General features: G+C 43.8%; 92 protein-coding genes, 1 tRNA gene, 2 pseudogenes and 2 riboswitches. Of the genes and pseudogenes, 8 read left to right on the plus strand and 87 right to left on the minus strand.

Features of this window, described 5'->3' with window-relative positions:
- Positions 1-412: 412 nt before the first annotated feature.
- The 4 genes from gloB to HMPREF9698_RS04915 form a co-directional block, all read right to left on the minus strand.
- A complete protein-coding gene (gloB, locus tag HMPREF9698_RS04900) occupies positions 413-1,114 on the minus strand; it encodes a hydroxyacylglutathione hydrolase (protein WP_003777913.1) in 702 nt (233 codons plus the stop codon).
- Positions 1,115-1,146: 32 nt separating this feature from the next.
- Complete coding sequence (locus tag HMPREF9698_RS04905; RefSeq protein WP_003777915.1) at positions 1,147-2,508, minus strand: MATE family efflux transporter; 1,362 nt, start codon at positions 2,506-2,508, stop codon at positions 1,147-1,149.
- Positions 2,509-2,643: 135 nt separating this feature from the next.
- Complete coding sequence (locus tag HMPREF9698_RS04910; RefSeq protein ID WP_147292220.1) at positions 2,644-3,570, minus strand: PTS sugar transporter subunit IIC; 927 nt, start codon at positions 3,568-3,570, stop codon at positions 2,644-2,646.
- A gap of 322 nt (positions 3,571-3,892) precedes the next feature.
- Positions 3,893-4,228, minus strand: coding sequence for a nucleotide pyrophosphohydrolase (locus HMPREF9698_RS04915; protein ID WP_003777919.1), 336 nt, complete (start codon positions 4,226-4,228; stop codon positions 3,893-3,895).
- Positions 4,229-4,628: 400 nt separating this feature from the next.
- On the opposite strand from HMPREF9698_RS04915, the gene HMPREF9698_RS04920 reads away from it, so the two are divergent.
- Positions 4,629-5,999, plus strand: coding sequence for an NAD-dependent succinate-semialdehyde dehydrogenase (locus HMPREF9698_RS04920; protein WP_003777921.1), 1,371 nt, complete (start codon positions 4,629-4,631; stop codon positions 5,997-5,999).
- A 141-nt stretch (positions 6,000-6,140) separates the two neighbouring features.
- Here HMPREF9698_RS04920 and HMPREF9698_RS04925 read toward each other — a convergent pair whose 3' ends face one another.
- From HMPREF9698_RS04925 to HMPREF9698_RS05015, 19 genes are all read right to left on the minus strand, one after another.
- Positions 6,141-6,968, minus strand: coding sequence for an exodeoxyribonuclease III (locus HMPREF9698_RS04925; RefSeq protein WP_003777923.1), 828 nt, complete (start codon positions 6,966-6,968; stop codon positions 6,141-6,143).
- 126 nt (positions 6,969-7,094) lie between these two features.
- Positions 7,095-7,562, minus strand: coding sequence for an energy coupling factor transporter S component ThiW (gene thiW, locus HMPREF9698_RS04930; protein ID WP_003777925.1), 468 nt, complete (start codon positions 7,560-7,562; stop codon positions 7,095-7,097).
- On the minus strand, positions 7,552-8,352 hold the full coding sequence (gene thiD / locus HMPREF9698_RS04935) for a bifunctional hydroxymethylpyrimidine kinase/phosphomethylpyrimidine kinase (protein WP_003777927.1): 801 nt from the start codon (positions 8,350-8,352) through the stop codon (positions 7,552-7,554). Before thiD ends, thiW begins: the two co-directional genes overlap by 11 nt.
- Positions 8,353-8,365: 13 nt before the next feature.
- Positions 8,366-9,073, minus strand: coding sequence for a thiamine phosphate synthase (locus HMPREF9698_RS04940; RefSeq protein ID WP_003777929.1), 708 nt, complete (start codon positions 9,071-9,073; stop codon positions 8,366-8,368).
- The gene (thiM, locus tag HMPREF9698_RS04945; protein ID WP_003777930.1) at positions 9,066-9,887 is read right to left on the minus strand and encodes a hydroxyethylthiazole kinase; all 822 of its coding nucleotides are present in this window, start codon (positions 9,885-9,887) and stop codon (positions 9,066-9,068) included. The genes HMPREF9698_RS04940 and thiM overlap by 8 nt, the downstream gene beginning before the upstream one ends.
- A 102-nt stretch (positions 9,888-9,989) precedes the next feature.
- Positions 9,990-10,080: riboswitch (TPP riboswitch) on the minus strand.
- Between the two features lie 151 nt (positions 10,081-10,231).
- Positions 10,232-10,759: a GNAT family N-acetyltransferase gene (locus HMPREF9698_RS04950; protein WP_003777932.1), complete on the minus strand. Its 528-nt coding sequence runs from the start codon at positions 10,757-10,759 to the stop codon at positions 10,232-10,234.
- Positions 10,760-11,527 carry an alpha/beta hydrolase gene (locus HMPREF9698_RS04955; RefSeq protein ID WP_003777935.1) on the minus strand — a complete coding sequence of 256 codons (768 nt, stop codon included), beginning with the start codon at positions 11,525-11,527 and terminating at the stop codon, positions 10,760-10,762.
- Between the two features lie 185 nt (positions 11,528-11,712).
- Positions 11,713-12,069 (minus strand): hypothetical protein, encoded by a 357-nt coding sequence (locus tag HMPREF9698_RS04960; protein ID WP_147292221.1) that lies wholly within the window; start codon positions 12,067-12,069, stop codon positions 11,713-11,715.
- A complete protein-coding gene (locus tag HMPREF9698_RS04965) occupies positions 11,984-12,526 on the minus strand; it encodes an ABC transporter substrate-binding protein (protein WP_040292611.1) in 543 nt (180 codons plus the stop codon). The genes HMPREF9698_RS04960 and HMPREF9698_RS04965 overlap by 86 nt, the downstream gene beginning before the upstream one ends.
- A 94-nt stretch (positions 12,527-12,620) precedes the next feature.
- Positions 12,621-14,000 (minus strand): L-seryl-tRNA(Sec) selenium transferase, encoded by a 1,380-nt coding sequence (selA, locus tag HMPREF9698_RS04970; RefSeq protein ID WP_003777942.1) that lies wholly within the window; start codon positions 13,998-14,000, stop codon positions 12,621-12,623.
- Positions 14,001-14,010: 10 nt separating this feature from the next.
- On the minus strand, positions 14,011-15,897 hold the full coding sequence (gene selB / locus HMPREF9698_RS04975) for a selenocysteine-specific translation elongation factor (RefSeq protein WP_003777944.1): 1,887 nt from the start codon (positions 15,895-15,897) through the stop codon (positions 14,011-14,013).
- A gap of 42 nt (positions 15,898-15,939) precedes the next feature.
- Complete coding sequence (gene selD / locus HMPREF9698_RS04980; protein ID WP_374189082.1) at positions 15,940-16,974, minus strand: selenide, water dikinase SelD; 1,035 nt, start codon at positions 16,972-16,974, stop codon at positions 15,940-15,942.
- Between the two features lie 211 nt (positions 16,975-17,185).
- The gene (locus HMPREF9698_RS04985; RefSeq protein ID WP_003777947.1) at positions 17,186-18,292 is read right to left on the minus strand and encodes an acyl-CoA dehydrogenase family protein; all 1,107 of its coding nucleotides are present in this window, start codon (positions 18,290-18,292) and stop codon (positions 17,186-17,188) included.
- Positions 18,293-18,470: 178 nt separating this feature from the next.
- Positions 18,471-19,577 carry an acyl-CoA dehydrogenase family protein gene (locus tag HMPREF9698_RS04990; RefSeq protein WP_003777948.1) on the minus strand — a complete coding sequence of 369 codons (1,107 nt, stop codon included), beginning with the start codon at positions 19,575-19,577 and terminating at the stop codon, positions 18,471-18,473.
- A 184-nt stretch (positions 19,578-19,761) separates the two neighbouring features.
- The gene (locus HMPREF9698_RS04995) at positions 19,762-20,235 is read right to left on the minus strand and encodes an OsmC family protein (protein ID WP_003777950.1); all 474 of its coding nucleotides are present in this window, start codon (positions 20,233-20,235) and stop codon (positions 19,762-19,764) included.
- Positions 20,222-21,409: a cobalamin-independent methionine synthase II family protein gene (locus HMPREF9698_RS05000; protein ID WP_245530964.1), complete on the minus strand. Its 1,188-nt coding sequence runs from the start codon at positions 21,407-21,409 to the stop codon at positions 20,222-20,224. Before HMPREF9698_RS05000 ends, HMPREF9698_RS04995 begins: the two co-directional genes overlap by 14 nt.
- 11 nt (positions 21,410-21,420) lie before the next feature.
- The gene (locus HMPREF9698_RS05005; RefSeq protein ID WP_003777954.1) at positions 21,421-22,239 is read right to left on the minus strand and encodes a phosphate/phosphite/phosphonate ABC transporter substrate-binding protein; all 819 of its coding nucleotides are present in this window, start codon (positions 22,237-22,239) and stop codon (positions 21,421-21,423) included.
- 41 nt (positions 22,240-22,280) lie between these two features.
- Positions 22,281-23,390 (minus strand): acyl-CoA dehydrogenase family protein, encoded by a 1,110-nt coding sequence (locus HMPREF9698_RS05010; protein WP_003777956.1) that lies wholly within the window; start codon positions 23,388-23,390, stop codon positions 22,281-22,283.
- Positions 23,391-23,597: 207 nt separating this feature from the next.
- On the minus strand, positions 23,598-23,936 hold the full coding sequence (locus HMPREF9698_RS05015; protein WP_003777958.1) for a hypothetical protein: 339 nt from the start codon (positions 23,934-23,936) through the stop codon (positions 23,598-23,600).
- A 314-nt stretch (positions 23,937-24,250) separates the two neighbouring features.
- Here HMPREF9698_RS05015 and HMPREF9698_RS05020 point away from each other — a divergent pair.
- Positions 24,251-24,348 (plus strand) — tRNA-Sec (locus HMPREF9698_RS05020).
- 354 nt (positions 24,349-24,702) lie between these two features.
- On the opposite strand, the gene HMPREF9698_RS05025 is transcribed toward HMPREF9698_RS05020, so the two are convergent.
- On the minus strand, positions 24,703-25,923 hold the full coding sequence (locus HMPREF9698_RS05025; RefSeq protein WP_003777960.1) for an FAD-dependent oxidoreductase: 1,221 nt from the start codon (positions 25,921-25,923) through the stop codon (positions 24,703-24,705).
- Between the two features lie 36 nt (positions 25,924-25,959).
- Entirely contained in the window at positions 25,960-26,085 is a 126-nt protein-coding gene (locus tag HMPREF9698_RS09155; RefSeq protein WP_003777962.1) for a hypothetical protein, read from the minus strand.
- A gap of 265 nt (positions 26,086-26,350) precedes the next feature.
- Positions 26,351-26,441: riboswitch (TPP riboswitch) on the plus strand.
- A gap of 57 nt (positions 26,442-26,498) precedes the next feature.
- Here HMPREF9698_RS09155 and tenA point away from each other — a divergent pair.
- Positions 26,499-27,170, plus strand: coding sequence for a thiaminase II (tenA, locus tag HMPREF9698_RS05035; protein ID WP_245530965.1), 672 nt, complete (start codon positions 26,499-26,501; stop codon positions 27,168-27,170).
- Between the two features lie 65 nt (positions 27,171-27,235).
- Here tenA and HMPREF9698_RS05040 read toward each other — a convergent pair whose 3' ends face one another.
- The 4 genes from HMPREF9698_RS05040 to pyrB are packed head-to-tail and all read right to left on the minus strand — an operon-like array spanning position 27,236 to position 30,703.
- The gene (locus HMPREF9698_RS05040) at positions 27,236-28,159 is read right to left on the minus strand and encodes a dihydroorotate dehydrogenase (protein WP_003777965.1); all 924 of its coding nucleotides are present in this window, start codon (positions 28,157-28,159) and stop codon (positions 27,236-27,238) included.
- A complete protein-coding gene (locus HMPREF9698_RS05045) occupies positions 28,152-29,345 on the minus strand; it encodes a dihydroorotase (RefSeq protein ID WP_003777967.1) in 1,194 nt (397 codons plus the stop codon). The genes HMPREF9698_RS05040 and HMPREF9698_RS05045 overlap by 8 nt, the downstream gene beginning before the upstream one ends.
- Complete coding sequence (locus HMPREF9698_RS05050; protein ID WP_003777969.1) at positions 29,342-29,779, minus strand: aspartate carbamoyltransferase regulatory subunit; 438 nt, start codon at positions 29,777-29,779, stop codon at positions 29,342-29,344. The genes HMPREF9698_RS05045 and HMPREF9698_RS05050 overlap by 4 nt, the downstream gene beginning before the upstream one ends.
- Positions 29,780-30,703, minus strand: coding sequence for an aspartate carbamoyltransferase (pyrB, locus tag HMPREF9698_RS05055; protein ID WP_040292619.1), 924 nt, complete (start codon positions 30,701-30,703; stop codon positions 29,780-29,782).
- 442 nt (positions 30,704-31,145) lie between these two features.
- On the opposite strand from pyrB, the gene HMPREF9698_RS05060 reads away from it, so the two are divergent.
- Positions 31,146-31,412, plus strand: coding sequence for a hypothetical protein (locus HMPREF9698_RS05060; protein ID WP_003777972.1), 267 nt, complete (start codon positions 31,146-31,148; stop codon positions 31,410-31,412).
- Between the two features lie 826 nt (positions 31,413-32,238).
- Here HMPREF9698_RS05060 and HMPREF9698_RS05065 read toward each other — a convergent pair.
- The 20 genes and pseudogenes from HMPREF9698_RS05065 to HMPREF9698_RS09070 all read right to left on the minus strand — a co-directional run bounded on the left by HMPREF9698_RS05065 (position 32,239) and on the right by HMPREF9698_RS09070 (position 52,849).
- Complete coding sequence (locus tag HMPREF9698_RS05065; RefSeq protein WP_003777973.1) at positions 32,239-33,552, minus strand: sensor histidine kinase; 1,314 nt, start codon at positions 33,550-33,552, stop codon at positions 32,239-32,241.
- Positions 33,549-34,205: a response regulator transcription factor gene (locus HMPREF9698_RS05070; RefSeq protein WP_003777975.1), complete on the minus strand. Its 657-nt coding sequence runs from the start codon at positions 34,203-34,205 to the stop codon at positions 33,549-33,551. The genes HMPREF9698_RS05065 and HMPREF9698_RS05070 overlap by 4 nt, the downstream gene beginning before the upstream one ends.
- Positions 34,206-34,409: 204 nt before the next feature.
- A complete protein-coding gene (locus HMPREF9698_RS05080; RefSeq protein ID WP_003777977.1) occupies positions 34,410-35,786 on the minus strand; it encodes an ABC transporter permease in 1,377 nt (458 codons plus the stop codon).
- A 2-nt stretch (positions 35,787-35,788) separates the two neighbouring features.
- Positions 35,789-36,436, minus strand: coding sequence for an ABC transporter ATP-binding protein (locus HMPREF9698_RS05085; RefSeq protein ID WP_003777979.1), 648 nt, complete (start codon positions 36,434-36,436; stop codon positions 35,789-35,791).
- Positions 36,437-36,446: 10 nt separating this feature from the next.
- Complete coding sequence (locus tag HMPREF9698_RS05090; protein WP_003777981.1) at positions 36,447-37,835, minus strand: ABC transporter permease; 1,389 nt, start codon at positions 37,833-37,835, stop codon at positions 36,447-36,449.
- 454 nt (positions 37,836-38,289) lie between these two features.
- Positions 38,290-39,891: a ribosomal protection-like ABC-F family protein gene (abc-f, locus tag HMPREF9698_RS05095; RefSeq protein ID WP_003777982.1), complete on the minus strand. Its 1,602-nt coding sequence runs from the start codon at positions 39,889-39,891 to the stop codon at positions 38,290-38,292.
- A 202-nt stretch (positions 39,892-40,093) separates the two neighbouring features.
- On the minus strand, positions 40,094-40,975 hold the full coding sequence (locus HMPREF9698_RS05100) for a prephenate dehydrogenase (protein ID WP_003777985.1): 882 nt from the start codon (positions 40,973-40,975) through the stop codon (positions 40,094-40,096).
- 12 nt (positions 40,976-40,987) lie between these two features.
- On the minus strand, positions 40,988-41,869 hold the full coding sequence (locus HMPREF9698_RS05105; protein ID WP_003777986.1) for a prephenate dehydratase: 882 nt from the start codon (positions 41,867-41,869) through the stop codon (positions 40,988-40,990).
- Positions 41,870-41,883: 14 nt separating this feature from the next.
- Positions 41,884-42,617: pseudogene (locus HMPREF9698_RS05110) on the minus strand (amino acid ABC transporter ATP-binding protein).
- Positions 42,618-42,627: 10 nt separating this feature from the next.
- Positions 42,628-43,221: an amino acid ABC transporter permease gene (locus HMPREF9698_RS09060; RefSeq protein ID WP_003777991.1), complete on the minus strand. Its 594-nt coding sequence runs from the start codon at positions 43,219-43,221 to the stop codon at positions 42,628-42,630.
- A 38-nt stretch (positions 43,222-43,259) separates the two neighbouring features.
- The gene (locus HMPREF9698_RS09065; RefSeq protein WP_003777993.1) at positions 43,260-44,312 is read right to left on the minus strand and encodes a transporter substrate-binding domain-containing protein; all 1,053 of its coding nucleotides are present in this window, start codon (positions 44,310-44,312) and stop codon (positions 43,260-43,262) included.
- Positions 44,313-44,703: 391 nt separating this feature from the next.
- Complete coding sequence (locus tag HMPREF9698_RS05120) at positions 44,704-45,225, minus strand: GNAT family N-acetyltransferase (RefSeq protein WP_003777995.1); 522 nt, start codon at positions 45,223-45,225, stop codon at positions 44,704-44,706.
- A 78-nt stretch (positions 45,226-45,303) separates the two neighbouring features.
- Complete coding sequence (locus HMPREF9698_RS05125; protein ID WP_003778000.1) at positions 45,304-47,073, minus strand: DUF2075 domain-containing protein; 1,770 nt, start codon at positions 47,071-47,073, stop codon at positions 45,304-45,306.
- A gap of 96 nt (positions 47,074-47,169) precedes the next feature.
- Positions 47,170-47,910, minus strand: a complete 741-nt coding sequence (locus HMPREF9698_RS05130) for a DNA alkylation repair protein (protein WP_003778002.1) — start codon at positions 47,908-47,910, stop codon at positions 47,170-47,172.
- A 57-nt stretch (positions 47,911-47,967) separates the two neighbouring features.
- Entirely contained in the window at positions 47,968-48,336 is a 369-nt protein-coding gene (locus HMPREF9698_RS05135; RefSeq protein WP_003778004.1) for a TIGR02328 family protein, read from the minus strand.
- 489 nt (positions 48,337-48,825) lie between these two features.
- Complete coding sequence (locus HMPREF9698_RS08825) at positions 48,826-49,002, minus strand: hypothetical protein (protein ID WP_003778008.1); 177 nt, start codon at positions 49,000-49,002, stop codon at positions 48,826-48,828.
- A gap of 147 nt (positions 49,003-49,149) precedes the next feature.
- On the minus strand, positions 49,150-50,994 hold the full coding sequence (locus HMPREF9698_RS05140) for a DNA/RNA helicase domain-containing protein (RefSeq protein ID WP_003778009.1): 1,845 nt from the start codon (positions 50,992-50,994) through the stop codon (positions 49,150-49,152).
- A 162-nt stretch (positions 50,995-51,156) separates the two neighbouring features.
- A pseudogene (locus HMPREF9698_RS09285) lies at positions 51,157-51,255 on the minus strand (HNH endonuclease); the annotation flags it as partial.
- A 29-nt stretch (positions 51,256-51,284) separates the two neighbouring features.
- Positions 51,285-52,013, minus strand: coding sequence for a hypothetical protein (locus HMPREF9698_RS05145; protein WP_003778012.1), 729 nt, complete (start codon positions 52,011-52,013; stop codon positions 51,285-51,287).
- 254 nt (positions 52,014-52,267) lie between these two features.
- Positions 52,268-52,849 carry an SNF2-related protein gene (locus HMPREF9698_RS09070; RefSeq protein WP_218914955.1) on the minus strand — a complete coding sequence of 194 codons (582 nt, stop codon included), beginning with the start codon at positions 52,847-52,849 and terminating at the stop codon, positions 52,268-52,270.
- 677 nt (positions 52,850-53,526) lie between these two features.
- On the opposite strand from HMPREF9698_RS09070, the gene HMPREF9698_RS05155 reads away from it, so the two are divergent.
- Entirely contained in the window at positions 53,527-53,982 is a 456-nt protein-coding gene (locus HMPREF9698_RS05155) for a CopY/TcrY family copper transport repressor (protein WP_003778017.1), read from the plus strand.
- A 13-nt stretch (positions 53,983-53,995) separates the two neighbouring features.
- Entirely contained in the window at positions 53,996-56,098 is a 2,103-nt protein-coding gene (locus HMPREF9698_RS05160) for a heavy metal translocating P-type ATPase (protein ID WP_003778019.1), read from the plus strand.
- A gap of 203 nt (positions 56,099-56,301) precedes the next feature.
- Here the strand turns inward: HMPREF9698_RS05160 and rlmD are convergent, their stop codons facing one another.
- From rlmD to HMPREF9698_RS05225, 13 genes are all read right to left on the minus strand, one after another.
- The gene (gene rlmD, locus HMPREF9698_RS05165) at positions 56,302-57,678 is read right to left on the minus strand and encodes a 23S rRNA (uracil(1939)-C(5))-methyltransferase RlmD (protein WP_003778021.1); all 1,377 of its coding nucleotides are present in this window, start codon (positions 57,676-57,678) and stop codon (positions 56,302-56,304) included.
- 618 nt (positions 57,679-58,296) lie between these two features.
- Entirely contained in the window at positions 58,297-59,343 is a 1,047-nt protein-coding gene (locus HMPREF9698_RS05170) for a diacylglycerol kinase family lipid kinase (protein WP_003778023.1), read from the minus strand.
- 24 nt (positions 59,344-59,367) lie between these two features.
- Complete coding sequence (gatB, locus tag HMPREF9698_RS05175) at positions 59,368-60,801, minus strand: Asp-tRNA(Asn)/Glu-tRNA(Gln) amidotransferase subunit GatB (RefSeq protein ID WP_003778024.1); 1,434 nt, start codon at positions 60,799-60,801, stop codon at positions 59,368-59,370.
- A 2-nt stretch (positions 60,802-60,803) separates the two neighbouring features.
- Positions 60,804-62,270 carry an Asp-tRNA(Asn)/Glu-tRNA(Gln) amidotransferase subunit GatA gene (gene gatA / locus HMPREF9698_RS05180; RefSeq protein ID WP_003778026.1) on the minus strand — a complete coding sequence of 489 codons (1,467 nt, stop codon included), beginning with the start codon at positions 62,268-62,270 and terminating at the stop codon, positions 60,804-60,806.
- Positions 62,270-62,575 carry an Asp-tRNA(Asn)/Glu-tRNA(Gln) amidotransferase subunit GatC gene (gatC, locus tag HMPREF9698_RS05185; RefSeq protein ID WP_003778027.1) on the minus strand — a complete coding sequence of 102 codons (306 nt, stop codon included), beginning with the start codon at positions 62,573-62,575 and terminating at the stop codon, positions 62,270-62,272. Before gatC ends, gatA begins: the two co-directional genes overlap by 1 nt.
- 32 nt (positions 62,576-62,607) lie before the next feature.
- The gene (locus HMPREF9698_RS05190; protein ID WP_003778029.1) at positions 62,608-63,714 is read right to left on the minus strand and encodes a CamS family sex pheromone protein; all 1,107 of its coding nucleotides are present in this window, start codon (positions 63,712-63,714) and stop codon (positions 62,608-62,610) included.
- Between the two features lie 21 nt (positions 63,715-63,735).
- A complete protein-coding gene (gene ligA, locus HMPREF9698_RS05195; RefSeq protein ID WP_003778031.1) occupies positions 63,736-65,754 on the minus strand; it encodes an NAD-dependent DNA ligase LigA in 2,019 nt (672 codons plus the stop codon).
- A gap of 14 nt (positions 65,755-65,768) precedes the next feature.
- A complete protein-coding gene (gene pcrA, locus HMPREF9698_RS05200; protein WP_003778033.1) occupies positions 65,769-67,991 on the minus strand; it encodes a DNA helicase PcrA in 2,223 nt (740 codons plus the stop codon).
- A 169-nt stretch (positions 67,992-68,160) separates the two neighbouring features.
- Positions 68,161-68,805 (minus strand): GntR family transcriptional regulator, encoded by a 645-nt coding sequence (locus HMPREF9698_RS05205; RefSeq protein ID WP_003778035.1) that lies wholly within the window; start codon positions 68,803-68,805, stop codon positions 68,161-68,163.
- 89 nt (positions 68,806-68,894) lie between these two features.
- Positions 68,895-69,599: a hypothetical protein gene (locus HMPREF9698_RS05210; protein ID WP_003778037.1), complete on the minus strand. Its 705-nt coding sequence runs from the start codon at positions 69,597-69,599 to the stop codon at positions 68,895-68,897.
- Positions 69,600-69,628: 29 nt separating this feature from the next.
- Entirely contained in the window at positions 69,629-70,252 is a 624-nt protein-coding gene (locus HMPREF9698_RS05215; RefSeq protein WP_003778038.1) for a glycoside hydrolase family 73 protein, read from the minus strand.
- Between the two features lie 150 nt (positions 70,253-70,402).
- Positions 70,403-73,219: an FtsX-like permease family protein gene (locus HMPREF9698_RS05220; RefSeq protein WP_003778040.1), complete on the minus strand. Its 2,817-nt coding sequence runs from the start codon at positions 73,217-73,219 to the stop codon at positions 70,403-70,405.
- A gap of 27 nt (positions 73,220-73,246) precedes the next feature.
- The gene (locus HMPREF9698_RS05225) at positions 73,247-73,951 is read right to left on the minus strand and encodes an ABC transporter ATP-binding protein (protein WP_003778041.1); all 705 of its coding nucleotides are present in this window, start codon (positions 73,949-73,951) and stop codon (positions 73,247-73,249) included.
- Positions 73,952-74,118: 167 nt separating this feature from the next.
- Here HMPREF9698_RS05225 and HMPREF9698_RS05230 point away from each other — a divergent pair, with 167 nt between their 5' ends.
- Positions 74,119-74,718: a TetR/AcrR family transcriptional regulator gene (locus HMPREF9698_RS05230; RefSeq protein ID WP_003778043.1), complete on the plus strand. Its 600-nt coding sequence runs from the start codon at positions 74,119-74,121 to the stop codon at positions 74,716-74,718.
- A 103-nt stretch (positions 74,719-74,821) separates the two neighbouring features.
- On the opposite strand, the gene HMPREF9698_RS05235 is transcribed toward HMPREF9698_RS05230, so the two are convergent.
- The 8 genes from HMPREF9698_RS05235 to HMPREF9698_RS05265 form a co-directional block, all read right to left on the minus strand.
- Positions 74,822-75,997: a class I SAM-dependent rRNA methyltransferase gene (locus HMPREF9698_RS05235; protein ID WP_003778046.1), complete on the minus strand. Its 1,176-nt coding sequence runs from the start codon at positions 75,995-75,997 to the stop codon at positions 74,822-74,824.
- A gap of 21 nt (positions 75,998-76,018) precedes the next feature.
- Positions 76,019-76,990 (minus strand): alpha/beta hydrolase fold domain-containing protein, encoded by a 972-nt coding sequence (locus HMPREF9698_RS05240; RefSeq protein WP_003778047.1) that lies wholly within the window; start codon positions 76,988-76,990, stop codon positions 76,019-76,021.
- Positions 76,991-77,240: 250 nt separating this feature from the next.
- The gene (locus HMPREF9698_RS08485) at positions 77,241-78,635 is read right to left on the minus strand and encodes an ISLre2-like element ISAot1 family transposase (RefSeq protein WP_003777750.1); all 1,395 of its coding nucleotides are present in this window, start codon (positions 78,633-78,635) and stop codon (positions 77,241-77,243) included.
- 375 nt (positions 78,636-79,010) lie between these two features.
- Positions 79,011-79,988: a LysM peptidoglycan-binding domain-containing protein gene (locus tag HMPREF9698_RS05250; RefSeq protein WP_003778049.1), complete on the minus strand. Its 978-nt coding sequence runs from the start codon at positions 79,986-79,988 to the stop codon at positions 79,011-79,013.
- 28 nt (positions 79,989-80,016) lie between these two features.
- Positions 80,017-80,769 (minus strand): LysM peptidoglycan-binding domain-containing protein, encoded by a 753-nt coding sequence (locus HMPREF9698_RS05255; protein ID WP_003778050.1) that lies wholly within the window; start codon positions 80,767-80,769, stop codon positions 80,017-80,019.
- Complete coding sequence (locus tag HMPREF9698_RS08835; protein ID WP_003778051.1) at positions 80,738-81,559, minus strand: glucosaminidase domain-containing protein; 822 nt, start codon at positions 81,557-81,559, stop codon at positions 80,738-80,740. Before HMPREF9698_RS08835 ends, HMPREF9698_RS05255 begins: the two co-directional genes overlap by 32 nt.
- A gap of 230 nt (positions 81,560-81,789) precedes the next feature.
- Entirely contained in the window at positions 81,790-83,787 is a 1,998-nt protein-coding gene (locus tag HMPREF9698_RS05260) for an albumin-binding GA domain-containing protein (RefSeq protein ID WP_003778052.1), read from the minus strand.
- A 261-nt stretch (positions 83,788-84,048) separates the two neighbouring features.
- On the minus strand, positions 84,049-86,271 hold the full coding sequence (locus HMPREF9698_RS05265; RefSeq protein WP_003778053.1) for an LTA synthase family protein: 2,223 nt from the start codon (positions 86,269-86,271) through the stop codon (positions 84,049-84,051).
- 359 nt (positions 86,272-86,630) lie between these two features.
- On the opposite strand from HMPREF9698_RS05265, the gene HMPREF9698_RS05270 reads away from it, so the two are divergent.
- Positions 86,631-86,921, plus strand: coding sequence for a rhodanese-like domain-containing protein (locus HMPREF9698_RS05270; protein ID WP_040292621.1), 291 nt, complete (start codon positions 86,631-86,633; stop codon positions 86,919-86,921).
- An 86-nt stretch (positions 86,922-87,007) separates the two neighbouring features.
- Here the strand turns inward: HMPREF9698_RS05270 and HMPREF9698_RS05275 are convergent, their stop codons facing one another.
- From HMPREF9698_RS05275 to HMPREF9698_RS05355, 17 genes are all read right to left on the minus strand, one after another.
- The gene (locus tag HMPREF9698_RS05275; RefSeq protein ID WP_003778055.1) at positions 87,008-88,465 is read right to left on the minus strand and encodes a sensor histidine kinase; all 1,458 of its coding nucleotides are present in this window, start codon (positions 88,463-88,465) and stop codon (positions 87,008-87,010) included.
- Positions 88,466-88,467: 2 nt separating this feature from the next.
- The gene (locus HMPREF9698_RS05280; RefSeq protein ID WP_003778056.1) at positions 88,468-89,169 is read right to left on the minus strand and encodes a response regulator transcription factor; all 702 of its coding nucleotides are present in this window, start codon (positions 89,167-89,169) and stop codon (positions 88,468-88,470) included.
- Positions 89,170-89,302: 133 nt separating this feature from the next.
- Complete coding sequence (locus tag HMPREF9698_RS05285; protein WP_003778057.1) at positions 89,303-89,656, minus strand: single-stranded DNA-binding protein; 354 nt, start codon at positions 89,654-89,656, stop codon at positions 89,303-89,305.
- A 163-nt stretch (positions 89,657-89,819) separates the two neighbouring features.
- The gene (locus tag HMPREF9698_RS05290) at positions 89,820-90,011 is read right to left on the minus strand and encodes a DNA-directed RNA polymerase subunit beta (protein ID WP_003778058.1); all 192 of its coding nucleotides are present in this window, start codon (positions 90,009-90,011) and stop codon (positions 89,820-89,822) included.
- A 209-nt stretch (positions 90,012-90,220) separates the two neighbouring features.
- Complete coding sequence (gene murA, locus HMPREF9698_RS05295) at positions 90,221-91,531, minus strand: UDP-N-acetylglucosamine 1-carboxyvinyltransferase (RefSeq protein WP_003778059.1); 1,311 nt, start codon at positions 91,529-91,531, stop codon at positions 90,221-90,223.
- A gap of 153 nt (positions 91,532-91,684) precedes the next feature.
- Positions 91,685-91,915 carry a DUF1146 family protein gene (locus HMPREF9698_RS05300; protein ID WP_003778060.1) on the minus strand — a complete coding sequence of 77 codons (231 nt, stop codon included), beginning with the start codon at positions 91,913-91,915 and terminating at the stop codon, positions 91,685-91,687.
- A gap of 115 nt (positions 91,916-92,030) precedes the next feature.
- Positions 92,031-92,660, minus strand: coding sequence for a uracil phosphoribosyltransferase (upp, locus tag HMPREF9698_RS05305; RefSeq protein WP_003778061.1), 630 nt, complete (start codon positions 92,658-92,660; stop codon positions 92,031-92,033).
- Positions 92,661-92,710: 50 nt separating this feature from the next.
- Positions 92,711-93,709, minus strand: coding sequence for an L-threonylcarbamoyladenylate synthase (locus HMPREF9698_RS05310; RefSeq protein ID WP_003778062.1), 999 nt, complete (start codon positions 93,707-93,709; stop codon positions 92,711-92,713).
- Between the two features lie 156 nt (positions 93,710-93,865).
- Positions 93,866-94,720, minus strand: a complete 855-nt coding sequence (gene prmC, locus HMPREF9698_RS05315) for a peptide chain release factor N(5)-glutamine methyltransferase (RefSeq protein WP_003778063.1) — start codon at positions 94,718-94,720, stop codon at positions 93,866-93,868.
- On the minus strand, positions 94,707-95,789 hold the full coding sequence (prfA, locus tag HMPREF9698_RS05320) for a peptide chain release factor 1 (RefSeq protein WP_040292654.1): 1,083 nt from the start codon (positions 95,787-95,789) through the stop codon (positions 94,707-94,709). Before prfA ends, prmC begins: the two co-directional genes overlap by 14 nt.
- A gap of 10 nt (positions 95,790-95,799) precedes the next feature.
- Positions 95,800-96,396, minus strand: coding sequence for a thymidine kinase (locus HMPREF9698_RS05325; RefSeq protein WP_003778065.1), 597 nt, complete (start codon positions 96,394-96,396; stop codon positions 95,800-95,802).
- A 140-nt stretch (positions 96,397-96,536) separates the two neighbouring features.
- Positions 96,537-98,045 (minus strand): sodium:solute symporter family protein, encoded by a 1,509-nt coding sequence (locus HMPREF9698_RS05330; protein WP_003778066.1) that lies wholly within the window; start codon positions 98,043-98,045, stop codon positions 96,537-96,539.
- A gap of 77 nt (positions 98,046-98,122) precedes the next feature.
- Complete coding sequence (locus HMPREF9698_RS05335; RefSeq protein WP_003778067.1) at positions 98,123-99,715, minus strand: sialidase family protein; 1,593 nt, start codon at positions 99,713-99,715, stop codon at positions 98,123-98,125.
- Between the two features lie 23 nt (positions 99,716-99,738).
- Complete coding sequence (locus tag HMPREF9698_RS05340; protein ID WP_169315224.1) at positions 99,739-100,839, minus strand: Gfo/Idh/MocA family protein; 1,101 nt, start codon at positions 100,837-100,839, stop codon at positions 99,739-99,741.
- Between the two features lie 357 nt (positions 100,840-101,196).
- Positions 101,197-101,754, minus strand: a complete 558-nt coding sequence (epsC, locus tag HMPREF9698_RS05345) for a serine O-acetyltransferase EpsC (protein WP_003778069.1) — start codon at positions 101,752-101,754, stop codon at positions 101,197-101,199.
- Complete coding sequence (gene cysK / locus HMPREF9698_RS05350; RefSeq protein WP_003778071.1) at positions 101,741-102,667, minus strand: cysteine synthase A; 927 nt, start codon at positions 102,665-102,667, stop codon at positions 101,741-101,743. Before cysK ends, epsC begins: the two co-directional genes overlap by 14 nt.
- A 152-nt stretch (positions 102,668-102,819) precedes the next feature.
- On the minus strand, positions 102,820-103,227 hold the full coding sequence (locus tag HMPREF9698_RS05355) for an OsmC family protein (RefSeq protein ID WP_003778073.1): 408 nt from the start codon (positions 103,225-103,227) through the stop codon (positions 102,820-102,822).
- Positions 103,228-103,661: the final 434 nt, after the last annotated feature.

Consider the following 103,661-nt stretch of genomic DNA (forward strand, 5'->3'; position numbering starts at 1 on the left):
TTTGTATGAATATTGTTCAGTCCTTCGCTACAACGTAGCTACTATGACCTCGGCTGACTTCTCACTATTCGTTATTACTACTAAACGCTAGTGAGACCTCCCCGAGTAAGGTGTGACAACCTTCCACTCATGTCACTGCTTCATTTACTGAAAGGGACTTGTGCAGTATTGGACTTTACTTTGTTATGCAAGCTCATCCATCTCAAATCAGCCTTGATATGAAGTTTCTGTTCGTCAGTGCGAGTGTTTGCCTCCAGCTTCCTTCAGATTCCACCTCACGATGGACACCCTTGCCTTCAGCTAACAGTTCCTACTGCCAGGCCTGCAGTGGACTTTCACCACCAAGTTGTCACCCATGCCGGGCGCACATAAGATAAAAACCAAGCCAACAATCGGCTTGGTTTTTTAGCTATTAAAATTGGTCTTTCTTCTCACGTAAGTTTTTAAAAGTTTCCAGGTCTTCTGCTTGGAGGAAAACATTGACTTGTTTTTCAAAGGCCAGGCTTGAGGGCAGGGTAGCTTCTCCCCTAGCCCGTTTTTCTCGAACTTCCTCCAAGGCCTTAGAGATGACCGAATTGTCTGCTTGCACACTATGGGCAAAGGCTAAATTGCTTTCGGTGTACTCATGGCCGGCATAGACCTGGACACTGTCTTCCATTGTCTTAAATAGCTGCAAGGCGTCAAACTGGGCTTGGTAGTCTCCGGTAAAGACCCGGCCACAACCGCCTGAGAAAAGGGCATCGCCACAAAAGAGTCGCTCGCCGGACAGGTAGGAAATATGGCCCGGAGTATGGCCGGCCGTTAGGTAAACTGTAAATGAGTCGCCCAAGAGGTTAAATTGGTCCCCATCTTGGACGGTCTGACTATTGTAGGACCCCGTTTCTTGGGGACCATAGACTGGGGTGTTTGGGTTTTCTTCAATTAGCTGGTCCACACCTGCCACATGGTCTTGGTGGTCATGGGTGAGCAAGATGGCAGCTAACTTTTTGCCACTTGTTTCTAGATAATCCAAGACCGGGTCTGCTTGCCCTGGGTCAACCACAAGGGCCTGGTCGCCAACTTCGACCACCCAAATGTAATTATCTTCAAATGCTTCTAGTCTCTTGACTGGCATAGGACCATCCTCCCCTTCTATATTTTCCGTCTTCACTCATTATAACATTTTTTAGACAGACCCAGCTTGTTTAAACGACAGCGGGCTAAAATGTAGAGTAAAATCCCCTTGACCACACTAGAGAGGGTCATGGCCCACCAAACTCCAGCCGGTCCCAAACTTGGCATCAAAATCAAAGACAAGGGAATCCGGCTAATGTTCAAAAGAGTGTTAATCAAAGCCGGGAGCCGAGTCTCTCCCAGACCGTTTAAAAAGCCTGTTGACCCAATTTCAATGCTCATAAAAAACTGACTCAGGCCTAAAATAAACAAGTAACTAGCCCCCAAGGCAATGGCCTCCATGTCACCAGGGACAAAAAGTTTGTACAAGTGGTTGCGAAAAGTAATCAAAATTACCGTAGCCAAAATCCCAATTGTTCCAACTGATTTCATACTCGTGTAGAAAATCTTTTCAATTCTCGATGACAACCCTGCCCCAAAATTTTGTCCGGAGAAGGCAGTAATAGCAGAAGCAAAACCTTCCGTGGTCACCCAGGAAATGGACTCTATGTTAGAGCCGATGGAAGTAACTGCTAGGGCAATAGCCCCGTAAACCGACACATAGCGGTTTAAGATAATACTAATGGAAGCGTGGAAGGCTGACTGGAGGGCAGCTGGTAGACCTAATTTAAAGGTATCAGCAAATATCCCCTTGCGGTAAGTAAAGCTTAACAGTTTACTATGGTAGACCAAGTCCTGACTTTTAACGATAACAAAGATAAAACAGAATAGAATAATGACCTGGGCTGAAACAGTCGCTAGAGCCGCCCCCCTAATCCCCAGTTCTGGAAAGGGACCCAGGCCAAAAATCAAGAGGGGGTCTCCTATAATATTGGTGACTAAACCAATAGCATTAATCCGAAACGGGGTCCGGGAATTCCCTAGACTGTTATAGGCCCCAGACAAGACGGGGTTAATGAAGAAAATCGGCATACCCATAGCAATAATAACCAGGTAGTCCTCCGCCAGGGCATTGACCGGCCCTTCCAAGCGGTAAAATTGAATCAGGGGGTCCCGAAAAAAATAAAGGAAAAGCCCGTAGAGGACCCCCATAATGAGGCCCATCCAAACCCCATTGTTGATAGCCAGCTTAACCCGGTCCCGATCCCTTCTCCCGTAAAACTGGGCTGTTAAGATAGAGAGTCCTATTCTTGGCACCATCACAAAAGAGGAAGCCAGCCAAAGTAAAAAACCCCCTACCCCAGCCGCAGCGACAGCTTCAGTAGAAATCCGACCGATCCAAGCCATGTCCGTCAAACTATAGAAGAGTTGGATAAAGGCAGTCCCCATTAAAGGAGCTGCTAACCGTAACATGGTGGGTAAAATTTTTCCTTCCAATAAGTCTAGTTCTTTCACCAAATCCCCCCTTACTTAAGCTAAAGGTTAGCAGTTTTTAAGGGCTTTAGCAAGAAAGAAAAAATAAAACTGGCAGGACCATTAAGTATTTAATCACAAGGATGGTCCTGCCAGAAGGTTAACTATCTTTTTTATTTAGTCTTGAACCATATCTTCCCGGTTGGTAATCTTGTAATTTTTAAAGGCCCAAGATCCGACTATACCGACAACAGCCCCGATAATAAGACCCAAGACACTGTATAAAACAACTTGTCCTGGTGGGTTCCAAGCAAAGGCGGCTATAATACCTGGAACAACAGATGCAGTCCCTGGGGTATTGTTAATTAAACCGGCCAAGGAAATCATAATCCCGATCAATCCCCCACTGATCATATTAATGGTATAAATTGGAATAGGGTTAGCCGAGACCAAGTCAGCAGCTGTCAAGGGTTCGACAGTAACAGCAATCGCATCGGATTGGTCCCCAATTTTTAGCCGTCTAAAGATAAGGTAGTTACAAGCAGCTGTCCCAAAGATGGACAAACCTGCAATGGCCATGGGTCCCCCCGTCATATTAATCATGGCTGACACGGCCATAGAAGAAATCGGTGCGGTGGAAACAACTGTCAATAGACCTCCGATTAAGAAGCCCATGATAATCGGTGAAGTTTCAGCCGCTATGTTGATGGTTTCACCAATTTGCATCATGAGGCCATCGATTGGACCAGAAGACCACATGCTGAAAGCATAGGTTAAAACAGGACCAATGAACAAGATGACAATCATGTCAAAACCACCCGGTATTTTACGTTCCATCAAACGGATCAAAAAAGCTATAAGGTAACCAGCTATAAAGCCAGGCAAGATGGACTGGCCATAGAGAGGAAGCGAAACCATAAAAGCGTAAACAGGCGAAACCCCAAGTGCCATGGCAGTCAAACCTGCCGCCGCTGCACCTGACGATTCGCCAGCAATATTCCCGATTTGGGCCAACCATCCGACATCAAAAATTTCACCGAACAAGGCTGAAAAAACGGCTTCGACTAAAAATGTTGCAACTGCTGCATCTGCTAGGGCTCCCATTGCCTTTGAACCATCCGGCGCATAAAATGTAAATAGTGAAAACGCTGCCAAAAATAAGAGCAATAAGCCACTTCCAATAAGAACTTCCAATTTGCTTCACCTTTCTAGTAATATATAGTATATTGTGTCACAGCTTTGTCTGTTTTTCACAAGTATAGTATAACATACTAGAAAGCGTTTACTAGTAATAAAATGCTTATAAAATATTAAATTAACAAAGATGGAAGGGTTTACCTTCTGTCAGGCTTTTTATTTGTGAAAGCCCTTCCTTTGGTCGCGGTCTTGCCACCCTTTCACAATGATTCTTAGCTTTGGGAATAGCCTATCTTTCCCATTCGGTATACTTTTTCCGGTTCCCCTTACTTTTACTAATTGGGTATTTTTGTGCGTTTTTAGCTAATTTATCGCTGATGATTTCATCAATGTCTAAGTCTAAATTATCCGCAAACATTAGGGCATAAATGAGGACATCAGCTAACTCTTCTTTGATGTGTGTTAAATTTTGATCAATAGCTTCCTGGCTGGACTGCCACTGGAAAATCTCTAGCAATTCCGAAGCTTCTAAGGAAATTGAGATGGCAAGGTCTTTTTCATTATGGAACTGGCGCCAGTCTCTTTCATCCCGAAATTGATTAACCTTATCAGTCAAATGATCCACTTTATTGCCTCCTCTTGAGTCTAGAGTCAATCTTCTTAAAGATGGCCCGCATGGCGAGTTAGTAGCCCTAACCCGTCATGCCTCTGGTCACTATACCATCTATGTCAGAGACCCAGGGATAGTTGATCAGTATTTTCGGATCAATATTATCCAAATTTAACTAGCAATTTATCAAATCCCTTACTCCATTGTATCAAATATGTGGACTAACTAGACCAGAAAACTTAGCCTATTTAAAAGAATTTTGACAAAATGGTTTATTGGTAAGACTTAGTGTAGCGCTAACAGTTAAGATTGGTATAGGTCATAATTTATATTTATAATAAGTTCCAAGTTACTTCTCTTGTCACTGATCCATCAAGTGGTATAATTGACTTACTAATCATAAGGAGGAAAAATTATGGCTTACAAGACAATTTATCCTTATACAAATGAAGTTCTCAAAAGCTATGATGATACGACTGACCAGGAAATCGAAACAGCTCTTGACCAAGGTCACGCCCTTTACAAGAAGTGGCGCCAAGAAGACCAATTGCAAGAGCGAAAACAACACCTACTCAAACTATCCCAAATCCTTTTGGACAATGTGGACCATTACGCTGAAGTTCTCACCAAGGACATGGGTAAACTCTTGTCCGAAGCCAAGGATGAGGTCAAATTAACCGCTAAAATTGCCCACTACTATGCCGAAAAAGCAGAAGACTTCTTGCAGCCTACCCCACTGGAAACCAATGCGGGAGATGCCTACTATCTTAAACAAGCAACCGGTATTATCATGGCAGTTGAGCCTTGGAACTTCCCTTATTACCAAGTTATCCGGGTCTTTGCCCCTAACTACATGGTTGGGAACCCCATGATCTTAAAACACGCTTCCATCTGCCCTGGTTCTGCCCAAGCTTTTGAAGACTTAACCAAGGAAGCAGGTATCCCAGAAGGTGGCTTTACCAATATCTTTGCAAGCTATGACCAGGTCAATGAGATTATTGCGGATGACCGAGTTTCAGGGGTCTGCTTAACTGGGTCGGAACGCGGTGGTTCTGAAGTTGCCCAACAAGCTGGTAAAGAGCTGAAAAAATCGACCCTTGAGTTAGGTGGGAATGACCCCTTCATCGTCCTAGAAGATGCTGACTGGGGCAAGGTTGAAGACTTACTTCCCTCTGCCCGCTTGTCCAATGCTGGTCAAGTTTGCACCTCTTCCAAACGCTTTATCGTTTTAGAAAAAGATTATGATAAATTTATCGACCTCTTGCAGAAAAGCTTTGAAGAGGTCGTTTGGGGCGACCCAATGGATGAAAAAACGACCCTGGCTCCCCTCTCATCTGCCAAAGCCAAAGAAGACGTTCTTGACCAAATCAAAACAGCAGTGGACCACGGGGCTAAAGTCGTTTATGGCAATGAAAGCATCGACCACCCCGGAAACTTTGTCCAGCAAACCATCCTAACCGATATCGACAAGGACAACCCCATTTACAACCAAGAAATATTCGGTCCGGTTGCCATTGTCCACAAGGTGAAAGACGAAGCGGAAGCTATTGAGCTGGCCAATGACTCTTCATATGGTTTAGGGAACACCATTATGAGTGAAGATACCGACCATGCCAAAGAAGTGGCTAGCCAGATTGAAACCGGCATGTCCTTTATCAACTCTTCTTGGGTTTCATTACCAGAACTCCCATTCGGTGGTGTGAAAAACTCAGGCTACGGCCGGGAACTCTCCGAACTTGGCTTTGATGCCTTTGTCAACGAACACTTGGTGTTAGTCGCTAACTAAGTTTCGCCATGGTTTAATAGTGTAGAATCAAATTAACCCCTATTAACTAGCCCACCCTTTCCAGACCAAGAAGGGTGGGCTAGTTTTTTATCAAAAATGGACCCTGTTACCAGTCACCAGGGTCCATTTTAAGATTCATTTTTAAAAATTGATTTCTAGATAAATCGGGGTGTGGTCTTGGCGGGGACCAGAGTCGACCATTTCGGATTTTTCTACCTGGTCACTTAAACGGTCACTGGTGAGGAAGTAGTCAATTCTCCAGCCTGAATTGTTTTCCTTACTTGTCTTGACCCGCTGCGCCCACCAGGAATAAACACCCTCAACGTCTCCATTGACATGGCGGAAGCTGTCGGTAAAGCCCCGGCTAAGCAAGTGACTAAAGCCTTCCCGTTCTTCATCTGTAAAACCAGCCGAGTGGTGGTTGTTCTCTGGGTGGGCCAGGTCAATTTCTTGGTGGGCCACATTAAAGTCTCCAGCCGCAATAACTGGTTTGGCAGCATCTAGACTAGTCAAGTAGTTAGCATATTGCTTGTCCCACTCTTGACGTTCACCGAGCCGGGCTAATTGCGATCCAGCATTAGGGGTGTAGACTTGGGTAAAGTAGAAGTTGTCGAATTCCAGGGTAATCATCCGGCCCTCACTATCCATGGGCTCCGGTGCATCAATCCTTGGGTAGGTCACTTCAGGACTAAGGTCTTTTTTGTAGAAGACCATATTACCGGCATAACCTTTTCTGGCTGGTTCAACCGAACTAACCCAGGCATAGTCATAGTCTGGGAACCATTCTTCTAGACGCTTGGCGTGCTTTTTCGTCGGTCCCTTAGCAGACAGCTTGGTCTCTTGAATGGCCAGGACATCCGGTTGGTAGTCCTGGATAGTTTCTAAAACCTGGCGTGACATCTGAGCCCGGTTGGAATCACTCGTTAAAGCAGCGTTCAGGGAATCGATATTCCAAGAAATAAATTTCATGCATGCAAAACTCCTCGTCTTTTTCTCCAGTTTACCATAAGTGATGGGATGACTTCACATAAGGCGCAAAAAAGATTGTCCTAACTGAGACTAAGCCGGTCTGGCAAAGCTAAAATCTCTTCTTTGCTAATGAAAGGCATCAACTTTCCTTAAGGCTGCTAAGACAAGTACGCCAATAATAGCTCCTACCAGGGCAGAGGGAAGGAAGAAAGGGATATAGTAGCCGGCATTAGGCAGGTCCAAGCCATAAATAAATTTCATCGGAAAATAATAGACAAAGGCTGAGAGAATGCCCGACCCCACCACTTCACTTAATCCAGTCCATAAGATATTTTTAGTGTGCTTATAGACCAAGCCTGACAAAAGGGCTCCTACCCATCCTGAAGTTGCAATGAATGCTCTCCCAGACAAGGCCATCCGGAAGAGGCCAGAAACAAAGGCAGCAATGGCATTATAAACTGGACCTAGGACCATGGCCCCGACAACATTCATCATGTGTTGGGCTGGGGCCATATTGGGGAAGACAATCACTGTGGACAAGACAAAGGACAAGGCGATAAAAATAGCCAGACGACTGAGTTTCTTAGTAGTCATTTTTACCGCTTCTAGCTAAATAACCATGGTCTAGTGGACCCCTGCCCTGACCCAGGTCGAGATTTTGTTGGATGGCTCCGGTGATGTAGTCCTTAGCATTTTGGACACTGGTAGATAAGTCATGTCCCTTGGCGAGGTTAGCGGCAATGGCAGAAGACAAGGTACAGCCACTGCCATGGACATTGGGGTTGTCAATTCGTTGGCCATGGAAAGTTTCCACCTGACCTTGGTAGGCTAAGATGTCATCTGCTTCCTGGTCCTTTAAGTCGCCACTCTTGGCTAGGACTGCTGTTTGGAACTTGTCTGAAATGTCGCGTGCAGCTTCTTCCAGATCTTTTAAGGTCTTAATTTCCTTGCCGGAGATTTGCCCGCTTTCATAGACATTGGGTGTCAGGACGGTAGCCAAGCGGAAGAGAGCATCATAGCTAGAAGCATCATCGGATTTAAACAAGTTAGATCCCGAAGTCGCTACCATAACGGGATCCAAGACAATATTTTCGGCTTTATATTCTTTTAGTTTCGCCACAATCGCATCGATAGCGGCACTATTGCCTACCATACCAATTTTGACAGCATCGGGGCGGATATCTTGGAAAATTGAGTCCAACTGGGCTGCCAAAAGGTCTTCACTTAAGACTTCCACCTCTTGGACGCCCTGGGTATTTTGTGCGGTGATTGAGGTGATAGCAGACATGCCGTAGACATCTTGGGCTAGGAAAGTTTTCAAGTCAGCTTGGATGCCTGCGCCTCCTGAAGAGTCAGATCCTGCTATGGTTAGTGCTTTTTTCATTATAATCCTCCGTTCATTTTTCTGCATTTTGCCAAGTTGTAATGAGTTCTCGGGCTGCCTGGCCGGGGTCATGAGCCCCAGCAATAGCTGACACGACAAAGTAGCCAGCCACCCCAGTTTGTTTGAGGTCGGCCAGGTCTTTGGCCTTGACCCCGCCCCCAACGACAACCGGGATGGGGCTGATGTCAGCCAAGGTCTTCAATTCATCCAAATCCCTAAGCTGAATGGGTCCCTTTTGTGTTTTGTCATAACCAGCATCCGGCTTGGTTGCTGTCTCATGCAAGGGGCCTGCCCCAAAGTAATCAATGTCTTTGGTGTCCGTTTGCTTGACGTAATCGATCAATTGGTGGGTAGCTGCTGATAAACCAACAATACTGTCGGGTCCTAGGTACTTACGGCAGACCGACACCGGTATATCGTCTTGGCCCACATGGATGCCGTCAACCTTGTAGCCTAAGTCGCGACAGGCTAAAACAATATCCAAGCGGTCATTGACAAGCAAGCTAACCTCTTCTTCCTTGCCCATTTTTTGGATCAGGTCAGCTGTCTTGTTGGTCAGGTCAATAATTTCCTTAGCCTCCCCTTCCTTATCCCGGATTTGGATCATGGTCATGCCAGCTTCAATAGCCGCTTCAACCACCTGGAGGGGGTCCCGGCCCAGGGTATTTTGTGGCCCTACAATAAAGTAGTGGGTCAAGTGGTCAGGATTAAAGTCAGTCATTTAAGTCATCCTCCTCATAATTGGCTTCCAATTTGCCTTCTTTGGAAAGGCTATAAAGCAAGTCTAAGAACGCTGTTTGGAAAGATGCCGGTTCTTGGGCTGACTGGGCAGCTGCTTGACTGGCCTGGTTAAACAAAGTGCAAGCTGTAAGGGCTGCTGTTAGGGGTTGAGCTACTCCCAGGTAAACTGCCATCACACCAGCCAGCATGCAACCAGCTCCAGTGATCTGCCCCATTAAGGCTGACCCGCCCTTGAGCGAATAGTGATGGTTACCATCAGTCACAAAATCTTTCGGGCCTGAGATGACTACCACCTGCTTTGTAAAGCGGGCTAGCTTGACAGCCAGTGACTTGGCAGCTTGGACACTATCCTTACTGTCAACCCCGATAAAGGTTTGGTCTGCCTGGTCTTTAAGCCCCCAAGCAGAAGCTAACTTAATAATTTCAGTCGCATTGCCCTTAATGATGGTCGGCGGGTAGTCCTTGATAAAGGAAATCAACTTCTGGTGTATCCTTCCCTTGCCAATACCGACTGGGTCAAGTAACCAAGGCTTACCGGCTTGGTCAAGGGCCTTGATGGTAGCTGGCACCGCCGTCTCATGGTCCTTGATGAGTGTACCCAGGTTAATGTAGAGGGCGTCACACTCTGGTGCAAAACTCTCTCCTTCTTCTGCCTGGTAAAAGACTGCTGGTGACCCGCCCACTCCTATCTGAGCGTTAACAACAGGATTTACAGTGACAATATTAGTGATACTAGGAACAAAAGGACCATGGTCTCTTGCCTCTGCCACAGTCTTTTGCATTTGATCTAGCACTGGATCACTCCTCATACATATTATGGGGCTAAGGCTCACTTTATTTCATTTGAACGAAAAAAGGGCAGACTCATGCTAGGCCTGCCCTTATCCAAGATAAAGATATTTTACTAAACATATCCCTGCGTCAGCATTACCTACTTCAGGTTCAATGAGTCAATCTCAGCCTTTAACGGCGCCCCACATGTTTATATTATTATATTTTCTAAACTTATGGTAACGGTTTAATGCTTCCCTGTCAATGCTTACTATTCTTGGTCTACTTTTACCTAGTAGGAGCAGGTGAAACAAAAGCGGAATAAGCCGGCCAGGTAGGATGGCTTTTTTTACCCTATTGCAAGCTTTTATGACAAGTCAATCCAATACCGGTTAACCAGTTGGCCTGACCTTGCTTTCACTTGGTTTTCCAGTCTTCCACCATTAGCCTTGACGACCCTTATACTAGCCATATTGTCAGTTTTGACAGTCAGTAAGACTGATGTTAGTCCGATAGCCCTTGCCTGGTCTAAGCAAAGAGAGAGGATCTTTTTACCATAACCCCTTCCCCGGTATGAGGGCCTAATGCTGTAGCCGATATGACCGCCATCGTACAGCAATCCCTCATTTAATCGGTGGCGAAGGTTAACAATACCCACCATTTCCCGGTGGTTCAAAAGAAGGTAGCTGGAAGCCGGTACCATGCCTTTCGGAACAGTATCTTTTGTTTTACATTGTTGGACAAAGTGATACCAGTCTTTGAAGGTATTTGCTTCTTTTAAACCAAATCCACCATGAATAGGGCCTGGCCCAAAGGAATCCCGAAAAGCCATGACTTGTTGTTGGAATAGGGGTGTCACTTCCACCAAATGGAGGGCGTCTTTGTTTGCCTGCATTTAAACCACCTCTTCTTGGTCCAGCCACCGTTTGATTAAAGAAGTGGTCTGGTCTTTAAAGTTAGGGCCAATAGTCATATGATCAGCCTCCCCAGACAAGTAAACGGTAGCCTGACTGCCATATTTTTCGCCAATTGCCCTGGCAATAGCCGGCACTGTCAATTTGTCGTGTTGGCCGACAATAATCAGGACGGGACAGCTTACCTTCTTATAGTCAATGGCTGTTGTCGCTTCGGGATCTAAAAAGGGTAAAGCGACTTGAGTATACGCCTTGCCTGAGTCTGGAACAAAATGGTCCAAGGCTGCTTCAACATGTTGAAAGTCATGTTGGTCATGAGCCAAACGAACCGCATGCTTATATGGTGGAATGGCCTTGCGCCAAAAGCCCCAGCGTAAAAAATGAGGCAAGAAGGCTAGCACCATAGAAGGGTAAAAGGCGAAGATATCTGCATTGGGAGCCGGCCCCAGTAAGATGAGGCCGGCCAAGTCAGTCTTTTGAGCTACCATTTGGACCACCAAACAACCCAAGAAATGACCAACTAAAATGGGGGGTTGGGGGCAATTTTCCACCAGTTTTTGAACCTGGTCAGCATAAGCTTGTAAGCTCAAGTCCTTAACCATCTCACCTGCTTCTTTATAGGGCAGGTCATGGTGGAGCAGGTTGAGGGCTAATATATCAAAGCCAAGCCCTGCCAAGTCATCTTGAATATACTGCCAATCTTGACTGGTTCCCCAAGTGCCATGTACTAAAATCATTCGATTCTTCATGCTTTCTCCTTTATCCGATTTACTCAAATACCTGCAAAAGAATACCCTTAATGTAAAAGAGGGGAAGTCAGAAGTCAAGTCATAATGGCTAGAATGAGCATAAAAGCTAGCACTCTTTTCAAAGAGTGCTAGCTTTTATGGCACTTGGATCATGAATGGAAAATACCTATCACCCTAAAAAATATTTACTGGCCATTAACATCTTCAATTCCTATGCCAGTCGGTGCCCAGATATGGTTAAGGGTTTCTTCGGGATCGATACCCTCTTCTAGAACGCCCAATTCGATATAGTCATCAATAATTTCTTTAATAGTATCCTCTAATTGTTGTTCAGATGCCTTATAGTTTAAAGAATCAATAAATTCAAAACCATCTTGTTGATCACCAGATAATAAGTCGTGGTCATAAAGAAACTCTACATAACTTCCTGTATCTTCTTCAGCCCAATCATTGGCCTTATAGATGCCCGTAACAATTTTTAGTGATAACTGGATTTTCTTGGATAAAGGGTTTATGAACAAAAATTGCGCAACAAACTTCATCTTTAAAAGCTTCATCAGTGGTAATTGAATTAATCTCTTTCAAAGACCCATCTTCAACGATTGGGGCAGCACAGTTTTCTGTGTAAATCGCCCCATCTAACTCACCACTTTTGATCGCTTCTGTGGTTGCTGCTACGTCTGAAGTAGTAAATTGAACAGATTCAGGGTCAGCCCCTTCTTCTTGGAGAAAGCGTAAAGCAATATTGTGGTCAGACTCGCCCATGCCACCATGGATACCGATAGTCATCTCATCCATCTCTCCAGCTGATTCAAGATCTGAATCACCTGCCACATAAAGTCCCTTGCATCCTGTATTCATCAGTCCAAGGTATTGGGCATCAACACCATTAATAATTGGAATCAAACTACTGGTAATATGTCCAGCACCTAAGACAACTTGACCAGTCCCGACAGCATTAATTGTCTCATTTTGACTTTGCACTAGTTCAACGTCCAAACCTTCTTCTTCGAAATATCCTTTTTCCTTAGCCACATTGATGGGAGCAGTACAGCCATTAATGCTTGGATTTTTGATATAACTTGATAAATTACTAACTAATTTGAGTTAAGACACGGGCAATCCGGTCCTGGTCGCCTTCAAGCAGAGTCCGGACATCAACTTGGACCTTGCCATCAGCAATTCGGGCAATGATATGATCTTTGGAAAGACGAAGGGCCCGTTCCAATTGGCTCTCCGTCAAGGTTTGGTGGCTTATTTCCACCAAGCTGGTAGCAAGTCTGGCTTCCGGATAGGCACCGCCACCAACTTGAGACTGGCCAGGGACTACTTCAACAGTATAAGGGCCATTTATCCCTTCAATTTTTTCTTTCAAGGCCTCTGCCTTTGCTTGTAACTGGTCAGGGCTCTGGCTTAAAAGCTGGAGGCTAGGAATGGTTTCAAAGGCTTGCTGAGGCTTGCGGTAGGCCTGTAGAGTCATTTCTAAAGCAGCTATAGTGAACTTATCCACCCTCAGGGCTCTTAAGAGGGGGTGGCCTTTTAATTGTTTAATGTACTTGGCCTTGCCCAGCAAAATACCCGCTTGGGGGCCACCCAAGAGTTTGTCCCCGCTAAAGGTCACGACATCGTAACCCGCCTGGATGCTTTCTTGAACAGTTGGCTCGTACGGCAAGCCTAAAGGTTGCAGGTCAAGCAAGAGACCAGACCCCAAGTCGTTAAAAATGGGTAATTGCTTGCGGTGAGCCAAGTCAACTAAATCTTGGTCACTGGGCGCCTCAGAAAATCCGATAACCCGGTAGTTACTGGTGTGGACTTTTAAAATAGCCCCGGTCTCTTCCCCGATAGCAGCTTCATAATCTTTTAGGTGGGTCTTGTTGGTCGCTCCGACTTCTTTTAAACGGGCTCCCACACTAGAAATAATATCTGGAATCCTAAAGGAGCCCCCAATTTCCACGAGTTGACCCCGGGAAACCAAAACTTCCTGATTTGAAAGGAGGGCAGTGAGCAGCAAAAGAACACCCGCTGCATTATTGTTAACAACTAAAGCCGCCTCAGCCCCGGTCAGTTCACAAAGAAGGTCTTCGACATGGCTGTAGCGGGACCCCCTTTGACCAGCCTGAAGGTTGTATTCCAGGTTGCTATAGCCTTCAGCTTTGGCCTTTAAACTTTCTAAACTAGGCTTACTTAAAATGGCCCGGCCTAAATTGGTATGGAGCACTGTCCCTGTGGCATTGACAACCCGGTCAAAGGATAAAGAAGCCCGGTCAGTTAATTCTTCATCCACTAAGCTAATAACCCGGTCTAGGGACAAGGATGGTGACTGGCCGTCCAGGATGGCCTGGCGAAGAGAGTCTAGAACTTGGTTGCAGACTGCCTTGATCAAGTCTTTAGTAAAAGTTTCCTGCCATTTTTGAATGGCCTCATCTGCTAGCAAGTCATCCATTTTAGGGAGTTGCCGGAGTTGGTCTTTCATTTTTATTCACCTACTTTGCCAAAATTCGTTTGTCTCCTAGGCGCTTGGTCACACCCTGATTGTCCAATGTCTCTAAGAAAGAAACAGCATATTTACGAGAAGTGCCAAGCAAGTCCCGGAAGTCGGGCAGGGTAATGGACCCGTCTGCCTTAATTTTTTCAATAGCTGCTTCTTTACCAGCCTGGTAAGCATCCTGGTGGAGGTAGACCTCCTTGTCAATCCGGACCAGTTCATGGTCAACCATAGATCGTAAGATTTCTACCTTAACGGGGTCATCTCCCACCACTTCTTTGACCTTAGGCGGTTTAAAGCCAGCCTCCTTGTAGGTTTTTTCCATATTCGTCTTGACCTGGCCCTGTTCTTCAGACAGGCTTGGATCAAAGCTGGCTAAACGCACCGTATTGTCATCCTGGCTAATGACCTCCTCTTGGTCTAAGTGTTCTAAGAGAAGGTCGCGGTCTTTTTCCTCCACCTGGGTGAAATTTCCCCGCAATTCTTCTAGTGGCATGCCAGACCGGATCGGATAAGTCTCATGGTAGTCTTGCAGTAGTTTCACAACTTGGTCAGTAAACTGGTCCAATAAGTTCTCAGATATATAGCCTTGGCCAAATTGGTAGACTTGCTGGTCGGCCAACAAGTCTTCTAGGGTCACTTCAAGTTCTTGGTGTTCGACATTTAAATAGTTAGCGATTTCTTTTTGACTGGTTAGACCAAAGGACCGGTGATCGAGGAAGTAGAGCGTTAAAGTAGCCAGGTCACCGGACTCTTTTACTTCAAAGCTTTTAATAACCTCATCGTTAAAACGGCGGTGCTTGTCGGGGGCTTCATCTAAGACTACCCCGCCGGCAATAGTGTAGAGGGGGGAGTAGGACCGTAAGACAAATCGGTCCCCCTTCTTCACCGTTACCTCATCTTCTAGCCGTAATTGCAAGTAACCCTCCTGGCCAGGTTCTACCCTTTCACTGCCAATCGGAACAAGCCGGGCTAAGACTTCCCGACTTCCTAGATAGACATGGACCCGGTCCCAAAGTTCCAGGGCATAGGGGGAATGAGGCAGGCAGGTAACCTTTACATCTAGCATATAACTAGCCTTAAGGGGGCCAGTGGTTAAAATATCTCCCCGACTGACCTGGTCAAGGTCGACCTTGGCTAAATTTAAGGCTGTCCGATTGCCGGCATAAGCTGTTTCTACATCTTCCTTATGGATTTGAATATTCTTTATTTTCGTCTGGATTTTTTGGGGGTAGATGGTGATCGCATCCCCCAAATGAAGCACCCCTTCCTTGAGGGTACCTGTCACAACTGTCCCAATACCCTTAACCGAAAAAGCCCGGTCGACATTCATCCGGGCAGGTAGGTCAAGGCGGCTGTTGGTAACATTTTGACACTGGTCGGTTATTTGCTGTCTTAGGGCTTCTAAACCAGTTCCGGATACAGCATCCGTTTCCACAATTGGAGCCTGGGCTAATGGCGTCCCGTCAAAGCGATCTTTGATATCTTCATAGACAATCTCTTTGAGGTCTTTATCCACCCCATCGACCTTGGACAGGACAATGATAAAGTTCTCGATTCCCAAAAGACTTAAGATAGCGGCATGTTCAATCGTTTGAGGCATGATTCCCTCATTCACGTCAATAACCAAGAGGACCAGGTCAATACCAGGAGCCCCTGCCAGCATATTTTTTAAAAACTTTTCGTGGCCAGGAACATCAACGATACCCACTTCTTCACCATTCTCCAAGTTCATATAAGCAAATCCCAAGTTAATAGATAGACCTCTACTATGCTCTTCTTCCATGGTGTCCGTTTCGATACCGGTTAAGGCTTTGATCAAGGTCGTCTTGCCATGGTCTACGTGGCCAGCTGTTCCAACAACCAAGTTCTCTTTATCTGCCAATGAACAGGTCCTCCTATCTTTCCTCGCTTAAGCAAGACCAATTTAGTTGATTATGATGGTCTTGTCCTCTTTCTCACCAATCTTACCAATGACTTGGCCAAAAACCTGCTGGTCTTTTAAGTCAGCTATTAAATCTTGAACCTGGTCAGGACTGATACTGATTAATAGACCGCCTGAAGTTTGGGGGTCGTAAAGAACCTCCTCCATGGCCCTGTCATTAAGATTAAATTGAACTTCTTTTTCTAAGAAGTTTCGGTTTTTCCGTGCGCCACCGGTGATCAAACGTTGGCTGGCAGCCTGGTAGGCTTCTTTCATAATTGGAATTTGACTAGCTTCTAAGTAAGCAGTAACTTTACCGGCTGTCATTTCCTTCAAGTGGCCCAGCAAACCAAAACCAGTTACGTCGGTGGCAGAAGAAACTTGGTAGTTTTGCATAACTTGACCAACCCCTTTGTTGAGGGTAGTCATCCACTGACAAGCCTGGTCATAAGCATCCTGGCTGACCGCATCTGCCTTATGAGCTGTTGTGATCAGACCGGTTCCCAAAGGTTTCGTTAAGATCAAATAATCTCCAACCTGGGCCTTGTCATTCTCGATAATCTTGTCTGGGTGGACCAAGCCAGTCACCGATAGGCCATATTTAGCCGTGTCATCGTGAATGGAGTGGCCACCACTCAAGACAGCATCCGCTTCATGGACCTTGTCTGCTCCACCTTTGAGGATTTGACCTAGCATGTCATAATTTCCTTGGTCAGGGAAAGTCACAATATTAAGGGCTGAAATTACCTTGCCCCCCATGGCATAGACATCACTTAAGGAGTTAGCTGCCGCAATTTGGCCAAACAAGTAAGGGTCTGACACCATGGATGGGAAGAAATCGATAGTCTGGATTAAGGCTAAATCATCCCTTAACCGGTAAACGGAGGCATCGTCTGAAGAATCATAGCCCACTAGTAAATTATCATCTTCTTTGATCGGTAGTTGTTTGAGTATTTCGCTGAGGTCTCCCGGACCTATTTTAGCGTTTCAACCACCACAAGAAGAGAGTTGCATGTTGTATTTTTCTTCTTCTGCCATCTTGTCCACCACCCTTTCAGTGATTTTCACTTCATTTCATTATCTCATAAATACCAGGCAAGGTCACATAGATTAAACTTTTTTAACTCATTTTAAGGCAATTGAGCCAAATTCCTGACCAAACTCCCCTTTCTAAGCTATAGAAAATCCAAATAAAATAACCCAGCCAGCTCTCACTAATTAGGGAGTGGCTAGGTTATTTTTTCTCTACTTAGTCAATATCTTGGCCAGTAATGGTTGCCCCTATCCATTGTTTTAACATGTCCAAAGATGGTGCCATGACTTGGCCAGCCAAAGCGTCACGCAAGTAGAGTTCAAAGTTGCGGAAGCCGGTATAAGCCCGTCCTCCACCAATCCGCATGCCGAGGTTAGCAGATTCGGTCACATTTTCGGTAGCCACAACCCGGGCCGCTAAAACTTGAGGGAAGGCCGCATCCAGGTCCTCTCGGGCAGCCTGGGCGGCTTGTCTAGTTAGGGCAGTTGCTGCTTGGGCGTTGGAGTAGATAGTGGATATATGTCCTTTAATGGCATCGACTTCGGACAATTTGTGGCCATCAGGATACTGGCGGTCAGTAGTATGCATAACAGCTTCGTCCACGATAGCTGTGTTTAAACCAGAATAGACGGCAGCTAGTCCAACCAAGAAGATAGTGTGGGTCTGTGGGTTATCCAAGCGGTCGGCTTCCGAAATGGACACATCCTCCAAGAACATTGGGCAAGAAACATTCCCCCGCATGCCTAGGCCAGACCACCATTCCATTTTAAAAGTGACGCCGTCAGCATCTTTTGAAACCAAGAAATGTTTAGGGTCTTCATCCTCATCTGGTCCTGTAGCGTTGACCACGTAATAGTTCGCAAAGGTTGCGGAAGTCACCATGGACTTGGCACCACTTAAGATCCAATGGTCCCCGTCTTTTTTAGCTGAGGTTCGGTCTGGTTTTGTAAATTGGACTCCACCAGAAGTTTCGGAGTAAGCCAAACCAAGAAACTTACCTTCTTCAATCACTTCTTGGATGATTCTTTTTCTGGTCTCTTCATGGGCCGTTTTAAGGACACCATCCAAAGCCACATTGTGCATCAAGTAGGTCAAGCCCACTGTGGCTGATTTTTGGGCAAAAGTCCAAATGATGTCAACTAGATCAGCAATATCGCCCCCGATGCCGCCTTCTTCTTGGGGGATCAGGAGTTGTAAGTATCGTTCTTCGTGGAGTTTTTCAAAAACTTCTTCTGGAAAAGCCTTTTCCTCATCTAATTTTTGAGCAATTGGTTCTATATATTCTTTAGCAAAGTCACTCGCCTGATCAACTAATTCTGTCATCCCATCATTCCTCTCATACTATTTTAATGAACATTATAACAGGAATGAACCCCCGACCCAATCATTTACCCTTGACAAGGAGGGAAAAGACCTAGATGTTAGGGGAAAAGCCCTACTCTGTGGTCAAAAGAGCAGGGCTTTTTGGATCAGGCAGGCTAGATAAAAAATACTTAACACTTTAATCCATCTCTTGACCCGTCAATGTCTCCCCAATCCATTCTTGCAGCATGTCCAAGGATGGGGCCATGACTTGACTGGCAAGAGCATTTCTTAAATAGAGCTCAAAGTTCTTGTAGCCCGTGTAAGCCCGGCCACCGCCAATCCGCATACCCAGGTTAGCTGATTCAATAACATTTTCGGTTGCCACAACCCGGGCAGCTAAGATTTGGGGAAAGGCAGCTTCAAGGTCATCCCGGCCTGCCTGGGCAGCTTGCTTGGTTAAAGCAGTCCCAGCCATGGCTTTGGAGTAAATAGCCGAAAGATGGCCTTTAATGGCATCCACCTCTGCTAGCTTGTGGCCATCTGGGTACTGGCGGTCCTGGGTGTGGTCAATAGCTTCTTTGGCAATGGCCATATTGAGTCCTGAGTAAACAGCAGCGAGTCCTGCTAGAAAGACAGCGTGGGTTTTAGGATTATCAAGCCGGTAAGAGTCAGGCACCTGGACCCCATCCATAAACATTGGGCAGGAGACATTGCCCCGCATGCCAAGGCCAGACCACCATTCCATTTTAAAGCTTACCCCAGGGTCATCCTTGGCGACGATGAAGTTTTTAGGATCTTCTTCCTCTTGGGCATCTTTGGCTATAATGACATAATAGTCAGCAAAAGTGGCAGAAGTCACCATTGATTTTGCCCCATTGAGGGTCCAAGTGTCACCTTCTTTTTTGGCGACGGTTCGGTCAGGTTTTCTCGTTTCTACCCCGCCAGAGGTTTCGGAATAGGCTAAGGCCAAGAACTTGCCCTCTTCCTTGACTTCTTTGGCAATTTGCTTTTTAGTCTCTTCCTTGGCAGCCTGGATAACGGCAGCTAAGGCCACATTGTGCATCAAGTAGGTTAAGCCAACTGTGGCCGACTCTTTTGCAAAAGCCCAGGTAACCTCAACTAGGTCTACAATATCCCCGCCAAGTCCACCTAAGTCTTCTGGCACCAGTAATTCAAGGTATCGCTCTTCATGGAGCTTGGTTAAAATATCTTGCGGAAAGGCGGATTCTTCATCTAATTCTTGAGCCACCGGTTGGATATACTGCTTGGCAAATTCAGTCGCCTTATCTAAGATTTCAGACACACCATCAGTCCTTTCATTTTCAGTATTGATAGCAAAAAACTAAGTTAAATAAATATAGTCTATTTTCGTCCCCGTCATTGTCCCTTAAGCTAGTAAGTTCTAGCAAGTTAGGCCCAATAGAAAAGCCCTAGCCCATTCATTTTTCTCTAAACCGGCAGGGCTTCACATTTGGATGGGGGGACCACTACAAAATGAAGTGGGGTTCTATCTCAATAGGGGAAGATTGGTTGACCAATTGGAAGATGGGGTTGTCTACTTGACAATCCCTTGCCATCCGGTCCAACTTTTCTTCATCGTCATCAGCATAATAGTAGATTTTGACCTTGATATTTTGAATTTGAGCCGGCTGGTCATAACCCCGGACAGGAACAAGTCGCAAAGGGTTTTGGAGGTCTGCCTCAATAACCCCTTCAATTTCATCCAGGTCTATTTTCTTTTGTTTCAAATGGTTTTGGAAGGTCCAAATAACTGACGACAGAATGCTCCCCATGAAATAGGACAAGGCAGAATAACCTTCGTCTTCAATGTCAAAGCTAACCACTTTGTCAACGTCGAACCGCTTCCGTCCAGTATAGAGTTTGACCTTGTCCAAATCAGGGTTGGTCCCTCTCATATGAAGGCTATAGACTTGAGATTCTTTTGGTTTATGATTGGTCATAACGATCTCTCAATTCTTGCTTAACTTCACTTAAGACTTGGAGCTTGTTTTCGATAAATGCTAGGCTGTTGACCGGTTTTTTGGAAAAAGTGGCAAAGCCACAATCCGGATTCAAGTTAATCCGGTCAGCTGGCAGGTAGTCAAGGGCTTGGTCCACTTGCTTAATGATCGTCGCCTTGCTTTCTGTTTCATCCTTTCTGGGGTTCATAACCCCCAAGCCTAAAATGGTCTCCTCACCAAATTGATGGTTGGTGAACAAGGAATCAATGCTCCCAGCCCGGTCTGTCGAATATTCCAGGTACAAAATATCAGGATTGGCATAGTCGAACAAGTCGAGCAAGGGGGTGTATGGTCCTTCAAGTAAAATGCTTTCATCTTTGGACCAGTTACCCCGGCAAACATGGAGGGCCACATTGCTTTGACTGCGGTCGATGCCGTCAAAGGTCTTCTTGAGCAAGTCCTTGGCAAAAGCGAGTTCGTCACTGGGGTCTTTTTTCTCAGACAAGGAGGCACACATAAAGGTCCGTGTGTGCTCTGGTGAGAAGACAACTTCGGTCAAGACTGGCTCATCAAATTGAACCGTGTCCACCCCAAGCTTCTGCAAGTCTTTTACTTCATCTATTAGGCACTGGACAACGTCTTCACCCAGTTCTTCTTTTGAGTCATAGAAGTTGTCAGACAGGCCTTTGAGCCACATGGACCGGGTGACCAAATAAGGCCCGGGCAGGGTGATTTTAACCTTGTGGTCGGTCATTTCTTTTAACATTTTTAATTCTGACCCAACCAAGGACTTGTCCCGGCTGATTTTGCCAAAGCAAATGGCGTTTTTGATCACACTGCCAGGAACATCTAAAATGCCTAGCATGTCTTCATAGGCCTGCTTGTCCTCAATATAGTCCAGCATTTCTGTATTGCTCATCATTTTGACATTGTTTAAAGAATTGGCAATAAAGGAGACGTAATTGTCCCTGGCAAGTTCACCTGAGACAATATAGTCCAGGTCATACTTTTCTTGGAGTCGAACAATTTTTTCGGTTTCTTGGTAAACCAAGTCCTCATATTCGTCTTGTTCGAGACGATTTTTGCTGAGGTCACGCTGGGCTTTTAATAAGGTTTTAGACCGGGGCATGGAGCCAATGAGTGAATTGGCGAAGCTTTGAACAGTCATCAACATCTACCCTTCTCTTAATCAAAAAAGTTTAAATAATCGACTGCTTGACGGATTTCTTCATAGTTACTGGTCCGGCCAGGCAACCATTCTTTTAAGCCTTCTAAGTCTAGGATTTCCTTGTCCTCTGGCTTGTCGTAGTCCATTTTCATCAAGACTTTCGTAAATTGGTCGATCAGGTTTTGGTCGAGGCCAGGTCGTCCGGTAAAAATACAGTGGTCAAAAGGTTTAGTTTGGCCAATCACTTCCACTTGGTTTTCATCCAAAGTCCCATCTTTGAGCCAACCCTCATAGTTACCAGCTATGGCAAAGCCAGCTGCATTTTCACCTGACTGAACGGACTGCAAGGCATCTTTTTCGCCACCAACGTGGTCTCCGTCCAAGCCAAGGCCCAGGTCAAACCGAACTTCTTCATAATCCTTGCCGTAAGCCAGACCTTCTTCACGCAAGTATTGGATGGGGATCAAACGAGCTTGAGGAGAGTCAAGGGCTCCAAAGGCAATTTTTTGTCCTTTGAGGTCAGAAACACTTTTGATATCACTGTCTTTTCTGGTTACCAAAACACTGTGCAAGTCACGGTCGGTGTCCCGCATGCAAGCATGGACCACTCGGCTACCAGATTTCAACTCAGCCTCCAGGTTAGCCAGGGGAGAATTCCAAGCTAGGTCGACTTCGCCATCCAAGAGTCCCTGGACCTGGTTGCGGTAGTCGTCAAAAAAGACTGGTTCAACTTCAAATCCATCGCCGTTTTCTTTAATAAAATCAACAATTTTCTCCCAGACAACAGTTACCTTGGGATCATACACAACTGCGCCAACTTTTAAGCTATCAGACATTAATAGATTCCTCCTAATAGTTCATTCAAACGATTCAATTACTACTGGATCATGTCTTGGTCGGTCAAAGCCGCCCCAATCCACTGGTAGAGCATATCCAAGGATGGTGCCATAACTTGACCAGCCAGGGCGTCTCTCAAGTAGAGTTCAAAGTTTTTGTAACCTGTGTAAGCCCGGCCACCACCGATCCGCATGCCTAAGTTAGCTGACTCATTGACATTTTCAGTGGCAACAAGTCGGGCTGCTAAGATTTTAGGGATGGCTGCTTCAAGGTCCTCTCGTCCGTCATAAACTGCATCCTTGGTGACCGCTGCAGCAGAAACGGCATTACTGTATATTTTTGAAATATGGCTCTTGATGGTATCTACTTCTGACAACTTGTGGCCATCCGGATATTGCCGGTCCATGGCATGACTGATGGCTTCTTGGGCAATAGCCATATTCAAGCCAGAATAGACTGCCGCCAAGCCAGCAAGGAAGAGAGGAACGATGTCCGGGTCTTCCAAGCGGTCTTGGTCACTGACGACCACATCTTTTAAGTCCATTGGGCAGGAAACATTCCCCCGCATCCCCAAACCATTCCATAATTCCATTTTAAAGTTGACGCCATCTGCATCTTTGGCAACAAGGAAGTTTTCAGCATCTTCTTCACTTTCAATGGTTTTAGCAATCACAATATAATAGTCGGCAAAGGTTGCTGAAGTAACCATGGATTTTGACCCGTTAATAGTCCACTTGTTTCCGTCTTTGACAGCCTGGGTGGTATCTGGTTTGTAAAATTCTACCCCGCCTGTCGGTTCGGAGTAAGCTAAGGCTAGGAACTTACCGTCTTCAATCACTTCTTTGATTATTTTTTGTTTGGTGGCTTCTTCCCCTGACTGGACCACGGCATTTAAGGCCACATTGTGCATCATGTAGGTCAAGCCAACAGTAGCTGATTTAGCCGAAAAAGCCCGGATGACTTCAGTGTGGTCAACAATATCCCCACCTTGTCCGCCCAGTTCTTTAGGAATCAGTAATTCTAAGTACTTTTCTTGGTGAAGCTTGTCAAAAACCTCTTCCGGAAAAGCTTTTTCTTTATCCAATTTGTCTGCTACCGGTTCAATGTATTGGCTAGCAAATTGGCTGGCCTGGTCAAATATTTTAGTCACTTTATCCATCCTCTCTTGATTTATTTATACAGTTTAATGTGATTAAGACCAAGCATTGACTTGCTTGGCTAAGTCTGCCCCTGACTATTCCGCCGGCTTTCTTCCTTTAGGATAGAATCAGATGTCTAGACCTAAATCCTTCATCCATGGTTCGGCAAGGAAAAAATTGAAACGAAAGTTTGCCGAAGAGCTAACTTTTCAGCCTACTTAAGCTGGGAAGACAACTTTAGGACTGTTAGCAAACAGGTCCACAATCTTAGGCATGGAAGTAATGGTGCCAACTTCAATCTTATCATTTAAGTCATAATAGTTGACACAAGTTCCGCAAGTGGCAATGTCAACCCCTCTTTCAGCTAGGTTAAAGAGGTCGTCTAAGGCTTGTGACCCTGAAGCAGTAAGGAAGGCCCCATCCCCGTAAAACCACAAGTGGTCTGGTAGGTCCACTTTTTCAGTTAAGGTATGGAGGAAGGTCAGCATCAAGTTCTCTGTCAAGTCCTTTTCGCCTTCCCCCATGGCTTTGCTTGTCACAACAATATCATAACTCATTTATATTCCTCCTTGTAGTTTTCAAAATACAGTTTTGCTTTAACCTCATCTATTTTCTCACTTGGCAAGTGATTTTTAAAGCAATCAGCTTATCGCCTATTTTTGAAAATGAGAGAATAAGCTAGCAATAAATCGCTTGCAAGGCACGATTTTATTATCCCACTATCCCCTGTATTAGCTAGGTAAATGATAGAATTTTTACTGATTCTAATTTAATTTTCTTTCAATTGACAATAATTTTAAAATACGGTAAATTCCCAGCACTTTGTCTTGTAGACAAGTTCACTTTGTAGTATAATAGGAACTTGCCTAAGGGGAATGGATGGGAAACTGGTGTTCCCTCTGGTCTTCAAAACCAGTATGAGGGGTTAGGAGCTCCTTGGGTGAGTTCGATTCTCACACATTCCCGCCAGTCAATAACCACTGGAAGCCCAGTGAAGTGAACCGAAAAAGAGGCTTGTCAAGATTGACAAGCCTCTTTTGTGTCGTTGTCTGGATTTTGCCGTTTTCAATTTTCTACTATATTTGACAATTGTCACCTTTCAACTTTGAAACCACCTTATTTTTACTTATTGTCCAGTTTCAACTCCAAAACTTCCTTATTTTGATTTATTGTCCAGTTTCAAGTCCCAATAAAGTAAATTTCCTTTTCCCAGCCATAACCTGGCTAAGCTTAGGGAAATACTTTTAAAATCACAAAAAGACCCAAGCGTTAAGTCACGCTTGGGTCTTTCCTCTAGTCTATTCCGTTAAGGAAATGATTCATTTAAAATAGTAGGGTGTCACTACCGAATGTGTAGTCATCACCAAGTGCTTGCATGGCAAGAACATTCAAGTAGTTCCATGGTCTGTTGTATTCTGGTTGGAAGAAGAAATCAGCTGTCGCTAATTGCTCTAGGGTCCAACCAGCAGTCAAGGCGATAGACATGGAGTTGGCTAGTGGCCCAACCACATCATCTTTAGCCATAAACTGAGCCCCTACAATACGGTGGCTATCTTTAACATAGTGAATTTTCATGTGAAGGGTGCCAACTGGATTTTCACCGTTCCCCATGAAGGATGGCAAGAGGGGTTCTTCAACATATTTGCTTTCAACTTCTTCTTGGATCAAGTTGAGGTTAATGTCCTTGATACCTGTGGAAGCGAAGTAGTAGTCAAATACCCGCAAGCCGGAAGTGCCGTTGATGGTTGGCGCTTTGTATTTGTTTCCTTCAATCATGTTTTTCGCTGCAATAGCTCCACCGCGTCTGGCATTTGTCGCTAAACCAATTCTGATTTTTTCACCAGTTGGTCCGTATGGCAATTTAGTAGCATCTCCAGCGGCATAAATGTTTTCGTCTGAAGTCTGCATGTAGTCATTGACGACCACACTGCCATCAGGGTTCAAGTCCACGACTCCGTCTAGCCAGTCAGTTGCTGGGTGCATACCAACGGCAAAAATAACGGTGTCTGCTTCGTATTCACCCTTGTTGGTGACAACACCTCTAACATTCCCATCTTCATCACCTAGAATTTGCTGAACAGCCTCAGAAGTTTTAATCTTCAAGCCACTATCGATGGCGTGGCTGGTCAAGGTTTCAGTAAATTCTTTATCCAAGTAGGTTGGGATGATGGTTTCCCCAAATTCAACGATAGTGGTATCAATATTGGCAAGTGAAATAGCTTCACCAAACTCAATACCGATGTAGCCACCACCAATAACGACAACTTTTTTGGCCTCTTCCATTCTCTGTTTAATAGCTCCGGTCCAGTCTCTGCCTGGGGTAAAGTAAATGTGGTCATAGTTTAGGCCAGGAATATTCAAGACATTTGGTGCAGAGCCTGGGGAAATAAAGAGTTTGTCGTAAGAATCTTGGTGCTGTCCGTCTGGTGTTTCAACTGTAATTGTTTTGCCTTCTGGGTTAATGTCAACAACATCACTATTTAAATGGACATGGACACCTTGGCAGGTGTAGGAGTCAGCATTTGCATAGTGGAGAGAATCCAACGTCTTAGAAATACCTTCTAAGTAAGATTGGCTCCCTCAACCCATAAATGAAGCAGAGTCACCTTTTTCGTAAAGGTGGAGTTCCGCATCGCTTTGGTTTTTCAAGTAAGTCTGGATAACTTCGTGTCCAGCGTGTGAAGAACCGACAACTGCGATTTTCATAAATCATTCCTCCTATTCATTGATACCCACATTATAAGAGCAAAGCAGGCAATAATCAAGCTTCCACCATAGCGGCAAGTAGTCTTTATAGAAAACGGGTTGAATGAAATACTTGGTTCTTAAATAATCCAAACCAAAGGAGGACTCGCTTCAAATCACCGGATCTCACAAGAGCCTGCAAATTGAAAATGGTCATTCATGTATACTTAATCCCAAGTTAACTTGCCTAAGCCAATTATCCATGATAAGTTAGTGGTGTAGCAAGCCTTTTCACTAGGGGTAGTCATTAGACTTGAGAATGACCCTTTGAACCTGATCGGGTTAAGACCCGCGGAGGGAAGTGAGTGGTTAGGTGGGCTTTTTGCCTGCCAAAGTCCCTACTCCTAGTGTCTCAACAAGACTTAGGAGGAATAATGATGACTTTCACTGATGAATTGAAAGAAATGACACAAGACACCTGGGACCGGTCTTTGAACCATCCATTTGTAAGAGGAGTCACTGACGGGTCCTTGCCCTTGGAAAAATTCAAGTTCTATATTTTACAAGATATTTACTATTTAAAACATTACGGTAAGGTCCATGCCTTTGCCGCAGCTCATGCGGACGACTTTGACGTAACAGCTGACCTGGCCCAAAAAGCTTCTGAAACAGCCCAGTCAGAGTTAACTGTCCACCAAGAACATGCCGAAATTTTGGATATAAAAAAAGAGGAAATCGACAACTTAGATCCTGCCCCAACGGCCTATGCCTATACTTCTCACTTGTACCGGGCAGCCTTGTCCGGGTCTTTAGGCGAAATTGTTGCGGCCATCCTCCCTTGCTACTGGCTTTATGCTGATATTGGCCTACGCTACCAAGATGCAGAACCTGAACCTGACATCTACAAAAACTGGATTGCCACTTATGCCAGCGACTGGTTTCAAGAGTCGACCCAAGATATGATTCAGCTAATGAATGATATCGCCAGCCAAGCCAGCGAGGTCGAAAAAGACAAGTTCAGACAGCAATTTAAAATAGCCAAGGAATACGAACTTGGTTTCTGGGAAATGGCCTACACCTTTGAAGACTGGATTTCCAATAAGTAAAGGCTAAAACGACCCTACAAATTAAGACAAAAACGACCCCAGTTTCAGGGGTCGTTTTTAAATCTCTAAGCATCAAAGCGTTTAATATCCTTAATTTTGTCAATGCCCAACTGGTCGAGTCGGTCGGGTAAGCCTTCAATTATTTCCTTGCAGACCGTGGGGTGGAGGTAGTTTTCTGACCCAATTTGAACGGCTGTGGCACCGGCCATCAGCATTTCAATCACATCATCAATGGTAGACATGCCTCCAACTCCAACTACAGGGATGGAAACGGCCTGGGCCACCTGGTGGACCATACGGAGGGCAATGTGTTTCAAGCTACCAGCAGACAAGCCACCGGTTACATTACCCAACTTGGCCTGGCGGGTTTCAATATCAATGGCTAGGCCGGTCACCGTGTTAATGGCTACCAAACCGTCTGCTCCAGATCCTTCAGCTGCCTGGGCTAAGACAGCAACGTCGGTCACATTAGGGGTTAGTTTGACAAAGACCGGCAGGCTGGTCGCTGCTTTCACTTGCCGGGTTAAATCAGCCAAAATATTCGGATTGGTCCCAAAGGCTAGCCCTCCTTCGGCAACATTGGGGCAGGAAGCATTCACTTCAATGGCCACCACATTGGGTGCTTGGGAAATTTGCTGGGTGACCTCTACATAGTCCTCAATTGTCTTGCCGGCTACACTGGCGATAATGGGCAGGTCATACTGGGCCAGGGCAGGTAATTTTTCGGCTAAAACTGCTTCAATTCCTGGGTTCTTCAAGCCAACTGCATTTAAAATCCCCTTGTCAGTGTGGGCAAATTTCGGGTCTGGGGCTCCTTTTCTAGCCTCCAAGGTGGTCGTTTTGATCACCAGGGCTCCAAGGATGCCTAAGTCATAATGGTCCATCAGGGGCTCCCCATAGTCCACTGTCCCTGAAGCAGGGATAATGGGGTTTTTCAAAGTCAAGCCAGCAAGGTCAATACTTAAGCGGTCATTGTTTTCTTCAGTCATGATTTTCCTCCCTTTCATAACGGACTTGGCCATCAACAATGGTCATCTCCACCAAACCATCAAAACTTTCGCCTTTAAAGGGTGTATTGTCTGACTTGGAGGCAAAGTCTTGGGCAGTATAAGTCTGGTCGAGGTCAATAAGGGTCAAGTCCCCGTCATATCCCACTTCCAGCAAACCCTTGTTCAAACCTAGGATTTTAGCAGGATTGTGGCTCAGTAATTTCGATACCAAGCTTAGGTCCTGGCCGTGGTCCTGGACTAAAACCTTGTAGGCAATGGGGAAGGCTGTCTCCAAACCGATCATGCCGGGTGACCCTTGGGCCTTGTCTTCTGCACTGTGGGGGGCGTGGTCGGTAGCAATAACATCCACCGTCCCGTCCAAGATTCCTTCAACCAGGGCCTCTACATCTGCCTTGGCCCGGATTGGTGGGTGGACCTTAAAGTCTGAGTCGTAAAGGTAGATGTGGTGGGGGGTCACTTCCATGGTGACTGGGTAACCCTTGGCCTTGCCGTAGCGGACAGCATCCAGGGCATCGACTGTCGACACATGACAGAAGTGAACTGGGTTGCCTATTTTTCCGGCAAAGTAGACATCCCGCCAGGTGTGGACATCTTCTGCATAGCGGTAGTCAATTTCAGACAGTTCCTTGTCTTCTTCATGGATCATAATGCCTAGGTTTTTTTCCTTCAGGGCTTGGAACAATTCAAAAGTAGCCTTGTTGTTAAAGAGACCAAAGCCGTCATCAGATAGGAACTTAACCGAGTCTGGTATCCGGTCAAAGTCGACTCGTTCTTGGCCGGCCAGGTCCTTGGAGGCAGCATAATTTTGAAAGATATGAACCAAGCCTAGTTCCTGGGCTCGGGTCATAATATCTTGGTAAACTTCAGGATTATCCACTACTGGCTTGGTGTTGGCCATCAAGTTAACTGTCCCGTATCCGCCATGGAGAGCTGCTTGAGACCCAGTTTTCAGGTCCTCTTTATAAGTCAAACCTGGGTCTCTGAAGTGGGCGTGGAGTTCGATAAAGGCGGGGGTGACCACTTTACCTTTAGCATCAATCACCCGACCGCAGCCTTCACTAGCCAGGTCTAAACCAATAGCATGGATTTTCCCCTCTTTTAAAAGGATATCGGCCTGGATTGACCCACGACTATCAACCAGTTGGCCGTTTTTGATTAAGATCATTTTAACTCCTCCGTATCATATAGGTGTTCACAATACTCACAGGCATAAACACTTTCCACCGGGTCGACCAGGATAAAGCTCGGTTCGATGTGGGGCTCCGTATTGGTTATACAGCGGGGGTTGGTGCATGACAAGTAGGAGTTAATCCGCTTAGGTAGGGCAACCTCGCCCTTGTCAACAATTTGGCTATCTTTGATATAGTTAACGGTAATGTGGGGATCCACAACACTTAAAATATCAAAGTTAATGTCACTCAAGTCCCCTTGAATTTTAATAATATCTTTTTTACCCAGTAACTGACTATCTACATTCATCATAAGAGCCACCCGGTCTTGAGCCCGATTCAAGTTCAAAAGGTTAAAAATCTTGTAGCCGTCTCCGGGCTGGATGTGGTCAATCACGACTCCATTTGTAATAGAAGAAACTTCTAACATTTATTTCACTCCTAACATTTTTAAGATCAAGGCCATACGCACTCTAACCCCATAGCCAACTTGGTCAAAATACTTGGCCCGAGGATCATCGTCAACTGAAACATGGATTTCATTGACCCGTGGGAGGGGGTGGAGGATAGCTAAATCATCTTTGGCTTGGTCTAGTTTAGGCATATCCAAGATATAACTATCTTTCAAACGTTCATAGTCTGCCTCGTTAAAAAATCGCTCCTTTTGAACCCGGGTCATGTAAAGGACATCCAATTCATCGATTACATTTTCTAGCCGCTCTTCGGTCTTGTAATCTACCTTGTTTTGCTTAAGCATGACTTCAATATAGTCCGGCACCACCAGCTCTTCGGGTGAAATTAGGACAAAACGGTTGTTAGGGTACTGCATCAGCATGCGAAGGAGAGAGTGGACGGTCCGGCCAAATTTTAAGTCTCCGCAAAGACCGATCGTCAAGCCTTCCAACCGCCCCTTGGTTTCCATAATGGTGAGTAAGTCGGTCAAGGTCTGGGTGGGGTGCTGGTGACCACCATCGCCGGCATTGATAAAGGGCACATCACTGGCCAAACCCGCCACCATGGCAGCCCCCTCTTGAGGGTGACGCATGGCAATAATATCGGTGTATTGTGAAACTGTCCGAATGGTATCAGCCAGGCTCTCCCCCTTGGCCGTTGAAGAGGACTTGGCTTCAGTAAAGCCAATACTGGTCCCCCCAAGGCGGCGGATGGCGGATTCAAAGCTCAGCCGGGTCCGGGTTGAAGGCTCAAAAAAAAGTGCCCCTAGGATGATCCCATCACAAATATGTGAATAATCATCTGGGCACTTAATAATATCTTGGGCTAAAGTAATAATGTCATTGATTTCATCAACGGTGAAATCCTTAATATGAACAAGGTTTTTTTCTAATAAAGTCATTCCTTTTTCCCCTTCCACTTTTAGGCTCAAATTGTCAATATTTTACCGTGAACCATAAGGGCTGTCAATATTTTTAGTGAAATTCAATAACTTTTTCTCGTTGGGTGGTCGCATGAAATTTTGGGATAAGTCTCAGTTTAAGTTGACATTGGGTTAGATGTGTTTATTGCTGGCTGACATATTTTTCAACTGTTCGATTAGGTTTTTTTGCCGAAAGCCAACCGATTAGGGATCGTCTAGCCTCCTTGGAGTTCAATTTTTGCTACTCACCTGACTAAAAATCTTCACGATTTCATATTATTTTGGTCATCAATTCAAGCCAGTCCGGTGGTAAAATAAAGTCAGCTTGAGAGGGGAAAAGGCTTCCCAAACCAAGTATAACTCATACCAGGAAACTTTTGCCTGGCAAAATACACTACTTTTCATAGAAAGGAAAAGAAAAATGAAAAACAAACTCGCTTTACTTGCCGCACTTGGACTAGGACTTGGCGTCTTAGGCGGTTGCCAAAACAACAACGAGGAACCTGCTGAAGATGCCCAACAAGAAGAGGGCATGACCAAGGAAGAAACCGACGAAGACATGTTCCCTGATAATGGCAAAGAGGAAGACGATATGGACCAAGGAGCCGAAGAAGAGTCTGAAGACGACATGGAAGAAGATTCTGAGGACGACATGGAGGAAGATTCCGAAGAAGACGGTAACAACTAAGAGCCCCTGCCCAACCACTTGTGGTTTTGCCTTTCTTTCCCTAGAGAGAGGCTAGACCACAAGTGGTGTTTTAAATTACTTGACTGGTTGGATGGGGAAAGTCGATTTTCGCTCACCAATTGTAGAATCTTGGAGTTATAATTCTATAATCGTTGATCAATTATAGAATCTTGGACCAGGAATTCTATAATCGCAGATCAATTGTAGAATCTTGGAACCAAAATTCTATATTCACAGTCCAATTGTAGAATCTTAGATAGCAATCAAGGGTTGACCAATTTGCAACTCTACAGTTGTGAAATTTAGACTTGTCTGGACTTAATTCAAAAGGCGACAATCGCCCTCCGATTGTCGCCTTTCAACTTCGAAAGTACCTTATTTTTATATATTGTCCAGTTCCAACTTCAAAACTTCCTTATTTTCATTTATTGTCCAGTTTTAACTTCAAAACTTCCCTATTTTCTTTTATTGTCCAGTTTTAACTTCAAAACTTCCCTATTTCTATTTATTGTCCAGTTTCAACTTCAAGACTTCCTTATTTCTATTTATTGTCCAGTTTCAACTTCAAAACTTCCCTATTTCTATTTATTGTCCAGTTCCAACTTCAAAACTTCCTTATTTTCATTTATTGTCCAGTTTTAACTTCAAAACTTCCCTATTTCTATTTATTGTCCAGTTCCAACTTCAAAACTTCCTTATTTCTATTTATTGTCCAGTTTTAACTTCAAAACTTCCCAATATCCACCTGCCTTCTCCCTTGCAAGACAAAAAGCTTGTCGGCTACCGACCTGGTCATTTCACCCAGTCCAATAGCAAACAAGCTTTTTTATAATTCAATCTTGAAGATGACCTGGTCTTTTTCTTGGGCTAGTTGATAGTTAAAGCCGTAATTTGACAACAAATTAGAGACGATATAAAGGCCTAGGCCATTGCTGGTATCTTGATCCAAGCTAAAGTTGATCTTAAAAGCCCGGTCCAAGTCAAGGCGACTTGGGTCATGAGACCTGTTCGCCACATAGAAATTCCCGTTGGTCACACCAATAGAAATCTGACCCTGGTTTGGGCTATACTTGATGGCATTGCTGATAAGGTTGGACAAGATAATTTTCAAGGCTGGACGGCCAATGACCATGGTTTGGTCCTCTAGGTCATTCACAATGGAGATTTGCTTTTGCTTGGCCAAAAGGTCGTATTTGGCCAAGACTTCTTGGAGGACTGAATTAATGACCAACCGCTCTTCATCATCCTTCATATGGTCCAGAGAAGAAATTGAAAGAAGCTGGGAGATGTGCTGGGTTAAATCGTCCACAAGGGCAATGCTTTTGCCAATATACTTGTCCCGGTCCTTGTATTTGCCGATATTGTATTGCATGTTTTCTAATACTACTTTCAGACTAGCCAAGGGAGTCTTGAGTTCATGGGAAGTCCCACGGAAAAAGTCATAGCGTAAGTTTTCCAGCTTAATTATTTCTTCGTTCTTATCTTCCAAATCGTCGATGGTCTGGAGCAAGCTCGTATAAAGGTCATTAATCTGGTCTTTGAGTTGGCCAACTTCATTACTAGAATCGACCTTAAGCCAGGCTGTCCGGTCCAGGTCCATCATCCGGTCAGTGGTGTCTTTAATCTCCTGGATTTGTCTTTTGGTCACTTGAGCATAAAGGAGGGCTAAGAGAATGGAAACCAACAGAGACAAGGCCAATGAATAGGGTAAGAATTGTAAAGACAAGTCCCGGGCCTCTCTTTGCATATCGGCCGTTGACACAAATTGCAAGGTCCTCTTTCCACCGTCCGCCAAGTCAAGGGAGCGTTCTTCTATAATCAAGGAGTTGTTTTCACTGGTCAAATCAACTCCGACTCCATCTTGGATGGCGAGTTCATTGTCTCCACCTCCTTCCTTTAGACTGGCCCTTATGTCATTCTTTTTGGAGTAGAAATCCAAGCTGGCCTGGACATAATCCAGGTCCTGTCCTTCTAGCTGGTCAGTAATTTGGTCTGCTTGGCTGGTAATTTCTTCCTGACGATTGGCCAGGTAGGACTTAGGAAAGGCAAAAAAGACAAAGAGGTGGATGGCTAAGACTAAGACCGACAAGATGACAAAAAATTGCAGGAACATTTTGGGAAATAATTTTAAATTTTTCATTTTCGCTCCAACTTGTAGCCCACATTGCGGATGGTGACAATGCAGTCCAAGTTCAATTTCTTCCGTAATTCTTTAATGTAAACATCCACCACCCGGTCATAAGGGATGTCCTCCGTCTCCTTCCAAACTTGGTCAATGATCTGGGACCGACTTAAGGCCCGCCCCTCATTGTTGACCAATAATTTAAGGATTTCCATTTCTTTATCGTTGACCGCTACGGGCTCTTCTCCAAGCTGGGCTGAATAGCTAGTAAAGTTAACCTGACAATCCTTATAGGTGAACAGTTGACTTTGACCGTACTCTTTCCTGATCAAGGCATCGACCCGGGCCTTTAAGACTGGCAGGGAAAAAGGTTTTTCGATATAGCCATCTGCTAGGCTGGAATAGGCATCAATCTTGTATTCTTCATCATGAAAGGCCGTCAACATTAACACAGGGATATCGCTTTTCCGACGAATTTCCTTTAATACTGCCAGTCCATTTAAAAAGGGTATTTGGATGTCCAAAATCACTAAGTGGATGGGAGTAGCTTGGAAATATTTCAAGGCTTCTTGACCATCTTTCGCTTGGACCACTTGGTAGTCAAATTCTGCCAAGTATTCAGCCAACCCCTCCCGAATCAATTGGTCATCTTCGACAAGAAGTATCTTCATTGCTCTGCTCCTTCCCTTTCTTTACCGCTTTTATTATACACCAAACAAGGGTGATGGCCCTGGTCCTTTTTAAACTCGAAAAGTTAGTCCTAAAGTCGCTTTATTGTTTGAGGTATAAAAAATTTGCTTCTAGTTACTTACTAGGCCATGACCTAGCCCAGGATCCTAAAGCAAAGAAAGCAACGCCAACCAATACACTAGTTTTTATTTAACATCAAGGAGGAGGTCTTTCGGGTCTTTTTGTAAAATGGAATAAGATGACAAAAGTAGGGCCAAAGCCAAAACAAAAAGGAGTAAAATTCCGACAAGCAAGATAGCTTGACCAGATAGTTGAACATTTAAGCTAGACAAAGTCTTGTTAAAACCGTCTACTTCTGCTCCCCCGCCAAGTCCAGTCGCTGCAGATTCTTGGGCAATGTTTTCTGCAATACCCGCTGTAACCCTTTGTAAAACACTATTGCCAATCCTTTTACCTAAAGCAGAAGCTAAAAAGATCGATAAGGCAAAGCCTGGTAAAGCAAGGAAGAAGAGTTCAAGGGCAAACTGACCAAATAGCTGAGGCTTGGAGAACCCCAAAGACAAGTAGATCGCAACTTCCTTCTTACGGGCATTCAGCCATAAGAAAAGAAGAAGGGCAAGGATCAAGCCAGCAAAGATCAGTGACCCTGCCAAAAGTTGGTCGGCTAGCTGGTAAATACCGGAGACGGATGCCTGAAGAGCTGGATAGTTGGAAGCACTCTTTATCAATGTGTAGTCCCGCCAGTTAATATTCAATTGACCCAGGTCCTTGATCACTTGGTCCAAGTCTTTGTCTCCCTTGACAAAGAAGGTCGCATCCTGGTAAACCGCGGTTTCTTCTGTATTGCCATAAACCTTGGCAGCAGTGTCTATGTCAGTGACTAGGGTGTTTTCATACAATTCTTGGGCGGCCGTCACCCCTCCCTCATTGTGGCCGTCAAAAAGTCCTTTGATGGTAACTTCCACCCTCTCATCTGCCCCTTTTTCATTGTCAGCATCATAAAGGTTAGACTTGAGGGTGAATGTGTCGCCCACTTTTAACTTATTTTTCTCAGCCAGGTCCTTGTGCATTAAGACCTGGCTTTTATCTTGGTTGGTCAGGTGGTCTCCTTCAACCAGCTTGTAAGCTCCTGAGACGAATTTTGTCTCCTGGTCTGATTCATTAACCCCAGTCAACATGACAGCTGAGCCAAATTTTTCAGCCCGGTCTGGCGTTTCATTGGCCAGGGTCTGGTCTGTTTGAACAATGTCCAAATCCTCCAAGTTAGCCACACTGTTAATCCGCTTGACATAGCCTGCAATATCTTTGGCATTGGCAATTTTCTGGATGTCCTCTCCCTTGACATTACCTCCACCACGAGGGGTTCCCATATTGACTTGTCGGTTGATTTCCATGGTAAAACTATTGGTGATATTCCCAAAAGTTTCTCTTGCAGCTTGGTCAGTAGCTCCCTTGATAGACCAAGAAATTAAAGCCAGGGCTGACATAGCAGTCATAATGAGTAAAATAATGAGGGATTTAATTTTCTTCCGTGTTACATAGGCAAATGCATTTTTAACCATGTCTAAACCTCCTGAATTAAGTTTTGGCTTTGGTATAATTTTTTATCTTTAAGTTCTAGAATATGGTCAGCAGCTTGGGCCACTTCCTTGCTGTGGGTGACCACAATTACGCATTTGTTTCGGCCATGAGCCAAGTCTTTAAAGAGGGAAATGATGTCTGTTGCCGTCCCTTCGTCTAGGTTTCCTGTTGGCTCGTCCGCCAAAATAACTGGCGCTTCAGAGGCCAAGGCCCGACCAATGGCTACCCGCTGTTGCTGGCCACCAGAGAGTTTGAGAACATTGCGTTTGACTTGGTCTTGGCTCAAGCCCAAGTCCAGTAATATCTGACTTGATGCTTGCTTGTTAACTAGCCGGACATTCTCCAGTGGGGTGAGGTAGTCGATCAAATTGTAATTTTGAAAAACTAGGGAAATATTATTTTTTCGGTGGCTCCTATACCCCTCTTGGCTGATATCTGCCTCTTGGAACAGGACTTGACCGGAACTAGGCTTGTCTAAACCTGCCAATAAGGATAGCAAGGTTGATTTGCCTGAACCAGACTTGCCAATAATAGCGTAAAATTGACCGGGTTCAAAAATGTAGTGTAGGTTCGATAGGACTTTTTCCTTGCCGTAGCGGTAGGTGAGATTGGTTATTTCTAAAAGTTTCATCTTTTTGCTCCTAACTCATTTGCGATAAGATCGCCTTTGGTTTTTTAACTAAAATCATAGCGGATGCTACAAAAACAGATAAGACAATAATAAGAAGTAAAATACCATAACTTTGGCCCAAGATGAGGAGGTTCTGCTTTAAGCCAAAGTCTGTTTGGAGTAAAGGGACTGATAAGACTTGACCTAGGACTTGGTTTAAAAGCATTCGACCCAGTAAGAAAGAGATCAGGAGGCCTGGCAAAGAGACCAGGATGAGTTCTAGGATAAATTGGCCGATAACTTGTAATTTGCTAAAGCCAATCGTTAAGAGGACGCCAATTTCATATATTCGTTCACGTAACCATAAGATTAAGATAAGGGAGAGGGCAAGAGCTCCCGCAATTAAGATGGCCAAGGTCATCACCTGTATAATCTGGCGAATTCCAGCTAAGGAAGCCTGGGCTGTTTCATAGGCCTCTGTGTTCTCCTCTACCCGAAACTTAGCTGGTGCACCCCCCATTTCATCTAATTTTTTAGAAATTTTATCTAATTGGTCGGGCCCTTTTGCAAAAACGGCAATTTGGCTGACTTCTTGTTTACTCCCCTTTAAGTGAAGGGCAGTCTGGCTAGAGGCGTAGTCGGTATAGACCATATTCTCACTCAAGTCAGAAGACAGGCCCGTGTAGTTTTCCTGCTTTTTACCCGAAAAAATACCCACGATTTCATATTCCTGACTTTCCAAACTTTCCTGGCTTTCCGGATCAAACTTTTCATTGCTCGGTCTTTCTAGACTTTCCTCGTCTTCTGGGCCCTGTTTTTTATTGTCCTGGCTTCCCGGACTGCCCTCGCTTTCTGGACTAGGGTTTGCCATAGTTTCATCATTTTCCAAATCCAGCATTTGCAAACTTAGCTTGTCCCCCAAGTCTAACTTGTTGGCTTGGGCAAAATCTTGATGGACTAGGGCTTTATGCTGGTCCCCCTCCTGGATCCCCCTACCTTTGACAAGAGTAAAAACGCCAGAAGTGAACAAGGGATCTCGGTCTGTTTGACTGATCGCTTGGAGGGAAAGCAAGTTTTCCAAATCACTGGCTAAATCATCTCGGTTTACCTTTTGGTCACCAGTGACCGGCTGACTCCCCAAGCTTTGAGCTAAACCCTCATATTGGTAGACCAGGCTTTGAACACTCGGGTCTCCTTGAAGCCAAGATAAGTCGCCCACTTGAAAGTGACCTCCCCCCTCCTTTCCCTTAATGGTTAAAGAAGAGTTGGACGATTGATAGAGGCTAGCTTGAACCTGGTCGCTAGACTGGAGGATAGCCAAGCAAGCATATAAGGCAGACAAAACCAAGCATATGAGGGTAAAGATGATCAAGGTCCGAGACTTTTTCCGGATCACATAAGCCAAGGCATTTTCAACCATATTTTTGCTCCTTTCTAGGCTGGACAACCAGCCCTTGTTTTTATCTAATTTCATTTTAGGCGGGAAATATGAAAGCTATATGAAATGGAAAATTTTATTTGGACTTGACTCTGCTGACTTTGAAATTTCTCGTATAACAATTGTTGTTTGAGAAAAGAACGGAAGAATTCTCTAATAACGTTAGTTGTTTGAGAATAATCTGCTGAAATTCTCGTATAACATTTATTATTTGAGAAAAACCCACAAGAATTCTCAAATACCTATTGTTATTTGAGAAAATTACCATAGTTATATAATAACATATGTTCTCAATACTAGCCGACCACACTTCCCCAAGTCAAGCTCTTATTTGAACAACCGCTGCCAAGCTAACCCCTAAAACACAAATAACCCACCACCTTATTTTCCAATAAGGTGGTGGGTTGCTTACAGTAAAAGTTTGCACTATAAAACTTTATCGGGATCTTTTTAATTCCATTAAACGGTCAAATTCCTTCTCTAGTTCTTCCCTTTCCTCGCTTGTCAATTCCATGGCTGCTAAGCGGTTATTGATGGAAGTCAGGCGAAAATCAAGACGTAAGTCGCTTTCATCATCTGGACTTGGTTTTTGCTTTTCCTTTTGGTACTGAGCCAAGTTGCCTGGGAAGGTCTTTATCTTTTGGTCTTCGATCAAGAGTAAGTCAGTGGCTACTTTATTGATAAAAGAGACATCGTGACTAACAAACAGGAGGGGGCGGTCATAATTTACTAGTAAGCTTTCCAAGGCTTCAATGGTTCCAATATCTAGATAGTTGCACGGCTCATCCATCATTAAGAAATTGAAGTCTCCGGTCACTAACTTAGCTAATTTTACCTTGGCTTTTTCGCCATCACTCAAGTTAGCTACTTTTTTTGAAACTTGGTCCCCTTTAAAAGTTAGCCGGGCTAAGATGATCCTTGTCAAGGTCTCGTCATAGATGGAAGTTTCTTCTACATTAGCTAGCACTGACTTTTCTAAGTCAAGAGTGCTGGTCAATTGGCTGTAGTAGCCAATTTTCAACTTGGGATGAACATAAACTTCCTTGTTTAAGATCATTTGAAGCAAGCTGGTTTTACCAGACCCATTGTCTCCGATCAAGGCCCATTTGCGACCATTAGCAATCTCTAGTTTGGCCTGGTCAAAAATCACTTTCTGACCAAATCGCTTGGTCAGCTCTTGGGATTTTATGAGAGTTTTTGATTGGATCTTATCCTGTTCAGGTATGGTCAATTGGATGTCCTGGTCTTTTTCAGGTTTTTCCTTAACATCTAACTGATTCAGCCGAGACTGGACCGCTTTGGCTTGCTTGTCTAGTTTCTTTTTATTCTGCTGGCCACCCATCTTGTGGAGTCTAGCTTCAGAATTCCCCATACGATTAGGAGTCTTTCGGACATTTGCCGACTGGTCTTCAATCTCTTGGGTTAAATTTTCTAACCGAGTTTTCTCTTTGACATACTTATCATATTCTCTTTCCTTGAACTTCTGCCTTCTGAGCCTTTCTTCAAGGTAAAATTGATAATTACCATTGTATAATTCAAATTTCCCAGCCGAAAGCTCCATAATCTTATTGCATGTTTTGTTGATAAAGTCGCGGTCATGGGATACCATCACATACCCCTTCTTCCGAGCTTTCAACCTGCTAGCTAGCTTTTCTTTCTGGTCAATATCCAGGTGGGAAGTCGGCTCATCAATTAAGAGAAAAGCCTCTTGGTCTTTTAAGAGACTAGTTAGCTTTAAACGCTGGTACTGGCCAGGGCTTAAACTTTCATCAGGGTCCAATTGAGCCCTAGAGTAGGTCTCGCCAGAAAAATCCAAATCCTTGGTCTCATCATTCATCAGCCAGATTAATTCAGTTGAAATTTCTAGCTGTCCCTCATAGTCTGGGTCTATCCCAGCTAGAATTTTTAAAAAACTAGTCTTCCCTGCTCCATTATTTCCTATCAAGCCTACCTTGTCTTGGTCACTTATAGACAAGTGGTCAAGATGAAATAAATTTCGATCAGCAATAGATTTGCTCAAATGATTCATGTTTAGCATAAAAATCCTCCTCGTCTCAGAGAGGATTTTACCCTCTCTTACTGGGCGGGTCGTCTGCTATATATTCTCATTGGTCTGTACCTCCTTGTTAAGATAGCCTAAGTATAACATACTCAAAGGAAAATTCTTCTTTTTTGGTAAGGGCTTAGCTAATCAAGTCAAAAAAGCCATCTAAGCTGACTTGCTTAGATGACTGTCTTGCCTAATTATTTTGAACTTTAAAGTCCATCTTCTCCAATGCAAGCCGGCGCTTGGCCCCTTCTTCTAGCAGGGTCATTAAACTTGCTTGGTCTTCATCCTCCAACGCCTTTTTCAACAGGTCAAACTGGTCTTGGAAGTTGGCCATGGCCCTCAGGAGGGCTTCTTTATTATGGAGGAAGAGTTGCTGCCAAAGGGGGGCATTGATATTGGCGATCCGGGTCAGGTCGCGGTAGGAGTCCCCCATAAAGTCAGCCGTCTCCTGGCCAGCTTGGTCACTGTTAATTAGGGAAATGGCTAGGATGTGGCAGAGCTGGCTCACATAGGCCACCATCCGGTCATGGGTTTGGTAGTCCACCTGACGGACACTTTTGAAGCCAAGAGCTGTTAAGAGCTGGGTCAAAAAGTGGACGTTTTCTGGCTTATTAGCGGGTCTTGGGGTTAGTAAATAGTTGGCTTGGTCAAAGACCGTCTTGTCAGCATAGGCAAAGCCCTGGCTTTCCCGACCGGCCATGGGGTGGCCAAAGATAAAGTCGACTTCCTCTGGTAAAATCGCCACCACCTCTTCTACCACTCCCCCCTTGACCCCAGTTACGTCAGTTACAATCGCCCCCGCCTTAAAAGAATCCCGGTGGCCTTTGACGAAGGCAATCAAGTCATCAGGGTAGAGGGTGATGATGACCAGGTCAGCTTGCTGCAAGATCTCCCGGTTAACTAACTCCCCCTGGTCAATGACCCCAGCTGCAAGCGCCTGGTCAAGGGTTCGGCCATCCCGGTCAATTCCCATCAGCTTAACCGGAAAATCTTCTTGCTCCTTCAAGGCCCAGGCAAAAGACCCGCCGATAACCCCCAGGCCAACAATGGCAATCTGAATTGTATCTTCCATAGTCTAGTCTCCTTAGTCAATAGCAAGGGGTTGGAAGGCCCCAATGATTTGGATATATTCACTGGCAAAGGCTAAGTTTTGCCACAAGAGTTGGTAGTCTCCCCCCAGATTGCTAACATCCACCTCGATAAAGAACCCGTAACGGAAAGGCTGGTTGGCAATGGGTCTGGCATCCAGTCCTTCTAGGTTGCAATCAAAAAGGTCAAAAATATTGAGCAAACGAACCAAAGAGCCTGGCTGGTGCTTGGTTTCCACATAAATCATCCACCGGGTTCGGCTAGGATATTGCTTAAAATAGTCCTCTAATTCCTGGTCTAAGTCCAGTGGTGTCTTTGACCAGTGCTTGGCTAGGAAAAAACGAGTGGTATTGGTCTCTTCTGTTTGGATATGGTCCAAAAGAGGAACAAGCTGGTAGAGTTCACCATTTTGCGGACCAGCCAAGGCAGCCTTCTTGGGGTCTCCTTGTTCATGGATATACCATGCCGCCTGAGCCGTGTCAGTAAATGGAACTGGTTCAATTTGAGGATGAGCCTCAAAAAAGGATTGGCACTGGGACAAGGCTTCCGGGTGGGAGTAAACCTGGCGGACCTGGTTCAAACTTGACTCCGGCAGGCCCCACAAGGTATGACGAACAGGTTGGTAGCGCTCTTCTTCCACAAAGATGTCCCGGCCCTTAAACAGGTCTAGGGTCCGGGTGATCAAGCCAGTGGTGGAGTTTTCAACCGGGAAAACACCCAAGTCAACCTGGTCCCCCGTCAACCGGTCCAAAACTTCAGGAAAATTCAAACAGGGAACAACTTCAGCCTGACCACTTTCCTTAACTCCTTCTTTTAAGTAAGTTTGTATCACAGTTTCAGAATACGACCCTGCAATGCCTTGATAAGCAACTTTCATAACTTTCCTACTTTCTAAACCTTGAGGCCTTTGATAAAAGCCGCTGTCCGTTCACTATTGGCCTGGTCAAAAATCTGACCTGGTGGCCCTTGTTCGATAATGAGGCCCTTTTCTAAGAAGCAAACCTGGTCAGAAACCTCCTTGGCAAAATTCATTTCATGGGTAACCAAGACCATGGTGGTCTCCCCATAGGCAATTGACTGAATCAAGTCCAGGATACCGGCAACCAATTCGGGGTCCAGGGCTGAAGTGGGTTCATCAAACAAGATGACCTCAGGCTGGATGGCCAAGGCCCGGGCAATGCCAACCCGCTGTTGCTGGCCGCCCGACAAGTGAGAGGGGTAGTAGTCTTCCCGGTCCCCCATCCCACTTGGTTGAGGTAGTAGCGGGCTAGGTCCTTGGCCTCTTTTTTGGATCTTTTTTGGACCATAATCAGGCTTTCCATAACATTTTCTAAGGCCGTCTTTTTAGAGAAAAGGGCATAATTTTGAAAAACCATGGCTGTTTGTCGCCGGATCTTTAAGAGGTCTGCTTGACTAATGGCTTCAATATCATAGGCTTGGTCAGCCATTTCAATTGTCCCATTATCAGCCGGCTCCAAGAAGTTGATGGTCCGAAGCAAGGTGGACTTGCCAGAACCGGATGACCCGATGATGGTTAAAACATCCCCAGTGGCTACCTCCAAGTGGATATCTTTTAAGACTTGGTGGTTGCCAAAAGACTTGTTCCAATTCGATAGTCGTAACATACTTTCCCTCCTATGCTTGTTTACTGTCTAGCTTGGGCGCTTGCTTTTGGCTTGGCCGGTCTGGTATATTCAGTCGTCGCTCTAAGTAGCCGACCCCGCGCTCGATTAAAATACAAAAGAGCCAGTAGAGGAGGGCTACAGCAATATAGGCTTCAAAGAAACGAAGGTTAGCACCGGCTAAAATCCGAGCTTGGCCCATAATATCAATCACAGTTACGGTAAAGGCTAAAGAGGTCCCTTTCAATAAACTAATCAAGCTGTTTCCCAAATTGGGGATGGCAACGACTAGGGCAGAGGGCAGGATGATCCGCCGCATGGTCTGCCGGTCAGTTAAGCCAATGGACTTGGCTGCTTCAATTTCCTTGTCGTCAACTGACAGGATAGCTGCCCGGAAAGTTTCTGAATTATAAGCCGCTTCATTCAAGCCAAATGCCACAAAGACATAGACCAAGGCTGGTATCCCATTGACATCCAAGTTCCAGCCCGCTTGCTGGTTGACCCACTCCACCACCAAGGGAAAGCCATAAAAGGCTAAAAAGAGCTGGACCAGTTGAGGCGTTCCCCGCATAAAGGAAACAAAAACCTGGAGCAATTGGTTGACCACAGGGACCTCTTTCAGCCGGATAACCGCCAGCAAAAAGCCTAAAGCAAGACCGTGATAGGCAGCCTTGCCAAAATATCTGGCAGCATTTGGACAATGGCTTCTGGGGCAAAGATCTTACCACTTGCAGCTTCTGACTGGTCTTGGTCTTCCCTTTCTTGATCAGGGTCAACCTGGCCTTCTTGCAGTCTTTCGGCCTCGATGGCATCATTTTTGGCAATCATTTCTGGAGTAAGTTCAGTATCATCTTGGCCCAGGTAAACTTGGCTCAGTTCAGCCAGCCTACCCTCTTCCCGCATTTCCGCCAGAGCTGAATCCATTAAATTTCTTAAGTCTTCATCTTGGACCCGGTAGATAAAGTAAGACCCGGGCGGTTGGATGGCCTCTTCATCTTCAATAGGGTGGGACTGGAGTTCAATACCAAAAGTTTCCTGGACATCCTGTAAATAAATGGTCTTGTAAATCGTGGCATCAAAGCGGCCATTGTAGACATCCCGGATAATGGTGGACGGGTCCGAGTCCACATACTGGATATCCACCGCCAAGTCTGGGTTTTGGTCATTCCAATTTTCTAAAAACATGGATTGGGGCGAGGCCGGAACTACCCCGAAGGACTGGCCTGCCAAGTCTTCCAAGTCTAAATTAGCCGGCTGGTCGGTGTCCGTAATGATAACATTGTGGGTGATGACATAAGGGTAGAGAGAAAAGAGATACTTGTCACGCCGTTCCTCATTTTCACCCAAGTTGTTGGCCACCAGGTCAAATTTCCCTGAATCCAAGCCAGCAAAGAGGGAAGGGAATTCAGTAATCTCATATGTAATCTCAATTTCCTCCAAACGCTGGTCTATTTCATCTAAAATATCAATTTCCAAGCCGGTCAATTCTTTATTATCGTCGAAGTAGTTGAGAGGTTTGGTCTGCCCCGTAGTCCCTACCACAATCTGACGAGGCTCTTCCCCTTCCGCCAAATCCACTTCCTCCGAAATGGCCGAGTCCGAACCCCTTGCTTCTACCCTTTGCGTGACTGAGCTTGACCTGGTGAAGCAGAGTAAGCCAAGCAAGACCAATACTAGCGATGCGAATCTTTTTTTCATCCCATATACCCTCCAATTGTAGCAAGTTACTCCTTTGGAATAAATAAAAACACCTATCTAGAGTCTTAATCTAAATAGGTGCTGTAGCTAATTGGTTGGGTTCTGGCGACCACTTAGATTAATTCTCTAGGTGGCCGATCCAGCTTAAATAGCTTTAGCCATTAGAGATACAATTCAGTTTGCTGACTGAGTTTGTATCCATAATGACTGACTTATGGCTACAAACTGTATCTAAAATAGCTAAAGAAGAAGTTAGTCTTTAAATTGAGCACTTGCTGGTTCATTTGATCTTCTCCTTTATGAACTTGTAAGATTATTCTACCATAGGAGGGATATAAAGCAAGGATTTTTTCATTTTTCTTTAATGTTTTGTTGGCTAGAGGTAAAAGGATCACAGGTCACTTTCTAACATCCCGTAAACATAACTATCTGTCCATTCGCCTTTGTTCCAAAAATCTTGCAAAAAATGGGGTTCCCTTCGCATACCAAGTTTCTGACATAAATTTGCTGAAGCTGTGTTGCGAGCATCCAAGTTAGCTTGGATGCGGTGTACTTGGAAGGTAGAAAAAAGTTCCATAATGACTGCTCGAACTGCCTCCCTAGCATAGCCCTGCCCGGAATAGGAAGGGTTAAAAACATAGCCAAGCTCAACCGTGTCTTTCATGTCGGTATACCATACGGAGATATCGCCGATTACTGTATTGTCTAATAGGACGGCTAAATTCAAAGCAGACTCCTTGTCCAAGTTATGGTTATTCAGTTTTTCTTGAAATTTCTCTTCCCTGTCTTGGTCTTGCCAAGGATCTTCCAAGAGGTATTGGCAGACTTGGTCATTGGAATAGAATTTAAAAACATCAGCCAGGTCCCCTTGGTTAAAAGGGCGAAGAGTGAGTCGGTCGGTGGTTAGCTTCATATTGGCCTCCTTTTCAAAATATGGTTAACTGGTCTGCTCCAATGGGACTCTTTTACATCATTTAAACAAAGATTAAGCTTATTCGTGATCTTCTCTCTGGTCAGCATTTAGTAAAGCATTTCTAAGTTCTTCGTCTACAGCATAGATATATAAGCCGTTAACCCCTCTGGTTAGTAGGACATTTAATTCATTTTTTAATAGTGTTTCACCGTGTTTAACTTTGGAACCATCTATCATTGTACGATTTTGGGTGGCATTTTTATTATGGCTACTATCTGGATCATAAATAATACGACCATCTCGATATTTTACAGAAGGACCAATGATCACCCCAGCAAAATTCAAGTCAAGTCCTTGGACCGTGTAAGTAGACCCCACTTCATCGATCGTATGTGGTTGCTCAGCCCAGGATAGATCTTTGTTTTTCTTCCTTTGCTCTTTATTCTCTTCTATAAGTTGTTTATTCCATGGCATTTTCCAATCTTCTTCACTTACATACCAGTAATCACTGTACGTCGGTTTTGAGGCACTACTGTAATCCCAGTCATAGGTAGCAGTAACACGGGAAAGGCCTTTTTCATCATTTTGAGCCTTCACTCGAATAGCCTCTTCTAAATCTCCTGGATTATCAAATATCCTTAAGTCAAACTTTGAATCTTTCGGAATATCATTAATCTCTTTTGAATCAATAAAATCCCTGATCCATTTTAAGGTTTCTGGATTCGAGTTTATCCGCATTTGCTTGTGGAGGTATATAACAGTCATTTCTGAGTCGCGGAGAATTTGCTTAATTGGCTTTTCCTCCCAAATTTGATTGGTTTGTAAAATTTGATCTTCATCAAACACAGCCACTACAACTCTAGCTCTATCGATAATATCCTTTAGTTGATTCTCCCCTCTATAGGATTGCTTCCCTTGGGTCCACAGTAAATGAGCTTCGTCAACTAATACAACATCAGCCTTATTATCTGGATCATGATGGTTAATAAAAGAGGTAGGCTTGGCTACTCGCTTGGATTTTTTATCAATCGGATTGAGTTTTCTAGCTATTTGTTCATAGATAGTTAACTGCTCCTGGTGGTTAACCAAAAGATAATTGTCTTTATTGTTAAGCTTGTTTGGATTATCAGCATCCTCCTCATCATGAAATAGGTCATAAAACAAAGAACTCAATACCACCGTTTTGCCTGCTCCAGCAGCTCCTTTTAAGAGAATTAATTGTTTCGACTTATTTGTGTTTAAAGCCTCTTTTATTCTCGTTTTGATTTGATTGATAGCATGACTTTGTTCATCGGTCAGTTTATGAAAGGGAGAGGCCTTAAACAGTGCTGAATCTTTAATGATTTCCTCTAAAGGAAATAGATTTTGGTCAATATTCCGTAAGCCTCGCCATATCTGTGAAAATACTCTATCTAAACATTCTGAAGTATAGTATTCATTTTGTTGGTTTGTTCGTCGATTGTAGACTGTGTCAATATTTTCGACACTGGATAAGTAAAGCATTAAACGGTTTTCAATATCTAAAGTAAGTGATTTATTAAAGAATTTATGTCCAATAATATACAAGGAAGAATCTCCAGCAATAACAATTTTTTCCCAGTCTTTGCGATCTTTTGGGTCTCTTTGTAAATGTTGTAGGGTACGAAAATAAATATTGCTTGTTTCCCCAACATAGACATTATACTTATCATCTTTCTTATCCGTTTTAGTGTGATTAGCTATGTAAACGGTTGGATAGTTTAGAAAAAACTTCGTTGAGTCCTTTGTGGGATATAATTGATCTTTACGAAATTGATCTATAGCTTCCTTCGTAAAGGGTATTTTTTCAATAAAAACTTCTTTAGACATAGAACCACCTTAGTATTGCTTATTATGTTTATTATATCATTTGTTGAATCGATAACTAGGTTGTATTCGTATCTCTTCTAGTATTTTCAGCTCAACCTAACCCTCCTCCACATTCCTAGACCCATGCTTGATGACCCAAAGGCATTCTTTGCTAGGCTGCCCCTTCTGCCAATCATGGATAATGGAGTGAAATTTGTCAGGGGCTTCCTTGTAGAGGTCGTTGAGGTTATTGGCCACACTTTTTTGGATGTACTTGTCCTTGTCGTCCTTCAAGTTGGATAAGATTTCTACATAATCATTAAAGTAATCAAGGGCCACCGTCATCTTCTTAGCCCAAGGGAGGCGAATTCGTAGGCATTCACTGGAGAGTCGCCGGACCCGCTCGTGGTCATCCTGGCTCCAGTCTTTTAAAATAGTCAAAGATCGTTCGGGGTACTTTTTGATCAAGGGACGCATGCAAAATTCCGAGGTAAAGCGTTTGGTCAGCTCCTTGCTGAAGTCAATACTGACATGGAAATGAGCTGGTCCAAAAAGTTCTACAAATCTCCCCACCGGCCACAGCCACCAACCTTCCGTAAAAGCACCGGCATTACCCCTGAGTTCAGGACCAAGTATTTGGCTAAAAACTTTTAATGTATCTTCATAGCCCAAGTTAATGGACTGAGCTAGAGCCCTTGCCACCAGGTCCTGCCTTTGACTAAATTTCAAGTCCAGGATTTTGGCTTTCGTTAAGTTCAAAAATTCTTCTTTGTCAAATCTGCTAGTCACTGACAATAGCTTATTTGCAAAGTTATCCAAGTAAGTGTGGTCATAATAGTCTTTCAATTTTTTTGCCATAGTACTCCTCATCAATCGGTCATAATTGGATCCAAAAGCTTAGCAATTTTTTCCACCCTACTTATTCAAGTCCACACCTTTTTGAGCTAAATTTTCCAAACATTCCTGCTTGTAGTTTTCGTCATGTTCTGGATAGATAGGCTGGGTAAATTTACTAGTTTCAAGCTGGTCATAAGGGGGGCAGGACTTGCCTCTGTAATAGGGATCTTTCCATTTTTGGTTAACATGGTAGCCTCTGTTTTCCATTTCTCCCATCACCAAACAATGATACTGGTATAACTTATAGGGGCTGTGTTCAAAAACGTACTGTACAGTAGTGTGGGGCCGGCCCCAGCCTTTGCCCCGTAAGGCACAACATTCTCTGTGTTGGCCTAGGAGTTGCTGCCTAGGCAAGCGGTTGATGAAGTCTTGGTGCCAGAGTCTCATTTGACCACCTCCTAAACTTGCTATTACCAATCTATTATATACTTAAAAAGCCAACAAAACTAACCGTTTATGCAAAAAGGTCTACTAACCTGTCACCAAACAAAGGCTGGTCCTTGTAATCGGCTGACAGGTTTCATAGACCTTGAGTATATAGGGGTTCTACTTCATTTGACAAAAGGCCTTTTAATTTATTTTTATAAGAAATAACCCCTCAGATTCAACATATAGCTTAGTCTCTTTTAAAAATCTATCGTTTTCAGAGTAAATAGTAGTATCAAACCCTGAACCAATAGTTATAACGCTACTTTTAGATGGAATATAAACATTCATATGAGTTTTCCTTTAATTATGACTAACTCTAATGCTGTACTGATTTCATCTAACCCTTTGTCTCTAAAATTATGATACTCATATTCTTCAAATCTTTTAAGCGGATTGTCTTCATAAAATTCTGTTAGATATACAATTGAATCATCGTAACAAATAATCCTAAATAATATTTTTTATACTGTCACAACACTCATGTAAATATTCCCTTTCAAAATACTCTTGTAAATGATCAAAATCACTTTCATAAGGGTAGATATTTAAAAATGGACTGACAATATACCAAGAATCTAAATTAAATAGTCTTTCTATTTTTTCTAAATTTTCTTTTTCAATCACTTGCCTAAAACCTTCCCGTTACCATCCAAAGATGCTCTTCTTCTACCACTTCTATCTTTCAATTTCCATTTACTTCCTTTGTGTCTTGCTGTATCTTTGTCAATACTCCAAGCATACCAACTAACTATAGACTTTGATTAACAGAAATCATTTTATTTCTTGGATTCCCATCTGTTTAAAGAAGTCATAAAGTTCATCTAAGTAATCAAATTCAGGAATATAAATATAGATACCCTTTCGACTTCTGGACAAGAGTACCCGGTAAATATTTTCAACAATAGTAGGGAAATCCTCAAATTGTTGATTTCTCTTATCATTTTTAACAGAATCTGCAATAACCCATTGATTATTTTTCAAGTAATAATCTCCGCCAAAAGTTACGATTGGCCACTCAGATTCCAAGCCTTGGCTTTGAAACTCAGTTGCTGCACGCTTGAGTTTGTGAGCCGTCTTCAAATACCAATTGACTGATTGCTTATTATATAATTGGTCAACATCCTGTCCAGGGAAAATGTTTTTAAAATTCCATTTAGGTACCTTTGAGGAAATATAGAGTCCCACATGGTCATTGGGGAATGCATCTTTCGTCTTCTGCGCAATTCTTGGTAAGATCTGGGGATTGCGGATCAAACGAGCCTTGAACCCCGCTTTGAAGATTTCAATAAATGCTTTTTGTGCTCCTTCAAGATCGGCCGTTAGTATACTATCAATCCAGGGCACAATATTAATAAAATCATTGCGGATGGATACATCTAAAAATAAGTCATCATTAATTTGATAATTTGCTCTTTGGAATTCTGACTCATAGCTCTTGGGTATAAAGACATTCCAGTCTTGCCTATCTTTTACCACCTCATGCCATAGAGCCATCCCCTTTTCTTCACCAGTATAAATAGCTTGACCGTCTCCGATAAGGCAAATTAAGCTAACTTGCTGGTGTTGGTCAAATATTCTGTCTGCAATATCAAGCAAAACTTTAGGTTCGCTTTTCCCATACTCCTTATTTCGTTTATCATCCCAGGCACGTTGGGCTTCATCAAAGACAATCAACTGGTTATCCGACTGCTTGGTATACTCAAGTCCAGAATTATTTGCATAATACTCACTTATAAATTGGTGCATTTTCCTTATTGCGCTGCTACCCTCATTTAATCCAGAGGTCGATAACAATTTTTGCAAGACGTCTACAAGTGGCCCGTTTCCTGAAAGAAAAATGGGGTTTAAACTACTTTCAAGATAGTCATACACCGATTTCAAGCCTACTAACGTTTTGCCAGAACCCGGGACACCACTAATAAAAATGAGATTCTTCTGGCCTTGACCCCTATTAACGATATTCCTAATAGCCTCCAGAGCCTCACTAATATCACTTTCTTCAATGCGCTTAATCTGTGGCAATCTTCCAGAATCAAATAAATCTTTTGTCGCTTTAACTAGACTTTCTAAAGGCTGGTATTTTGATCCTAGCCATTTCTCAACATCAGTATATGCACTTTGTCCGAGCAATTCTTTAGTCATTTCTCTAGAAAAATTTTCCGCTGTTAGGATGGCAATACTACGGTCCTTGTAGGGCCTTACATCGTCCAGTGTATATACCACATACGAATGAACGATCAATTGATGGTCTGCAGTTTCATAGTGGTAATTTTCTATGTTTTTACGGTAGTTAATAGCTTGTTCCAGATCTTTCGGAGTAACATCATTTTTTCGTTTGAATTCTAGAATTAAGACCTTATTGCGACTAAGCAAAATGACATCCGGTCTTTTACCTCCTTCAAGGGGCAACATGTATTCAAAAATAATAGATAGTTCTGGAGCAAGCTGACTGAAAGGCAGGTGCCGCTTTAAAAAATCAAAGCAGTCATTCCAGGAAATGATCTGTGATTCTTTATTATCATAACCTTTGTTAGTCATCAAAGTTTTGATCTTCTTGCGAAAGTCCGCTTTATTTTCTGCTTGAAAAGACCTCAAACTATAAACCAAATTATCCATAGCAATCTCCCATTCCTTTTCGTAAGAGGACTATTCATAGTATGCTTTTAATTCCTCAAATGATATTTCTAGTCCAACTTGGGCCAAGGCAGCTTGTCTGTCTTCATACAATTTTTTCAAAAGGGGAATTTTATCTTCCATTTTTCCATAATGAAGCAAATTATGGCAATGACTACATAAAGAGACAATGTTTTCCATCACATCAAGACTGTACTTGGTATAATCAAAATCACGATATTGACTGATAGGAATAAGATGGTGAGGTTCAGTATACCCCTTATTATTTTTTCTTAAAAAATCCTGTCATTCGGATTAAATTCGCACTGATAGCCTGCTCTTTGCAAGGCAGCTGCTGCAACTTTAGGATTACGCTTTGGCTTTTGTCTTTCTTCAAAAGAAGCAGTTGTCATTTCTTGAGCTCTTTGCTCTCCCGTCCACTCTGGTACTACATCAGCTTCATTGTCTACTAAATTATCTATTACCTGCTTTTCAACCACGTCATACTCTGATTCTTTTTCTCCAATTATATCTTGCAGAGCCCTTTTTAACACCCTGACAGCTTCTTCAGAGTTTTGTATTTTTATCGCTTCTTCTAAAAAATAAATAGCATGGTCTTCATCCAGTAAGCACATATATTGCTGTTTGCCTCTTCCATCTTTCAGAAAAGCACTATTTGGTCTATAATTTTCAATTAGCCACTCTCTATGTTTACTGAGTTTCAGAGGCTGATCTAAGTCTTTATACAAGGTGTTCACCATATAGCCTTGCTTGTCCCACAGATTTTCTTCGGCTGTCGTATAGTCAGGTCTATCAGCTTCATAACAATCCGTTTGAGCTATACTGATTGACTTAATCATTTGATTAGCTGAGTGGACTATAAAATCTTCTTTTTTTATATAAGTCATATTGGTAAAACCTCTATTTTTACCTCCACGCTTGTTCAACTGTGGAGACCAAACGAATCCACCCTTACGTTCATCATCATAGGTTGTACCCTGGAATACAAAAAACACTGACATTTATCTAAAACTCCTTACCATCTTTTTAATCATTATACAATAAAAAAGAGACAAAACGATCTGTAAACCTTCCTTGGTATCATTATGTATCTTTTCTACTTTAGGCTTCTAGATTACCCATTTCCCTTCGGCGGGTGATAGCTTTTGGATATTTTATTTTTCTACTAAAACTTAAGTCCTATTCATCTGTTTGATCAAGCACCATCACACACTCCACATGGCTCGAGTGGTCAGTATTGATAAAATTTAAATTTTTAGGAAAGCCTCGTTCTTGGGAATATATCTACTCCTTTTATTCTTTCTTCTTCACTACCTATTAATACTGAATATTTTAAGATATCAGGGTGGGACCACCCTTCTATCTCTTCTTTCCAAGTATATCTAGCAACTCTTAATGGTACTATGATTAAAACTTTAGAAATTGCAAAAGCATCAAAAAATAAATCTTTTATAGCCATTAGGCCTATAACCGTCTTATCTAAACCCATATCTAGTAAAAGTGACGATTTTCTATTTTCTTTTATAAATTCAGTAGGATAGTTTTGATATTTACGTAGAGTGTATTCCAAGTTGTCATCTTCGATTCTCTTTATTATTTCATCAATATTTTCTTTAAAATCAAGAACATAAACCTTAAAATTTAATTTTTTAAATGGCTTATCCTTTTTTTGAATTGGTCTTGGTTCTCTTCCAGGTCTTTTTGTTTCAATAAATTCAATCTTTGCTTTTGGCAGAAGTATTATCCTATCTGGTATTCCTGTCATTGATGGGGATGTAAATTTAAGACAAAGCCCTCTATTCACTTTTATCTTATCAACTAAACTTGATTCTATCACCCTTTCTTACATTGATATTTCAAGCTTTATAGTTATTGTGTGAAGATTTCTCCTATAACCTTTATATAAAGACAAATTTTAAATTTATTACTATATAACCTTCGAAACTTGCACAATAACCAATTTACATAAAATCACTTTTTAATTTTTGTCCTTGATTCTTAACACCATCTCAAAGTTTTAGCCCATTAAATCCATTGGATAAAAGTACAGAATAAAAATCGGTTGTAAACCTTACATAGTCACTAATTTTTAAACAATAGACCCTATATTCTTGTGAAAAACTTCTCCAGATTTTTCTTAATAAGATGAATCAATTGCACAACTTTCATTTAAATAAATCTATAAATTTTGAGTAAAGTTCCTTAAATGAATTAAACCAAACTACCATGAAAAATGAAAGGATAGAATTTGTGAATTTATGACTATATATTTAGCCAAACAATAAATTCAGAAAAGGTATCATCATATTTAACATATTATTAAAAATAAGGAATTAAAAAAGCGATAAATATAAATCAATGATAACCTTACAAATCGTACTAGGAAGAAATTTGAAAACAAACGCAATAATCGTTGCTTTCATTTATTAAAAAGACTTGACAAGATAAGTTTACAAAAGTAAACTTATCTTAAGTACTAAGTCTACAATTGTAAACAATAAGGAGGGAAATACAATGGGTGTAATAGTATATAATACTCATATCACAGATGCTGAATGGGAGGTCATGCGTGTAGTTTGGTCAAATGATCGAGTAACTAGTAAAAAAGTCATCTCCATATTGCAAGAAAAAATGGACTGGACGCAATCCACTATCAAAACGATCTTAGGTCGATTAGTTGGAAAAGGCGTACTAAATACAGAGCAAGAAGGTAGAAAGTTTATTTACACTGCCAATATTGAAGAGAAAGAAGCCGTAAGGGATTATGCAGAAGATATTTTTAACCGTATTTGCAAAAAGAAAGTCGGAAATGTAATAGGAAGCATCATTGAAGATCATGTCTTAAGCTTCGATGATATAGATCGACTAGAAAAAATATTAGAGATGAAAAAATCTTTCGCAGTAGAAGAAGTGGATTGCAATTGTCCAGAAGGACAATGTGAATGCAATTTACATCATAAGGGAGAATAAGGAGGAATTAAAAATGAAGAATAACAATAAACACTCATCCCACAGTCACCATAATCATGGCGACATGAATCACTCAAAACATGAGCATGTAAGCACGGAAGAACATAGAGACCATAATAAGGATCAACATCACGACCATCATGCTGGCCATGCCCACGGTGGGCACAGTGGGCATGAGCATCATCATGGAAACTTTAAGGAACTTTTCTTAAAGTCATTGCCACTAGGAATCATTATTATGCTCTTATCCCCTATGGCTGGGTTTGACCTACCATTCCAGTTTACTTTTCCATATTCTGATATTGTAGTAGCTATTTTATCTACTATATTAATTATTTATGGTGGACGTCCATTCTATCAAGGGGCAGTTGACGAATTTAAACAAAAAGAACCTGGAATGATGGCTCTCGTTTCTTTAGGTTTAAGTGTTTCATATTTATATAGTATTTATACTGTAATAGCAAGCTACGTAACAGGTGAACAAATTATGGATTTTTTCTTTGAATTTGCTTCATTACTATTAATCATGCTATTGGGTCACTGGATTGAGATGAAAGCTATTGGAGAAGCAGGAGATGCACAAGAAGAACTGGCTAAGCTAGTACCAAAAGATGCTCACGTTGTGTTAGAAGATGATTCAATTGAAACACGACCAGTTGCTGACTTAAAGGTAGGTGATTTAATTCGAGTTCAAGCTGGAGAAAATGTGCCAGCAGATGGAACTATCGAGCGTGGAGAATCACGTCTAAATGAAGCTCTTTTGACTGGGGAATCTAAATCAATTAAAAAAGGTCCTGGCGATGAAGTGATTGGGGGCTCAACAAATGGGGAAGGGGTTCTTTATATTAAAGTACTTGAGACAGGTGATAAGTCCTTTATATCTCAAGTACAGAATCTAATTAGCCAAGCTCAAAGTCAGCCTTCTAGAGCAGAAAATATTGCTCAAAAGGTTGCAGGGTGGCTGTTCTATATTGCGGTAACTGTCGCACTAATAGCTTTTGTAGTATGGACGCTTATAGCGGACATCCCAACGTCAGTAAAATTTGCTATCACAACATTAGTTATAGCTTGTCCTCACGCCTTGGGTCTAGCAATTCCATTGGTCACCGCTCGTAGCACAAGCTTAGGGGCAAGTCGTGGCTTACTAGTAAAAGACCGAGAATCCTTAGAAATAGCTCAAGGTGCAGATGTGATGATTTTAGATAAGACAGGTACTTTAACAACAGGTGAGTTTAAAGTATTAGATGTTGAACTTTTTAATGAAAAATATACAAAAGAAGAAATCATTGCCTTACTGGCAGGTATTGAAGGAGGATCTAGCCACCCTATTGCTCAATCAATTATAAGCTTCGCTGACCAAGAAGGTGTAAGTCCAGTATCCTTTGATTTCATTGATGTAATATCCGGTGCTGGCGTAGAAGGTAAAGCCAATGGGCACCGATACCAATTAGTCAGTCAAAAAGCATATGGACGTAATCTAGATATGGATATTCCAAAAGGAGCAACCCTCAGTGTCTTAGTAGAAAATGATGAAGCTATTGGTGCTGTAGCCTTAGGAGACGAATTAAAAGCAACAAGTAAAGATTTAATTGAAGCTCTTAAAAATAACAATATAGAGCCGATTATGGCAACAGGTGATAATGAAAAAGCGGCTCAAGGCGCGGCAGAAGATTTAGGGATTGAATATAGATCAAATCAATCTCCACAAGACAAATATGAATTAGTTAAAACACTTAAAGATGAAGGAAAGAAAGTTATCATGGTAGGTGACGGTGTCAATGATGCCCCTTCTCTTGCCTTGGCAGACGTTGGTATAGCTGTTGGTGCTGGGACTCAAGTTGCATTGGATTCAGCTGATGTCATCTTGACTCAATCTGATCCAGGAGATATTGAATCATTTATTGAATTAGCACACAAAACAACTCGTAAAATGAAACAAAATCTCTTTTGGGGAGCTGGTTATAACTTTATAGCTATCCCTCTAGCTGCAGGAATTTTGGCTCCTATTGGTATCACATTAAGCCCTGCATTAGGAGCAATTCTAATGTCTGTGTCAACAGTCATCGTCGCCATTAATGCTATTTTATTAAGTTTAGATCCAAAAAATAACGGTTAACAGATCGAATGATTGAAACTCCTTAAAGTATCAAGATACAATAGTTTTACAGGAAAAAAAGAGATGTAAGTACTGGCTCTTTGTAAAATCGTGTTGGTAGAAGTAGACGATTTTTCTACCAACACGATTTTTAATTTATTATAGAACTGATTTCTTTTAAAATCCTAAAAGCCACCTATTCAACAATTTTATAACTTGTTATTCTATTTTCTTGTCATCAATACCACCGTCTCCACATGGTGGGTCTGTGGGAACATGTCAATCGGCTGGACCTGGCTAACCTGGTAGTTGGCCTCTGTGAATTTGTTGAGGTCGCGGGCTAAAGTTCCCGGATTGCAAGAAATATAAACGATTTGGCGGGGTCTAACTTGTATGGCAGCTTCGATAAAAGCAGAATCTAAACCCTTGCGTGGTGGGTCGACAAAAATTAAATCAGCATGCATGCCTATCTTGGCTTGGTCTACCAGCCATTTTTCTGCCTTGGCCTGGACGAAGTGGACATTTTTAATTTGGTTCAGGTCTGCATTTTTAATGGCATCTGAAACAGCTTGAGGCACCACTTCTACCCCATAAACCTGGTCTGCCTCTTTGGCAAGAGATAGGGTCAAGGTGCCGATCCCACAATAAGCATCCACAATTTGGTCACCAGCTTGAATATCAGCTAGATCAATGGCTGTTCGATAGAGGGACTCCGTTTGCTTAGAATTCACTTGGAAAAAGGACTGGTGGGAAATATTGAATTCCAGGTTCAATACCCTGTCCCGGTAACTGTCCTGTCTGTAAAGGACTTGGGACTTGCGACCAAGGACCAGGTTGGTTTTCTTAGGGTTGATATTTTGAACGACAGAAACTAGCTGAGCTACGGTTGCCTCCAAGTCCCCTACAATTTCCTGCTTGTGGGGGAGCTTGGGTGTTCGGGTCACCAATACCACCATGATGTCACCGGTAAAGTGTCCCCGTCTTACTAAAATATGGCGTATGTGACCGGTATTTTTCCGGTCATTATATGCCTTTACCCCGTATTTTTCTAAAATTTGCCGGACTTGGATGATGGTTTGGTCAATAACCGGATCTTGAATGAGAAAGTCTTCTATGGGAATAAGGTCGTGGCTCTTTTTGCGAAAAGCTCCGGTGACCAAATGTCCCTGGGCATCCGCCCTAACTGGAACTTGAGCCTTGTTGCGGTAGTGGTATGGCCTCTCCATGCCAAGGGTCTCTTGGACTTGGACTTCTGTTAAGTTACCAATCCTGCGAAGGGCATTTTCAACTTGGCCTTGCTTGAATTTCAATTGGGCAGGATAGGACATATGAGCCAAATCCATGGTCCCTGTTTGAGCGTAAACCGGGTCTTGAATAGGGACCCGGTCTGGACTGGCTTGGTGGATATCAGTCAGTTTCCCTTGAGCAAAACTCTTTCCTGACTTGAAGACTTTGAAAGTGACCTCTTCGCCTTCCATAGCGCCTTCAATGAAAATAGGGTATCCCTCAATCTTGGCCACACCCCAACCTTCATGGGTGTAATCTTCGACGACAGCGCGGTAATTTTGATTTTTCTCAACAGGAATCTTTCTTTTCGACATGCTTTCACCTAACCTTATTTATTTAGTGTGGGTAGTCGGGGCTTGCTTCAAATGGATGGAAGTTGATTTTAGAATTTAGTTAGTCGGGCGGACCGTGATCAAGTAGTTTGAAATTGAAAATCAATCTAGCTCAAAAGCTCCTGTCCCTTGAATAAAATGCCCAGCACTCACTTGATAGCCAATCTGTTATAAAATAACAATCGATATAATTCTATTATTGTATTTTGATTATAGAATTTTCGAGTCGTAATTCTACAATTACTCTGCGATTATAGAACTTTACAACCGCAATTCTACAATTACTTTGTAATTATAGAACTTTCGACCTGACACACAACATTGTTAGCACACCTCTATCATGGCAAGACAAGCTTTCTAGCATCCCATATGACTAGCAACCAAAATGGAGGAAGATCTGAGAGTCAAAATCTGTCTTGGCCTCCCTAACCAATAACTGAATGCTAGAAGCGTCCGAGGCCGTGGCTCAATAATCGTCTGACTGCTCTCAACTGCCCTCACTGCTCTCAACGCTCAGCTATAGCATCAACCAGGCCACCAAACAAGACAAAAGCAACTTCGGCGAGTGGTCCAACAGCTCGCCAAAAGTTGCTTTTTCTATTAGTCTTGGTCTGGGTCATTACTATCGATATAATCCAGGGATTCTAAGACCTGGTTGGTAAGTTCTTTTTCTAGCTGGACTTCTTGCGGACTCTTAATCGAGGTTCGGGCTTGGATAGCTTGAGTGTCTGCCACAAATGAAATGTGTTGTTGGACACATTCAAAAGAAACTGGGGCATGCCCACCTAACTCCCCATCTAGATTGATCAGGAGCTTGTGGTCGTTTTGACAGTCAATCCGGACACTATTGGTTTTAGTATAGATAATCTGGGGATCATGAATGTGCTTGCCCCCCCGGATTAACTTCCGGGCCAGGTCAGTCAGTTCCACAAGGTTGGAGGTCGTCACAATAATTAAAGTAAACTTGCCATCCCCCATCACGGTGTCGGGAGCAATTTTTTCGAAACCGCCAACCGAATTGGTAAGGGTAACAAAGACGACCGAAGCTTCCCCATCATAGATTCCATCGTCATATTCAATCTTGAGCGGAGTCCCATTCAAGCGGGGCAGCATTTCAGCTCCTTTAAGGAAATAGGCTAAAGAGCCAAACATGGATTTCTGCTGGGAGGAGACTTCGTAGGTTAATTCGGTCATGGATCCAGCTGCAGCTATATTCATAAAGTACTTGCTTTTAGGTCCATCATCTGTTTCTAAACTGGCTTGGCCAATATCCATCAAGATGCTGTCATCTTTTTGGATCACCTTAGCGGCCTTAACCAAGTTGTCCCGAGGAATACGCAAGGCCCGGGCAAAATCATTGGTGGTCCCGGCTGGCAAAATGGCCAGGCGAGGCCGGACCGGGAGTTTAGCAATACCGGTTACTACCTCGTTAATGGTTCCGTCACCACCAGCAGCTACAATCAAGTCGAAACCTTCCTGGCCACACCTTCTAGCTTCTTTCATGGCTGAAAAGGGTTCAGGGCTAGTCTGGAAGCAAGAAGTTTCGTAACCCGCTTCCTCATAGACTTGGAGGAGTTTGGGCAAGTGTTTTTGGACCTGCTCCCGGCCTGACTTTGGATTGTAAATTAACCTCGCTCTTTTGGTCATTTGGGATCCTCCTCCCAAGTAAACTTAGCGTTTGTTTAGCTCCTGGTCGAGAAGCTGGTTGACCACTTGTGGATTGGCCTTGCCACGAGTTTCTTTCATGACTTGGCCGACTAAGAATCCTTTCGCCCGATCCTTACCAGCCTTAAAGTCTTCAATGGATTGTTGGTTCTGGTCTAAAATGTCGTTAATGATGGGCTCTAATTGGGCAGGATCTGATAGTTGGACCCAACCTTTTTCTTCGACTAGAGCTTGGACATCGGAACTTCCTTCTTTGATCAAGACAAGGTAGACTTTTTTACCGATTTTAGAGGAAATGGTGTCTTGGTCAATTAATCGGATCATTTCCGCTAGTGATTCTGGAGTCAGTTGGGTGTCGGATAATTCGACGTTTTCCTTGTTCAAGTAGGCTGAAATGTCCCCCATCAACCAGTTGGCTGCTTGTTTAGGGTCAGCTCCAGCTTCAACAGTCTGGTTAAAGAAGTCGGACATTTCCTTGCTGGCGGTTAGGACTTCGGCATCGTATTCAGAAATACCCAAGTCATTGACGTAACGTTTACGGCGGTCTTCAGCAAATTCAGGCAAGGAGTTCCGAATTGACTCCACCCATTCGTCGCTGATAGAAAGAGGGGGGAGGTCTGCTTCAGGTAGGTAGCGGTAGTCTGCCATCTCTTCTTTGATCCGCATGAGCTGGGTTTGGCCTGAATCTTCGTCATACCGGCGGGTTTGTTGGCGGATCAACTTGCCAGCTAGGAGTTCTTTTTCTTGACGTTTAACTTCTTCAATGAGCCCCTTGCGGACATTGTTAAAGGAGTTCAAGTTCTTGAGCTCGGCCTTGGTCCCAAACTCTTCTTGGCCAAATGGTCTTAAGGAAACATTGGCGTCACACCGCATGGATCCTTCTTCCATTTTAACATCTGATACCCCAGTATACTGGATAATTTGCTTCAATTTTTCCAAATAAGCGTAGGCTTCTTGGGGTGATCGAATATCAGGTTCAGAAACAATCTCAATCAAAGGAGTCCCTTGGCGGTTGAGGTCGACATAAGAGTAGCCGTCCTCGCCGTGAGTATTTTTCCCAGCATCTTCTTCTAAGTGGACCCGTTCAATCCGGATGGCCTTGTGTTCGCCGTCGACTTCAATATCAATGTGGCCATCGTGACCAATTGGCCGCTCTGATTGAGAAACTTGGTAGGCCTTAGGGTTGTCAGGGTAGAAGTAGTGCTTACGGTCAAATCGGGTTTCTTGGTGGATGTCACAGTTTAAGGCTAAAGCTGCCTTAATCCCGTATTCAATGGCCCCCTTGTTGATTGTCGGCAAGGTGCCTGGGTAGGCCCAATCAATTTCATTGGTGTTCTCGTTTGGAACTGCACCAAAGTGAGCCGGTGCAGGTGAAAATATTTTGGAGTTGGTTTTTAACTCAACGTGGACTTCTAATCCAATAACTGTTTCAAAATTCATCCTTACTTGCCTCCTTCAAAGCTGGGTGTTTGGGTGTGGTGGCCGGTCGCTTGTTCGTAGGCATAGGCAACTTGGTAAAGTAGTCTTTCTTCGAAGTGGTTGCCGATCAACTGCAAACCAATTGGCATACCATCGACAAAGCCACATGGGATGGACATGGCAGGGATACCAGCCAGGTTGACCGAAACAGTAAAGGTATCTTGCTTGTACAAGCTTAATGGATCTTCAATTTTCCCACCGATGTCAAAGGCTGGGGTCAAGGTGGTTGGGGTCAAAATAACGTCTACCCCTTCAAAAGCTTGTTTAAAGTCTTCTTTAATCAAAGTTCGGACCTTGGCTGCCTTATCAAAGTGGTCTTCAGCATAGCCCGCAGACAAGGAGAAAGTCCCTAACATGATTCGTCGTTTAACCTCATCCCCAAAGCCTTCAGACCGGCTCTTGGTGTAAAGTTCGTCCAAGTCTTTAAATTCCTCTGTTCGGTAGCCATACTTCACCCCGTCAAAGCGTTGTAAGTTACTAGCAGCTTCAGATGAAGCAATGATGTAATAGGTTGGGGTCCCGTACAAGGCATGGTCTAAGTCAATTTCAACTAACTCGGCACCTAGGGCTTGGTACTTGGCCAAGGCATCTTCAATGACGTCCATAACCTGGTCATTTAAGGCAGAGTCTCTAAATAATTTGCGGGGAACACCAATTTTAAGGCCTGTAACCCCGTCTTCAATCCCCTGGGTAAAGTCAACTTGACTTTCAGGATAGGAAGTTGCATCTTGGGGGTCATGGCCACTAATCGCATTCAAGACCAGGGCATTGTCTTTGACAGTCCGGGTCAAGGGGCCGATTTGGTCTAGACTGGAAGCAAAAGCAATTAAACCGAAGCGGGAAACCCGGCCGTAAGTCGGTTTCATCCCAACAATTCCGTTAAAGGCAGCAGGCTGGCGGATAGAGCCACCTGTGTCGGTCCCTAAAGAAGCTGGGAGAAAACCGGCTGCAACTGCAGCTGCTGAACCACCAGATGATCCACCAGGAACCTTGTTTAAATTCCAAGGATTGCGGCAGATTTTGAAGTAGGAGTTTTCATTGGAACTCCCCATGGCAAACTCATCCAGGTTTAACTTGCCTAGAGAAATCATGCCTGCTTCCTTCAAGCGTTTGACGACCGTTGCGTCATAGACTGAATGAAAATCCTCTAGCATCTTGGAAGCAGCGGTTGTCGGCTGGTCTTTGGTGACAATATTGTCTTTGATCCCAATTGGTAGACCGGACAAGATATTAGCTGGATCAATCCCTGCTTGATCAGCTTCCTTAGCTTGGGCTAGGGCCTGGTCCTTGTTTAGGTGTAGAAAGGCTCCTAAGTCGCCATCAAATTGGTCAATCCGATCATACAAGTCTGCAACAATCGCCTCAGCACTTGTTTCCTTGTTGACTAGGGCTTGGTGGAGTTCTTCCAGTGTGTTATAAGCAAATGTCATTAAGCCTTGCCTCCTTGTCGGTCTACTAATAATGGAACTTGGATAAAGTTATCTTTCCGGTCAGGTGCATTTTCCAAGAGTTGCTCTGGCACATCAGACTTCACTGGCTTGTCCTCTCTTAAGACGGTAGTGAGGTCATTGCCATTGTAAGTTGCCTTCACGCCTGAAACATCGACTTTGTCTAAGCTTTCTACGAAATCGATGATTTTCTGCATTTCTTTCAACATCTCTTCTTCCTTGGAATCATCATACTCTAACTTAGCCAGGGCCAAGCTTTGGAATAAAGCACTTCTATCAATTGCCATTCTTTGCTTCCTCCTCAAATCATTCTGCTAACTTAATCAAATATGTGGCTGACAAATTCATTCTGGTTGGATTCACGGACCAAGATGGCCTCCACCCCGTCGAGGGATTCGACCACAATTTGGATCCTTATGTTTTCTGGTAGGTAAGTCATAGCAGCTGTATTCAGATAATAGGTGAAGGCCGCCATCTCTCCCCTACCATAGAATTGGGTGGTAATTTGGATGTGCAAGTCGGCCAAGATCTCGTTGATATAGTGGGCCCGGCCAACGACTCCGTTCAAGTTTGGGAAAAAGGACTCCACTTGGGACTGGAAGTTCTTAAAGCTATTGACTTCCGGACTTTCGCCACCTTGTACTGGGAATACTAGGCGTTCTTCATCTACCTCTTCCCATCCAGCTACCTCAGGTCCGCCTTGGCTGAGGCCTTTTTGGATATAGGTACCACCGGACAAGTCATCCTTGGCTGCCTGCTCAAAAATTCCTACCATGATCGGCAAGTCATCCCCAATATCCTCATGCTCTCTGACCTTGGCCACTATTTTATCTGCCATCTCTTGTCCTTGGTCGATTAAGGTCTGGCGGTCAATCTCTTGGTCAGTATCAGTCTCGCTATCTTCTGGATTCATGGCAAGACCGATGCTCATCCCGGCCAGTTGATAATTACCGTCTTCATTAACTTGGTAAAAATCATGCTCTAAAACTGAATTCAAGTAGCGGGGTTGGTCCTCATCTCCAGGATTGAGTCCTTCGGGGTTGTCTTCTGACTCCCGGTCCAGCCAAGTTTGGACCATGTCAGAGGAAATGTACTGGCCTTCTTGGAAGTAATGGTCTTCAACCGGGAAATAGTCTTGGGCTAGGCGGATTAAGTCATCTTCGAACAACTTCATGTTGATATTGGAATTCAAGCGGGATGTTGTCCCCCGGTTTTGGCTGACCGGGTAGTTGCCGTCTTGGTCAATCAAGGGCTGGTAATATTGGGCCTCTCCCAATTGTTGGATGGCCTTATCTTCTTCAATCACTTGGTCTTCGCTTGAAGTTGACTCCCCGCCTTCCTCTCCTTCAGGGATAATATTGCAGGCAGTTAAGAGGGTCAAGCTCATGGCTGCCACCATCATCTTCACTAATTTTGCCCTCTTCATTGCTTCCCTCACTTTCTGAAACTAGTTTAACTCTGCTAGTAGTTGGTCTTCGTCCCAGGTCTCTACTCCTAATTCTTGGGCCTTGTCCAACTTAGACCCAGCATCTGAGCCAGCTATGACCAAGTCGGTATTTTTGGACACACTGCCGGTCACATTGGCTCCCAATTCGATCAGGATCTCTTTAAGTTCATTGCGTTTGAACTGGCTTAACTTACCGGTTAGGACAATGGTCTTGCCGGCAAAGGCCTGGGTTGATTCAGACAAGTCATTTTCTTCTAAGGACCGGGTTGGGATATAGTCCATATTGAGGCCAGCCTGAGCGAACTTGTCGATTAAGGCCTGACTTTCTTCTAGTTTAAAGTATTCCACCAGGCTATCAGCAATCACTTGGCCCAAGCCATCAATTTGGGTTAGGTCTTGGACGCTTGCTTCCCGCACCCGGTCCATGGTCTTGAATTCTTCGGCTATTAGCCGGGCTGCCTTGGACCCAACATGGCGGATGCCCAAGCCAAAGAGTAAACGCTCCAAGGAGTTGGATTTGGAGTTTTCAATGGCATCCAGTAGCTTGCTGGCTGACTTGTCGCCAACCCGGTCTAAGGCCATTAAGTCTTCTTTTTTGAGGTAGTAGAGGTCTCCAGTATCTTGGACTAAGTCCTGGTTAAATAATTGCTCAATCAATTTTTGTCCCAAGCCATCTATATTCATGGCATTGCGGGAGACAAAGTGGTTGGCTTTTTCCAAGACCTGGGCCGGGCATTGGGGGTTCATACATCGGAGGGCCACTTCGTCTTCTAGGTGGACTAATTCTCCTTGGCAAACTGGGCATTTAGTCGGTATGGGGTAGGGCTTGCTATCCTCTGGTCTTTGGTCTAAGTCAACCCGGACCACTTCTGGGATAATATCCCCAGCCTTACGCACCACCACCGTGTCTTCAAGCCGAACATCTTTTTCCTTGATCAAGTCGGCATTGTGGAGGCTGGCCCGTTTGACCGTGGTCCCAGCCAATTGGACTGGGTCCATCACGGCAGTTGGGGTAACTACCCCTGTCCGGCCCAAGGTCCATTCAATATCATGCAATTTGGTATGGGCTTCTTCAGCTGGAAACTTATAGGCAATCGCCCACTTGGGTGCCTTGACGGTGTAGCCAATTTCTTCCTGAGCCTTAAAGTCATTGACCTTGATGACCACTCCGTCAATTTCATAGGCTAAGCTGGATCGTTTAGCCTGGAAGTTTTCGATGTAGTCAATGACTTCCTCCATACTAGAGTAAACCCTGCGCTCCGGATTGGTTCTTAGACCAATGGAAGTGAGGTAGTCCAGTGACTGGTCTTGCTGGTCAATCGCTAATGATTCTTGACTGACCAGGCCGTAAAGGAAGACATTGAGCTGCCGTTTCGCCGTTACCTTGGGGTCCAGGTTGCGCAAGGTGCCAGCAGCAGCATTCCGAGGATTGGCAAAGAGGGCCATTCCTTCTTCTTCCCGGCCTTGGTTGAGCTTTAGGAAACTCTCTTTAGGCATGTAAACCTCGCCCCGGGCTTCTAAGCTAATGGCTTCTTGCAATCTAAGAGGGATGGCTTGGATGGCTTTAATGTTAGCCGTGATGTCTTCGCCAATATTCCCGTCACCCCGGGTTGCTCCCTGGACTAGTCGGCCTTGGTCATATTTTAAGGATACTGCTAGGCCGTCAATCTTAAGCTCAACTTCGTATTCAATATCTAAGTCGGTTAGGTTCCGAACTCTGCGATCAAAGTCCAGCAAGTCTTTCCGGTTAAAGGCATTGGCCAAGCTTAACATGGGGGTGTCATGGCTGACCTTATTAAAGCCTTCCGCTAATTGGTCCCCCACACGTTGGGTAGGAGAATCTTCTTGGATTAAATCAGGGTAGGTGCCTTCAAGGTCTTCCAGCTCCCGGTAGAGTTTGTCATAGACCTCATCTTGGACAGTCGGTTGGTCCAAGGCATAATACTCATAAGCATATTGGTTTAATTCTGGAATCAGTTGGTCAATCCGCTCTCTAGCTTCATCTTTTGCAAGCGTCATCCTTTATCCTCTCCCTAAATCTTTTCGATGGGGGCAAAACTGGCTAGCAAGGGCTTGATCCCTTCATCTGGAAAGGCAATGTTGAGCTGGAGGTCCGAGCCAGAACCTTTAATCTCAATAATGGTTCCTTGGCCCCATTTTTTGTGGTGGACCTTGTCACCAACTTCCCAGTCTTCTTTTTCAGCCCCAGTCGCCCCAACTGATTGCTGAGACCAAGCATTAGCCTTATAACCACTGGCTTTGCGGCCTCCTAGTCTAGGGCTAACTTTCCCCCCAGTCTGGCTAAGAGACCCAGTTGTAGCACCAAGGTCTTGGACCAGGTCAGAAGAAATTTCAGATAAAAAGCGAGATTTGGGATTAGCCTGGGTCCGGCCATAGAGTTGGCGCATCATGGCACGGGTTAGGTAGAGGGCCTGCTCAGCCCGGGTAATCCCTACATAGGCCAGTCGTCGCTCTTCTTCCAAGCTTTCCGGGTCTTCAGCCGCCCGGGACAAGGGGAAGATTCCCTCTTCCATACCAGCGATAAAGACATAGGGGAATTCCAACCCCTTGGCTGCATGGAGGGTCATCATGGTGACCTGGCCCCGACCCTCTTCAACATCATCAGCTGGTGACAATAAGGAAAGGTCAGTTAAGAAGGCTAAGAGTGACTTGTTGTCGTCTTCTTGCTGGTCAAATTCCTGGGTGACGGAGTAAAATTCCTGTAGGTTCTCTAACCTTGCCTGAGATTCAAGAGTCCGGTCTTTTTCTAAGGCTTTTTGGTAGCCAGTATCCTCTAAGATTTTTTCGGTCAAATCAGTAATCGGTAAGTATTCCGTCATTTTCCTGAAATTTTCAATCATTTGACTGAAGTCTAATAGTCTGTTGACAGCCCGACTAGGCAGGTTGGTAGCATCCGCATTGAGAGCTGTTTCGTAAAGCGACCAACCCATCTCCTGGCCAGCCTGGCGTAACTTGTCCAGGGTGCCGGGTCCAATCCCTCTTTTGGGCTCATTAACGATCCGTGAAAAGGACAGGTCATCAGCTGGGTTAGCCACTAGGGTTAGGTAGGCAATCAGGTCACGGATTTCTTTTCTTTGGTAAAAGCCGGTTCCGCCGACGATCTTGTAGGGGATATTCGACTTGATAAAGGTTTCTTCAATAACCCGGGACATGGCATTGGTCCGGTAGAGGATGGCGATGTCCCCATAGCCAGCCTTTTTGCCTTCTGTTAGGTCATGGATGGTCCCTACGATAAACTGGGCTTCATCCTGCTCGCTCCGGGCAGCGTATAAGCTGACCTTGTCCCCCTCATCGTTGGCAGTCCACAAATTCTTGTCCCGGCGGTTGATATTGTTTTGGATAACATCATTGGCTGCCCTGATTATAGACTTGGTTGACCGGTAATTTTGTTCCAAAAAGATGGTTTGGGCTTCTGGATAGTCTTTTTCGAAATTCAAAATATTTCCCATATCAGCCCCCCGCCAACCATAAATAGACTGGTCAGCATCTCCCACGACGCAAACATTTTTAAAGCGTTGGGCTAGCAGTTGAACCAGTTGGTATTGGGCTTGGTTGGTATCCTGGTATTCGTCAACATGGATATACTGGAACTTGGCCTGGTAGTAAGACAGGGTATCGGGCTTTTCCTTGAAGAGACGGACGGTTTGCATAATCAGGTCGTCAAAGTCCATGGCCTCAGACTGGCGGAGCTGTCTTTGGTAGGCCTCATAGCAGTCAGCCACCACTTCCTTAAAATAGTCATCAGCTTGTTTCCGGTAGGTTTGCTCATCCAAGAGGTCATTTTTGGCATTGGAAATCTCGGCCAATATCGCCTTGGGGTTGTAACGTTTAGGATCAATATTCAAGTCTTTTAAGACCTGCTTCATCAAACTTTTCTGTTCACTAGGGTCAGCAATGGTGAAGGCACGGTTATAGCCAATTTGGTCCCCGTCCCTTCTTAGAATGCGAACACACATAGAGTGGAAAGTCGAGACCCAAACTCCAGATCCTCCCTGGCTAACCAGTTTCTGGACCCGGTCTTTCATCTCGCCAGCCGCCTTGTTGGTAAAGGTGATGGCTAAGATATTCCAAGGATTAACCCCTTTTTCTTGGATCAAGTAAGCTATCCGGTGGGTTAAGACCCGGGTCTTGCCAGATCCTGCCCCAGCCATGATCAAGAGAGGGCCATCAGTGGTCATGACCGCTTGTTTTTGTTTGTCATTCATTTTGCCTAAAATATCTTTTGCTAGGCCCATGCAAGTCTTCCTTTCACGTAATCATGCTTTCTCATTATACACCAAAATAAAGGCTGGTTTCTACCTCGACTGGTTCTTTCTCCTATAAAATTTGACCTTCTTGCTGGTTTTTTGACCAGGTCTCAGAAGAAAAAACCAATGAACTAGGTCATTGGTTTTTGCTAAAAGGTTACACACCTTGAATAACGTTCATATTAAGCTGGTTAAACAAGATCCGAAGCTCCCGTCTGACATAAGGGTAGTTATTGTCTTCCAGATAATCAATCACGAACTGGTAGTGCTTGAGCTTCTTGTCCCGGCTGGCCTGGATAATGGATTTCAAGTGACCAGTCTTGGGCAGGATATACCGCAAAGTGTCTAGCATCATCCCTCGCATGTAGCTATTGCGGCAGTATTGCAGAAGATCATGCCAAAAGTCCACTTCCCTGTCTTCGAAGAGGTCCTGGTCACCAAACTTATCATCAGCCATCTTATCATAAGTTTCTTTCAGGCCGTCCGTGTCAAAGTCGACCTCGTCTAACTCTAGGGTTTGGAAGTGGTAGCTAACCAGAACTTCCAAGAAATTGGTCCTCTCCTGAAAGGCAGAAGAGTCAATTTCGGGCTCTAGAATCTCTGCCCCCTTGTAGGGGACAATTTTTAAGATTCCATCTGCTTCCAAGCGTTTAAAGGCCCCTCTGATCGGCGTCCGGCTGATGTCTAAGGCCTTGGCAACATCCATTTCTTTAATATGCTGTTTGGGTAGCCAATCCTTGGCCTTGATCTTGTCTTCTACAAAGTCATAAACGGTCTGCTCTAAAGCTTTCTTTTTACCCATAGCAAGTATCCTTTTCCCTTTATTTTTAGCCTTGCTTTTGGCAAGGGAAGCGGGCTTTAATCCGGCTTACTCTTTAGTGTAACAGAAAATTAAAGACTTGGCTCCCCTTCAATTTTTTCCCGGTACTTATCCATTTTCTTACTAAAGAGTTCCCCATTCGAAGGCGGGGTGTAGGTGATCGCATTAGCGCCGGCATCGATGGTCTCTTGGATGTCTTCATCTGTCGGGCCACCAGTGGCGATGATGGGAACATCTGGGAATTTTTCCCGGATTTTCCCGACCACTTCAGCCGTTTTATTGGCACAAGAAACATTTAAAATGTCGACCCCAGCCTTGAGGTTGGCTTCAATGTCCGTATGTTCCGATACAATGGTCTTGATAATCGGGCTGTCCACTACCTCATCAACCAAACGGATGGTATCCAGTTGGGTTGGAGCATTCAAAACCACTGCGGTACAGCCATTCGCTTCAGCAAAGAGGGCCATGTCCTTGGACCGCTGCCCCTTGGTCAAGCCACCGCCAACTCCAGCTAAAACTGGGAGGTTGGAAGTGGAGGCAATGGCTTCAATGATGGCTGGGTGGGGGGTGAAAGGATAGACAGCTAAAATGGCATCGGCATTATTATTTAAGATAATCGCAATATCCGTGGTGAAAAGAATGGACTTAATCCGCCGCCCCATAATTTTGATACCGGAAGCATTCCGGATGGTGTTGGGGACTTTAATATAGTCCTTACGCAGGTTGGTGGTTATTTCTGGAATTTGTTTACGTTTTTTTACGACATGTTCAGTCATTTTTACTTCCTTCCTCAATCCCTGTCATCTCATGATGATGGGTGGTCATATTGGTCAAGTTGGTAACGCTCAATCAGTTTAATCAACTTTTGAGCGTAGTTGGGGTCAGTGGCATAACCGGCTTCTTGGAGGGCATGGGCAGCGCTTTTGTAGTCAGGAGCTTGGATGACTCCTTGATAGAGCTTGGAGTCCCAAGAAGTTCCATAAGCCAGCAAGCGGGCATGGTCTTGCATTGATTCTTCAAGAGAATCGTAGACCTTAAAAGGCTCTTTTTGGTCTTCCCACTGGCCTTTGTATTCCTTGGTCATGTAATAAACCCCATCCTGGGAGTCTTTCCGGCCAAAATAGTTGTTTTCCTGCTTGGCCAAGTCACTTTCGCCCCAATCGGATTCCAAAATTGCTTGGGAAATCATGATACTGGGCAGGACACCGTATTCTTCCTGGAGGGCCTGGGAGCCAGGAACCAGTTCCTGGATAAAGGCCTGGTCAGCTGGTAAGGGTGCCTCATTTGATCCTTTTTGGCCACTGAATCCCAGAGCATGGCCCAAGTAGATAAAGGCAAAGATCAAGACCAAAGTCAGACCCAGCAAAAGGGCCAGGAAAGCACGATCTTTTGCCTTGCCCTTCTTTTTTCCTTTTTTATAGCTTGACATGACTATCCCCAGTCCTTTCTTGACTCACTTATTTTAACGATAGTGACATAAAAATGTCCACCTAAAACCCTACTTTTAGGTGGACAAATTTTTGTTTTTTAGCTTTGGGCAAAACTCGCTTAACTTTGTTGCTAAATCAAGCTAGTTGCTTTAACTCAAGGCTTCTACCATGTCAATGCTTTTAAGCTTGAAGTGCATAATAACCATGACAATGATGGAAAAGATCACCATGAGTCCTGCCGAGTAGAGGTAGCTTGGCCATAAGATGGTCCGGCTAAACATAATGTAGTTTAGCTCGACGGTTTCGATAATATATTGGTGCAAGAAGAAGCCGAAGATTAGTCCGACCAAAATACCTATGATAGATAAGGTAAAGGTTTCGCGGTAAACATAGCGAGTGACTTCCATATCAAAGAAACCTAAAACCTTGATGGTAGAGAGTTCCTCAACCCGTTCGCTGACATTGATGTTGGTGACGTTGTAGAGGACGACAAAGGCTAGGATGGCAGCAGATAGGATCAAGACAACCATCACAGTGGAGAGGGCCGATAGGGAGTCCTCGACCGTTTGCAAGTTCTCGGTCATTAAGTTAACCGCTAAAGTGGCATCCAGGTCAACTAACTGGTCTTCAAATTCTCCTTCAGCTTCTGCAGTGACCTCAGCATTTTGATTATAGCGGATCAGGCGGGTGTCAAAGTCATAATCTTCATCTGAGACAGTCTCCCAGTATTCGGGGCTAACGTAGACATAGTGGGCCACATAGTTGTTGACAATACCGGCTACTTCCACTTCATATTCTTGGTCTTCATAGTCTTCCAAGATGAGGGTATCACCGATGGAAATATCTTCTAATTCGGCTATTTTCTGGGTGACCAAGGCCCCGTCTTCAGGTAAAGCCAGTCTTTCATCGGTATCGTAGTCTTGGAGTTCCATATAGTCTTCTAGTTCTTCAGCACTTTCCGGGATCATCAAACTAAGCTCTTGGTCAGTTTGGTCGTCTTGTAGGGTCATGGTTTGTGTTGAGACCCGGATAAAGTCTTCCGCTAAGTCGGAATTGGAGATAGTATCTTCGACTTCATCAACCTGGTCTTCTTCGGCATTGGTGTCCACAACTGAAATAGCGTCGTAGTTGGAGATTTCATTAAACTGCAATTCACCAATCCCTTGAATGGAGTCATAGAGGCCAAAACCGGTCAGCATCAAAGCCACCCCACCGGCAACCCCGATGATGGTCATAAACAAACGACCCTTGTAGCGGAAGAGGTTACGGACAGAAACTTTTTGGATAAAACCAAGTCGGTCCCAAATCCATGAAATACGCTCAAGGAAGATGCGTTGACCACTCTTAGGCGCTTTAGGTCGCAAGAGGGAAGCCGCATTTTCTTTGACCATGGACCGCAAGGAGACAAAGGTAGCAATACTGGTTGCTAAAACTGCACCTAGAAAGGCAATGGCAGCAATGCCAGGATAGAAGGAAATCTGAGCGTCAATAAGCTGGTAGGCCGCTTCATAGGCATTGACAATAACGGTTGGGAACAACCAGAAGCCAAGAGGGAGACCAATAACTCCACCTAGGACGGTCGCTAAGAGGGCATAAGTGAAATACTTAGCAGAAATTTGAGTATTATTATAACCCAAGGCCTTCATGGTCCCGATCTGGGTTCGTCCCTCATTGACAATACGAGACATGGTAGTGAGGGAAATTAAGATGGCTAAAGCAAAGAAGAAAACAGGGAAGACACGGGAAATAGCCTGGATTCGGTCGGCGTTCTCACCGTACTCATTGACACCAGGGAAGTCGAGAGAGGTATTGTAGAACATGGAAGCATTGGTCTTTTCAAATTCAGCCAACTCTTCTTCGCCTTCTTCAAGCTGAGCCCGGGCATCCTCTAGCTCTTCTTGGGCTTCTGCTTCAGCTTCTTCAAATTCTGCTAGATTGCTTTCATATTCATCTTCAGCTTCTTGGATCTGGTTTTGAGCCTCTTCCAGCTGGGCCTGGCCGGCTAAGACTAGTTCTGAATTAGGACCGTAAAGGGCAGCCGCCGCTTGAAGTTGGCTTTCCTGGTCTCCTATTTCCTCCTTGGCCTGGTCAAGTTGAGTCCTTGCTTCTTCCAAGGCTTGCCGACCTTCTTCTAGCTGGTCTTCAGCTTCTTGAATTTGATTACGTCCTTCATCAAGCTCTTCTTGAGCCTGGTTGATCATGTCTTGCTTTCTTTCTTCCGCTCGGTCATTGAAAACATCTTCGTATTCTTCTTGGATGTTGTCAATTTCATTCTGATAGTCTTCACTGTAGACATCGCGGCCTTGGCTCAATTCGTCAAATTTCAAGTGAACTAAGTTACTTTCTTCGAAGTCAATGACGTCTTCTGTGACGACACCAAAACCTTCTAAAACCCCAGCACCAATGGCAGTTGTCCCCCGAGTTTCATCTTCGACAAACATAGGGGTTTGGACAAAACCGACTATTTCAAATTCCTCTTCATTGACATTGGCTGTGTTGTCAAAACTAGCATCTGTTTCCAGGCTAAAGGTATCGCCGATATCAAATTCTTGGAGGAAGTCATCCTTACTGTCTAGGGCAATTTCGTTTGGCTCTTCCGGAAGCCGTCCTTCTAAGACAAGATAGTCATTAAGCTCATGGTCTTCACTATAGCCAAACAAGCGAAAGGCCCGGTTTTCATCATCTAAGACATCCACCGTCTTGTGAACGTCCACTGTTGCATCGCGGACTTGGCTGAACTCGTCAATGTCTTCCTCGGTATAACCGAAAGGAGAGATAACCTGCATATCAGCCAAGTTTTGTTCATTATAGTAATTATTAGCTGTTTCGATCATGACGGGGCTAGTTGCCACCAAGCCGGAGAAAAAGGCAACCCCGATAAGGATAATGGCAAATATGGAGATAAACCGGCTTTTGGTATTCCATATTTCCCTAAGAGTATCTTTGATTAGGGCTTTATTAAACACGCATGATCACCTTTCTACCAAATGCTTTTACCATGAAATTTCATCAACCGGTTTCGGATTGTCATTGACGGTAGTGTTGGTTACCTTGGCATCCGCAATTTCAATGACCCGGTCAGCCATTTTGGCGATAGCCTGGTTGTGGGTGATTACGACAACTGTTGCCCCATACTCTTCTTTGGCTTCTTCCAATAATTTCAAGACTTTCTTGCCTGTTTCAAAGTCCAAGGCACCGGTCGGCTCATCACAGAGTAAGAGCTTAGGCTTCTTAGCTAAGGCCCGGGCAATAGCCACCCGCTGCTGTTCCCCACCAGAGAGTTGGGCTGGGAAGTTGTCCCGTCTGTGAGAGAGTCCGACACTTTCTAGAACATCATCGGGGTCCAGGGCGTCATCGGAAATTTCTGAAGAGAATTCAACATTTTCCTTAGCGGTCAAGTTGGGAATTAAGTTATAGGATTGAAAAATAAAACCGACATCATCCCGTCTGTATTGAGTTAGTTGCTTGTCATCGTAGTCAATGAGGTTCTTGCCATCTATAATAACATCCCCCTCATCAGCTGTGTCCATGCCCCCTAAAATGTTGAGGACGGTTGTTTTCCCTGCACCACTGGGTCCGACGATCACTGCATATTCATTTTCTTCAATTTCAAAAGTCATGCCGTCATTAGCTGCAATTTTACTGTCACCTGAGTCAAAATACTTATATTCATCTTTTACCGAAATAAAGGCCGTCATCACTTTCACTCATTTCTATTTCTAAATTTTTGTTACATTAAATATAGTATAAAATAAAGCTTTACATGGCAAGGATCTTGTCTTAAAATGTGTTTATTAAACAACATATTATAGTTATTTGTCGTTTAATAGTTTAAAACAAAATAAACTAGCCCAAAGGAGGACTTATGGACCGCCGCCAAGAAAAAACCAAGCAAGCTATTTTACAGGCCTTGATCAAGCTGATTGACCAAAAGGGGTTAGACCAAGTCAGTGTCAGCGACCTTTGTCAGCAAGCCAACATTAACCGGTCAACCTTCTACCTCCACTACAAGAATATAGATGACCTCTTGCTCAGCGTAGAGGCTGATTTTATTCGGGAAATTACTGATGCCATCCAGGACTTAGAGACGGAAGACCTTATCTACAACAGCCAGGCCTTGACTCAATTGTTTACCCGGATTCTGGAATCCATCGAAAAAAATAGTGATTTGATCATCACCCTGATGAGCCCGACTACCTCCCCTAGGACTCGGCTGACCATCGAACAAGCCATTGAAAATATCATAATCGACCGGATGAATACGGCTATCATAAGAGAGGCGACCCAGGAAGAGCTGCCAGTGAGCAAGACCTATATTGCAGTCACCATCTCTTCCCTTTTCACGGGTATTGTGGCGGAGTGGCTGCTTAGTGGCAAAAAAGAAAGCCCTCAGGACCTGGGCCAGTTTATCTCTGAAGTAGCCACCCAACCCATGATTGACCGTGTCCTTGGCTTGGACCAGTAAAAATCCAGCAGAAATCATTTCTGCTGGATTTTTGCTTTTTCTTAAAAGGGGGTTTTTGTCCCAAAACCAATTTGCTTAGGCTTAACTGATATTTCTAGTTTAGCTATTCGTCCTTCTGTAAGGCAAAAACCTTTAAGTAGTGGCTTTCAGGATAAGTTTCCCGGACCCTGTAGTCTTGAGGCAGGCCGTACTCTTCCACCACCAACCCGTCGCATCCGGCCTGGTCAAAGCCACGTTCGATCAACTTGTAAAATTCATCCTTGCTAACCTGCCAGGCATTGGTAGAAGCAATGAGGATGCCGTCCCGGTCCAAAATACTCAAGCAATCTTTGATCACCCGGCTGTAGTCTTCTTCCACCTGCCAGGTCCCGGCATCGGTACGGGCAAAAGTTGGCGGGTCTATCACAATGAGGCCAAAGGTCAAATGGTGTTTTTTTGCATAGTCCAAGTAAGAGTCGACATCAATCACCCGGATTTCATGTTGGTTTGGGTCTAGGCCGTTTAAGCTAAATTGCTCAGCTGTTAATTTTTTACTTCTTTTAGCCACGTCGACATTCACAGTATGGACTGCCCCACCCATGCTAGCTGCTACAGAGAAAGCTCCCGTATAGGAGAAGAGGTTTAAAACCCGTCGCCCTGGCCCAAACCGGGTCATCAGGTCATAACGAAGATCTCTTTGGTCAAGGAAAATACCAGTCATCCAGCCGTCATTCAGGTAAGTGGCATAAGTAAGGCCATTTTCCTTAACCAGCAAGGGCGCAGGTGCTTGGTCCCCCTGGATGTATTGACTTTTCACTGGGGCATCCGGAAAGTTATTCTTCTCATAAAAACCCAGTCCGTCTTGGAAGACAGAAGCGATCAAGGGAACCAACTTAGACCGAAGCTGGTAGAGGCCCTGGTTGTACCAAGAGATGACATAATAGCCCGCATAATAGTCAATGGTCAAACCGCCAATCCCGTCCCCGTCTCCATTGAAGACCCGGAAGGCATTGGTGTCACTGTTGGCATAAAAAGCTTGACGGTAGTCCTTGGCTGCTTGCAATTTCTGGCGGAAAAAGTCCTGGTCAATCTTCTCGTCCTCCCAAGAGAGGACCCAGCCATTATTGCGGTTTTCATAACCCAAGTAGCCAGTTGCCACATAAGACTTCTGGGGGTCGAGCAAGCGGACAATATCCCCTTCTTGGGCACCCGCCTTGTCGTAAAAGTCTAAGTCAGTCAAAACCGAATAACCGTGTTTAATCCGGTTGGCTGCCAAACGTTTTAAGTGGACATCTTGCATCCCAATCACTCTTCTTTCCGTCTAATCTTCTTCTATTATACCAGCAATTTGCCGGCGCATGGCAAATCCCTGGTCGGTCTCCTTCATGGCAAAAATGTGGTGGAGGCCCAAGCCCACTATAAAGTTGTGGGCAATCCCTAACTGGCTTAGTTTATCGTGGAGGAGGAGGTTGTCAGGGTAAAAGATTTCCTGGTCCCCTACAACAATGGTTAATTTCCCCATCCGGTAAAGTTCTTGACTATAGAGAGGGCTGACCATGGGATTAGTCCAATTGTCTGGACCTTCAGCCCAAATTTTCCCATACTCTTGGAGGACCCACTGTCTCAAGTCTGGGTCCAGACCTTGGTAGTCGGCAATATCAGGATTGGCGGTTGCAATATCCAACCATGGAGAAATCAAGATAATATCCTTGGGCTGGTCGATTCCTTTCTGAGCTAAGCGGTCAGCCAGACCCATGCCCAGTCCCCCACCCGAACTGTCTCCAACCAAGCTCACTTGTTTGGCATCTTCCAGACTCTCCAAGAGCTTTAAGTAAAGCTTGACTAGGCGGTCTTGGGAAGCACGGTAGCTATATTGAGGCCCTTTAGGATAAAGGGGCATGACTATCTTAGCCCCTAATTCCCGAGCCCATTCATTGAGGCCGTTAAAGTAGCGGTCTTTGGGCTGTTTAAAGTAAGACCCGCCGTGGAGGTAGAAAATCAGCTTTTGTTTGGGATCTTGCCGGTCATTCCAGACAAAAGTCCGCATCGGCCCGTCATCTATAATCTTTACCTGCCACTGGTCCAAGGCTTGGGGGACCGAGAAAGGAATGGAATTGACGGCCCTTTGGTGTTCAATAAAGCTCTTCAAATCTTCCAATGTATGGATATCGTCACTGTCGGTTACTTGTAACTCGTCCTGTCCCTTCTCTAGCACAAGGTCTCCGCTTTGAGCATTCTTATTTTTGTCCTCTTTCAGCCTAGGAAAAAATCGTCTTAAAAATCCTTGTATCATCACTGACTGCCTCCTACCTGCCCTTTAACCTAGTTGGTGTTTGCCTTTAAAATAAATGCTTAAATCTAGCATACCAAAAATTTCCCTTGTCTGCTTTGAGGGAAATGGACTGGTATGTGTCAAGTTTTCCTCGGTAACGTCAGAAACGCTCTATCAAAGTTCGTTTTATCCAATGTTTTTCCTCATGCTAGCGCATGATGCCTTGTCTCCAGGCCCATGCTCCCCGCATGGGGCCTGGAGACAGGGGCTGTTAGCGAAACATTTTGGCCAGTTTTCCTATAGGACTGGAGCTCGGCCCTTGATTGACAATATGCCCTTGTTGGACTTGGCTAGTCGCTGGCTGCAGGGTGCGAAGGGCCGCTTTGACAGCTCCTTTGATGTCTTCGCCCAGTGATTGGACGGTGGGATCGCCTTTTTGCGTTAAGATACGGGCGTATTCCTTGTTTTTCACCGCATTGAGGATGGCAGCCACATGACGGGCACCATCATGAGTCCAAGCCCGTCCTTGGTGCTTGAGACGATAGCTATAATAGCGGTGCCCTGTTTCGCAGACACCCGTTCCTTTTTGAACGGGAAGAGAACGGTCCGCGATCGGTTGCAGGTAAGGCCAATGCCGACTTAAATAGCCCCTCAAACGCTCGATTTGGTCCAGTCGATCTGCAACGATCTCCGACGGGCAAGCTGCTACACGACTTTGGGCGGTGGCTAAAACGGATTCGATTTGAGTCCAGTCATAAGCCCTCAAGGCTTTTCTTAATTGGTATTCCATCGGTCGATCAAAGCTTAAGCGGTCTTTGATCTTCCGGTTGACATGGTAAGGGTCTCGACAATGTTCATGTTGCCGGCAAGCACCGATGGCCATTTCAAATTTGTCCGCTTCATAGCCACTCCCCCCATCACTATTGGAAATCACTAAGGTCTGTTTCAACTGATAATGATGATTCAGGTAATGACTCAATTGCCGGAAGGCCTCGGCACTCGACTGGGTACTGACAAAGCAAAAGGGGTGAATCAACCGCGTTCGTTTTTTACGGCGGTCAATGCCTTCATGGATTAACAGGCGATGCAAGGTCAGTGGCTCCCCATCTCGACTTTTTAAACATAAGCCGTCCCCCTCAATAAATAAGACTGGCACTTCTTTTCGCTTCGCTGATGCGTCTGGTTCAGGCCGGTGTTCGCTGTAATTTTGAAGATGTTCTCCGATTTCTTGTGTCATGGTATGGAGGGTTGTATGGCTGATGGTGAGCGGGGTTAACAATCGCACAACCTGACTGGCTTGCCGAAAGGGCAACCGGGCACCGAGTTCCGCCATCCCTTTGCGGACGGCTAAAGAGTAGCGCTTGCGTTTTTCGAGCCCAATCGCTTGATCGAGGGGTAAAAAACTCTTTTCCCCTTTCTTGCGGAGGCGACGTCGTTGAAAGGTTAACTTGCCAAAGGTAAACTGGACCGTCCGCCGTTCCAGGCGGTCGATCCGCCAGCCCTCTTGTTTATAATGCCAATATAAGGCCTTATCGAGGGCTCCCAAGGCTTGAAGGACGAGCTCCTCCCGCCAATCCTGAAAAAGATACTGCAACGCCTCTTCCCAAGCGAGCGGGTTGGCGTTTGCTTTTACCATTTGAAGCATTTGTGTTATAATCGACTTCATAAAGAGACCTCTTTCTTTTGGTGTCCTAACTTAAGAATAGAGGTCTCTTTTCTTTTTGTCCAGAATTCCGGAACCCCCCACCGAGATAAATTTTACACTAACAAATGGACTCGCCCCGGTTGAAACAATGCCTTTTTGATTGGTCAGTTTGCTAGGGGGCCAAGTACCGAGTTACTAGGCTGCTAGAGAGCTTGACATAGGGTTTAAGCCACTATCTGGGGACAATCACTCTTAATCATACTGGTAGATTTATTTTTAGTCTCTTCTCTGGCAGACCATCTCCTCTGCTTTCTCTATATAAAAAGTGTTGACAGGATGTCTGCCAACACTCAAAATTTAGATTTTTTAATAGACTAAAAGAAGAAGTCTAAAAGTTTATTGCTCAACCCATTCATCTGGACCAGATGCAACATCTTGTTGGAAGAGTTGACCCGTTCTGGTATTGTAACGGAATCTATTTTCCGCTGTCAACCGTTCTGGGTGGTCTTTGTAAATGGTTATTTCTAGGGTTTCACCGTTAATGACTTCAGTAGAATAAGCAAAATCGACTGGTTTATATTGGTAGTCTGTAGCCTCGTGGATTCGGTCTAAGGCCGCTTGGGTATAGTCTTTGGGATTAAGGCTTTGGTAGTTAGTGTCTGGAACCCATCTTAATTCGTCCGCTTCAACTATAATAACGTCACCAGGCTGGATGAGGGTATCAGCTGTAATCCCATTGCGGGCCATCATCTCTTCCATGCTGTCGCCAAATTTGGCCGCAATGCTCCAGAGGGAATCACCAGGTTCAACTTCATAAGGGCCAAGGTGAGTCGGAAGATAATCTGGATCTTCTAGCCCTTGCTCTTGGTAATCCTTGATACCTTCTTTAATCAGTAATTGGTCTCCAGGATGGATGGTATCGTTTGGCCCAAGATTATTCCATTCTTTAATATCCTCTACACTTTTATTTGTTTCTTGGGCAATCCGCCAAAGCCCTTGTTGGGGCTTAACCGTATAGTAATAATCTTGACCACCTGCTTGACTATCAGCTTGACTTTGGTCTTGTCCAGGGTAAATGACCAAGCTATCGCCGGGTTGGATCACATCATTTGGACCCAAGTCATTCCAAGACATCAATTGCGACACAGTGACATTATAATTTTGACCAATACGGTAGAGGTTATCACTTTGTTGAACCTGGTAGGTCACTGCTTGGTCAGAAGAAGGGTCAGCAGAATCTCCATTTTGACTTTGGGCTGCTTCTATCGGACCCCCAGAAGCTTCAACTTGACGACCAGTGGCTAGACTTGGACTAATAAGACCAAGGATGCTCGCCGATAGGGCAGTACTTGCTAAAATTTTTTTCACGTTCATAGTCACTTTACCTCCTAAAAACTATTTTTTAATTTCGAATAATGATTTCGTCACCAGGGTGAATCACGCTATCTTCAGTTAAATTGTTCCAATCTAACAATTCATCTAAACTAACACCAAATTGTTCTGAAATACTCCAGAGAGAGTCACCTGGTTGAACAATATATGTTTCTGCATCTTCAGATGATGTTTGCCCCCCTTCTTGTTCATTAGTAGTTTCAGAGCTACTTTCCCCTACAATCAATTGATCCCCTGGGTGTATAACAGTATCAATTGTAATACCATTCCAAGATAACAACTGATCAATTGTGATATCAAACTGTTGTGCAATACTTGATAGGGAGTCACCTGGTTGAACAGTGTAAACATTGGAATCATCGCTTGTTTGATCAGGTTGATCACTACCACCAGTATCTGGATTATCTCCTTGAATGACTAGACGGTCTAATTCATATAACTGATTATCTTCAATAATTTGGATTAATTTTGAAGCATATGAAGAATCTGTGGCATATCCAGCTTCTTGAAGTTTATTAGCAACACTGACATAATCAGTATCTCCTATCAAACTTTCATATATAGAGTTTTCATACAAAAATCTACCATGGTCATCTATACTTGCTTCCCAACTAGGATAGGCCCTAAACTCGTCATTAATTTCATATTGCCCTTCCTCTGACTCTTCAACTGTGTCTAAGTTAGCACTTTCACCCTGATAATCTCCTTTAACGCCAAACAAGTTATTATATTCAACTGCTAAAGCAGAAAGTACCCCAACCACTTTCGAGAATAGCTTGTGCCACTGTAATGGATGGTAGCACACCATAATCATACCAACCTTGAATCGCAGGGCCTTTAATTTCGTCAATAAATTCCTGACGGTAATTTGCTTGATTTTCGGCTTGATAGGTTGTAACTGTTTGATCAGGAGCAGAGCGCTGCGTTTGTCTGCTATCATAATTTTTAACTGCTTGATCAGAAGCCCTTCCTTGGGTTTGTCCGCCTTCTCTTGATTGCTTACCCTGTTCGACTCTATCCTGCCCTTCTACTGGGGCAGACAATAGAGGATCCGTTATTTGGTAGTTTTTGTCGGTAAAAACATGACTAGTTTCAGTTTCACTTGGATGATTTTGAATATCCTCCTCTCCATTAATTTCTTTGATTTGATTATGGAAAGTCAAACCATCTTCTATTTGACTTAAATCATCATATGATTCCGAACCATCTGAACTTTCATCCTCATAAGATTGATCTTCTTCATCAGTAGTCTCATCCAAGGAGTCAATGTGACCCTGATCATTAGATTCTGTTTGACTATGTAAGTCTTCATATTCTTGAACTAGATCAAGATCAAAATCTGACGAATCACTTTCCTCAGATGGATCTTCTAAATCTTCATTAACAATATCGAAGTTTCCATTTTCCTCAGTAAAACTGTCTATTTGATCACTAGCTGCAACGTAAGTAGAGTTTTCCGAATTATCAATTTCTTCTGCATGGACTTCCCTATCTAAAATAAGCAAAGAAGAAAGTCCAGCAAGCGTACTAAGGACCAATTTACTTCTTCTCATTAATTATTCCTTCTTTCTACCCTTCATGCTAACAAACACTTAATACCTAGTAAACCTTAACGCTTTTAAACATTAACATAGATTTATCTGATAATTGGATTATCTAACTTTATAATGTTAAATAAATATAAAAAAACCGACCCAGTTATACTGGGTCGGTTTCTAATACAGTCCAATATCAATCTAATATTGGGCTGATCAAAAGAGTTTTAGAATAGTTTGGTTATAACTTAGTCTTCTTTGTTTTTACCAGCGAACAATCCACCAGCTAAGCTTGATAGACCAAGTAGGCCTAGTGCCCAAGTTGAAGTGGCTGTGTCTGGTAGAGTTTGACCAGATTCTTCAGCAGCTTGCTGGTTAGAAGTTTGTGCTTGACCTGTAGGTGCTTGACCTTGGCCTGTAGCTTGAGATCCAGTTTGACCAGTAGCTTGTTTGCTGTCTTGAACTGGTGTAGCAACTTGATCTTCAGAACCTTCAACAGATTTTACTGGTACGTCTTGACCAGTTTTTTGGTCTTTGGAATCATCTGATCCATTTGAAAGTTCATCCACCAACTCGTCCCAGGTTAACTCACTGTCTGGTAAGAAGTCGTAGACAGATTCAACAGTTGTTGAACCTTTAATACCGGTATCTTCCTCAGTTTTTTCATGAGCAGTGAATGTCTTAGTTTCTTCGTCGTAAGACCATTCAAGGTCGCCTAGGTCATGCTCTTCAGCCCAGTTTTGGAAGTATTCTTTAGCTTCTTCAAGGCTTGATGCTTTGACAGTAGTGGCACCGTTTTGACCTTTGGTGTTTTGAGTGATATAAACGAAGGAGTAAACTTCTTTTTGATCTTTTTCACCTTTAATTGCTTCTTCTAGACCGCTCCAGTCAAACTCGGGTGCTAAGAAGTCATATTCAGAATCAACCGAAGCTTCGCCTTCGATTTTTTCACTTGCAGTAAAGACTCTGTCTTCACTTTCATAGTGCCAGTTGAAGTCCCCAGCATCTAGACCATTTTCGCTCAGGAAGTTTTGGAAGTATTCTAGTGCTTCTCGTGGGCTGGTTGCTTTAACAGTGGTAGCACCATTTTGATTTTGAGTTCGTTGACCGTAGTAGTAGAGGGTGTAGACTTCTTCTTGGGCTTCTTCCTCAGCAGGATCAGTTGCTAAGATTTCGTTTTTAGCATCTTCGACGAATCGAACTGTTGACTGAGCATTGATCACGTCAGCATATTCTTGTTCGGTGTAACCAGCTGCTTGAATTTCAGCAATTGCCTCTGCTTTTGCGTTTCGAAGCCCTTCTTCTTGTTGTTTTACGTTTACTCCTACTATTGTTTTATTATCGACACTGCCATAGTCTGGTATATCAAAGTCGTTTTCATCTTCCTCATCAGTAAATTCTTCAGTAGATGTAGATGGAGAAACGTCTTCATACACTTCTTCGTTTGTTGTTGCTTGGTCTGGTAGTTCACTGACTTGTTGCTGACGGACATCGATAATGTCACTCTTCACTCTTTTTACTTCTTCAACAGAGTCTGCATCTCTAATGAGACCAAATAAAGTATCATTTTCAATGCCGATGCCTTGTAGTTCAGCAATAGCTGATTCTTGTTCTTGTTCAAGTTCGTACGCTGCTTCAGCTCCACTCCAGTCAATTTCTGGTGCAGTATTGTTTTCGGTGTCAACTGAAGTTTCGCCTTCAATACTACTTTGTTCTTCGTTAGGAACAGTTGTCAAGATGTCGCGTTTAATACCGTTGACATCTTGCTCTGTTTCCTGAGCATTGATCCAACCAGCATATTTTTCATCTGTGAAGCCAGCTGCTTGAACTTCAGCAATGGCTGCTTCTTTTGCTGCTTCTAATTCTTCATCTACTTCATCAGTTTGATCTTCTGCTGCTTGGTCTTGTTCGACTTGTTGGCGGCGAACGTCAAGGAAGTCATTTTTAAGTTGTTCAACTTCTTCTACTGAATCAGCAGCGTCAATGGCTTGAGCTAGTCTTGGGCTTGTTGCTCCAGCTTCTTGTAATTCAGCTTTTGCTGATTCTTTTTCAGTTTGTAGAGCTTCTTGCAATTCTTCAGTAGTTGGTTCATACTCATCAGCCGAAACTGTTTCAGCATTACCTAATAGTAAAGTCGAACCGACTGCAACTGATGCAACTCCAACACTTAATTTTTTAAGTGAAAATCGTTGTTTTTTGTTAGCAGCTTTTTCAGCACGTGTTTTATAGTTATTTTTTCCAACCATTATAAAACTCCTTTACTAATTGATTTGCTATACAACTGTCTAGTGGTATTTTACAATAGAGTTAAAATGATTACAAGAACTAGGACTTGAAAACTCTATTTTTGTTTCAATCAACATTTTCAGTAGCTACCTGTTTCTATATTGGGTAAGAAGTACTTGGCAACCACTACTTCTTTCACTGTAACACTATTTTAATAAAATTGCAAAAAGACCAAGCCAAATTGCTGGGTTGGTCTTTCAAATCTTGCTTACTTAAAGGGATTATTCGCCATCGATAAAGTCTTCCTGGACTCCTTCTTCCTCTTCTTCATCCTTATATTGCCCGTCAATTGCCTGGTCGTCGATTTCTTCGTCGTCCATGGCTTCTTGGCCATATTCGTTAAATTCACTGATTATAGGCTGGCCGGTAATTTCAGGGGCATCCGTTTCATAAAGGTCAGGCAAGTTGTCTTGGTCTGATTGGTTGGCTAGGCTGGTATCTTTGTCAGGATGGTTTTCTAAGACAGGCATTTGGTCATAGTAGATATAGTCATTTGCCTCTCTGCCAGCCAAGGATTCAGGCGTATAGAAGCGAAGCAAGTCTTTCATCATGATGTTGTCGGAGTGCTCTAGGCGTTGGTTGGCCTGGTCCCGCATCTGGAAGATTTCTTCTTTCTCTTGGTCGCTCAACTGGTCATTTAACAAGGCACCGCTTTGGCTGTCGTAGATATCACCGTTGACGATGGTATAATCCTCATTAATAAATCGGCCATTGCGCATGGTGACCGACTCATTGTGGTCTGGTGAGAAGACGTCTTGGCCCATAAAGAGGTACTGGTCAGTTTCGATGCCAAGCAGGTGAAGCAAAGTCGGCAAGAGGTCAATTTGACCTGCATACTTGTCAATTACATGGCCATCTTCTTCTCCCGGTATGTGGAAGAGCATTGGGATCCGTCTCATCTGGGCATTGTGGTAGGCGGTCCACTCATCTTCAGGGATACCGAAAAGTTCTCCCATGGCTGGGTTACGGGTATCGGAAATGCCATAGTGGTCTCCGTAAACGACAATAATTGAATTTTCATACAAGCCTGATTCCTTCAACCAGTTGAAGAATTCTTCCAAGGCCTGGTCAGCGTAGTGGTTAGTTTGGAAGTACTGGTTGATGGTCTCATCACTTGTGTTGGCTTGAGGGAAGTCAATATTAGCCTCATCAAGCGGGTAAGGGAAGTGGTTGGTAACCGTTAGAAATTTGGCATAGAAGGGTTGAGGTAGCTGTTCAATATACTGGGCCGAGTCATGGAAAAAGACCTTGTCCTTCAAGCCATATTCTAGGGTGTTCTCATCATCTAGATCGTAGAATTCTGAATCGAAGAAAAAGTCAAATCCAAAGGACTGGTAAGTGTCTGTCCGGTTCCAGAAGGACCCAACATTCCCGTGGAAAGAAGCTGTCGTATAGCCTTTTTCTGCCTCTAAAATGTCTGGTGAGGCATGGAAGGTATTGCTGGAACCCAAGCTTTGGAAGGCAGACCCTTGGGGTAAACCAAACAAGGAGTTCTCTGCCATCACTTCAGCATCCGACGATTTGCCTTGGCCTACTTGGTCAAAGAAGTTGGAAAAGGAATAGGTGGCCGGGTCATGGATTAAGGAGTTTAAGAATGGGGTCACTTCATGCAAGTTGCCTTCTTCGTCTTCCAATTCATAGTCCACCAAGAATTGCTGGGCACTCTCTAAAACAACCGTAATCACATTTCTGCCTTCTGCCTTCCCAAACATGTCAGGGTCTGGTTCAGCATAATTGTCTTGGACGTAGTTAACAACTTCACTCAAATCAGACTCATCGGCATTGGCCCGAATCTGGTTGTTTTGGACCGTTTTAGCTGCATCATAGCCGGTAAAAAAGTTCAAGCCAAGGTATTTCACAATATAATTGCGGTCAAAGGTCCGGGTTAGCAATTGGGGTCGGCTAATTTCAGCTAGGCCTAAGTTGACTCCAAACAGACCAGCACCGGCTAGGGTGGTTATGAGGGCAGTCCGTTTCCGGTTTGGCTTAGATTCATCTTGGTTGGACTTGAAGATCTTATACAAGGCGTAAGCTAAGACAATGCTGTCCAGCCAATAAAGTGGGTCATGCCAAGTTAAAACATTTAAGGTTGAGGAAACCAAACCTTTTGAGACGGTCCCTGCTCCAACTGCTACATTAGTGGTTAGAAAATCAGCAAATTCCCGGTAATAAAGGATATTCACAAAAAGGAGGAGGCTAGCTAAGAAATGGATTAGCCACATGGTGACCAGTGATTTTTTACTGTCTTTAAAGTACAAGCCTAAGCTGAGTAAGACTAGCATGATTGGCAAAGGGTTGAGCAATAGGATTAGGTGCTGGAACAAGCCACTCACACCAAGGTTAAATTCAAATAAATAAGCCAGGTAAGTTTTAGCCCAAAAGGTCACAAGGGCCAATAGTAAAAAACTGGTCGGTTGACCCAGTCTTCGTTTTAAGTTCTCCATACACAAATCCTTCTTTCACTTATCTAAATTCAAAAAATCACAAACCAAAATTGTAAATTCACATTAATAAATTTTACACAATATTTACCTTAATAGCAAGTTGACTCAAACCTTGTAGAAAAGCTATCTTATCAAGGATTTATCCTGGTTTTCACCAAATCTTAAGGTAAATTTATAGTAAATAACCCCTTGTGTTGATTAAAAAGTTTAACATAATGTTTACGAAAAGTGAAGGAAAGAAGTTTGAAAATCAAAGAAAAGATCCAAGCCCCCTCGAAATGAGCCAAACTTGTGGTATATTAAAAGAACCATCCCCCTTAGGGTGGTCAATTCTTTAAGCTTTCAGAAAGTGGGTAACAATGGAAGAAATTTCGAGCAAAGATTTTTTGCAGCAATACAAAAAGGACCCCAAAATGAAGATTTTAGATGTCCGGACTGAGCAGGAATATAAAGATAGCCATATCCCAGGGGCTATTTCAAAACCCTTGGACCAAATAGACACTTGCAACCTGGACAAGTCCCCTGACTACTATGTCATCTGCCGGAGCGGACGGCGGTCTAGCCTAGCCTGCCAACAGCTTCAAAGCCAAGGCTACCAGGTAAAAAATGTCCAAGGAGGGATGCTTGACTGGACTGGCCCAACCACATAATACCTTGTAGGACTAAGCTTATCTCTTAAAAGCCTAAGCTGAGTAAAAAGCACCGAACTCGACACAAGTGAGTTCGGTGCTTTCTTTTATTCAATAATATCTCTTGGTTTATTTTGACGGAGTTCTTCTTCATGTTCTGGGCTATCTGGGAATTCAATGCTAAAAGTAGTTCCCTTGCCTTTTTTACTGCGAACATCAATCTTAGCCCCATGCAGGGCCACCAATTGTTGAACGATAGACAGTCCTAAGCCGGATTCTCCATAAGAAGTGTTTTGCCGGGAAGTATCTGCCTTGTAATAGCGTTCCCAGATATTTTGGATTTCTTCTTGGGTCATGCCAATCCCAGTGTCTTGGACATAGATTTTGGTCCCGTAATGACTTTTTTCTGCCCACACCCTAATTTTGCCGTGGTCGGTAAACTGGATGGCATTTTTGATCAAGTTGACCAGGATTTGTTTAAGCCGGTCGCCATCAGCCAAGACCGTCATCTCCCCCATATCCTGGATCAGCAAATTATTGTTTGCATCTTGAGCTAACTTGGTCATTTGATAGTTGATTTCTTCAAATATATCACTTAAGGGGATTTCTTTCTTATCAAGTTGGAAACGGTTGGACCGGATATTTTCATAATCCAGGTTCTCATTGACCAAGCGAATCAGTCGGGTCGTTTCCTTCCGCATGAGCTGGATGGAACGGAGCCGGTTAGACTCATCAATCACGCCGTACTCCAACCCTTCCAAAAGACCATTAATAGTAGTTAAGGGAGTCCGCATTTCATGAGCAGCATCCTGCATAAAGGACTTCCGTCGTTCTTCTTGCCGGCTTACTTCCTTCTGAGACTGGTCCAAGGCTAAAATCATCTTATTGAAGTCTCTGCTTAAATTATCGAGTTCATCCCGGTCCGAGTGGTTGATCCGAACATCGTACTCACCCTGGGTTACCTGCTTGGTCGCCTTGCGGAGCCGGTTGATCCGGTTAACCTGGTACCAAGATAGGAGAGCTGAGAGTATGATGGACACCACTGTGGCGATGAAAAAGGAGGTGAAAAACTGACTTTCCAAAGCTGATATCTCATCATCTACTATGGAAAAAGGAGCCATCACCGTTACAAAACCAGCATATTCCCCACTCTCCTGGATAAAATAAGGAACATAAGCCATCATGTATTCTTCATCCTCTTCTTGGTCAGTCGCCAAATCAACCAGGGAGGTTACTCTTTCCCCATTTTTTAAGTCATCGATCTCTTCCGGAATAATCCGGTCTAAGACCTGGGAGCTTTGTTTTGGGTAGATAATCTGACCTTGGTCATCTACTACCACCAAGGAAACATTAAACCGGTCCAGCAATTCTTGCTCCCGGCTAAAGTCATTGTACTTGGAGATAGAGCTAACCACTTCTTCAGCATAGATAAAAAGGTCTTCCTGGGTGGAATCATAGGCTGACTCCCGGGTTAAGTGAAAGAAGGATAAGAGAGAAGTATACATTAAGACCAAGATGACAACCAAAAAGCCCAGCATTTGCTGGTAAAAATAAGGTAGCTTCATGGCTAGTCACTATCCTTAGTATCGTCAAATTTATAACCTACGCCCCAAACAGTGTGAATGACTTGGGGGCCTTTTTCAACCAATTTTTGCCGCAATTTTTTGATATGGGCATCAACGGTCCGTTCATCCCCAAAGTATTCATATTCCCATACCTGCTGCAATAATTGCTCCCTAGAAAAGACTTGCCGGGGCTTACTTGCTAAGGTGTGGAGCAAGTCATACTCTTTCGGGGTCAAGTTATCCAACTTTTGCCCGTAGAGGGTCACTTCCCGGGTTGAAGAGTCCATCTTCAAGTGGTCTGTTTCAACTTCTAGGTTTTCTTGGTCACTAGGTGTCCGGCTAGCCCGGCGGTAAATGGACTTGATCCGGGCCACCAAAGTTAAGGGGCTAAAGGGTTTGGTTACATAGTCGTCTGCCCCTAACTCCAAGCCGATCACTTCATCGCTTTCCGTATTTTTGGCTGTCAGCATAAGAATCGGAACCTGTTCATCCACCTTGCGGATTTCCTTGCAAATACTGGTCCCATCCAAGCTCGGTAGCATAATGTCTAAAACGATCACGTCAAAGTCCTTGGGTTGGTTTAAATAGGTATCCAATCCTTCTTGGCCGTCTTCAATAAAGGTAGCCTGCCAGTCTTCTTTTAGGAAAAACATCTCCAGCATTTCACTGACTGAACTATTATCTTCTACCATTAATATCTTCATAGTTTTCACCCTCACTCATAGATTCACCCCTTATTTTAACGTAAATCTTTGAAAAATCTATGAAGGAAAGAAAAAAAGCATCCAGGCTACATCTCGCTAAACTAGCCAACCCCTTCAAGAGTTATGGTGCAAACTATTTCTTAGCCAGTTCTTTGAGTAGATCCACCTCTTCTTTTTTGTTTTTTAAAAACTGAATATTGTCGACATTTAATTCAACTACATACCTGACTTCCTTGTCCTTGGTCTCGTAAGACCGGGACTGGAGCCGACCTTCTAGGGCAACTTGATCCCCTTTCTTGCAATACTGTTCCAGTAATTCAGCCTTCCTCCCCCAGGCCACAAAAGGGATGAAGTCAGCCGTCTGCTTGCCTGAAGACTTGGTCAGTCGGTTGATAGCCAAAACATTGTTGATAACCCGACTGCCGCTTTCCAAATTATGCAAACTCAGGTCCCTAACAATTCGTCCAATTAATATGCATCGATTCATTTCCATTATCCTCTCAATTTTTTAAAGCAAGACGCACTTGCTCCTAACTATATATACGCAAAAAAGGACGAAAATCATTTTTTTAAATAAAAAAACGGCTCATTTCCTAGCGAAATAAGCCGCATTTTTCGTATGGATTTGGAGGACATGGTCAAGGGGCCAGCTAGCTGACAAAATAAGCAAAAATCTGCTGCCAAACTTGAGGGTTCAAAACATCCAGTGGGTTGCCCCCATCCCCTATTAAACTATAGCCTAACATAGCCCCGACTAAGAAGGTAATGGCAATCACGAGAACGACAATTAAGACCTTCAATAAAAAATAGAGTATATCCTGAATAATTTCAATGAAATCCATCTTCGCACCTCAATTATTGACCTTGTCTGTAAATACCCTTTAATCATAACTTAAAAGGTCAGAAAATAGCAAGAAGTATGTTAAAAATCCACAAGGTTATCCTTTATTAAAGTTAACATTTCAAGCCCATACACCCTGTAAAGGAAAAGCCCCTTGAAAAGTTTCATCTCAAGGGGCCTAACTCTTATCAATATGTCTTTAATTCTTCCTTATTTGCCCTTCTTGAGGCTAGCTTCCTGGTCAACTTGAATTTCCTCGTCAATCCGTTCAATGGAAGCACCTAATTGCTGTAATTTTTCGTGGAATTTGTAGTAGCCCCGGTCTAAGTGGTTAAGGTTAGTTACCTTAGTGACGCCATAAGCTACTAAACCAGCAATAATCAAGGAAGCCGAAGCCCGCAAGTCACTGGACTGGACTCTGGCACCTTGGAGTTTTCTGCCCCCCTCGATAATAAGAGACTGGCCATCGACGGTAAATTGTGCATCCATTTTACGGAGTTCTTCCATGTGCATGAAGCGGTTCTCGAAAACCGTTTCTCGCATGATGCTTCTTCCCTCAGCCAAGGTTTGGGCAACTGTCATCGGTGATTGCATATCAGTTGGGAAGCCAGGATAAGGCAGGGTTTTAACATCTGTTGCCTGTAAGGTCTCTGGTCCCATGACCCGAAGGCCGGTTGTTTCTTCTTCAAATTGAACGCCCATTTCACTTAACTTAGAAATTAAGGGGCGGTTGTGTTCCACAATACAGTCTTCAATCAAGACATTCCCTTGGGTGACACCAGCTGCTACCATAAAGGTACCACTTTCAATCCGGTCGGCAATAATGGAGTGGTCGCAAGCCTCTAGCTTGTCCACCCCTTCAATTCTCATGGTGTTGGTTCCAGCTCCGTAAATACGGGCCCCCATCTTGTTCAAGTAGTTGGCAAGGTCAACAATTTCAGGTTCTCGAGCTGCATTCTCGATAACTGTTGTCCCTTTTGCCCGGGTGGCAGCCATCAAAATATTTTGCGTAGCGCCAACACTTGGGAAGTCAAGGTAAATGTTAGCGCCGTCCAATTCATCTTGAACTTTAGCAATCACATAACCGCCTTCGACTTCCACATCGACCCCCATAGCCCGGAAGCCTTTTAAATGCAAGTCGATAGGACGAGTCCCAATCGCACAGCCACCTGGAAGTGCCACCTTGGCGTATCCATTGCGGGCTAGTAAGGGACCCATGACAATGATGGAAGCCCGCATCTTGCTCATAAATTCATAAGGGGTATTGGAGTTCAGGTCTCCTGTAGCATCCAATACGATTTCGTTGTTGTCTTCATCAAAGTCAATGTCAACATTTAAGTAGCGTAGAACTTCTTGCATCGTATAAATATCAGATAATAAGGGGACATTGGACAGGTGACTTTTCCCATCTTCTGGTAAAAGACTGGCAGCCAGGATAGGAAGGGCAGCATTCTTAGCCCCTTCTACCTTTACCGTGCCTTCAAGTCGATTGTCTCCCCCTTGAATGACGATTGTGTCCATACTCTATACTTCCTCCAATTTAATAGCCATACTTTTATAAACTTTGTTTTTTATTTGACAGCAATTATCAAAATTGGTGTCAAACTTACTATAATTATAACATATCTATTTCGTTATGGAAATTATATGTCAAAAGCTGTTAAAGCTTTGACACTAGAATAAGGCTCCGATTGACTGGGCTGTGAAAATGATTTCCAGGACAAAAAGGCTGACATTATAACCAATAGCGATGGAAATGAGCATAAAGAGTAAACGGGCTTGGGGGATGTGGTGCTTTTTGATCCAGCCACTGGTTAACAATGACTGCATGGCCCAAAAGGTTAAGACAATAAATATCAAATGGGAAATAATGGCAATAACAGCCTGTCCATCGACATAAACCATGCTAAGACTCCTCTCTAATATTCCTTTCCTAGCCTAGGTCAAACGTGGTGCAATATCTTCAGGCCAGGCTAAAAAATAAAGGGCTAAGGCGAGGCCTCAACCCTTTTAGACCATCTTATAATGTACCAAATAGACGGTCGCCTGCATCACCTAAACCAGGTTCAATGTAAGCATTGTCATTTAATTTGTCATCCACAGCAGCTGTAAAAATATCAACGTCTGGGTGTTCGGCCTGTAGTTCTTTAATGCCTTCTGGTGCAGCGACCAAGACCACCAATTTGATATCCTTACCACCCCGACTTTTCAAGGCCTCGATAGTGGCAATAGCTGACCCACCAGTTGCTAACATGGGGTCAACAACTAGGAGCTGTCTACTTGCAATGTCTTGGGGCATCTTACAGAAGTATTCCACCGGTTTTTTGCTTTCTTCATCCCGGTAAACCCCCATGTGGCCTACCTTGGCAGCGGGAATCAAGTCTAACATCCCGTCTACCATCCCTAGGCCAGCTCTTAAAATAGGGACAATGACCACTTTCTTACCTGCCAAGCGTTTTTGGGTGGTCTTGGCAAGCGGGGTTTCAATTTCGACATCTTCAAGGGGCATCTGTCTGGAAACCTCATAAGCCATCAAACGGGCAATTTCGTTGACAACTTCTCTAAAAATCTTCGTTCCGGTTTCCTTGTCACGGATAATGGTGAGTTTGTGCTGGATAAGGGGGTGGTCTAAGATATGAACATTTGCCATTGCTAAGCTCCTTTTTTATCTGGTCTGCCCTATAGGCAAGTGGTGGATGGTTATTGACTAGCTGCTTTTTCCAGTCGGTTCATATAGGCCCAACCAAGTCCACTCTTGGCATAAGACTGGGCTAGGATAAGGGTAACAGGCGAGTCATCAAAATACCGCAAGCCCTTGTAGAGAACTTGACAAGCCCGGTCCACATCCTTAGGGCCTCCTAAGGAAAAGACATCGTAAACTTGGTTACCGTAATTTTCAATAATATCATCGCTAGCTAGAATACCAATTTTTTCACCAGATTTCAAGCACTTATCAATCGCCTCTGTCCAATTATTGTCCACAATGTAGACAGGCTGGTCAGGGGAATAGTGCCGGTACTTCATACCTGGTGCTTTTGGTCCCTTGTCACCTGACTTGGACTGGGTCTTGTCTTGGACAGGTCCAATAACCCGCTCAATATCTTCTCGGGCCAGGCCACCTGGTCGTAAGATGGCAGGCTGGTCTGGATTGGTAAAATCAACCACCGTCGACTCCAAGCCAAGGCCAGTTGGTCCCCCATCAAGGACCCCGGCGATCCGGCCCGACAAGTCATGCCAAACATGGTCAGCTGAAGTTGGGCTGGGCCGGCCCGACAGGTTAGCTGAAGGGGCAGCCAAAGCTAAGCCAGACACCTTGAGTAAGTCCCTAGCAAGAGGGTGGCTGGGCATCCGGATCCCAATAGAGTCCTGGCCAGACGTGACCGTGGGCGCTGCTGTCTCCTGGTCATGGTTTAAGATAATAGTTAAGGGACCTGGCCAAAAGGCATTAAGCAAGTCCTGAGCCCGACTTGGTATCCTTGAGCTAAAGTCATAGACCTGGTCTACAGAGTAAATATGGACAATAAGGGGGTTGTCACTGGGACGTCCTTTTGCCTGGTAAATTTTTTGGACAGCCTGGTCGTTTTTGGCATCTGCTCCCAGGCCGTAGACAGTCTCTGTAGGGAAAGCCACTAGCTCGCCCTCTTCCAGTAGTGTCACTGCCTTGTCCAATTCTTCAGGCTTTATCCACAAGCTTTCCACACTTTTTCACATCCTTCCACATTCTTATACACATTATTGTTAAAGTTATCCACAGATCTCTTTTACTAAATAGACAAAATCCGTCTAAAGCTTGTTGTGATACGGTTTTACTAGCCACTGTCCATCCTGTCAATCTTGTTCACAAGTGTGCACAAGTTAGACAAGAACTGACACTAAGCGGTCCAATCCAGCTAAGTCTGTCCAAGTTTTTACAGCGGCCTGTGGATAAGTTTCCTGGGCCAAGTGAGAAACCGCCTGGCCCTGCTTATAGCCTATTTCCAGCAAAATCATAAACTTGTCTGATACAAGTGATTTGGACTGGGTCAAGATTTTCTGGTAAGCGGCCAAGCCATCCTGGTCAGCAAAGAGGGCTAATTTGGGTTCGTACTTCCTAACCGACTCGTCCATTTCACCCCACTCCTCCTTGGCAATATAGGGTGGGTTGGACACGATAAGGTCAAAGTGAATGTCCTGGTCTAGCAAGGGGGCCAAAAAGTCGCCTTGGACCAAGTGAACCTGAGCCCCTAAGTTCTGGGCATTTTCCCGGGCCAGGTCTAGGACTTGGTCTGAAATATCGGTCAAGTAAACTTGGTCTTGGGGTCGTCTAAGCTTATGAGAAATGCCAATGACTCCTGTCCCGGTCCCTACATCCACCAGCTTGAGAGGGTTAGGAGATAACTTGTCGATATAGCTGGCAAACCAGGCTTCTGTTTCTGGCCTGGGGATTAAGGCAGCCGGATTCACTTTAAACTTGTGACCGTCAAACCACTCATGGCCTACGATATACTGGGCTGGGTAGTGGCAGCTGGCCAGCTTGACCTGCTTGGTATAGTCTTGTCGGTCCCCTGCAGGCATGGGGTCTTTCGCCTTGACTAGCAAGTCTGTTGGGCTAAGGTCTAGCCCTTCCCGCATCAACCACTTGGCCACATGGGGCTCCACACCCCGGTCAGCCAAAAAAGAAGAAGCCCATTGGAGGACTTCTGAATAGCTTGGCATATTAGACACCTTCATTGCTTAACTGCTCCAATTTCTCGGTCTGTTCCCATACGATTAATTCATCAATAATTTGACCGAGGTCGCCATCCAAAATTTGGTCTAATTTTTGCAGGGTTAAGTTGATCCGGTGGTCAGTCACCCGGCTTTGGGGGAAGTTATAGGTCCGGATCCGTTCAGACCGGTCGCCAGTTCCAACAGCTGACTTCCGTTCAGCGTCAAATTCAGCTTGTTGCTCAGACTGAATCTTGTCATATACCCTAGACCGCAAGACCTTCATGGCTTTCTCCCGGTTTTTTAGTTGGGACCGCTCATCCTGCATGGCCACTACGATTCCAGTGGGCTCATGGGTCAAGCGGACTGCAGAAGCGGTCTTGTTAACGTGCTGGCCACCAGCTCCAGAAGCGTGGTAGATATCTGTCCGAATATCATTGGGATCAATGTCAATTTCCACATCTTCTGCTTCCGGCATGACGACAACAGTTGCGGTTGAGGTGTGGATCCGGCCTTGGGATTCAGTCTCAGGAACTCGTTGAACCCGGTGGGCCCCATTTTCAAACTTCAATTTAGAGTAGACATTGTTGCCGTCAATGGAGAAAATAATTTCTTTAAAGCCCCCTACTCCACTTGTGTTAGAGTCTAGGACTTCGACCCTCCAGCCTTGGTTTTCGGCATACTTGCGGTACATTTCAAACAAGTCGCCAGCAAATAGTTGGGCTTCATCTCCACCAGCAGCTCCTCTGATTTCCATGATGATATTGCGTTCATCGTTTTCATCCTTGGGTAAGAGGAGGATGGTCAGCTTGTCTTCCAGTTCATCCTGCTCTGACTTCAAGTCTGATAGCTCTTCTTTGGCAAGGTCTGCCATTTCTTTGTCTAAGTCGCTATCAGATAGCATGTTCTCGGTCTCTTGGATTCCCTCTTTGACCTCTTTATACCGACCGTAAACTTGAACGGTTTCCCTTAAGTCTGCTTCTTCCTTGCTCAACTTCATAAAGCGATCGGTATCATTAATGACTTGTGGATCACTGAGGAGTTCATTTAATTCTTCATATCTCGCATCGACTGCTTCCAGTCGGTCAAATATACTCGTCTGGTCACTCATTGATAATCTTCCCTTCACTGTCCAATGGCGGGTTAAAGTAGTGCTTGCGGCAAACCGGGTAATAGGATTCATTGCCGCCTATTTGAATCTGGTCTCCTTGTCGGACTGGTTTGCCTTCAGCAATCCGCATATTCATGGTGGCCTTTTTCCCACAAAACCAACAAATAGTCTTCATCTCTTCAATCTTCTCAGCTAAAAGCAGGAGGTACTTGGACCCTTCAAACAAGTCATTGCGAAAATCATTTTTCAGGCCAAAAGCCATAACAGGAATGTCCAAGTCGTCGCAAATCCGGGCTAGTTGATAAACGTGTTCCTTGGTCAAAAATTGCGCCTCATCAATCAAAACACAAGAAATTTTATCTTCGATATTTTTCACTGCTTCAAAGATATTGGTGTCTTGGTTAATGACCGTGGCATCCCGGTTCATCCCAATACGAGAGGCAATTTTCCCAATCTCTTCCCGGTCATCCATGCCCGAGGTAAAGAGGGCCACCTTTTTATTTTGTTCTTCATAATTGTAGGCTACTTTTAGAATTTCAATTGACTTACCCGAATTCATAGCCCCATACCGGTAGTAAAGTTGTGCCATAAACCTCACTCCTACTTTCTTAAAAGTCCTTATAAATTATAACGAAGATTGGCCCGCAAGTCTATCACTTGCCTTCATCTTCATATACAGTAAAACTAAAAAAGAGAAGGGTGTGACCCTTCTCTTTTTTAGCTAATCACTTAGTTTTTAGCGTAAGTTATATCTCTCGTTTTGTAAGTTAAACCTCTAATATTTTTATCACTGTCTGGGAAAGCCAATGATAAGAAATAACCAATTAAGAAGGTGACAATAAAGGCAACAGTTGCAGTGAGCAAGGGTGAAATATTCATGGCATCCGTTATTATTGCTAAAACGATTCCGGCAATTAAACCGATGAGGGTCCCTTTGCCATTTGCTCTCTTCGTAAATATGCCTAATGTAAAGACAGCAGCAATTGGCACACCAAAGAGTCCTCCAATAGCTAAAATGATGTCCCAGGTTTGAGAGGAGTTACCAGCTGTAAAGTATACTGTAACTAACAAGCCAAATAAACCAGTGACTATAATAATCCATCTAGCTATTGAAACTTCTGATACATTTTTTAGTTTATCCTCAAAGAACCGTCGTTTGATATCAACGACCAAGCAGGCTGAGATCGAGTTCAAGCTACTGGAGACAGTTGATTGGGAAGCTGCAAAAATTGCTGCAATAATTAGCCCAGCTATACCAGCAGGAAGTTCAGTTAAGATAAAGAATGGAACGACAGCACTAGTGTTAACTCCAGCTGGCAAACCGCCATTTTGGCCATAATAAACATATAAGACACTGCCAATAGCATAAAAAATTGGGAAAAAGACAATGCAGAGACCGTAAGTTAGCCAGAGTGATTTTTTAGTTTCTTTCATTGATTTTGAAGTGACAAAACGTTGTACCATATCTTGAGAACAACCATATTGGTAAAGGAAGGAAACAAGTTGCCCTATAAAAATTAGCGGAACATAATCCGATAAATCACTCATGTCTAAGTTACTAGCTGAAAAGAATTTCCCTTCTGACACTATGGTATTTGATATTTCGCTTAGACCTCCATCAATTTTAAAAATAGCCATCAATAAAATTAGAATTGAACCAGCAAGTAAAATAAAGCCCTGGATGGTGTCACTCCAAATTACTCCTTCCATACCACCTAACAAGGTATAAATAATACAAACTAAACTAACTGCAACAGCAATCAAAACGGGATTAATATCAGTCACTGATGCAACTGCCAAAACTGGCAAATAAACAACTACTGAAATTCTACCAAGGTGGTATAAAACAAACAAAACACTGGATAAGGTCCGAACGACTGGGTCAAATCGCTCTTCTAAGTACTCGTAAGCAGAGGTTACTTGGAGCTTTCTGAAAAATGGTACAAAGTAGGCAATCAAAATTGGTATGACGACTATTATACAAGCAGATCCCACAATATAAGACCAATCACTAATGAAAGTCTGTTCTGGCGTAGACATAAAGGTAATTGAGCTGACTGCAGTAGCAAAAATACTCATTCCAACTGCCCACCCAGGTAAGCTCCCTTCAGCTTTAAAAAAGGCATCTGAACTTTTGCCTGATTTTCTGATGAAAGAACTACCGAAAACTAACATAAACAATAAATAAACGACTAAAACGACCATGTTGGTAAAGCCAAAGCCAGGATTGGATTCCATGCTGATACCCCTTTCATTATTTCCTTTTTTCGAACACTCATCCTTTATAGTAGAACAAGCGCTAGGTATGGTTTAATCTAACCTGCATCCTCAGTTATCACTTGAGATTGATTTATTATGTCTTGACTATCAAATCTTTGCATGAGTAAGACATCTTTCAAATGCAGCTGGTCTCTAGACCAAGAATCATAATGCAAGGCTATTTCCCCATCGGGAGTCTCGGTTAAATCAGAATAAGAAAAGCCATCTTGTGTATCCGGAATAGTATAACGATATTTCCATTCGATTTCTTCACCATTATAAAGACCGATAATCAACTCGCCATTTTCCCTAGCTTGGGTAGAATTGGGGGTACTAAGAATAACTGCTAGCTTGCCTTCAATTTCTTCCGAATATTTTAATGCTGAAACCTGTGTCCCATATTGTGTATTGTCTACAATATCAAGATTGGTGATTTCGGTCCAAGTGTCCCCATTGTCATGACTCATGCTGTAACCAATTTTACCATTATCAGTTCTTGTAAAGGTTGCTAAAACATCTTCTTCAAGTTCAATTGTTTGCGATTCAGCAGTTGCTTCAGAAAATGGCAAGTCTTGTCTTACTGGGAACCATGTTTCACCGTGATCATCGCTTACAATATATATAATGGCTGATTCAGTATAAGAAGACACTAGCAAGCGTCCATTTGAGGTCTCTAAACCGCCGCCGGGGGACAAGTATGGCGCATTATGGTCTGGGCCCAACAAGGGATCAAGTAAGTTCAAAGGTGACCAACTTTCCCCTTGATCCTGACTGACGGTATAGCCCACATAGTTTGTAGGGACTACTTTAAATAAAGAGTCATAATAGAAAATGTTCATTTTAACTTTGGTTCCATTTTGATACTCAATGAGCTGGCCATCTTGAAAGTCAACTGAATATTGTTCTGTATACAATGATTCTCCGTTTTTTAGGATGTTATAGTCATCATCGACGCTATAGTCAGTAGCTTCACCTGTTCTTTGATCATAAATCACCTGGTCAGACCCTAGCAAATAATGATATTCCTCTTCATCTTGCGAGCGTAATTTTAGGAAATATTGACCGTCAATTTCTTCAAAACCGGAATCATTTTTCCAAGCATTGCTATTCCCAACGCCAGCTGGCATAACATCAGCAAATAGATATATATTCCCGGTTTGAGAATCTTCTAGAATTACCGAGTCAATGAAAGAAGCACTGTATTTAATTTGTTCTTCCTTCCCTTGGTCATCCCGGGGCCAATCTATTTGTTGGTTAGCATAGTCGTCAAAAGACAAGGGCAATGTTGATTCAGACCAATTCAAACCGTTATCGTCACTGTAAGAACTGGCAATGGCGATATTATTAGGTGAATCATGTGTGCCGCCGTACCGGGCATCTGCACTTGCCAAGATTCGACCATCATTTAACGTATAAATATTTGGAATTCTAAAGTAATTAGCTGCTGTTTCATCGCCGGCAAAAAATATCTTTGATTCTTCCATATTTTTTTCCTGGTCTCCGGCCGAACTTGTTTCTTCAATATCTATAGTACCAGCAGTTCCTAGCTCTTCTGCTTTGATACTCTTATGATTATTGAGTAAGGAAAGTGAGCATAACAAAAAAGACAAGGCCAGAGAAGTAATTATATGATGCTTAAAGTGTTTCATTTGAAAACTCCTAACTTTCCATATTACAAAATTTCATTTAATTGAACCACTCGTTTTTCCTGGTTTGCTAGAGTGGCGGCATCTGCTGTAGCAATAGCCTCTTCTGCAGCAGAACCATCTAGGAGTTTTCGGTATTCATCAGGAACTTCCATACCATGGAGTACATCATTTAAAAACGTAACTTCTTTTTTGATACAGTCATTTAACCATAATGGAGCCTGTTTACCTGGATGACCATACTGGATGGCACCATCCATTTCAGTCCCATGGTAAATACGAGTTCGGTCATCATCAATTTCTTGTGAGCCATGAATAAGGAAATGGTTATCTTGACCGTCCACTCTTAAAGTACCCCCACAATCATACATATCTAGCATAATGGCCCCCTTCGTTCCTTGGATCAAAACATAGTGTTCGCCCCATCTAAATGCCGAGCCCCATTCCAAGTGAGCATATTTATTATTGGGAAATTCCAAATTCATACTAATGAAATCATCTTCGTCACCGAACTCTTCACCCTTATGGGCAATGTCAGATGCAGACATAGCGACATGACTTGGCAAACCACCCATAATAAACTGGACACAATCTAATTCATGGATGTGGTGATAGAGGTGACCGCCAGACTTACTGCGGATTTTTTTCCAAGAAACACTCTCTTGCGCCTCTTCCCATCCATTACGAGCTGCCTTCACAAATAATACATCCCCAATTTTTCCATCTTGGATATACTGTTTAGCTTGGCGGACTCCATCAAAGAAATTCATAATATGACCGGCCATAAAAGTTACGCCTGCATTCTTGCAAGCTTGGACCATTTCATGGCAGTCCTGATAATTTAAGGCAATTGGTTTTTCACAAAAAACATTTATACCTGCTTCTGCAGCTTTTAAGACAGGCTCTTTATGTAGATTGTTGGGGGTTGCAACAATCATACAGTCAATGTCCCCTCTTTTAACAAGTTCGTCTAAGGAACTTTCAAATTCACATCTTAGTTCGCTAGCTATTTTTCTGCCATTATTTGGATCATATACCGCTTTAATTTTAGCTCCAGCCAGAGCCTGGATAGCTTTTGCTAATTCAGTACCAAAATAACCAGTCCCGACAACGCCATAATTAATCACTTTTTGATCCATTCATAGACATCCTTTCTAGAATATTTTATCAATAAAAGTAAAAGGGGTTAATTCTCAAGGTCAAAAATAAAGTGAGTAATCCCTTTCTTTCCCCTAAAAACAACTTAAAACCATAAGATAAATGGCCAACATTGAAAAATGAAAAACAATGGCCTATTAGCTTTCTCTTCGAAACTAACAAATCACTCCCTTTCAGTAAAAATATAACTATATATCATTATGGTTTTAACAAGGATTATATTTTTTTACAATGGGATTATAACGCTTACAGAAAAAGCTGTCAATTTAGCTGGGAAACGAACTTGAAAATTAATCTTTTAGACCTTAACTCTTGCTTGGCTTTAGCTAGCTTGGAGAAATTTCTCCAATTCGGTTCCAATCTTTATCGTGTAAAATAATCCGGGCTGGGATCCCAACTGCCGTTGCATAAGCCGGGACATCCCGGTTAACATAGGCGCCGGCTCCAACCTTGCTGTGGTGGCCAATGGTGACATCGCCTAGGATAATGGCACCAGCCCCAATTTCCACATCATTTTCAATGGTTGGATGGCGCTTAGCTCCTTTCTCTTTACCGGTTCCGCCCAAGGTGACCCCGTGATAGAGCTTGACCCGGTCACCTACAATCGCTGTTTCACCGATAACTACCCCAGTGCCGTGGTCGATAAAAACATTAGCCCCTAACTGGGCACCAGGGTGGATTTCGATATTGGTTTTCTTCTTAGTTCGCTCGGACAAATAGCGGGCAAAGTTTTTAAAACCCTTTTGGTAAAAATAGTGGGCCTTAAAGTGACGACTGTAAGCCACTACGCCAGGATAGAGGAAGAAGGTTGACCAGACGCCCCGGGCTGCAGGATCATTTTGGCAAATATGCTTGGCTAGCTGGTAACGCTTAGTCCAACTCATCGGCTAAGTGCTCGTACAAGTCAGTAGTCAAGTAGCGTTCCCCATTGGATGGTAGAACAGTCAGAACTTTTTGACCCTTGCCAAGTTCTTTGGCCAAGTCAAGAGCTCCAAGCAAGTTGGCACCTGAAGAAATCCCAACTAAAAGGCCTTCTGACTGGGCCACTTCCCGGGCCTTAGCCATGGCATCTTCATTGGAAACCTGGTAGACCTTGTCATAGATGTCTTGGTCTAAGATTTCAGGAATGAAATTAGCCCCTAATCCCTGAATCTTGTGGGGACCAGCTTCCCCGCCTGACAAGAGAGGTGAAGCTGCTGGTTCAACTGCCCAGACCTTGATCTTGTCATCTTTTTCTTTTAAGACACGACCAACACCAGTGATGGTGCCACCAGTTCCAACACCAGCTACAAAGCCGTCTAGGTCCGGGATATCTTGCAAAATTTCTTGGGCAGTGGTTTCTTGGTGGGACTTAACATTGGCTTGGTTAGAAAACTGGCCAAAGATAGGGGCTCCTTTTTCCTTAGCAATTTCTTCAGCCTTGTCTCTTGCTCCAGCAACACCTTGGTCCCCTGGCGTTTGAACCAAGTTAGCGCCATAAGCTTTCATCAGGAGTTTACGCTCTTTGGACATGGTCTCCGGCATGGTGATAATCACATTTAAACCTAAAGCAGCCCCTACCATAGCCAAGGCAATGCCCGTGTTCCCACTCGTATACTCAATAATGGTGCCACCCGGTTTTAAGTCGCCCGATCGAAGCAAGTCTTTAATAATATAGCGGACGGGCCGGTCTTTGACACTACCGCCTGGGTTTTGGTATTCCAACTTAACGTAAACATCAGCAGAGTCTTCTGGAACATGGTGGAGTTTAACAACCGGCGTATTCCCAATCGCATCAATGACATTATTGTATAACATGAGCTCAATCTCCTTTTACTTGTATTTACTTACTAATTGTTAGTATATTAAAAATAAAAGGGAAGTTCAACCCAGAAGACCGGTGCTTCTGATGATTTGTATTTCGCTTTTGACTGAACCTGAAAGATTGTAGAGGTCTGCTGGCCCATTTCTTAGTAAGTTGTCACAGCATAGGATACTGTTGCAGACCCCTTGAGAAGTTTAGCCATGGGGCAGCGGACCTTGGTTCGCTCCAAGTACTCTTGGACCTGTCTTAAGTCCATTTGGTCAATGGCCAGTTCTGCATCTAAGCTAAAGTAAAAACCAGTTTCATCCTCTTCCTCATGCATTTGAACCGCAACTTTGACTCGGGTCTTGTTGTCCAGTCCATCTTCTTCCAAGATTTTTTGAACGGTCGAATTAAAACAGGTACTCAAGGCCAGCCCGACAAATTTTTCGGGATTGAAGCCTTGGTCTTCGGACAAGGGGTGGGCTACCTTTATGGGGTCTTCACCTTCGATATAACTGTAGCCGTCTACCCCATCTTCGTTGACTGCCTTGGTTTGGTATAAATAAGTCATCTTTATTATCCTTTCCTTTTCTTCTTTGCCTCTAGTATAACGACCGACCCCTAGGCCCACAAGAATAAGGCTAGCTATTTAATTTTAGGCAAAATTCCGCTAAAAAAGCCAAATCAGTTCTTGGTCCTATAGTTCGGTTATAGATTAGTTGACTTGGTTGGAGCGAACCATGGCTTATTATTGTCACTTTTCAAGTCTGAAAGTACCGTATGGCTCGCCCATTGTCGCCTTTCAAGTTCGAAACTACCTTATTTTCATTTATTGTCCAGTTTCAGCTTCAAAACTTCCTTATTTTGATTTATTGTCCAGTTTTAACTTCAAAACTTCCCTATTTCTATTTATTGTCCAGTTTTAACTTCAAAACTTCCCTATTTCTATTTATTGTCCAGTTTTAACTTCAAAACTTCCTTATTTTGATTTATTGTCCAGTTTCA

The sequence above is a fragment of the Alloiococcus otitis ATCC 51267 genome, assembly GCF_000315445.1.
Classification (GTDB): domain Bacteria; phylum Bacillota; class Bacilli; order Lactobacillales; family Carnobacteriaceae_A; genus Alloiococcus; species Alloiococcus otitis.

Excerpts from the sequence above, each read along its gene's own strand:
- HMPREF9698_RS04920 (WP_003777921.1), top strand. The coding sequence starts at position 4,629 with ATGGCTTACAAGACAATTTATCCTTATACAAATGAAGTTCTCAAAAGC.
- HMPREF9698_RS04925 (WP_003777923.1), bottom strand. The coding sequence starts at position 6,968 with ATGAAATTTATTTCTTGGAATATCGATTCCCTGAACGCTGCTTTAACG.
- HMPREF9698_RS05135 (WP_003778004.1), bottom strand. The coding sequence starts at position 48,336 with ATGAGACTCTGGCACCAAGACTTCATCAACCGCTTGCCTAGGCAGCAA.
- HMPREF9698_RS05190 (WP_003778029.1), bottom strand. The coding sequence starts at position 63,714 with ATGAAGAGGGCAAAATTAGTGAAGATGATGGTGGCAGCCATGAGCTTG.
- HMPREF9698_RS05145 (WP_003778012.1), bottom strand. The coding sequence starts at position 52,013 with ATGTCAGTGTTTTTTGTATTCCAGGGTACAACCTATGATGATGAACGT.
- HMPREF9698_RS04985 (WP_003777947.1), bottom strand. The coding sequence starts at position 18,292 with ATGACAGAATTAGTTGATCAGGCGAGTGACTTTGCTAAAGAATATATA.
- ligA (WP_003778031.1), bottom strand. The coding sequence starts at position 65,754 with ATGACGCTTGCAAAAGATGAAGCTAGAGAGCGGATTGACCAACTGATT.
- HMPREF9698_RS05170 (WP_003778023.1), bottom strand. The coding sequence starts at position 59,343 with ATGACCAAAAGAGCGAGGTTAATTTACAATCCAAAGTCAGGCCGGGAG.
- HMPREF9698_RS05280 (WP_003778056.1), bottom strand. The coding sequence starts at position 89,169 with ATGAAGATATTAATGGTAGAAGATAATAGTTCAGTCAGTGAAATGCTG.
- HMPREF9698_RS05300 (WP_003778060.1), bottom strand. The coding sequence starts at position 91,915 with ATGGTTTATGTCGATGGACAGGCTGTTATTGCCATTATTTCCCATTTG.
- HMPREF9698_RS05085 (WP_003777979.1), bottom strand. The coding sequence starts at position 36,436 with ATGAAACTTTTAGAAATAACCAATCTCACCTACCGCTACGGCAAGGAA.
- HMPREF9698_RS05325 (WP_003778065.1), bottom strand. The coding sequence starts at position 96,396 with ATGGCACAACTTTACTACCGGTATGGGGCTATGAATTCGGGTAAGTCA.
- epsC (WP_003778069.1), bottom strand. The coding sequence starts at position 101,754 with ATGAGTTGGACTAAGCGTTACCAGCTAGCCAAGCATATTTGCCAAAAT.
- HMPREF9698_RS04960 (WP_147292221.1), bottom strand. The coding sequence starts at position 12,069 with ATGAAGTTTGTTGCGCAATTTTTGTTCATAAACCCTTTATCCAAGAAA.
- gatC (WP_003778027.1), bottom strand. The coding sequence starts at position 62,575 with ATGGCAATTGATAGAAGTGCTTTATTCCAAAGCTTGGCCCTGGCTAAG.
- HMPREF9698_RS05065 (WP_003777973.1), bottom strand. The coding sequence starts at position 33,552 with ATGAAAAATTTAAAATTATTTCCCAAAATGTTCCTGCAATTTTTTGTC.
- HMPREF9698_RS05140 (WP_003778009.1), bottom strand. The coding sequence starts at position 50,994 with ATGGATAATTTGGTTTATAGTTTGAGGTCTTTTCAAGCAGAAAATAAA.
- HMPREF9698_RS04950 (WP_003777932.1), bottom strand. The coding sequence starts at position 10,759 with ATGCAGGCAAACAAAGACGCCCTCCATTTGGTGGAAGTGACACCCCTA.
- HMPREF9698_RS05105 (WP_003777986.1), bottom strand. The coding sequence starts at position 41,869 with ATGAAAGTTGCTTATCAAGGCATTGCAGGGTCGTATTCTGAAACTGTG.
- HMPREF9698_RS05330 (WP_003778066.1), bottom strand. The coding sequence starts at position 98,045 with ATGGAATCCAATCCTGGCTTTGGCTTTACCAACATGGTCGTTTTAGTC.
- HMPREF9698_RS05215 (WP_003778038.1), bottom strand. The coding sequence starts at position 70,252 with ATGTCAAGCTATAAAAAAGGAAAAAAGAAGGGCAAGGCAAAAGATCGT.
- HMPREF9698_RS05155 (WP_003778017.1), top strand. The coding sequence starts at position 53,527 with ATGGGTGTAATAGTATATAATACTCATATCACAGATGCTGAATGGGAG.
- HMPREF9698_RS05015 (WP_003777958.1), bottom strand. The coding sequence starts at position 23,936 with ATGAGTTATGATATTGTTGTGACAAGCAAAGCCATGGGGGAAGGCGAA.
- HMPREF9698_RS05125 (WP_003778000.1), bottom strand. The coding sequence starts at position 47,073 with ATGTCTAAAGAAGTTTTTATTGAAAAAATACCCTTTACGAAGGAAGCT.
- HMPREF9698_RS05040 (WP_003777965.1), bottom strand. The coding sequence starts at position 28,159 with ATGACTGAAGAAAACAATGACCGCTTAAGTATTGACCTTGCTGGCTTG.
- upp (WP_003778061.1), bottom strand. The coding sequence starts at position 92,660 with ATGGCAAATGTTCATATCTTAGACCACCCCCTTATCCAGCACAAACTC.
- HMPREF9698_RS05160 (WP_003778019.1), top strand. The coding sequence starts at position 53,996 with ATGAAGAATAACAATAAACACTCATCCCACAGTCACCATAATCATGGC.
- prmC (WP_003778063.1), bottom strand. The coding sequence starts at position 94,720 with ATGAAGGTGTCTAATATGCCAAGCTATTCAGAAGTCCTCCAATGGGCT.
- HMPREF9698_RS05000 (WP_245530964.1), bottom strand. The coding sequence starts at position 21,409 with ATGTTGATGACTGTTCAAAGCTTCGCCAATTCACTCATTGGCTCCATG.
- gatB (WP_003778024.1), bottom strand. The coding sequence starts at position 60,801 with ATGAATTTTGAAACAGTTATTGGATTAGAAGTCCACGTTGAGTTAAAA.
- HMPREF9698_RS05070 (WP_003777975.1), bottom strand. The coding sequence starts at position 34,205 with ATGAAGATACTTCTTGTCGAAGATGACCAATTGATTCGGGAGGGGTTG.
- HMPREF9698_RS04995 (WP_003777950.1), bottom strand. The coding sequence starts at position 20,235 with ATGACCAATCATAAACCAAAAGAATCTCAAGTCTATAGCCTTCATATG.
- HMPREF9698_RS05060 (WP_003777972.1), top strand. The coding sequence starts at position 31,146 with ATGAAAAACAAACTCGCTTTACTTGCCGCACTTGGACTAGGACTTGGC.
- HMPREF9698_RS05260 (WP_003778052.1), bottom strand. The coding sequence starts at position 83,787 with ATGGTTGGAAAAAATAACTATAAAACACGTGCTGAAAAAGCTGCTAAC.
- HMPREF9698_RS09065 (WP_003777993.1), bottom strand. The coding sequence starts at position 44,312 with ATGAAAAAAAGATTCGCATCGCTAGTATTGGTCTTGCTTGGCTTACTC.
- HMPREF9698_RS05335 (WP_003778067.1), bottom strand. The coding sequence starts at position 99,715 with ATGAAACACTTTAAGCATCATATAATTACTTCTCTGGCCTTGTCTTTT.
- HMPREF9698_RS05205 (WP_003778035.1), bottom strand. The coding sequence starts at position 68,805 with ATGGGTAAAAAGAAAGCTTTAGAGCAGACCGTTTATGACTTTGTAGAA.
- HMPREF9698_RS05100 (WP_003777985.1), bottom strand. The coding sequence starts at position 40,975 with ATGGAAGATACAATTCAGATTGCCATTGTTGGCCTGGGGGTTATCGGC.
- HMPREF9698_RS05230 (WP_003778043.1), top strand. The coding sequence starts at position 74,119 with ATGGACCGCCGCCAAGAAAAAACCAAGCAAGCTATTTTACAGGCCTTG.
- HMPREF9698_RS05050 (WP_003777969.1), bottom strand. The coding sequence starts at position 29,779 with ATGTTAGAAGTTTCTTCTATTACAAATGGAGTCGTGATTGACCACATC.
- HMPREF9698_RS05130 (WP_003778002.1), bottom strand. The coding sequence starts at position 47,910 with ATGGCAAAAAAATTGAAAGACTATTATGACCACACTTACTTGGATAAC.
- gloB (WP_003777913.1), bottom strand. The coding sequence starts at position 1,114 with ATGCCAGTCAAGAGACTAGAAGCATTTGAAGATAATTACATTTGGGTG.
- HMPREF9698_RS05250 (WP_003778049.1), bottom strand. The coding sequence starts at position 79,988 with ATGAACGTGAAAAAAATTTTAGCAAGTACTGCCCTATCGGCGAGCATC.
- gatA (WP_003778026.1), bottom strand. The coding sequence starts at position 62,270 with ATGACATTTGCTTATAACACACTGGAAGAACTCCACCAAGCCCTAGTC.
- HMPREF9698_RS09155 (WP_003777962.1), bottom strand. The coding sequence starts at position 26,085 with ATGAAAATCGCAGTTGTCGGTTCTTCACACGCTGGACACGAAGTTATC.
- HMPREF9698_RS04910 (WP_147292220.1), bottom strand. The coding sequence starts at position 3,570 with ATGGGAGCCCTAGCAGATGCAGCAGTTGCAACATTTTTAGTCGAAGCC.
- HMPREF9698_RS05225 (WP_003778041.1), bottom strand. The coding sequence starts at position 73,951 with ATGACGGCCTTTATTTCGGTAAAAGATGAATATAAGTATTTTGACTCA.
- HMPREF9698_RS04955 (WP_003777935.1), bottom strand. The coding sequence starts at position 11,527 with ATGAAGAATCGAATGATTTTAGTACATGGCACTTGGGGAACCAGTCAA.
- HMPREF9698_RS05270 (WP_040292621.1), top strand. The coding sequence starts at position 86,631 with ATGGAAGAAATTTCGAGCAAAGATTTTTTGCAGCAATACAAAAAGGAC.
- HMPREF9698_RS05355 (WP_003778073.1), bottom strand. The coding sequence starts at position 103,227 with ATGACTTATTTATACCAAACCAAGGCAGTCAACGAAGATGGGGTAGAC.
- selA (WP_003777942.1), bottom strand. The coding sequence starts at position 14,000 with ATGAAAGACCAACTCCGGCAACTCCCTAAAATGGATGACTTGCTAGCA.
- HMPREF9698_RS05210 (WP_003778037.1), bottom strand. The coding sequence starts at position 69,599 with ATGACTGAACATGTCGTAAAAAAACGTAAACAAATTCCAGAAATAACC.
- HMPREF9698_RS05290 (WP_003778058.1), bottom strand. The coding sequence starts at position 90,011 with ATGGATTTCATTGAAATTATTCAGGATATACTCTATTTTTTATTGAAG.
- HMPREF9698_RS04940 (WP_003777929.1), bottom strand. The coding sequence starts at position 9,073 with ATGACTGACTTTAATCCTGACCACTTGACCCACTACTTTATTGTAGGG.
- HMPREF9698_RS05080 (WP_003777977.1), bottom strand. The coding sequence starts at position 35,786 with ATGGTTAAAAATGCATTTGCCTATGTAACACGGAAGAAAATTAAATCC.
- HMPREF9698_RS05005 (WP_003777954.1), bottom strand. The coding sequence starts at position 22,239 with ATGTCTGATAGCTTAAAAGTTGGCGCAGTTGTGTATGATCCCAAGGTA.
- HMPREF9698_RS05265 (WP_003778053.1), bottom strand. The coding sequence starts at position 86,271 with ATGGAGAACTTAAAACGAAGACTGGGTCAACCGACCAGTTTTTTACTA.
- pyrB (WP_040292619.1), bottom strand. The coding sequence starts at position 30,703 with ATGACTTTATTAGAAAAAAACCTTGTTCATATTAAGGATTTCACCGTT.
- abc-f (WP_003777982.1), bottom strand. The coding sequence starts at position 39,891 with ATGCTAAACATGAATCATTTGAGCAAATCTATTGCTGATCGAAATTTA.
- HMPREF9698_RS05120 (WP_003777995.1), bottom strand. The coding sequence starts at position 45,225 with ATGAAGCTAACCACCGACCGACTCACTCTTCGCCCTTTTAACCAAGGG.
- cysK (WP_003778071.1), bottom strand. The coding sequence starts at position 102,667 with ATGTTATACAATAATGTCATTGATGCGATTGGGAATACGCCGGTTGTT.
- tenA (WP_245530965.1), top strand. The coding sequence starts at position 26,499 with ATGATGACTTTCACTGATGAATTGAAAGAAATGACACAAGACACCTGG.
- HMPREF9698_RS05045 (WP_003777967.1), bottom strand. The coding sequence starts at position 29,345 with ATGATCTTAATCAAAAACGGCCAACTGGTTGATAGTCGTGGGTCAATC.
- HMPREF9698_RS08485 (WP_003777750.1), bottom strand. The coding sequence starts at position 78,635 with ATGAAGTCGATTATAACACAAATGCTTCAAATGGTAAAAGCAAACGCC.
- thiD (WP_003777927.1), bottom strand. The coding sequence starts at position 8,352 with ATGAAAAAAGCACTAACCATAGCAGGATCTGACTCTTCAGGAGGCGCA.
- HMPREF9698_RS05285 (WP_003778057.1), bottom strand. The coding sequence starts at position 89,656 with ATGAATCGATGCATATTAATTGGACGAATTGTTAGGGACCTGAGTTTG.
- pcrA (WP_003778033.1), bottom strand. The coding sequence starts at position 67,991 with ATGGGCCTAGCAAAAGATATTTTAGGCAAAATGAATGACAAACAAAAA.
- rlmD (WP_003778021.1), bottom strand. The coding sequence starts at position 57,678 with ATGTCGAAAAGAAAGATTCCTGTTGAGAAAAATCAAAATTACCGCGCT.
- thiW (WP_003777925.1), bottom strand. The coding sequence starts at position 7,562 with ATGACTACTAAGAAACTCAGTCGTCTGGCTATTTTTATCGCCTTGTCC.
- HMPREF9698_RS05275 (WP_003778055.1), bottom strand. The coding sequence starts at position 88,465 with ATGAAGCTACCTTATTTTTACCAGCAAATGCTGGGCTTTTTGGTTGTC.
- HMPREF9698_RS05090 (WP_003777981.1), bottom strand. The coding sequence starts at position 37,835 with ATGGTTGAAAATGCCTTGGCTTATGTGATCCGGAAAAAGTCTCGGACC.
- HMPREF9698_RS05240 (WP_003778047.1), bottom strand. The coding sequence starts at position 76,990 with ATGATACAAGGATTTTTAAGACGATTTTTTCCTAGGCTGAAAGAGGAC.
- HMPREF9698_RS05235 (WP_003778046.1), bottom strand. The coding sequence starts at position 75,997 with ATGCAAGATGTCCACTTAAAACGTTTGGCAGCCAACCGGATTAAACAC.
- HMPREF9698_RS08835 (WP_003778051.1), bottom strand. The coding sequence starts at position 81,559 with ATGAGAAGAAGTAAATTGGTCCTTAGTACGCTTGCTGGACTTTCTTCT.
- murA (WP_003778059.1), bottom strand. The coding sequence starts at position 91,531 with ATGGACACAATCGTCATTCAAGGGGGAGACAATCGACTTGAAGGCACG.